The sequence below is a fragment of the Pseudomonas sp. MSSRFD41 genome, assembly GCF_014230245.1.
Classification (GTDB): domain Bacteria; phylum Pseudomonadota; class Gammaproteobacteria; order Pseudomonadales; family Pseudomonadaceae; genus Aquipseudomonas; species Aquipseudomonas piscis.
Genome location: NZ_JACKZK010000011.1, coordinates 56,033 through 166,401 on the forward strand (window position 1 = coordinate 56,033; position 110,369 = coordinate 166,401).

Consider the following 110,369-nt stretch of genomic DNA (forward strand, 5'->3'; position numbering starts at 1 on the left):
CTTTCGAGGTGGTTCGCAATCTTGCGGCCCTGGGCGCCAAGCGGTTGGTGTATGTGTCATGCAACCCGGCGACTCTGGCCCGTGACACGGTCGAACTGACCAGGCAGGGCTATCGGTTAAAACGTGCCGGGATTCTCGATATGTTTCCTCAGACGGCGCATGTCGAGGCCATGGCGTTATTCGAAGCGAGCTAGGATGGCTTGTCTAATCCGACTGGTCCTCAAGGTCCGGCTCGCGGGCCCTGCGAGCGAGACCTGAGTGTTGTGAAGGTCAGCGATTTGACGCACTGAACGTGCGTCGTAGGGAAGGTAAAGCAAGATGGTACAGGTGAGAGCGCACCAGCCGATCAACACCGACGGCAGTATCAATCTCGAGGCATGGCTCGATCACACGGTCAGTATCGACATGGCATTGGACCGTGAAGCCTTGAAGGAAGCCTGCGAGTTCGCTCGCGAGGCAGAGCAGCAATACATCGCGGCGAAGAATCTCGATCCCGAGGAGGCATCGTGCTTCAGCACGGGGCTGGAGATCGCGGAGATCCTCGCCGACCTCAAGCTGGACCAGGACTCGCTGGTCGCCGCGGTGTTGTACCGCGGCGTTCGTGAAGGGCAGATCCCGTTGACGGCGGTCGGCCCCCGTTTCGGTCCGGTGGTGGCCAAGCTGATCGATGGCGTGCAGCGCATGGCGGCGATCACCGCCAGCCTCAGCCCGCGGCAATCTTTGGTGCTGGGCACCCAGACCCAGGTGGAAAACCTGCGCAAGATGCTGGTGGCCATGGTCGACGACGTGCGCGTGGCCCTGATCAAGCTGGCCGAGCGGACCTGCGCCATTCGTGCGGTCAAGGGCGCCGACGAGGAGAAGCGCAACCGGGTCGCCCGGGAAGTTTTCGATATCTATGCGCCCCTGGCCCATCGCCTGGGGATTGGCCATATCAAGTGGGAGCTGGAGGACCTGTCCTTCCGTTACCTGGAGCCCGAGCAGTACAAGCAGATCGCCAAGCTGTTGCATGAACGGCGCCTGGATCGCGAGCGCTTCATCTCCGATGTGATGAACCAGTTGCAGAGCGAGTTGCAGGCCACTGGCGTCAACGCCGATATCAGCGGCCGGGCCAAGCACATCTATTCCATCTGGCGCAAAATGCAGCGCAAGGGCCTGGAGTTCAGCCAGATCTACGACGTGCGTGCCGTGCGGGTGCTGGTGCCGGAAATGCGCGACTGCTACACCGCGCTGGGTATCGTGCACACCCTGTGGCGACACATTCCCAAGGAATTCGACGACTACATCGCCAACCCCAAGGAAAACGGTTATCGCTCGCTGCATACGGCAGTGATCGGTCCCGAGGGCAAGGTGCTGGAAGTGCAGATCCGCACCCATGCGATGCATGAGGAAGCGGAGCTCGGAGTCTGCGCCCACTGGCGCTACAAGGGCACCGACGTCAAGTCCGGTTCCAACCATTACGAAGAGAAGATTTCCTGGTTGCGCCAGGTGCTGGAATGGCACGAGGAACTGGGCGATATCGGTGGCCTGGCCGAGCAACTGCGGGTGGATATCGAGCCGGACCGGGTCTACATCTTCACTCCCGACGGCCACGCCATCGACCTGCCCAAGGGCGCCACGCCACTGGACTTCGCCTACCGGGTGCACACCGAGATCGGCCACAACTGCCGTGGCGCGAAGATCAACGGCCGGATCGTGCCGCTTAACTACAGCCTGCAGACCGGCGAGCAGGTGGAGATCATCACCAGCAAGCACGGCACTCCGAGCCGCGACTGGCTGAACCCCAACCTGGGCTACGTCACCACGTCCCGGGCGCGGGCGAAGATCGTCCACTGGTTCAAGCTGCAGGCCCGCGACCAGAACGTCGCTGCCGGCAGGACTCTGCTGGAACGCGAGCTGAGCCGCCTCGGCCTGCCCCAGGTGGACTTCGACAAGCTGGCCGAGAAGGCCAACATGAAGATCGCCGAGGACATGTTCGCCGCCCTGGGTGCGGGCGACCTGCGCCTGGCGCAGTTGGTCAACCTGGCCCAGCAACTGGTGGAGCCCGAACGCGGCAACGAGCAACTGGAGCTGATTCCACGCAAGGCAGCGGGCTACAAGCCGGGCAAGCGTGGCGATATCCAGATCCAGGGCGTGGGCAACCTGATGACCCAGATGGCCGGTTGCTGCCAGCCATTGCCGGGCGACGCCATCGTTGGCTACATCACCCAGGGCCGCGGTGTCAGTATCCATCGCCAGGACTGCGCCTCGGTCCTGCAGTTGGCCGGACGCGAGCCGGAGCGGATCATCCAGGTCAGCTGGGGACCGGTGCCGGTGCTGACGTACCCGGTGGATATCATCATCCGGGCCTACGATCGCTCCGGCTTGCTGCGTGACGTGTCCCAGGTACTGCTAAACGAGCGGATCAACGTGCTGGCGGTCAACACCCGCTCGAACAAGGAAGACAACACCGCGCTGATGTCCCTGACCATCGAGATCCCCGGCCTGGATGCATTGGGGCGCCTGCTGGGGCGGATCTCGCAGTTGCCGAACATCATCGAGACCCGGCGCAACCGGACTCCATGACAGCCCAGGACATGAACGAACCGATGTACAGCCTCGACGACCTGCTTCACCTCATGGCGCGCCTGCGGGACCCGCAATACGGCTGCCCCTGGGATCTCAAGCAGAGCTATGCCAGCATCGTCCCCCATACCCTCGAGGAAGCCTACGAAGTGGCCGACGCCATCGAGCGCGGCGACTTCGATCACTTGCCAGGCGAGCTGGGGGACCTGTTGTTCCAGGTGGTGTACTACAGCCAGCTGGCCCGGGAAGAGGGGCGCTTCGAATTCGCTTCGGTGGTGGATGGCATCACTCGCAAACTGGTTCGCCGTCATCCCCACGTGTTCCCGACCGGGGACCTGCATGCGCCGCTGGACGTTCCGCGCCTCGACGAAGAGCAGGTCAAGGAGCGCTGGGAGCAGATCAAGGCTGAGGAGCGTGCCGAGAAGGCTGTCGTGCCGCAGCAGTTGTCGTTGCTGGACGATGTGCCGGCGGCGCTGCCCGCCTTGTCCCGTGCGGCCAAGTTGCAGAAGCGTGCGGCCCAGGTCGGTTTCGACTGGCCAGAACCGCTGGCGGTGGTGGACAAGGTGCGCGAGGAGTTGGACGAGGTGCTGGAAGCCATGGCCGACCATGACGCCGCAGCCATCACCGACGAGATCGGCGACCTGTTGTTCGCGGTGGTCAACCTGGCCCGGCAGCTCAAGGTCGACCCGGAAACCGCGCTGCGCGGTGCCAATGGCAAGTTCGATCGCCGCTTCCGATTCATCGAGCAGGCATTGCGCAATAACGGTCGTCCCGTGGAAGATTGCACCCTGGAAGAGCTGGATGCCCTGTGGGGCGAGGCCAAGCGCCAGGAAAAGATTTTGCCCAACTGCGGCGCAAGCCGTAGCCCAAGTGAGTAAGCACCATGAGCCTTTCCCTTCGCGACCAGTTGCTCAAAGCAGGCCTGGTCAACCAAAAGCAGGCCAAGCAGGTCGGCAAGGACAAGCAGAAGCAGCAGCGTCTGGCCCACAAGGGTCAGGCCGTGCTCGACGACTCCCAGCAACGCGCCGCCCAGGAGGCGATGGCCGAGAAGGTCAAGCGTGACCAGGAGCTCAACCGCCAGCAGCAAGAGAAGGCCGAGCAGAAGGCCCGGGCCGCCCAGATCAAGCAATTGATCGAGGTATCGCGCCTGCCCAAGCTGACCACCGAGGACTACTACAACTTTGTCGACGACAAGAAGGTCAAGCGCCTGTCGGTGAACAACCTGATGCGCAACAAGCTCAGCAGCGGCTCCCTGGCCATCGTCCACCATGGTGGCGGTTACGAGGTGATCCCCCGGGAGGCGGCACTGAAGATCCAGGAACGTGACCCCAGCCGCATCGTGCAGCTCAATACCCCGACCGAGGCGCCGGACGAGGATGATCCATACGCGGCCTATCAGATCCCTGACGATCTGATGTGGTAACCAGCAACAACGACAAACCCCGCCATGAGCGGGGTTTGTCGTTGTTGCAAGGACGGGGACCGGCGTGGAGATTCCCGCCTTGCGGATCGGCCTTGACTCAGGAGCCCAGCAGGGTGCGCTGCTGTTCGAGCTTTTCCAGTTCTGCCTTGTAGCTATGGGCTTCGCTTTCGGAGTGGAACATGCCCACCAGCATGTCTTGTTGATGCACGTCCCAGATGCGTACGCCCGCGGCTACGCCTTCGTGGGACATATGTGAATCGTCGCGTTCAGTCACTTTTACAGTCATCTGCTAGCTCCAATCTCTGTTGATCTGCAGCAAGGCGTGTGCAGGCCTCTGTTATATGTTTTGTTAGCTAGCTAAGTAAATCGACCTGATTTGCAATAGACCTTTGCAAAAATGAAGACAATTCCGCAGCCCTCGAAAACCGTGACATTCGGTCGCAGTGCTAGAAGTTTCATGAAAAAAGTTTCATTTTTCTCTCCTTGCACGGCTTCTTGCAGGTCAGGGTGATAGCGGATTTCGGGCAAAAAAAAGCCCCGCATGAGCGGGGCTTTTCGTTGGTAGCTTCAGCTGCCCTTGACGGCCTTGCCGTCGACGGTGCCGTTGAGGAGCATGATGTTGTACTCCTTGCCGTCGGTTTCCACCTGCTGCAGGCGCACCAGCAGGTAGTCCCAATCCTTGGCGAACCACATCACGGTGGTGCGTTTGCTCTGTGTTGGATCGCGAACGCGCTCGACCTTGATGGCGTCGATCTGGCCGGCCTTGGTGTCGACCTTCTCCGAGCCCAGGACGCGGAAGTCATAGGTATCGACATCGCTGCCGTCCACCACCTGGTAGCTCATGGTCTTCTTGCCGGCGGCGACGTCATGCTGCAGGGCCAGCTGGTAGGTCGACTTGTCCACCATCCCGGTGTTCAGCGGCAGCTTCACCGCGTCGCCGCGGTCGGTGCCGGTGACCATCTTGGCGGTCCAGTCGAAGTCCAGGTCGGACTTCTTGGCTTTGCCCAGGCCGCCACGCTCGAAGTGGTAGGACTGGGGCACCAGGGTGTCCTTCTCCAGGGTCAGGGTGCTTTCCTCAGTCAGGCTGGCAATCATCATCGATGCCTTGAAGCTGAGTTTCCAGGCGCCGCTGGCGGTTTTTTCCAGGCTGCGCTCAGCAGTGCCGCTCATGGGCAGTTGTTTCCAATCGGCGGTGTAGCTGGCGGAGAACGGGTGAAGATCTGCCGCCTGCACAACCGGCAGGGCGAACAGAGCACAAGCGAAGAGCAGGGCGCGACGCATAAAATCTCCTAGGTTCGAATCAAGTAACCGCTGGCGGCCAGTAATTTGCCGTCCAGTAAAGCACCTTGGTCGCCAAGGGCTAGCCGACCTTCGGCAAACCAACGTACGGCCATTGGGTAAATCCGGTGTTCCTGGACGTGCACTCGCTGTGCCAGGCTCTGGGGCGAGTCGTGCAACTCTACCGGGATCACAGCCTGTACGACCAGAGGCCCGCCATCGAGTTCCTCGGTGACGAAGTGCACGCTGCAGCCATGTTCCGGGTCTCCGGCTTCCAGGGCCCGCTGGTGAGTGTGTAACCCTTTGTATTTAGGTAGCAGCGAAGGGTGGATATTCAACAGGCGACCCTGGTAGTGGCGGACGAAGCCTGCGCTGAGGATGCGCATGAATCCGGCCAGTACTACCAGCTTCGGTTGGAAGGTGTCGATCAGTTCGATCAGTGCCTGGTCGAAGGCCTCGCGGCCCTCGAAGGTGGTGTGATCGAGGCAGCGGGTAGCGATGCCCGCTTCCTTGGCGCGTTGCAGCCCGTAGGCGTCGGCGCGATTGGAGATCACTGCAGCGATGCGGACCGGACTGTCGTCGGTCCGCGCGTTGTCGATCAGCGCTTGCAGGTTACTGCCGGTGCCGGACAGCAGCACCACAACATCACAGGTCGGCGACTTCCGCTCTTGCATCAGTGGGCCTTGAGGTTCTTCAGCTCGACCTGGGCCGCGCCCTCGGCAGCATTGGCGATCTGGCCGATGACCCAAGGTTGCTCGCCGGCTGCACGCAGCACGTTCAGGGCGTTGTCGACCTGGTCCTGGGCTACGCAGATGACCATGCCCACGCCGCAGTTCAGCACGCGGTGCATTTCATGCTCGTCGACGTTGCCTTTTTCCTGCAGGAAGTCGAAGACCGCCGGACGTTGCCAGCTGGCCACGTCAACCACGGCCTGGGCGCCTTTTGGCAGCACGCGCGGAATGTTGTCCAGCAGGCCGCCGCCGGTGATGTGGGCCATGGCCTTGACCGCGCCGGTGTCCTTGATCAGCTTGAGCAGCGGTTTCACGTAGATGCGGGTCGGGGCCATCAGCAGGTCGGCCAGGGGCTTGCCGTCCAGCTGGGTGTTGTCGATGTCGGTGCCGGAAACTTCGAGGATCTTGCGGATCAGCGAGTAGCCGTTGGAGTGCGGGCCGGAAGAGGGAAGGGCGATCAGCGCATCACCGGTGACCACTTTCGAGCCGTCGATGATCTCGGCCTTTTCCACCACACCGACGCAGAAGCCTGCCAGGTCGTAGTCCTCGCCTTCGTACATGCCTGGCATCTCGGCGGTTTCACCACCGACCAGGGAGCAGCCGGCCAGCTCGCAGCCGGCGCCGATGCCGGTGACCACGGTGGCAGCCACATCGACGTTGAGCTTGCCGGTGGCGTAGTAATCGAGGAAGAACAGCGGCTCGGCACCGCACACCACCAGGTCGTTGACGCACATGGCGACCAGGTCCTGGCCGATGCTGTCGTGCTTGTTCAGGTTCAGTGCCAGGCGCAGCTTGGTACCGACGCCGTCGGTGCCGGAGACCAGTACTGGCTGCTTGTAGCCGGCCGGGATCTCGCAGAGGGCGCCGAAGCCGCCCAGGCCACCCATGACTTCAGGGCGTGCGGTGCGCTTGGCGACGCCCTTGATGCGTTCGACCAGTGCTTCGCCGGCGTCGATGTCTACACCGGCGTCTTTGTAGCTCAGGGAGGGTTGCTTGCTCATTGATCCAGGCCTTTAAGGGGATTCAGGGATATCGACCGAACCAATGAGCCCGCTGAAGCACTGGGACTGTGCTTCGAGGGACCCGCTGATGGCGGTCTGCGAAGGCGCGCGATTTTATCAGGCTTGAGGGGCAGCGGCCATCCTCGGGCCGACGGGTAGAGGCATATCCTGCTAAAAAAACCGGGATCGCCCATATTGGTGGTTGCGCCCTAGCCTGTATAAGGTATAGCGCTTGATTGGTTGTCGTCATGACAGTGCGAAAATCGTCCGGCGACGGTGAATGTTTTGCCAGGGCTTGTGGTCACAGCCTTGTCCGCAGCGATGCATGCGCGCTGTTTCAATCGTTTTTGTCATCGAGAATCTTCCATGCGTCTGGGTCAATTTCTATTTGTGGGCTGCTTGTCGTTGGCCAGCCTGGTGAGTCATGCCGAAACCCTCAATGGCTTGTATCAGGTGCGCGAGCCGGTGAGCAGCCAGTCGCCCCAGGAGCGCGACCAGGCCACCCAGCGCGCCCTTGAGACCCTGGTGTTGCGCCTCACCGGCGATGCCAAGGCGGCCCAGGGGCCGGGGTTGGCGGAAGTCCGCAAGGACCCGCAGCAGATCATCAGCCAGTACGGCTACGACGCCGGACCGCCGGAGAGCCTGCAGGTGGACTTCGATCCGGCCAGTACCGACCGCGCCTTGCGCCAGGCCGGCTTGTCGCTATGGGGGAGCAATCGGCCGTCGATCCTCGGCTGGTGGCTGAGCGACTCCACCGAGGGCTCGAACCTGGTGGGCGATGGCCAGGCCAGTGCCGAGCCTTTGCGGCGAGCCGCCCAGCATCGCGGATTGCCGCTGCGCTTGCCGCTGGGGGACCTCAATGAACAGATCGTCGCTACTGCGCCTAATCTCGAGGGAGCCGATCCAGCGCCACTGCGCGAGGCGTCGGAGCGATACGGCGCGGATGCGCTGCTGGCGGTGCATGCCCGTGAAGAGGGTGGCCAGTGGCAGGCCAAATGGCGCTTGTGGCTGGGCGACCAGAAGGAGCAGGGGACGGTCCAGGGGGCTGATACCGGCGCCTTGGCCGACGCAGTGTTGCTGGCCGTGAGCCAGCGCCTGGCGCCGCGCTTCGTCACGCGTCCAGGTGTTTCCAGCGAACAGTTGCTGGAGGTGCAAGGCATGAACCTGGAGCGTTATGCGAGTCTCGGCCATTTGCTGGAGCCTTTTGGTGCGCAGTTGCGCAGCGTCGATGGCGATCGGATCGTCTATCGAGTCAATGGCAGCGCCGAGCAGCTGCGTGCGCAGCTGTCCCTGGCCAAGTTGCAGGAAATTCCCGCCGGGCAAGCGCAATCGTTGCCTGCCACGGGAGTCGAAGGCAGTACGCCGGCGGCCTTTCCAGACTCTGGCGCGCAACTGCGTTTTCGTTGGTAGCGGGTGGTTTCCTTCTATATAGAAGCAGGAGTGCTTTATGGGTGATACCCGTCGTTGGATCTGGTTGGGCGTGGCGCTGTTGGTCTGCGGGTTCCTTTACCTGCTGCATCCGATCCTCAGTCCGTTCCTGGTCGCGCTGTTGCTGGCGTATATGTTCGATCCCTTGGTGGATCGCCTGGAGAAGTGGGGTTTGTCGCGCACTTGGGGGGTGGTGGCGGTCTTCGCCTTGTTCACCCTGATCGTGATGGCGCTGTTGCTGGTGCTGGTGCCCATGCTGGCCAGGCAGTTGGTGCGCCTCTATGAGTTGGCGCCGCAAATGCTCGATTGGGTCCAGCACACGGCCATGCCCTGGGTCCAGTCCCGGTTAGGGCTGGCGGATGGTTTCTGGAAGTTCGACAAGGTCAAGGCCGCCATCAGCGAGCACATGGGGCAGACCACGGACATCGTCGGCGTGGTGCTGAGCCAGGCCACGGCCTCCGGCTTGGCGCTGATCGGCTGGTTGGCCAACCTGGTGTTGATTCCGGTGGTCAGTTTTTATCTGCTGCGTGACTGGGACCTGATGATGGCCAAGGTCCGCAGTCTGCTGCCGCGGGATCGTGAAGAGCAGGTGGTGTCCCTGGCAGGCGAGTGCCATGAAGTGCTGGGGGCCTTTGTGCGTGGCCAACTGCTGGTCATGGTGGCTCTGGGCATGATCTATGCCGCCGGGTTGATGCTGGTGGGGCTCGAACTGGGCCTGCTGATCGGCTTGATCGCCGGGCTCGCGGCCATCGTGCCCTACATGGGGTTCATCATCGGTATCGGTGCTGCGTTGATCGCAGGCCTGTTCCAGTTCGGTGGCGACTTGTATCCCATGATCGGCATCGTCGCAGTATTCATGGTGGGGCAGGCGCTGGAGGGGATGGTGCTCACTCCGTTGTTGGTTGGCGACCGCATCGGCTTGCACCCGGTGGCCGTCATCTTCGCCATCCTGGCTGGCGGGGAGTTGTTCGGTTTCACCGGAGTGCTGCTAGCGTTGCCGGTGGCTGCGGTGATCATGGTGCTCGTACGCCATATACATGACTTGTATAAGGATTCGAACCTCTATAGTGGAGCGCAGGAACCCGATCTGTAGCGCGAAGAGCAGGGGCATCGGGTGCTGGTGCCCCTTCAGGTCGGCGGTCGCGCAGCGATCCCTGACTGTCAAGGAAGCCATCCACAGGGCTTTCGGCTCACGCAAACCTTTGATTTTGCTTGTGGTCTGCTGCATTGTGCGCTCGGCGTCACGGGTATAAACTTTGCAAAATTTACACAGAGGCCACTAACGGTTCGTTTGGAACTGTTCAGCCAGCATGAAACCGATTCAGCTGCCCCTGGGTGTGCGTCTGCGTGATGACGCCACCTTCATCAACTACTATCCAGGCGCCAATGCCGCAGCACTCGGCTACGTCGAGCGCCTCTGCGAAGCCGATGCCGGCTGGACCGAGAGCCTGATCTACCTCTGGGGCAAGGATGGTGTGGGGCGTACTCATTTGTTGCAAGCGGCTTGTTTGCGTTTCGAGCAATTGGGAGAGCCGGCTGTATACCTTCCGCTGGCGGAGCTTCTGGATCGCGGGATCGAGATCCTGGACCACCTCGAGCAATACGAACTGGTATGCCTGGACGATCTGCAGGTCGTGGCTGGTAAGGCCGACTGGGAAGAGGCCTTGTTCCATCTGTTCAATCGCTTGCGCGACAGCGGACGACGCCTGCTGATCGCAGCCTCGACATCTCCGCGGGAGTTGCCGGTGAAGCTGGCGGACCTCAAGTCGCGCCTGACCCTGGCGTTGATCTTCCAGATGCGCGCACTTTCCGATGAAGACAAGCTGAGGGCCTTGCAGTTGCGGGCGTCCCGGCGTGGCCTGCACCTGACCGATGAAGTTGGGCATTTCATCCTGACCCGGGGTACCCGGAGCATGAGTGCTTTGTTCGAGTTGCTGGAGCGCCTTGACCAGGCTTCGCTCCAGGCCCAGCGCAAGCTGACAATTCCTTTCTTGAAGGAAACCCTGGGTTGGTGAACCCAGCGGCTAGAAGCGACCTTTGGTCGGGTTTTGGCATATTCCAGGCGCCAGAAAATGTGCCTTTGGAAGGGTTTCCACAGGCCGATGGCGTTTAAACGGGCTTAAAGCCTTAGATGTACTGAAGAAACTCATAAGTCACATTCTGATCGATTGAATTTGCAAATGAGAGCGATAGAAGGCATAGTCGCTTCTTCTTTTATAACAAGCCACGGTCGTGCCCATGCTAAATCGCTTCGCACCCCTCGTGCCTCTCGCACTCGTTACCCTGTTGTTTGGCTGCGCCTCTCATGCCCCGGTGTCGCAGCAGCAAGTCGTACAGCAGGCTAAAGTCACCACTACCAACCAGTCTTCCGCGGTCTACCAGGAAGAGCTGGCAACTGAAAAGGAACTGGCAGAATTCGCTGACAGCAAGCCTTACCAGTTGCCAGTTCTGGCCGACAGCATCCTAGAGCGCGGCATGTCCCTGATCGGTACCCGCTACCGTTTCGGTGGTAGCTCCGAAGCCGGCTTCGATTGCAGCGGTTTCATCGGCTACCTGTTCCGCGAAGAGGCTGGCATGAACCTGCCGCGCTCCACTCGCGAGATGATCAACGTCAAGGCCCCATTGGTCGCGCGCAACAACCTCAAGCCAGGCGACCTGCTGTTCTTCAGCACCAATGGCCGCGGGCGCGTCAGTCATGCCGGTATCTATCTGGGCGACGACCAGTTTATCCACTCCAGCAGCCGTCGCAGTGGCGGTGTGCGGGTCGATAGCCTGGGCGACAGCTACTGGAGCAAGACCTTCATCGAAGCCAAGCGTGCACTCGCCATGGCTCCGACCGTGGTCACCGCACGCAAATAAGCAGACTGTTTGTAGGGCGAAGTTAAAGTCTTACTTGAAGTTTCGCGTGTAGGCGCTAGAATCCTGATCTATTGTTGAAACAAACCGCGTAAGCCCTGCTTACGCGGTTTTGTTTTCAGTACCACGGCAGAGAAAGCCGCATCCCGATCAGGATTGTCCAGCTTATGTCGACCTCGGCCCGTATCGCTCTTGTTGTCCTCGCCGCGCTGCTCAGCGCCTGCGCCAGCCGTACTCCGCCACCTGCGCCCGTGGTGCGGGCTCCGGTATTCAATTCCCCACAGGCCTTTTCACCGGTTGCCGAAGACGTGCTGTTCCGCGCCCTGGGCCTGGTGGGTACGCCTTATCGCTGGGGTGGCAACACTCCGGACTCCGGGTTCGATTGCAGCGGCCTGATCGGCTATGTGTATCGTGATGCTGCAGGTATCTCGCTGCCACGCTCGACCCGGGAAATGATCGGCATGCAGGCGCCGGACGTCGGCAAGAATGCCTTGCAGACCGGCGACCTGATCTTCTTCGCCACCAATGGCGGCTCCCAGGTCAGTCATGCCGGGATCTACGTCGGGGAAGGGCGTTTCGTGCATGCCCCGGCCACCGGCGGCACGGTGAAGCTCGACAGCCTGTCCAAGGCCTACTGGCAGAAAGCCTACCTGAGCGCCAAGCGCGTGTTGCAGCCGGAACACCTGGCGCACAACCCATAATCTTTTCTTGTCGAGGTGTTCGTGACTGCTCGTACGCTCAATCTCGACGATGCCCTCTACCAGTACCTGCTGGATGTGTCCCTGCGTGAAACGCCTCTGCTGCGTCGTCTGCGGGATGAAACCCAGGCCTTGCCCACTGCGCGCTGGCAGGTTGCGCCGGAGCAGGGGCAGTTCCTCGCCCTGTTGATCAAGCTGGTCGGTGCTCGCCGCGTGCTGGAGGTTGGTACCTTCACCGGCTACAGCGCCTTGTGCATGGCCCAGGCGCTACCTGGGGATGGTTCTCTGCTCTGCTGTGATCTTCCTGGGGACTACAACGCCACTGCCCGCCGTTACTGGCAGGAGGCCGGAGTCCAGCAGCGTATCGATCTGCGTCTGGCGCCTGCCCTGGAAACCCTGGCCAGCCTCGAGCAACAGGGGCAGGCTGGTTCTTTCGACCTGATCTTCATCGATGCCGACAAGGCCAATTACCCGGTTTACCTGGAGTCTGCCTTGCGCTTGCTGCGCACCGCGGGCCTGGTCGTGTTCGATAACACCTTGTGGAGTGGGCGGGTGTTGGAGGTCGCTCCTGCCAGCGAGGATACCCGGGCCATCCAGGCGCTCAATCGTGCCCTCAAGGATGACCCGCGTATCGATCTGTCGTTGCTGCCCCTGGGGGACGGCCTGACCCTGTGCCGCAAGCGCTGAGATCAGGGCTTCTTGGCAGCGCTCACGCGCCAGATCTTGTTGCCGACGTCATCGGCGACCAGCAGGGCCCCTTGCTGGTCGATCACCACTCCCACCGGACGCCCCATGGCGTTCTTGTCAGCATCTAGAAAGCCGCTGAGCAGGTCGATCGGCTGTCCTTGGGGCTTGCCGCCGCTGAAGGGTACGAAGAGCACCTTGTAGCCACTGTGGGGCTTGCGGTTCCAGGAACCGTGCTGGCCGATGAAGGCGCCTTCGGTGAAGGGCGCGGGCAGCTTGCTGCCAGTGGCGAACGCCAGGCCCAGCGAGGCCGTGTGCGGCCCCACGGCGTAGTCCGGGGCGATTGCCTTGGCCACCAGTGCCGGATCCTGGGGTTTGACCCGCACGTCCACATGCTGGCCGTAGTAGCTGAAGGGCCAGCCGTAGAAGGCGCCATCCTTGACCGATGTGATGTAGTCGGGCACCAGGTCGCTGCCGATCTCGTCCCGTTCGTTCACTGCTGTCCAGAGGGCTCCGCTGACTGGCTCCCAGGCCAGGCCATTGGGGTTGCGCAGGCCGGTGGCGAACAAGCGATGCTGGCCGCTGGCACGGTCCACTTCCCAGATCGCCGCCCGGCCTTCTTCCTTGTCCAGGCCGTTTTCGCCGACATTGCTGTTCGAGCCGACGGTGACATACAGCTTGCTGCCATCCTTGCTGGCGATGACATTCTTGGTCCAGTGGTGATTCAGCGTGCCGCCGGGCAGGTCCACGACCTTGGTGGCGCCGGCGCTGATCCTGGTGTCACCGTTCTGGTAGGGGAAGCGCAGCAGCTTGTCGGTATCGGCTACATACAGGTCGTTGCCCACCAGGGTCATGCCGAAGGGCGAGTTGAGGTTCTCCAGGAAGACGCTGCGAGTCTCCGCCACGCCGTCGTGGTCGGCATCGCGCAGCAGGGTGATGCGGTTGGCGCTGGGAACCGTGGCCCCGGCGCGCCCCATCACCTTGCCGGCTACCCAGCCGCGGATGCCCCGGCTGTCGTCCGGTTTGGGCGGGGCGTTGGTTTCCGCCACCAGCACGTCCCCGTTAGGCAGGACATAGAGCCAGCGAGGATGATCGAGATGCTCGGCGAAGGCGCTGACCTGGGTCCCGTTGGCGGCCAGCGGTTTCGCTCCCTCGGGCCAGCCGATGGCCGGTGCGATATTCAGGGTGGGGATCAGGGTGGGGTTGGGCTCCGGCAACTTGGGGTTGGGGCCGGTACCGTCTGCGACCTGCAGGCTGGAGGTTTCGCCGCAGGCGGCGAGACCGGCGGCGATGGCGATGAGCAAGGTATGGCGAGGCTTGAGCATGCTGATGTCCCTATGAATGCGCGAATGTTCAATCATAGAGAAGCATGGGGCCCTGGGGTTCCTTCCGTTCAGCGAGCCTCCTTGAACAAGGCCGCCACCCCAGGGTGGTAGTGGCCGGCTTCGTTGTGCAGCTTGCGATAGGCATAGGGGAAATACCAGGCCACGGCGCAGCAGTGCTCCTTCTGCAGGTCGTCGAGCATGTCTTGCAGTTCTTCGGGAGTCGCGCTGTGCTGGGCCTTTTGAGGTGCGACGAACAGGCAGCCAAGCTTCAGGTCGCTGGCGTAGCTGATGGTCTTCGCTGCATTGGCGATATCCAGCAGTGCCTGGGTCAGGTTCAGGCTGTTGACCCTTGGCCAGCGCTGGGTGGCTTGGATATAGGCGCGTTCTTCCTGGGTGGCCAGGTACAGGTCGGTGTGGGCATTGCGCGCGCCTTCTTCGAGCTGTTTCTTGCTGGGGCTGCGTTCCAGGGTCACCATCTCGGCCATCCAGGCTGCAGCTGAGAGCAGCCCCAGGTTGGCTTGTTCGTCGAACCAATATGGGGTTTCGTTATCGCCGCGAATCGCGTTGTAGCGGTCAATGCAATCGAACCAGCGCTCCAGCATCGGTCGCAGGAATTCCAGCCTTGGATTGCTGATGATCATGCCTTGCATCGAACTCACCCCTTATTGTTGTGATGGACGTCATGTCCTGAAAGTGGCTATTTGATATCACTGCTTTCAGTGTGGCACAAGATTGGCGTCAGTTTGTTGATGCAGTGCAGTTTTCCGTTGGGTGCGGCGGGCCGCTTCATTGACGCTCCATCCCCAACCCTCTAACCTTCGCGACTTGTTTCAGGTGCTCTGTGACTCCTGGGTCGACAGAGTGAAACAGGGAAGCCGGTCAGGGCCCGTTCCAGCGATGGAGCCGGCGACGATTCCGGCGCTGCCCCCGCAACGGTAGGTGAGTCAAGATTGCGCGAGTGCCACTGTGTCGAAGCAGGCATGGGAAGGCGCGCAGTCCGGCAGAGATGCCGCTCACGAGCCCGGAGACCGGCCTGATCCATCCAACGGCATCACGGTGGGCGATGCCAGGCTTGCGCCGTCCGTTTTCCATTCCTGCCCCCCGTTCCCCAAGCCCCAACGGAGAGCTGCTCCATGAGTGAATCCCTCGAGCGTGACGAACGTCATCTGGCGCGCATGCTGCGCAAAAAAGCGGTGATCGACGAGCGTATCGCCAACTCGCCCAATGAATGCGGGCTGTTGCTGGTCCTGACCGGCAACGGCAAAGGCAAGAGCAGTTCGGCCTTCGGCATGCTGGCACGGTCCATGGGCCATGGCATGCGCTGTGGCGTGGTGCAGTTCATCAAGGGCCGCGAAAGCACTGGCGAAGAGCTGTTCTTCCGGCGCTTTCCCGAGCAGGTGCGGTTCCATGTGATGGGCGAGGGCTTCACTTGGGAGACCCAGGACCGCCAGCGCGACATCGCCGCCGCCGAGGCCGCCTGGGCGGTTTCCCGGGAGCTGTTGCGCGATCCGCAGATCGGCCTGGTGGTACTCGATGAACTGAACATCGCCCTCAAGCATGGCTACCTGGACCTGGATCAGGTGCTCGGCGACCTGCAGGCCCGCCCGCCGATGCAGCACGTGGTGGTGACCGGGCGCGGGGCCAAGCCGGAAATGCTCGAACTGGCCGACACCGTCACCGAGATGGGCATGGTCAAGCACGCCTTCCAGGCCGGTATCAAGGCGCAGAAGGGCATCGAGCTGTGAGCGTGAACCCATGAATGATGTTCGTCATTGCCCGGCGGTATTGATCGCCGCTCCGGCATCCGGCCAGGGCAAGACCACCGTGACCGCCGCCCTGGCGCGCCTGCACCGTAACCAGGGACGCAAGGTGCGGGTGTTCAAGTGCGGTCCGGATTTTCTCGATCCGATGATTCTCGAGCGGGCCAGCGGCGCCCCGGTATACCAGCTGGACATGTGGATGGTGGGCGAGCAGGAAAGCCGCCGTCTGCTGTGGGAGGCCGCTGGCGAGGCCGACCTGATCCTCATCGAAGGCGTTATGGGGTTGTTCGATGGCACGCCATCGAGCGCCGACCTGGCCCGGCATTTCGGCGTGCCGGTGCTGGGGGTGATCGATGGCACCGCCATGGCCCAGACTTTCGGCGCCCTGGCCCTGGGTCTGGCGCGCTACCAGCCGGACCTGCCGTTCGCCGGCGTGCTGGCCAACCGGGTGGGGACCTTGCGCCATGCGCAACTGCTCGAAGGCAGCCTGACCGAGGGGTTGCGCTGGTATGGAGCCTTGTCCCGGGAAACCTCGATCGAGCTGCCCAGCCGCCATCTGGGCTTGGTCCAGGCCAACGAACTCAATGACCTGGATTTGCGCCTGGATGCCGCTGCCGAGGCCTTGGCCAGCAGTTGCCAGGTGGCGCTGCCGCCAGCGGTGGGGTTTGCCGCGCCGGCTCCGGAGGCCTGCGAGCCGCTGCTGGAGGGCGTGCGGATCGCCGTGGCGCGGGATGAGGCATTCGCCTTCACCTACGGCGCCAGCCTCGACCTGCTGCGGGCTATGGGCGCGCAACTGAGTTTCTTCTCACCGATCCACGATAGTGAGTTGCCGGCGGCCGACAGCCTGTACCTGCCCGGGGGGTACCCCGAGCTGCACCATCAGGCACTCGCCAGCAATAGCGGCATGCTCGCGGCCATCCGCGCCCATCACGCCGCCGGCAAGCCGCTGCTCGCTGAATGCGGCGGGATGCTGTACCTGCTCGATGCCCTGACCGATGTCGAGGGCCAGCGTGCCGAACTCTTGGGGCTGCTGCCCGGCGAGGCGGTGATGCAGAAGCGCCTGGCGGCCTTGGCCTTGCAAGCGGTGGACCTGCCGGAGGGCCGTCTGCGCGGGCACACCTACCATCACTCCCTGACCAGTACCGAACTTGCGCCCATCGCCCGGGGGGCGAGCCCCAATGGGGGGCGGGGTGCCGAGGCGGTGTATCGCGACGGGCGCATGACCGCCTCCTATGTGCACTTCTACTTCCCATCCAATCCTGTGGCGGTGGCAGCGTTGTTCGCGCCCCGGCCAGGGGTCGCCGAGGGCCTGGCGTGTGATTGAGCAGGCGTTTTCCGCGGCCGAGCGCGAGGCGGTCTATCGTGCTATTGCCGAGCGTCGTGACATGCGGCATTTCGCCGGCGGCAGCGTTGCTCCCGAGCTGTTGCAGCGCCTGCTGGAGGCCGCGCACCAGGCCCCTAGCGTTGGCCTGATGCAGCCCTGGCGGTTTATCCGCATCAGTGACCGTGCGCTGCGGGACAACATCCGGCAGTTGGTGGAAGAAGAGCGGGTACGTACCGCCGAGGCGCTGGGGGAGCGTTCCGACGAGTTCATGAAGCTCAAGGTCGAAGGCATCAACGAGTGCGCCGAATTGCTGGTGGCGGCGTTGATGGACGGCCGGGAACGGCATGTCTTCGGTCGCCGGACCCTGCCGGAAATGGACCTCGCCTCCCTGTCCTGCGCCATCCAGAACCTCTGGCTGGCGGCGCGCAGCGAAGGGTTGGGCATGGGTTGGGTATCGCTGTTCGAGCCCCAGGCCCTGGCCAATCTCCTGGGCTTGCCCGAAGGTGCCAAGCCCCTGGCCGTGCTGTGCCTGGGGCCGGTCACCGAGTTCTATGCGGCGCCGATGCTCGCGCTGGAGGGCTGGGCCCAGCCCCGGCCATTGAATGAATTGCTGTATGAAAATTACTGGGGAGTGAGTCAATGAGCGTGGCGTTGCTGAGTGTCGCCGGGGTGGCGCTGGATGCGCTGCTGGGCGAGCCCAAGCGCTGGCATCCACTGGTGGCCTTCGGGCGCTTGGCGGATCGCATCGAGCAACGTTTCAACGCCGGCGGACGAGGTTGGCGCAGTCATGGCGTCACGGCCTGGGTCCTGGCGGTCCTGCCCCTCACCCTGTTGGCCACGGCCTTGTCCTGGTTCCCCTATATCGGCTGGCTGGTGGAAGTCCTGGCGCTGTATTGCGCTTTGGGGCTGCGCAGCCTTGGCGAGCATGTCGAGCCGGTGGCCCAGGCCCTGCGTAGCGATGACCTGGATGAGGCGCGGCGGCGGGTGGGTTTCCTGGTGAGCCGCCAGACCAGCGAGCTGGATGCCCCCGCCGTGGCGCGCGCGGCCACCGAGTCGGTGCTGGAGAACGGCAGCGATGCGGTGTTCGCCGCCTTGTTCTGGTTCGCCGTGGCCGGTGCGCCCGGGGTGGTGCTCTATCGTCTGAGCAACACCCTGGATGCGATGTGGGGTTACCGCAACGAGCGCTTCGAGCGTTTCGGCTGGGCTGCCGCGCGGATCGATGATCTGCTCAACTATATTCCGGCGCGCCTGGTGGCCCTGACCTATGCCTTGCTGGGCAAGACCCGGCTGGCCTTCAAATGCTGGTATCGCCAGGGGCCGACCTGGGACAGCCCCAATGCCGGTCCGGTGATGGCCGCCGGTGCTGGAGCCCTCGGGGTCGAGCTGGGCGGCCCGGCGATCTATCACGGCGAACTGCACCAGCGCCCGCAATTGGGCGAGGGTGAAGCGGCCAGCGCCGGGTCCATCGATGGTGGCTGGCAGCTGGTGCAGCGTGGGGTATGGCTGTGGTTGCTGATTCTTTGCCTGGGGGCGCAATTCTATGCTTGAGCACGGTGGGCGTTTGCGCAGGGCGGCCCAGGAACATGGCATCGCCGAAGAGGACTGGCTGGACCTGTCCAGCGGCCTGGCCCCCTGGCCTTTCGCGTTGCCGCAGATTCCGCTGCGTGCCTGGGCCCGCCTGCCGGAAACCGACGACGGCCTGGAGCAGGCGGCCTGTGCCTATTACGGCGCCAACGAAGTATTGCCGGTGGCCGGTTCCCAGGCGGCGATCCAGCTGCTGCCGCGTTTGCGTCGCACCGGCAAGGTCGGGGTGCTGTCGCCCTGTTATGCCGAGCACGCCGAAGCCTGGCGTCGCAGTGGCTATCGGGTACGCGAAGTGCTGGAGCAGGAAGTCGACTTCTTTCTCGACAGTCTCGATGTGCTGGTGGTGGTCAATCCCAACAATCCCACGGGCCTGAGCCTGAGCCCCGAGCGCCTGCTGGAGTGGCACGCACGCCTGGTCCAGCGCGGTGGCTGGCTGGTGGTGGATGAAGCCTTCATGGACAACACGCCTGAGCTGAGCCTGGCCAGCCATGCCCACCAGGTGGGGTTGATCGTCCTGCGTTCGTTCGGCAAGTTCTTCGGCCTGGCCGGGGTGCGCCTGGGATTCGTCCTGGCCGAGCATCGGCTGTTGCGGCTGTTGGCCGAGCAGGTGGGACCCTGGGCTGTCAGTGGCCCGACCCGGGTCCTGGGGCAGGCTTGCCTGCGGGATGTCGCCGGCCATGCCCGCCAGCGCCAGCGCAGCGAGGCCGCCAGCCAGCAGTTGGTGGCGGTGTTGCAGCGTTACGGCTTCAAGCCCCAGGGCGGTTGCGCGCTGTTCCAATGGCTGATCACCGACGAGGCTGAGCGCCTCTATCACTTCATGGCCCGGCGCGGCATTCTCCTGCGCCTGTTCGCCCACAACAGCAGCCTGCGTTTCGGCCTGCCTGCCGACGAGGCCGAGTGCGCTCGCCTGGAGCAGGCCTTGCTGGCTTATCGCAAGGACTACCCATGACCACGCTGATGGTGCAGGGCACCACATCGGACGCGGGCAAGAGCACCCTGGTGACCGCGCTGTGCCGCTGGCTGTTGCGCCAGGGGATCAGCGTGGTGCCGTTCAAGCCGCAGAACATGGCGCTCAACAGCGCGGTGACCGCCGATGGCGGCGAGATCGGCCGGGCCCAGGCAGTCCAGGCCCAGGCCGCCAACCTCGCGCCCCATACCGACATGAACCCGGTGTTGCTCAAGCCCAACAGCGATACGGGCTCCCAGGTGATCATCCATGGTCGTGCGGTGACCACCATGAATGCCGTGGCCTATCACGACTACAAGGCCATCGCCATGCAAGCGGTGCTGGCTTCCCACCAGCGACTGCGCCAGGCGTACCAGGTGGTGATGGTCGAGGGCGCCGGTTCCCCGGCCGAGATCAACCTGCGGGCCGGCGACATCGCCAACATGGGGTTTGCCGAGGCGGTGGATTGTCCGGTGCTGCTGATCGCCGACATCAATCGTGGCGGAGTGTTCGCCCACCTGGTGGGCACCCTGGAGCTGCTTTCACCCAGCGAGCAGGCGCGGGTCAAGGGCTTCATCATCAACCGCTTTCGCGGCGACATCGCCCTGCTGCAACCGGGCCTGGATTGGCTGGAGCAGCGCACCGGCAAGCCGGTACTCGGGGTGTTGCCCTATGTCATGGACCTGCACCTGGAGGCCGAGGACGGCATCGACCAGCGCCAGGCCGGCAAGGTCGAGCAACTGCTCAAGGTGGTGGTGCCGGTGCTGCCGCGCATCAGCAACCATACGGACTTCGATCCGCTGCGCCTGCATCCCCAGGTAGACCTGCAATTCATCGGGCCCGGGCAGGCGATACCCGCCGCCGACCTGATCATTCTCCCCGGCTCGAAAAGCGTGCGCGGCGATCTCGCCTACCTGCGGGCCAATGGCTGGGAACAGGCCATCGCCCGGCACCTGCGCTACGGCGGCAAGCTCCTGGGCATCTGCGGCGGCCTGCAGATGCTCGGCGAGCAATTGCACGACCCACTGGGCCTGGAAGGTGCCGCGGGCTCCAGCCCGGGCCTGGGCCTGCTGGCTTTCGAAACCGTGCTGGAGGCGCAAAAGCAGCTGCGTAACGTCAGTGGACGCCTGACCCTGGAAGACGCCGCGGTCAGCGGCTACGAGATCCATGCCGGAGTCAGTCGTGGCCCAGCCCTGGAACAGGCGGCAGTGCGCCTGGACGATGGTCGCAGCGACGGCGCCCGCAGTGCCGACGGGCAGATCCTCGCCACCTACCTGCACGGCCTGTTCGAGACGCCAGCGGCCTGCGGCGCGCTGTTGCGCTGGGCCGGCCTGGAGGATGTCCAGCAGGTGGATTACCACGGCCTGCGCGAGCGCGATATTGAACGCCTGGCGGACCTGGTGGAGCGCCACCTGGATACCGCCGCATTGCGCCGGCTCTGTGGCCTGTAGGCACGCAGCCGTGCGCGGTTTTCTTTTCAGAGGTGCCCAAGCATGTTGCAACTGATCCTCGGTGGTGCCCGCTCCGGCAAGAGCCGCCTGGCCGAGAAACTGGCCAGCGACAGTGCGCTGGAAGTGACCTATATCGCCACCAGCCAACCGTTGGACGGCGAGATGAACCAGCGTATCGCCCATCATCGCGAACGCCGTCCGGCGCACTGGGGGCTGGTCGAAGAGCCCCTGGAGCTGGCCCGGGTACTGCGCCAGGCGGCCAGTCCGGGGCGCTGCCTGTTGGTGGACTGCCTGACCCTGTGGTTGACCAACCTGCTGATGCTCGAAGACCAGCAGCGCCTTTGTGCCGAGCGCGAGGCCTTGCTGCAATGCGTGGCCGAGCTGCCGGGAGACATTATCTTTGTCAGCAACGAGACCGGAATGGGTGTCGTGCCGCTGGGCGAATTGACTCGCCGCTATGTGGATGAAGCCGGTTGGCTGCATCAAGCCCTGGCCGAGCGCTGTCAGCGAGTGGTGCTGACGGTGGCTGGCCTGCCCCTGACTTTGAAAGGACCCGCGTTATGAGCAATTCCTGGTGGCAGAACCTGTGCAAGTCCATTGATAGCCAAGTGGTGGAGCAGGCCCTGGCACGGCAGCAGCAGCTGACCAAACCGGCCGGCTCGCTGGGCCAGCTGGAGCCGCTGGCCGTGCGCCTGGCGGGCTTGCAAGGCCGGCTCAAGCCCGCCATCGAGCAGCTGTGGATCACCCTCTTCGCCGGTGATCACGGGGTGGTGGCCGAAGGTGTGTCGGCCTATCCGCAGGAAGTGACCGGCCAGATGCTGCTGAACTTCGTCAATGGTGGCGCCGCGATCAGCGTGCTGGCCCGCCAGTTGGCGGCGCAGCTGGAAGTGGTGGACCTGGGCACCGTGACGCCGAACCTGGAGCTGCCTGGAGTGCGCCACCTGAACCTGGGGCTGGGCACGGCGAACTTCCTCCAGGGCCCGGCCATGACCCGGGCCCAGCTCGAGCAGGCGCTGCAGGCCGGTCGTGATAGTGCGCTACGTGCCCGGGGGCAGGGCGCCCAGTTGTTCATCGGCGGGGAAATGGGGATCGGCAATACCACGGCCGCCAGCGCCATCGCCTGCGCCTTGCTGGACATTCCGGTAACGCAGCTGGCCGGGCCAGGTACCGGGCTGAACGCCGCGGGCGTCAGCCACAAGGCCCAGGTCATCGAACGAGCCCTTGCCTTGCACCAGGGGGCGCGCGGTGATGCCTGGCAAGCGCTGCAAGACCTTGGCGGTTTCGAGATCGCGGCCTTGGCCGGCGCCTACCTGGCCTGTGCCCAGGAGGGCATCGCGGTGCTGGTGGACGGCTTCATTTGCAGCGTCGCGGCACTAGTGGCGGTGCGTTTGAATCCAGGCTGCCGCCCCTGGTTGCTGTTCGCCCACCAGGGAGCCGAACCTGGGCACCGGCATGTGCTGCAAGTGCTCGAGGCCGATCCGCTGCTGGACCTGGGGCTGCGCCTGGGAGAAGGCAGTGGTGCGGCGCTGGCGGTGCCCTTGCTGCGCCTGGCCTGCGACCTGCACGGGCAGATGGCGACTTTCGCCGAAGCGGCCGTGGCGGATCGTCCGGCATGACGTTGCGCCTGGACCTTCTGCGCCACGGTGAGACCGAATCCGGTGGCGGCCTGCGGGGCAGCCTGGACGACGCCTTGACCGAGCGGGGCTGGCAGCAGATGCATGCCGGGGTCGAGGGGCGCGGCCCCTGGGACCTGGTGGTCAGCTCGCCGTTGCAGCGTTGCGCAAGTTTTGCCGAGCAACTGACGGCGCGCCTGCAGCTGCCGCTGCTGCTGGAACCGGGTCTCAAGGAACTGCACTTCGGTGACTGGGAAGGGCGGAGCACGGCAGCCCTGATGCAAACCGACGCCGAGGGCCTGGGGCGTTTCTGGTCCGACCCCTATGGTTTCACCCCGCCTGGAGGCGAGCCGGTAGAGCGCTTTTCACAACGGGTGCTGGCAGCGATCGACCGCCTGTACCAGGCCCATGCCGGGCGGCGGGTGCTGCTGATCAGCCATGGCGGTGTGATGCGCTTGTTGTTGGCCAGGGCCCGCGAGCTGCCCCGTGAGCAGTTGCTGAATGTCGAAGTGGGCCATGGTGCCTGGTTCGGCCTGACAGTGGCTGCGGGACGGATGAGCGAGGAGGGCTGAGATGCTGCCGTTCTGGATTGCCTTGCAGTTCCTCAGCAGCTTGCCGATCCGCCTGCCGGGCATGCCGCAGCCCGAGCAACTGGGGCGCTCGTTGTTGTTCTATCCGCTGGTGGGGTTGTTGTTCGGTGTCTTGCTGTGGGCACTGAATGCCTTGCTCAGTGGCGCTGCGCCGCTGCTGCATGCAGCCTTGTTGCTGGCTGCCTGGGTCTTGCTCAGCGGCGGACTGCACCTGGATGGCCTGGCCGATAGCGCCGACGCCTGGCTGGGCGGCTTCGGTGATCGCGAGCGCACCCTGAGCATCATGAAGGATCCGCGCAGCGGACCGATTGCCGTGGTTACCCTGGTGCTGGTCCTGCTGCTCAAGTTCGCGGCGCTGGTGGCCCTGATCGAGCAGCAACAAGCTGTGGCTCTGCTACTGGCGCCGTTGATCGGACGCGCGGCCTTGCTTGGCCTGTTCCTCAGTACGCCCTATGTGCGTGCCGGCGGTCTGGGCCAGGCCCTGGCCGATCATTTGCCGCGCCTGGCGGGCAGGCAAGTGCTGGCCCTGAGTACCCTGGGTTGCCTGTTGCTGGGGGGATACCACGGCTTGTTGGCGCTGTTGCTGGCCCTGGTGGTGTTCTGCTGGTTGCGCCAACTGATGCTGCGGCGCTTGGGCGGTACCACCGGTGATACCGCCGGCGCCTTGCTGGAGTTGCTGGAGACGGCGGTGCTGCTGGCCCTGGCTCTAGCCTGAGGCAGATGCCAAGCAGCATTTTTATTGAAAACAGTTGTCCTGGAATTTTCGCGGGTATATACACGCATCATGCTTCCCTCCCAATGTTTGTGCACCAACCTGCGTCGCGCCGCGCGTGGCGTCAGCAGGTTCTACGACGGCGCCCTCGATGGCTTCGGGATCAACGTCGCCCAGTATTCCTTGCTGAACAACCTGCTGCGCCTCGAGCAGCCGAGTATCTCCAGCCTGGCCGAGGCCATGGGCCTGGATCGCAGCACCCTGGGGCGCAATGTGCGGGTATTGGAGGCCTCGGGCCTGGTGCGCCTGGTCGAGGGCGACGATCAGCGCAATCGCCTGGTGCAGCTGACCGAGGCGGGGCATGAGCGCCTGGCTGCGGCCTTGCCGGCGTGGGAGGCCGCCCAGCAGCGACTGATCGATCGCCTGGGGATGGAGAAACGTGAAACCCTGTTGGCCTTGCTGAACGAACTGGCCTGAGGCCGGTTCGTTCGAACATAAGCGGGTATATACCCGTAGACGGAGAATAAAAATGTCATCGATGTGGCGTACCAGCAGTTGGGTACTTCTTGGCAGCGCGTTGATCCTGGCCTTGTCGCTGGGAATCAGGCATGGCTTCGGCCTGTTCCTGCCGCCCATGAGTGCGCAGTTCGGTTGGGGGCGCGAGGTCTTCGCCTTCGCCATTGCCTTGCAGAACCTGATCTGGGGCCTGGCTCAGCCATTCACCGGGGCCCTGGCTGATCGCTTCGGTGCGGCGAAGGTGGTACTTATCGGCGGCGTGCTGTACGCCGTGGGCCTGGTTTGCATGGGAATGGCGGACTCGCCCTTGTCGCTGTCCCTGAGTGCCGGGCTGCTGATCGGTATCGGCCTGTCCGGTACTTCGTTCTCGGTGATCCTGGGTGTGGTTGGCCGTGCACTGCCGCCGGAGAAGCGCAGCATGGGCATGGGCCTGGCCAGCGCTGCCGGCTCCTTCGGCCAGTTCGCCATGCTGCCGGGCACCCTGGGCCTGATCGGCTGGTTGGGCTGGTCGGCGGCGCTGCTGGTGCTGGGTGTGCTGGTGGCGCTGATCGTGCCGCTAGTGAGCATGCTCAAGGACAAGCCGCTGCCCGTCCATGGGCATGAACAGAGCCTGATGGAAGCATTGCGCGAGGCCTGTTCCCACTCCGGGTTCTGGCTGCTGGCCTTCGGCTTCTTCGTCTGTGGTTTCCAGGTCGTGTTCATCGGTGTGCATTTGCCGGCCTACCTGGTGGACCAGCACCTGCCGGCCACCGTGGGCACCACGGTGCTGGCGCTGATCGGCCTGTTCAATATCTTCGGGACCTACACCGCTGGCTGGTTGGGCGGGCGAATCTCCAAGCCGCGTTTGCTCACAGGCCTGTACCTGCTGCGGGCGGTGGTGATCGTGCTGTTTTTGTGGGTGCCGGTGACCCAGGCCAGCGCCTACCTGTTCGGCATGGCCATGGGGTTTCTCTGGCTGTCCACGGTGCCTCTGACCAACGGTACGGTGGCGACCCTGTTCGGGGTGCGGAACCTGTCGATGCTTGGTGGGATCGTGTTCTTGTTTCATCAACTGGGCTCGTTCCTTGGTGGTTGGCTGGGCGGCGTGGTGTATGACCGGACCGGCAGCTACGATCTGATATGGCAGATAGCGATCCTCCTCAGCGTGCTGGCCGCTGCGCTCAATTGGCCGGTGCGCGAGCGTGCGGTGGCGCGCCTGCAGGCCAGCGCCGCATGAAGGCGCGTATTGGTTGGTGGATTGGCCTGGGCTTGGTCGCCTTGTCACTGCTGCTGGCCTGGTGGGGCTGGCAGCACAGTGGAATGGCGCTGATGCAATTGGGCCTGGGCGCTTGCTAGGCGCCGGCAGGGGCGAGTAACGTCGGGATCTGACGACTTTTCAAGGACACCTGACATGGTCATGCGCTGGTTTGCCATTCCCGTTTTGCTCGCGACCTTCGCCGGCTCCACCTGGGCCGCCGATTGTCCGGCGTTGTTGCAGGGCTCGTTGCCCAAGCTGCGCGCCAAGGAATCCATCGATCTGTGCCAGCGGTTCGCTGGCAAGCCGCTGGTGGTGGTCAACACGGCGAGCTTTTGCGGGTTCGCCCCGCAGTTCAAGGGGCTCGAGGCCTTGTACCAGCGCTACAAGGACCAGGGATTGGAGGTGGTGGGAGTGCCGTCCAACGACTTCAAGCAGGAGTCAAGGGACGGTGCCGAAACCGCCAAGGTCTGCTATGTCAACTATGGTGTGACCTTCACCATGACCGAGCCGCAAAAGGTCAAGGGCGCGGATGCGGTGCACCTGTTCAAGGTGCTGGCGCAGCAGAGCGGCGCGCCGAAGTGGAACTTCTACAAGTACGTGGTGGATCGCCAGGGCAAGGTGATCGCCAACTTTTCCAGCCTGACCAAGCCGGATGATCCGGAGCTGCTCGAAGCGGTGGAGAAGGCGCTGGCGTCGGGGGCTTGACTACCCGTTCGGCAAAGTAGAAAAGCCCCGGATCCATGAGGATGCCGGGGCTTTTGTTTTGGCATTCGATAGGCCAGGCACACGCCTGAGGTCGAATGTTAGAAGCGGTAGGTCGCGCCGAGACCGAAACCGTTCGCGCTGTTTTCATACTCGGCGTTGTAGGTCTGGCCGAGTGCGTTGCGGCGGTTGATGTTTACTTTTTCTTCCTTGAGGTAGGAATAGGCCACATCGATGGTCAGGTCGTCGGTTGGGCTCCAGCCTGCACCCACACTGAAGATGGTCCGGTCGCCAGTAGGGATGCGCGGCGAACGGTCAGTGTTGTTGGTGGGAGCCTGGTCGAAGCTTAGACCGGTGCGCAGGACCCATTGCTTGTTGAGCTGATAGGAGGTGCCCAGTGCGTAGGCCCAGGTGTCATGCCAGTTCTGATCTTCCTTGATGGTGCTCAGGCCGGCAGGGGCGAAGGCGCCGCCGTTGGCGCGGGTGACGCCTTCGTTCTTGACGGTGATGTCCTTCAGGCGGCTCCAGCGAGTCCAGGTGGCGCCCGCATAGACTTTCCAGGCATCGTTCAGGTCCTGAGTAACGGACAGGTCGTAGGACTCGGGAGTAGTGACCTTAAGGGATGCGTCGTAGCGCTCGCTTTTCAGCACTGAGAACGGAGTGCCGGCACCAGCAGTGCCTGCGCCAGCGTAGACGTCGGTATGGCCTTCCAGCTTGTAGTCGACTTTGGAATGGTAGGTCAGACCGACACGGGTAGTGTCGGTGGCTTGCACCAGCACGCCGATGTTGTAGCCCAGGGCTGTATCGTCGCCCTTGATCTTGACGTTACTGGTATTGCGGGAAAATGGCGGCTGCAAGGCAGATTCCAGCACGCCGGAAATGCGGTTGATGGTCGGGCCAAAGCCGATCGAGACCTTGTCGTTGAAGGCATAGCTGACGGTCGGTTGCAGGGTTATGACCTTGACGTCGCTCTTGCTGCCGAAGTTGCGGCCTTGGAAATCGTTTTCATAGTCGGTCACGAGGCCGAACGGCGCGTAGACCCCCAGGCCGAATGCCCAGTGCTCATCGATGGGCCTGACGTAGAAGCCCATTGGCACCGCTGTGAAAGGAACCATGTCACCTTTGTTGGTGCCGGTCTGAGTACCGCTGGTGTGCTTGATGTCGGTGCTTGCGTCGATGGCGGCGACGCCCACGGTGACTTGTTGCTTCTTCAGGCGAGACATACCGGCAGGGTTGCCATAGACAGTGCTGGCATCTTCGGCAGCGGACGAACGACCGGCAAAACCGGTACCCATGCCACTGATGCTTTGTTCGTTGAGTGCGAAGCCGCCGGCGAAGATCTGGCTGGACGCCATCGCGACGGCGAGGCCGATGGTGGATTTGAGCATTACTTTTTTCATTATTAGAACTCCTGATGATCACCGAGGCGAAAACTACCAACATTTCTGTCCTGGCGCTATAGGCGGAAATGGTTGATTTAGGGTGGTTTTGTAGGACAATCCGACCAAAATCAGGCTTTTTCTCTGATTTTGTAAAAGTCCTCGTCAGCAGGCCACCTGGCTCAGCGGTGAAATGCAGGTTTGCCAGGCATAGGTGAAATCTCTTAAGCGTCCTTGTGGTTGAAAGGTCTTCCTCCAGATACGGGCCATGCCGAGTAAATCGTCGGCAGGAGGTAGTGGGGTGCGCTGTTCCTCCACCAGCAACCAGGCGATCGCCGTGGCATAGCGCAGGTTGACGGTCAGTTCCTGATGCGGTCCGCTGAGAAACGCGTGCTGGCTGGCCAATCCGCGAACCAGGCTGGCTCGTTCTGGGTCCAGTGCCAGGTAATGGTCCCAGAGGGCTTGGTGACGTGGTTCAGTGATGCGGTACAGCCCATGGCCGCGGCGATCGTGCAATGCCGAGCCCAGCTCCGACTGGCTGGCGGCGATGCCCAATAACAAGGCTTCAGCGGTTTTGCTATGGCTGCCCAGGTACATCAGCGTTGGGCGTATCACATAGCGGCACAACTCGCTGGCGGCGATACCCATAAAGCCCTCGAGTATTGAAAATGGCCGGCGAAACCTGAAGGCGCTTGGCAGCTAATGGAAGATCAGATTCGCCGGAAGCGGTTCAGGCCGCTTGAGTTGAAGTGTAGTGTCATATCTGTGCTGTAAAGGCCTGTTTTTAAAACATTTCCGCCTCCTTGTTATAAACCTTATATCGTTTGGTGCTTGCTCGCTTGGGGCTGCCGATAAATCACAAGCCATAAAAAAGCCCCGCACAGTGACGGGGCTTCGGGTTTTTCGGCGTTTGCCGGATCAGGCCACCAGGGCCTGGCGCGTGCGTTCGATCACTGCCTGCAACGGCTCGGCGCTGGAGTACTGGTCCGGATACAGGCGTTCGCTGTGACGGGCGATTCCATGTTCATTGACCAAGGTGAAGCTGAAACCGTTTTTGCGGGTTGCCATGATCAGGCAGTTCAGTGGTGCAAAAGCGTTGGTCAGGGTGCGAATGGCATTTTGAGTCTGGATTTGAGTAGACATGATTATTGTTCCTACAAATGACACGGATAAGAACCGTGCAACGTTAAAACGTTCCAGTAACGCTGGCCGCCAAGGGCCGGGCGAAGAACCTGTCTGGAACAAAGCAGCCAGTTTGCAGCGCTTTGATTACAGTTGCGCTAAGGCTGGCAGGTAGGTACTTAGGAGGTCAGGCAGCACAACAAGGGCAGAGGTTCTGGGCCCAGGGTGAAGATCCTGATCAATTTGCAGGTTGGTTCGGTCAGAGTAAGGGGCTCACTCGCGGCCTGGAAAATGTTCCAAGGACGCTGCAGTGGTGAGCATTATCTGGAAACCAGCGAGATGGTCGGTCCTGGATGTTGGCGCATTCTGCTCGTTTTGAGGTGCTGCCGACGGGACGTGTTCGACCGGAATTGACTTTCAGCTTGGTACTAACGGCGCGCATTCTATTGGGTTGAGGAGCGGAGCGCAAGTGTGCTAGGTGAATTCTTATCGAGAGTCGGGAAACTGGCGGTGTACCTCCAGCTTGGGGCGTGTACGAAAAGAGTGCGTTACCTGCGTCAATTTCAACACGGTTGTGCACACTTATCGCGCAACGTGTCACCCGCTTGTCACCTTGGCTTAAGTTAGCCCCTTAGCCTGTCTCGAGAATTTAAGTCAATGAAAAACATCGCTTTTTTTTACTGGTGAAAAAATCGTCAGTTTGACTGGAAGGCCCGTCTCATGGGGCTTTGCGGGGGTTGGGAAGGGGTTGTCCACTGAGTTATCCACAGCTTCTGTGGATTGTCCCAAGCGCTTGCTCTAGGACGGGCGTGCTGGCTCTTTTGAGCTTTACCCAGACAAAAAAAGGAGTAGAGTGGCGCGCCTTCCGATCTGTCCCACAGTGCTTTATGAAGTTTCGCTCAGTATCACCCTCTGTTACCGCAACCTCTGAAAGTGTTACCGAACCCAAGCGCTTCTCTCTGCGGGTTGCCCTGTGGTTGCTGGACAATCCGCGTCTCGGACATAGCTCCAGCGTCAAGCACTTCGCCGGGCGCTTGCTCAAGCAGCCGGCCCGCGAAGGCGTGGTCGCCGCTCAGAGCCGGCTGGGCCAGTTGATGTGTCGCGAATGCGGCAATGCCCGGGACCGCCGTATCGGCCATGACCTGCTGCGCCAGGCCGCTCGCGCCGGCGATCGTGACGCACAACAAGAGCTGGGTCGGATCGAAGACTGAGCTCTGTCCAACCCCTGGCGGCTTGGTTAACCTTCATTTCTTTTCTGGATGTCAGGACTCGCTATGGCTATGGACTTGACCAGCATCTTGCTTGGCCTGGCGGCGGCTGCGGTGCCACTGCTGGCATTGGCCTGGCAACTGCAGCGGCGTGCCAGTTCCAGCCAAACCGAATTGTCTTTGCTGGAGGAACGCCTGGCCACCGCCCAGATGGCCCAGGAAGGGCTGCTGGCGCAACTGGATGCCAGTCGTGATGAAGTCAGCGACCTGAGCCAGGCCAATGCCCTCAAGCAGGCGGATCTGGCGGCCCTGGGACGCGAGGTGGAGTTGTTGCAGATCGAGCGCGACAACGCCCGTGATGCGGCCCATGCCTGGAGCCTGGAGCGCGCTGCCAAGGAAAACGAATTACGCCGGTTGGATGCCCAGGTGGCCTCGCTGGCTGCAGAACTGCGCGAGCAGCAGGACAGCCATCAACAACGTCTCACGGACCTGCAGGGCTCCCGGGACGAGCTGCGAGCCCAGTTCGCCGAGTTGGCGAGCAAGATCTTCGATGAGCGTGAACAGCGCTTCGCCGAAACCAGCCAGCAGCGCCTGGGGCAGTTGCTGAACCCACTGAAGGAGCGTATCCAGGCCTTCGAAAAGCGCGTGGAGGAGAGTTATCAGTCCGAGGCCCGCGAACGGTTTTCCCTGGCCAAGGAGCTGGAGCGCCTGCAACAACTGAACCTGCGCCTGAGCGATGAGGCCACCAACCTGACCCGTGCCCTCAAGGGCCAGAAAACCCAGGGCAACTGGGGCGAACTGATCCTCGAGCGGGTGCTGGAGCATGCCGGCCTGGAAAAGGGCCGCGAATACCAGACCCAGGTCAGCCTCAAGGGGCCGGATGGCGAGCGATTCCAGCCCGATGTGCTGATCATGCTGCCCGGCGACAAGCAGGTGGTGGTGGATTCCAAGGTCAGCCTCACGGCTTATCAGCAGTATGTCGGCTGTGACGACCCTCAGCTTGCCCAGGCCGCTCTGAAGCAGCACGTGCTGTCCCTGCGCAATCATGTCAAGGGCCTGGCCGGCAAGGACTACAAGCGCCTGGAAGGTTTGCACAGCCTGGATTTCGTGCTCTTGTTCGTACCGGTCGAAGGCGCTTTTTCCGCGGCATTGCAGGCCGAGCCCAATCTGTTCCAGGAAGCCTTCGACCGGCATATCGTGATCGTCAGCCCGACCACCTTGCTCGCCACCCTGCGGGTGATCGACAGCCTGTGGAAACAGGAGCGCCAGAGTCAGAACGCGCGGGAAATCGCCGAGCGGGCGGGCTGGCTGTACGACAAGTTCGTGCTGTTCATCCAGGACCTGGATGAGGTCGGCAATCGTTTGCAGCAGCTGGACAAAGCCTACGCGGCGGCACGCAACAAGCTGACCGAGGGCCGCGGCAACCTGATCAGCCGCAGCGAGCAGCTCAAGCTGCTCGGCGCGCGTGCCAGCAAGAGCTTGCCGGCGGATCTGCTGGAGCGGGCCATGACCGATGCCGATGGCCGCGAGCTGGAACTGCCGGACTGAGTCGTCCGGCGCGCCTCAGCCCAGGGGCAGGTGCCGGCTGAGCAGGGCGCGCAAGGCCGCGGGCTTCACCGGCTTGGCCAGGTAGTCCAAGCCTGCCGCATGTACCTGGGCGACCATCTCCGGGCGGCCATCGGCGCTGATCACCACGCCGGGTACCGGTTCGCCCAATTGGGTGCGCAGCCAGGCCATGACCTCGGTTCCGGTTTCGCCATCGTCCAGGTGGTAGTCCACTAGCGCCAGTTGCGGGCGGATGCCTTCCTTGAGCAGCGCAGCGCACTCCTCGCGGTTGCGGGCGGTCCAGACCTGGCAGCCCCAGCGGCGCAGCAGGCTGTTCATGCCGATCAGGATGCTGTCTTCATTATCCAGGCAGAGCACTTGTCCGCCGTTGAGCGACTGCCCGTTGCTCTCCGCGACCTTGCCCGGGGCCACTGTGCCGCTGCGCGCCAGGGGCACGCTGACACTGAATACGCTGCCTTTGCCGGGCCAGGAGCGTACCTGTAGCGGATGCCCCAGCACCCGGCACAGACCGTCGGCGATCGCCAGGCCCAGCCCCAGGCCTTTTTCGGCTCGGGTCTGGTGGCTGTCCAGGCGCTTGAACTCCTCGAAGATCACCTGCTGCTTGTCCAGGGGAATGCCGGGGCCGCGGTCCCAGACTTCCAGGCTCAACGAATCGCCGCGGCGGCGCACACCCAGCAGGACCGGGCCCTTGGCGTAACGGAAGGCATTGGTCAGGAAGTTCTGCAGCACCCGGCGCAGCAGCTTGCTGTCGCTGTCGATGCGCAGGTGGCTGCCGCGCACCCGGAACTGCAGGCCCTGTTCCTGGGCCAGGACCTTGAACTCCGTGCCCAGGGTGTCGAACAGTTCATTGAGGACGAAGGGCTTGCGGTCCGGAGTGATCTTGCCGTTCTCCAGGCGCGAGATGTCCAGCAGGTCGCTGATCAGGTCTTCGGCCGAACGCAGCGAGCTGTCCAGGTGTTGCACCAGTTGCTGGGCCTCGGCGGACAGGCCGTCTTCCTGGTGGGAGAGGGCGGCGGAAAACAATCGCGCGGCGTTCAGTGGCTGCATCAGGTCGTGACTGACCGCGGCCAGGAAGCGGGTCTTGGACTGGTTGGCTGCCTCGGCGGTGCCCTTGGCCTCGATCAGCGCGGCGTTGAGTTGCGACAGTTCATGGGTACGTTCCGCCACCCGTTGTTCCAGGCCCTCGTTGGCTTCGGTCAGGGCCTGCTCGGCCTCGCGAAACGGGGTGATGTCGGTGAAGCTCATGACGAAGCCGCCGCCGGGCATGGGGTTGCCGATCAGCTCGATCACCCGGCCATTGGGGAACAATCGCTCGGAAGTGTGGGCGCGGCCCTGGCGCATCCAGTGCAGACGCCTGGCCACGTGCACTTCCGCTTCACCGGGGCCGCACAGGCCACGCTCGGCATTGTGGCGGATGATGTCGGCGATCGGCCGGCCGACGCTGATCAGCCCCTCGGGATAGTTGAACAGTTCCAGGTAGCGCCGGTTCCAGGCCACCAGCTTGAGGGACTGGTCCACCACGCTGATGCCCTGGCTGATGTTCTCGATCGCGCCTTGCAACAGGGCGCGGTTGAACTGCAAGACCTCGGAGGCTTCGTCGGCGATGCGCACCACGTCTTCGAGCTGCATGTCCCGGCCTTCGATGGCCGCCTTGACCACCGCCCGGGTCGATGAGGCCCCCAGTACGCCCGCCAGCAGGCGTTCGGTATGGGCGATCCATTCACCGTCGGCGTTCTGGTTCGGGTTGAAGCCTTTGCCCTGGCGGTAGGCGAAACGAATGAAGCTCTGGCGGGCGCGTTCCTCGCCGACAAAGCGCGCGGCCAGCTTGAGCAGGTCGTCGATCTGCACCGCCAGCATCGAGCGCGAACTCAGGCGACCGCTGATTTCCTGGCCGATGAAGCGCCCGGCTTGCCAATGCTCCGAAACCCGGGTGCGCGACAGGACCGAGACCCAGGCGAACAGGGTGAAGTTTCCGGTCATGGACAGCACCACGCCCTGGGTCAGCGGCGTGATCGGCAGGTTCAGCGGGTTGCTGTGCAGCCAGGCCAGGCCCGGGAAGCTGTTCAGCGACCAGCCCAGGCTATGGGCCGCCAGCGGCAGTACCAGGGTGTAGAACCAGATGAAGGTGCCGGCGGCCAGGCCGGCGAACACGCCACGGCGGTTGGCCTGTTTCCAGTACAGCGCGCCGACCATGGCCGGTGCCAGCTGGGTCACGGCGGCGAAGGCGATCTGGCCGATGGTGGCCAGGCTCGCGGTGGAACCGAGCAGGCGGTAGCTGACATAGGCCAGCAGCAGGATGACGACGATGCTCACCCGGCGTACCGAGAGCATCCAGTGACGGAACACTTCGAACGGGCGCTCGGCATTGTTGTGCCGCAGCAGCCAGGGCAGCAGCATGTCGTTGGAGACCATGGTCGACAGCGCCACGCTGGCGACGATCACCATGCCGGTGGCCGCCGACGCACCGCCGATGAAGGCCAGCAGGGCCAGGGCCGGATGGGCCTGGGCCAGGGGCAGGCTGATGACGAAGGAGTCCGGCAACACGCTGCTGGGCAAGAGCATCTGCCCGGCCAGGGCAATGGGCACCACGAACAGCGCGGCCAGGGCCAGGTAGGCCGGGAATACCCATTTGGCCAGGCGCAGGTCCTGGGGCTCGATGTTTTCCACCACGGTGACGTGGAACTGCCGGGGCAGGCAGATGATCGCCATCATCGCCACTGCGGTCTGCACCACCATCGACGGCCAGTTGACGGTCTCTTCCCAATACTGCTCCAGGCGCGGGGCCAGCATGGCCTGGCTGAACAGATCGTCGAAACCGTCGTACAGGCCGTAGGTGACGAACACGCCTACCGCGAGGAAGGCGAACAGCTTGACCAGGGATTCGAAGGCGATCGCCAGCACCATGCCCCGGTGGTGCTCGGTGGCGTCCAGGTTGCGAGTGCCGAAGACGATGGTGAACAGGGCCAGGATCAGCGACACGATCAGCGCCGTGTCCTGGGCGCGGGTGCCCATGGTATCGGCGCCGGCGCCGATCAGCAGGTTGACCCCGAGCACGATGCCTTTGAGCTGCAGGGCAATGTAGGGCAGTACCCCCACCAGGCAGATCAGCGCCACCACCACGGCCAGGGACTGGGATTTACCGTAGCGAGCGGCGATGAAGTCGGCGATGGAGGTGATGTTTTCCTGCTTGCTGATCATCACCATCTTCTGCAGCACCCAGGGGGCGAATACCAGCAGCAGGATCGGTCCCAGGTAGATCGGCAGGAAGGCCCAGAGTTGTTCGGTGGCCTGGCCCACGGCGCCGAAGAAGGTCCAGCTGGTGCAGTACACCGCCAGCGACAGGCTGTACACCCAGGCCCGCACGCGCGGCGGAAGGGGCGCACTGCGGCGGTCGCCGTAGAAGGCGATGGCGAACATGATGGCCATATAGGCCAGGGCAACGGCTGCAATCAGCCCGCTGGACAACGACATGGGAACTCCGAAACAGATGCACCGGGCACGTCAGCCCGGCCAGACAGTCTGGCACGATGTCGAGTCGTCGTCAGTGTCGACCAAGGTATCAGCGCGGCCTGATGTCGCAGGGGCGGTTCAGCCAGGCGGGGAGCGGGTTTCGCAAGCCAGGCCCAGGGTGATATCGACCAGCTCGTGGAGCTCCTGGACCTGGAGGGGCGCGGCGGCGAACAGGATGCGGAACACCGTGGGCGCCACGATCAGGTTCAGCAGCCGATCCACGTCCGGCAGCTTGCCTGCGCTGGTTCGATAACGGTCGAGGATGATCTGCAACTGGCCGCCGAGGAGGGTCGCGCAATAACCCGGGGTGGCGCTGCATTGGACGTCGCGCATCATGTTGCGCCCGGGCTCGGAGCTCATTTCATCCAGGTACTGTTCGGCCCAGGCCAGCAGGTCGCCACGCAGGCTGCCGGTGTTTGCCGGCTCGCTGTCCGGGCGCATGTGGGCCAGGGCGACGTCGGCGAGCAAGGTTGCCAGGTCGCCCCAGCGCCGGTAGATGGTCGAGGGGGTGACGCCGGCACGAGTGGCGATCTGCGGGACGGTCAGGGTCGAGCGTTCCTGTTCTTCAAGAAGCTCGCGCACTGCCCGGTGGATGGATTCCTGGACCCGGGCGCTGCGGCCGCCTGGGCGTAGACCTTCTTTGATAACCATGGGGTCGAACCTTAACACAAAGAATTTGCTTTAAGCGCCTGGCAGTAGCACACTCCGCAAAAGCAAAATATTAGCTTTAGTGGAGCGTGCCCTATGCCCGGTGCCATCGACACTCGCGTGTCCAATCGTTGCAGCCTGTTGTTCCTGGCCGTGACCCTGTTGGGTTTCCTGGCCGCGTCCAGCGTGCCGACTCCCTTGTACCACCTGTACCAGCAACGCCTGCATTTTTCTGCGGCGATGCTGACGCTGGTCTTCGGCGTCTATGCCATGAGCCTTTTGGCGGCGTTGCTGACGGTAGGTTCGTTGTCGGACTACCTGGGGCGCCGGCCGGTGATTTTTGCCGGCCTGCTGCTCAATATCCTGGCGATGCTGCTGTTCATCAATGAAAGCAGCGTGTATTGGCTGATCGCCGCACGCATGGTCCAGGGGTTCGCTACCGGCATGGCCACCAGCGCCTTGGGAGCCGCGCTGCTGGATACCGATCGCCGGCAGGGCCCCTTGGTCAACAGCATTGCGCCGTTGCTGGGCATGGCCTGCGGAGCCATGGGCGCCAGCATGCTGGTGGAGTTCGCGCCGCTGCCGCTGCAATTGAGCTATTGGCTGCTCCTGGGCTTGTTCGTGGCGCAGGCCTTGTACCTCTGGCGCCTGCCGGAAAGTGTCAGCGCGCAACCCGGAGCCTGGGCCTCGCTACGCCCGACCCTGCAGGTGCCGGTGCAGGCGCGGCGCGCGCTATGGCTGGCGCTGCCGGTGGATGTGGCGGTCTGGGCGGTGGGTGGCTTCTATTTGTCCCTGGCGCCGTCCCTGGTGCGAGCCGCCACTGGCTCTGCCTCGAACCTGATCGGCGGCGGACTGGTCGCCGTGCTGACGCTCAGCGGTGCGCTGATGATCTACTCCCTGCGCGAGCGGCATCCCGCTGGGGTCCTGCGTCTGGGGGCCGGGTTGCTGGCCCTGGGCATGGCGCTGATCCTGGCGGCGGTGCACAGCGCCAGCCTGCCGCTGTTCTTCTTCGGCACCCTGGTGCTGGGCAGCGGTTTCGGCGGCGGTTTCCTCGGCGCTCTGCGCAGTGTGGTGCCCCTGGCCTTGCCCCACGAGCGAGCCGGGCTGCTGTCGGCGTTCTATGTCCTGAGCTACCTGGCGTTCTGCCTGCCGGCATTGCTGGCTGGAGGGCTGGCGCGCAGCTTCGGCTTGGTCGCCACCACCGATGGTTACGGCGCGGTGCTGATCCTTTTGTCCCTGGGTGCCTTGCTGGTTTTGCTGCGCCAGCGCCCGGTGGTGGCTTGTGGCGAACCAGGGTGATGAGCCCGGCATTTCAAGAGCGGCGAAATTGCGCCCGGTAGGCCGAAGGAGAAAGCTGCAACACGCCCGTGAAGTGCTGGCGCATCGACAGGGCACTGGTAAAACCCGAAGCCAGGGCGATGGCCTCGATGCCTTGCTGGCTGGTTTCCAGCAGGCGTTGGGCATGGCTCAGGCGTCGTCCAAGTAGCCATTGGCCGACAGTGGTGCCGGTCAGTTGGCGAAAGTGCCGGGTGAACGAGCGCCGGCTCATGGCCACCCGCGCGGCCAGGGCGTCCAGGGAGTGTTCTTGGGCAAAGTGCTGTTCCAGCCATTGCAGTAGCGGCGCCATGCGATCCCGTTCGCCACCCTTGGGCATCGCGCGTTCGATGAACTGCGCCTGGCCGCCAGAGCGATGCGGGGCGATCACCAGGTGTCGGGCCAGCTTGTGGGTGGCCTGCGCCCCACAGAGCTGTTGCAGCAGGTAGAGGCAGCAATCCAGGCCGGCGACAGTGCCGGCGGATGTCAGCAGGTTGCCGGCTGCGGCGTACAGCACATCGGCATCCAGGGCGACCCGGGGATACCTTTGGGCGAAGACCGGCGCCCAGCGCCAGTGGGTCGTGGCCGGCTGGCCGTCCAGCAGGCCGGTCTCCGCCAGGACGAAGGCTCCCAGGCACAACCCCAGCAGCCGGGCCCCGCGCCCGTGAGCGTGGCACAGGGCGTCGAGCAACTCCTGTGGCGGTCGCTCGAGGCTATCGCGCCAGGACGGCATGACAATCACATCGGCCTCGCGCAGCTCATCCAGATCATGGTGGGCGGTGATATCGAAGCCGGCCGACGTGCGCAGCGGCGGCTGTTCAAATGCGCAGACCCGCACCTGGAAGCTCGGCAGCTCGAGTTGCTGGTTGTGTTCTGCGAACACCAGCAACGGTACCGAGAGGTGAAACGGGCTGATGCCGTCAAAGGCGATTACCGCAATGCGGATGGGCTTGTGCATGTCGCAGGTGCTCGGAAAAATTGGCCTGATTCTATCGAAGCGTGGCTATCGGGCCACTTCTTTGTCGCATTGCCCTGGCTCAGCATTGGCACTCGTTTCCTGCTCCCGAGGAGGCCGGCATGGCCTGGATCTTTCGCTTCTTGCATGGCCCCGGACTGGGTTTCGCCGCCTGTGTGGAGTGCCGCTCATGAAGGTCATTCGCAGTGTCGACTTTGTCGGCGAGCGCGCCTGGGCGGCCCTGGATATCGCCTGCATGAATGGCATCAGCACGCGCCTGCACTGGACCGACCAGCCCTACCGCTGGCACGTCAATACGGGGGAGGAGGTTTTCGTGGTGCTGGATGGCCGGGTGCAGATGCGCTATCGCGACAATGGCCTGGAGCAGGCTGTATTGCTGGAGGTGGGCGATATCTTCCATGCCTCTGTAGGAACCGAACACGTGGCTCATCCCCAGGGTGTCGCCCGAGTGCTGGTAATCGAATCCGAGGGCAGTATCTGAGTCTTTTATCTATAAAACAGATAACAGATAGAGAAATTACCCGTTATATAGATATTCGATTAGGTTCTACCATGGCCTCAACCTCTTCCGAGGACAGGAGAACCCATCGTGACATGTAGCCAAAGCGTCAAGGCCGGCCGCCGGCCGTTGAGCCATCTGCAACACCCCCGCGAAGCCATTCGCCAATTCACCCCTAACTGGTTCGCCGCCACCATGGGCACCGGTGTCCTGGCCCTGGCCCTGGCCCAATGGCCAGCCGAGGTCCCAGGGCTGTGCCTGGTGGCGGAGGGCTTCTGGTGGCTGACCATTGTCCTGTTCTTGTTGTTCAGCGCGATGTACACCGCCCGCTGGGTGATGTTCTTCGATGAGGCGCAGCGGATCTTCGGACACTCCACGGTCTCGATGTTCTTCGGCACCATTCCCATGGGGCTGGCGACCATCATCAACGGTTTGTTGCTGTTCGGTCGTGGCCACTGGGGCGATGCGGTGCTGCTGCCGGCCCAAGTGCTCTGGTGGCTGGATGTGGCCATGTCCCTGGCTTGTGGGGTGCTGATTCCCTACATGATGTTCACCCGCCAGGAGCACAGCATCGACCAGATGACCGCAGTCTGGCTGCTGCCCGTGGTGGCGGCCGAGGTGGCTGCGGCCAGCGGTGGGTTGCTGGCTCCGCATCTGCTGGATGCTCACGCGCAGCTGGTGATGTTGAGTACCAGCTACGTGCTATGGGCTTTTTCGCTGCCGGTGGCGTTCAGCATCCTCACCATCCTGTTGCTGCGCATGGCCTTGCACAAGCTGCCCCATGAAAGCATGGCCGCCTCCAGCTGGCTGGCCCTGGGGCCGATCGGTACCGGCGCCCTGGGCATGCTGGTGCTGGGCGCGGACGCCCCGGCGATCTTCGCCGCCAATGGCCTGCCGAGCATCGGCGAGATCGCCGCCGGCCTGGGGCTGGTGGCAGGCTTGACCCTGTGGGGCTTCGGCCTGTGGTGGATGCTGATGGCGGTGCTGATCACCCGGCGCTACCTGAACGAAGGCATCCCCTTCAACCTCGGCTGGTGGGGATTCACCTTCCCGTTGGGCGTGTACTCGCTGGCGACCCTCAAGTTGGGCAGCACGTTGCACCTGGGGTTCTTCAATGTGGTGGGGACGGTGCTGGTGGCGGCCCTGGCGGTGATGTGGCTGATCGTCGCCAAGCGCACGCTGCAGGGCGCCTATAAAGGCGAGCTATTTGTTTCGCCATGCATTGCCGGCCTACATAAATAATCGGCAAACACAGGTAAGGTGTGGCCTGGATCGATGTTCGGCATTCCAATAACAGTATCCTCGCCACTCAGGAACACGGAAGATGAGTCACCCCTCGCAGTTCACCTTGCTTCGCAAGCGGCGTTTCCTGCCGTTTTTCATCACCCAGTCCCTCGGCGCCTTCAACGACAACATCTTCAAGCAGTCGCTGATCCTGGCCATCCTCTACAAGTTGAGCATCGAGGGCGACCGCTCGATCTGGGTCAACCTCTGCGCCTTGCTGTTCATCCTGCCGTTCTTCCTGTTTTCGGCGCTGGCCGGGCAGTTCGGCGAGAAGTTCGCCAAGGATGCGTTGATCCGCCTGATCAAGCTGGGAGAGATCGTGATCATGGTGGTAGGGGCCGTGGGGTTCGCCTTCGATCACCTGTCGTTGATGCTGCTGGCGCTGTTCGCCATGGGGACCCACTCGGCGCTGTTCGGCCCGGTCAAGTATTCGATCCTGCCCCAGGCCCTGCGTGAAGAAGAGCTGGTGGGCGGCAACGGCCTGGTGGAGATGGGGACCTTCCTGGCGATCCTGGCGGGCACCATCGGCGCCGGGATCATGATGTCCTCGGCGCATTACGCGGCGATCGTCTCGGCTGCCATGATCGGCGTCGCGGTGCTGGGCTACCTGGCCAGCCGGGCCATTCCCCGGGCGGCCGCGGCCACTCCACAATTGCGCCTGAACTGGAACATCTTCAGCCAGTCCTGGGCGACTCTGCGCCTGGGCTTGGGCCAGACACCGGCGGTGTCGCGCTCGATCGTCGGCAATTCCTGGTTCTGGTTCGTCGGGGCGATCTACCTGACCCAGATCCCGGCTTATGCCAAGGAATGGATGCACGGCGACGAAACGGTGGTAACCCTGATCCTCACCGTGTTCTCGGTGGGCATCGCCGTGGGATCGATGCTGTGCGAGAAGCTTTCGGGACGTAAGGTGGAGATCGGGCTGGTGCCCTTCGGTTCGCTGGGTCTCACGATATTCGGCCTGCTCCTGTGGTGGCACTCCGGCGGTATTCCTGAGAGTGCTACCGGTCACGGTTGGATCGAAGTGCTGGGTTTCTCCCATGCCTGGTGGGTGCTGCTGGATGTCCTGGGCCTGGGAATCTTCGGCGGTTTCTACATCGTGCCGTTGTATGCCCTGATCCAGTCGCGGACCCCGGAGCATGAGCGGGCGCGGGTGATTGCCGCCAACAACATCCTCAATGCGCTGTTCATGGTGGTTTCGGCGATTGTCTCCATTGTGCTGCTGAGCATGGCCAAGCTGAGCATTCCGCACCTGTTCCTGGTGGTATCGCTGCTCAATATCGCGGTCAACGTCTACATCTTCAAAGTGGTGCCCGAGTTCAGCATGCGTTTCATGATCTGGCTGCTCAGCCATTCCATGTACCGTGTGGAGCATCGCAACCTGGAGCAGATTCCCGATGAAGGCGCAGCGTTGCTGGTATGCAACCATGTGTCCTTTGTCGATGCCTTGCTGATTGGGGGCGCGGTGCGTCGGCCGATTCGCTTCGTGATGTACTACAAGATCTATAACCTGCCCGTGCTGAACTTCATCTTCCGCACTGCCGGGACCATTCCCATTGCCGCTCGCCATGAAGACCTGGAGACCTACGAAAAGGCCTTCAAGCAGATTGCCGAGTACCTGCGCGATGGTGAGCTGGTGTGCATCTTTCCCGAGGGCAAGCTGACCGCCGATGGCGAGATCAACGAGTTCAAGGGCGGCCTGACGCGGATTCTCGAGGAAACCCCGGTGCCGGTGGTTCCCTTGGCCTTGCAAGGACTGTGGGGGAGCTTCTTCAGCCGCGACCCGAACAAGGGGTTCTTCCATCGTTTCTGGTCGCGGATCACCCTGGTGGCTGGCTCGCCAGTCACGGTGGAGGCGGCGGAACCGGCCCAGTTGCAGACGGTGGTGGGCGAGCTGCGGGGCACGCGACGCTGAGTGATCGGTGGATAAAACAACGCCCGCGATGTCGCGGGCGTTGTTGTTTCTGCGCGGGTGTCGTCAGGCGGCGCTGACTTTCAGGCCCACCAGGCCGAGGATGATCAAGGCCACGCTGGCCAGGCGTACCAAGGCCATGGATTCGCCGAATAGGATAATGCCGGCGATCACCGTTCCCACCGCGCCGACGCCGGTCCAGATGGCATAGGCGGTGCCCAGTGGCAGCTCCTTCACGGCCAGGCCCAGCAGGCCCAGGCTGATGGCCATGGCAAGGATGGTCAAGGCAGTGGGCAGTGGACGGCTGAAACCCTCGGTGTACTTCAGGCCAACCGCCCAGCCCACTTCGAACAGGCCGGCGAAAAACAGAATGATCCAGGACATGCTGACCTCATTGGTTGATGGGGTCGTCCCCGTAAATACTCACTCGACTCGAGCGGCGGGGTCGTCCCCACGTTGCGCATTATACTGCGCAAATCAACCAGGGTAGCAGAGGTTTTTCAGGCGCCGGCGTTTGGTGCTTGCACCTTGGCGTCGCTGGGTTCGTCCATGCGGCGAAAGAAGGTCGCGAGCAAGGCCCCGGAAATGTTGTGCCAGACGCTGAACAGGGCACTGGGCACCGCTGCCAATGGCGAGAAGTGCGCACTGGCCAGGGCGGCTCCGAGACCGGAGTTCTGCATGCCGACCTCCAGTGCCAGGGATTTGCGCTGGGCCAGCGGTAGCTTGAACAGGCGCCCGGTGAAATAGCCCAGCAGGAAACCGAAGCTGTTATGCAGCATCACCACGGCCATGATCAGCAGGCCGGACTCGGCGATCTTCGCCTGGCTGGCGGCGACCACCGCGGCGACGATGATGACGATGCTCAGCACCGACACCAGCGGCAGCACCTCCACCGCATGCCGTACCCGCTGGCCCAGCAAGCGCTGGGCCATGACGCCGAGCACGATCGGCAGCAGCACCACTTGCATAATCGACCAGAACAGCTCCATGAAGGACACCGGCAGCCAAGCCGAAGCCAGCAGCCAGATCAAGGCAGGCGTCAGCAATGGCGCGAGCAGGGTGGTCACGGCGGCGATGGCCACCGACAGGGCGAGGTCGCCCCGGGCCAGCCAGGTCATGACGTTGGACGCGGTGCCGCTCGGGCAGCAGCCGACCAGGATGACCCCGACGGCGATCTCGGGGGGCAGCTCGAATATCTGGCAAAGCGCCCAGGCCACTCCGGGCATGATGACGAAATGCGCCACCACCCCCAGGGCCACTCGCCAGGGATGGCGGGCGACTTCGGCGAAGTCCTCGAGCTTCAGGGTCAGGCCCATGCCGAACATCACCAAGCCCAACAGCGGCACAATGGCGGCCTTGAGGCCGATGAACCAGGTCGGCTGGAAAAACGCCAGTACCGCGAAGACCAGCACCCAGTAGGCGAAGGTGTTGCCGACGAAGCGACTCAGTGCAACCAGTGCGCGCATGGCCTGTTCCTCATATATATGAAAACGCCACCGAAGGCGGTGGCGTGTGGTGCGATGGGCTGTCCGGCCAGGGCGTCAGATACCCTGCGGGATCTCTTCGCCGCCCAGGGCCTCGAACAGCGCCGGGAGGAACTCGCCGAAGGTCAGCATCATCAGGGTGAAGCTGGCATCGAGCTGGCCCAGGGTCTCGTCGCCACCCTCTTCCTCGGCCTGGGTTTGCAGCAGGTCCTCGAACTTCAGGCGCTTGACCACCATCTTGTCGTCCAGCACGAAGGACAGCTTGTCCTGCCAGGCCAGGGACAGTTGGGTAACCACCTTGCCGGTGCTCAGGTGCAGTTGGATTTCCTCGCTGGTCAGGTCCTGGCGCTTGCAGCGCACGATGCCGCCGTCTTCGTGGGTATCGCGCAGTTCGCATTCGTCGAGGACGAAGAAGTCGTCGGCGGCCTGTTGGGTCTTGACCCAGTCGGTCATGATCGCGGTCGGCGCGGTCTTCACCGTCAGCGGCCGGACCGGCAGGGTGCCGAGTACTTCGCGCAGGGTGGAGAGCAAGTCTTCGGCACGCTTGGGGCTGGCCGAGTTCACCAGGATCAGGCCCTGTTTCGGCGCGATGGCGGCGAAGGTCGAAGAACGGCGGATGAAGGCGCGGGGGAGGAAGGCCTGGATGATTTCATCCTTGATCTGGTCGCGTTCCTTCTTGTAGACCTTGCGCATCTGCTCGGCCTCGATTTCCTCGACCTTCTCCTTGACCGCGTCGCGGACCACGCTGCCGGGCAGGATGCGTTCTTCCTTGCGTGCCGCCACCAGCATGAAGTCCTGGCTGACGTGCACCAGCGGAGCATCCTCACCCTTGCCGAAAGGGGCGACGAAACCGTAAGTGGTCAACTCCTGGCTTGCACAGGGACGCGCCAGTTTGGTCGCCAGTGCAGTTTCCAGCGCCTCAGCATCAACGGGCAGATCTTGGGTCAGGCGATAGATCAGCAGGTTTTTGAACCACATGGGGTGAATCTCTCCTTTATACAAAGGAGGGCATTATTCTCTTCGCTGTCGCTCAGGCCAACCCTTCGCTAAGCCTTTGGAAGGGCTGAAAAAATTATTATAAAAAGTGCTTGCCAGAGCGCAGGCTGCTCCGTAGAATGCGCGCCACACCGAACGAGAAGGGTGATTAGCTCAGCTGGGAGAGCGTCTGCCTTACAAGCAGAATGTCGGCGGTTCGATCCCGTCATCACCCACCACTTACTTTCAACGCTACGCGCAGCGGTAGTTCAGTCGGTTAGAATACCGGCCTGTCACGCCGGGGGTCGCGGGTTCGAGTCCCGTCCGCTGCGCCATATTCGGTAACCTGGAACACTGAACGCCAGGTCACCACGGAAAGCCCGCTAACGCGGGCTTTTTGCTGTAAGAGGTTTTGCGGGTCGTGCGGAAAACCATGGGGATTCAGATTTTTTTGATAAAAATATCAATTAAATCAACACTTTATGAATTTCTGTGGCATAATGCGCCCCGCAACGAAGGTAAAGGGTGATTAGCTCAGCTGGGAGAGCGTCTGCCTTACAAGCAGAATGTCGGCGGTTCGATCCCGTCATCACCCACCACTTACTTTCAACGCTACGCGCAGCGGTAGTTCAGTCGGTTAGAATACCGGCCTGTCACGCCGGGGGTCGCGGGTTCGAGTCCCGTCCGCTGCGCCATATCCGGTAGCCTGGAACACTGAACGCCAGGTCACCACGAAAAGCCCGCTCAACGCGGGCTTTTTGCTGTCTGGGGTTTACCCAGTGCTTGAATGAAAAAGCGGCCCCAGGGGCCGCTTTTTTCGTTTGTGCGCCTACTGCTCGGCGTTGCGACTATGCCGGTAGTCGCTGACGGCCTCGTACACCGACTTGCGCAGACGGTTGATGCCGCCGATAGGGCGATGGGCTTCCAGGCCGAACCAAGGGTTGAACGACTGGTTGTCGCAGGCCAGGTTCTGCGCCGGAGTGTCGAAATCCTGGGCGGGAATCGTCACCCGTGCCACGGTTTCGAAGGGGGCGTCCGTTTCCTCCCATTCGATACTGGTGTCTTCGATCGGCATGAAACGGTTCGGATCCTGGCGCTGTACCTGCAGGACGAAGCACGCCGGGATCCGGTCCGTGGACAATTGCTGGACCAGGGCGCTACGCAGGAAGTTGGGCAGGTCCTGGTTCTGTGCCGGTAAATCATAGGCCGGGCAACTGCCTGGGTCCGGCATCACCCGGAACTTGGCGTTGGCCTTGCCGAACTTGTAGGGCGAGACCGAGAAGTAGGTGGTCTGGGTCGGGCTAGCCGGTGCTGGCGCCAGGGTCGCCAGGGCGATGAACAAATGGCGGACCTGCCAGGTGCGCGGGTCCCAGGCGGGGAAGAAGGCGCCGACTTTCTTGCCGTCGGCCTGGGCCGCGATGTTCTGCTGGTACTCGGCCACGTCGCTGACGAAGAAGTTCGGATGATTGAACATCACGAAATCCTGTTCCTGGCGCGCCGCCTCCGAAGCCATCAACTGCCGACCCGGGACCTCATGCAGCTTGATCGCCATGCCCCGCGCATCGCGGATGCTGTCGAACTGCGGGTAGGCATTGCCATTGGACAGGCGCACCGTGGCCTGCCAGGTTTGCCCCGGGTTGGCGAAGACCCCCTGGCGCAGTTCCGGGGCCAGGTCCTTGATTACCTGGACTTCGGCTTTCACGCAGCCATGGGCCTTGGCATGGGCGTCGCGCAGGTAGCGGGTCCCCTCGCGATGCTGGTCGACGATGCGCACGGCGGTCTGGATGATGTCCTGGGTGCGCGCCGCTTCGTCCGCGGGGATCTGTTCCTGTGCCGCGACCGGGCCGCGATGCTGCCAGGCGAACCAGATACTGGCCAAGGCCCAGCCCGCGAGGCCGAGCACCACCAGCAGCAACAGCAGCTTGCCCAGTAGCGCGCCCAGGCGCAGCCAGAGCCGGCTCGGCAGGGAAGGGCGTTTGCTTGCAAGATCGAGTTTCATGGCAGTTGCGACTCCAGCGGTCCGCCCAGCACTTTCAGGTACTCCAGCAGCGCCCAGCGCTCCTCAGGCTGCAATAGCGGGCCGATGACCCCATTGCCCCGCTGGCCGGCGCGGAATTCGTGGCCACTGTTGTGGTTGCCGCTGATCCGGGTATCGAATTCGAAGCCGTTCTTGAACGCTTCCGGGCGATAGCCCAGGTGCTTGGGGTCGTACTCGAAGGTCCCGCGGTAGAAGGTCGTGGCGCGTTCCGACTGGGGTGACAGGAGTTGATAGAGGTTGGGCACCGAACCGTTGTGCAGGTAGGGCGGTGTCGCCCAGACCCCGGCCAGCGGGCGGGCCTTGTAGGCACGCAGTTCGCGCACGCCGATCGGCAGGCCGTAGCCATCCAGCCTTGGACGTTCTTCGGGCGTGACCTGGGCATCGCGATAGGCGCGCTCCTCGACGAAAGCGGTGATGTACGCCAGGCCCTTGGCGGCCGACATCTGCCGCAGGTCCAGGGGCTCGGTGGGGGGCGGATGCAGCTCGACATTGGATTTGGCCAGCTCGGCGGTGTCCCATTGCAGGGCGCTCAGGTCATAACGCAGGTCGGCGATGTTGCTGGCCGAGTTGGGGTCGGTGCCGATCACCGAGACCGGCAGCATCTTCAACTGCTGTACCGGTCGGCCGTCGTTCTCGCTAACTGCGGGCACATGGCAGCCGGCGCAGTGGCTGGCGAACAGGGTGCGACCCTTGGCGGCCAGGGGCTTGTCGATATTGCCCAGCAAGGCCTCCGGCCAGGTAGGCGGCTTGAGGCGCTGCAGGGTTTCCTCGATCTGGTTGAGATCGCGCACGCGCACGCTGGAAGGGTAGCGTGCCTCACCGGTCAATGGCTGGCCATTGGCGTCGAACAGGTTCAGGGTCGCGCCCACGCCCAGGGCTTCGCCGATGTTTCGGGCCATGGGCTGTTGCGCCGAACCGTTCCACTGCACCCAGTCGAAGGTCCAGATATCCCAGAGTTGTGGATAGTCCACCGGAGCGTTGGCGATCCGGTAGTTGGTCGGGGAAATCGCATCACCGAAGCTGGCGTTGGCGATACGGCCGAACGCGTCCGTGCGGCCAGGGCCTTCCTCGGTGGGGTAGAGGCCGCGATGGGTGTCGTTCCAGGCCGTACGCAGGAAGGTGTCCAGCGATACCTTGAAGTCCTTGCGCAACTGTTCGTGCCGTTGCTCGTAGTCCGCCCCCAGCACCTTGCGGGCGAAGCGTTCGAATTTCCACGGGTTGTAGTAGGTCAGCGCCAGGCTGGCCACCAGGGCCTGGCCGAAGCTGCCGCCGCGCAGGGTCGGCACGCTCGATGGCAGCACATGCTGGGCCGGGCCGCCGTCGATCCGCAGGGCCTGGCGGTTGAAGCGCAACTCGCCGGTGTGGCAGGCCGAGCAGGTAATGTCCAGGTATTGCTCCTGGCTACCCGGGTTCTGGTGGCGGGCGAACCCTACTGGCAAGTTGCCGGGGTTTTGCGCCGTGGCTTTCTGCCCGGGTTCCACCAGGAAGCCGAAGCGCGCCAGGTACTCGGGGGTGGCGAAGGGCTGCTCGGAAAAGGGCAGTTCCAGGGCGACGAACCAGTCATAGCGCAGACCCTTGACCTGGGTACCCTGGGGCGTGAAGTAATACGTCTGGCGATCCTGGGCGTCCCATTGGTCCAGGTAGTGCACTTTTTCGGCAGGCACATAGTCGGGAAGCTTCGGATTGGCGGTGTAGTAGGCGACCACGGCCAGGGCGATGCCGATCAGCACGGCAATCAACAGCAATACACGGTAGATGAGGCGCAAGATGTACTTCCTTGTCGAATTTCGCTCCCTTATGCCTGAGCTCATCTGACGCGGCAAGTAGCCATTACTTGCGCTATGGTTATTCGCGCTCTTTCACACGCCTCGCGATGTATCCGGACGGGGCATATCCCAGACCACGAAATGCGTTTGAAGACGTGAACTTATCAGCGGTTTACTGCTCTTATGCCGGTAGCCATTGGTCGTGGCCGCCTGATAAGCTCGCGGCTTTATTCGATTGCCCTTTAGGCGCATGAACAAGGAAATAGCATGAAACAGCATCGGTTGGCGGCGGCGGTGGCCCTGGTTAGCCTGGTACTCGCCGGTTGTGACTCGCAGACCAGCGTAGAGCTGAAAACCCCAGCTCAGAAAGCTTCCTACGGCATCGGCTTGAACATGGGCAAGAGCTTGGCCCAGGAAGGCATGGATGACCTGGATTCCAAAGCCGTGGCCCTGGGCATCGAAGATGCCGTCGGCAAGAAAGAACAGAAGCTCAAAGACGAAGAACTGATCGAGGCCTTTGCCGCACTGCAAAAGCGCGCTGAAGAGCGCATGGCCAAGATGAGTGAAGAGTCGGCCGCCGCCGGCAAGAAATTCCTCGAAGAGAACGGCAAGAAGACTGGTGTCACCACCACTGCTTCCGGCCTGCAGTACGAAGTCCTGAAGAAGGCCGATGGCCCTCAGCCCAAGCCGACTGACGTGGTGACCGTGCACTACACCGGCACCCTGACCAACGGTACGGTGTTCGACAGCTCGGTAGAGCGTGGCAGCCCGATCGACCTGCCGGTCAGCGGCGTGATCCCGGGTTGGGTCGAAGGCCTGCAACTGATGCATGTCGGCGAGAAGTACAAGCTGTATATCCCTAGCGACCTGGCCTATGGCGCCCAGAGCCCAAGCCCGGCGATCCCCGCCAATTCGGTGCTGGTGTTCGAGCTGGAACTGCTGGGTATCAAGGATCCAGCCAAGCAAGACAAGCCGAACGCAGCCAAGTAACCTGCTGCAACGTCTGCAACAACGCCTCGTTCTTACGGGGCGTTGTCGTTTCTACAGGCTGGCAATGGTAAAAAATCCGAACTGGCGACGTTGTCGGCAGTCAGAACAGTGGAACGCCAGCAGCTAGTCGCTGGAGCCTGCCAAGTCAATGAAATGATGGGTTTTTTATGTGAGTAAAAAACGCCCGATCTGAGTTCAGGCCTTGTAAAACGGGGCTTTCAGCGTTGAAAAGGCGCTCTGTTCACAAGGTTATCCACAATTTGTGTGGATAACATTTCAGTGGGAGAGAAGATGAAAGCACCCTGGAATTTTGCCCGCTTCCTGCCCCTGGCCGCTCGGCTCCTGGGGCGTGGCCGTTTGCCGACGCTGTTGTTCGCCGTGGCGAGCAAGGGCGTTTTCCAGGGTGAGCGCCTGGGCAAGGTCAAGGAAGACCTGCGTCTGTTGCAGGCGTTGTGCCTGGCCTACTGGCGGGGCGAGTATCGAGCGATCAGTCCCAAGGCACTGTTGTCGGTGGTTGCCGGCCTGATGTACTTCCTCAGCCCGCTGGATGCGATTCCCGACTTCCTGCCGCTGTTCGGCATGCTCGATGACATCGCCGTGCTGGCTTGGCTGATGAAGACCCTGGGCGATGAGCTGGATGCCTTCCGCGCCTGGCGCAATCGCCAGACACCGGAAAAGCTGGCGGTAGTGGAGCGCCTGCCGGACACCGCCGAACAATTGCGCCTGGAGGGGGCGGGGAAAACCTCCGGTAATGGCCCTGTTACCTGATGACAATCATGCTCTGCGCGACCGCTATCGCTGTTAGGATTACACTTCTAAGGAAAATTCCGACTCTTTAAGTGTCGTACTCCTACGGGGTGGTGATGGATATCCAGATTATTGAACGCGATGGCGAACCCGAGTATGCGGTTCTGCCGTGGGCTCAGTATCAAGCGTTGTTAAAAGCCGCAGGTCTCACCGCACACGCACAACAAGCCGCTGCCGCTTCTCAGGCGGCGACACCGGCCCAGAATCTTCCGGGCCTGGATCAATTACGCAATCTACGCGAAGGGAAGGGCATCGCCATCGAGGCGCTGGCCCGCAAAGTAGGCATCAGCCCGTCTTACCTGGCCCTGATTGAAAGTGGCGAGCGTCAGCCTGACGCTGCTATTCGCCGCAGCCTGGCCTGGGAGTTGACGGTGCCGGGGTGGAGGGAGCAACCGTGAGTGTAAGGATCAGTCGTCAGCACTGGGATGGGCTGTTGGGTGAGCTGGATCAAGCCCGGCGTCAACGCCATCTCTTAACCTACCGTGCATTGCTGGAGCGCTTGCAGTTGCCCAGCCCGGCGATGCAGACCCTGACGGCCGCGCTGGAGCATCTGGCGGCTCTGGATGCGCGAGCCGAGCAACCGCTGCGCAGTTCCCTGGTCATCAGCCAGGGCGCCAGCCGCCTGCCGCGTACCGGATTCTTCGAGTGCGTGGAGCGCCTGGGGCGGTTTTCCGGACCTTCCGATGGTGTTGCCGCCGCGTCCTGGCATGCCTCGGAAGTGGTGCGAGTGTTCGAGTATGAATATCCCGAATCAGCGGAGGCTTGAATGTTCTGGCGATTCAAGGCGCGGGCCGGCTATTGGCTGGCGCGCCGGTTGTTTCATTGGCCCTGGTTCATCCGCCAGCCCCGTAGCTGGCGCTGGATGGAGGGGCAGTATGCGCGCATGGCCAACCTGGGCAATGTGGGCGCGCAAAGCTTCTATGGACATATCCTGCTTTTCCGTGGGCAGGGGCTCGGGGCGCGGGAGGAGGGGATCCGCCTGTTGCGCCTGGCTGCGTTGGCCGGCGATGCCAAGGCTGCCTACCAGCTTGGGGTGATCAGCCTGGCCGGCTCTGCCAGCAAGGCACCCGATGCTGCCGAAGCTGCCCGCTGGTGGCAACTTTCGGCCCGGGCCGGACATCCCCTGGCCAGCCTCAAGCTGGAGCAGCTAGGTCCGCAGCACTGAGGTTTCCGGTGCGCTGGCGGGCCAGGGCTTCCAGGCTGTCGATCACGTGCACGCTGTAGCCCTGGACGTTCTTGGCATGGTGCTTGGCCTGGGAGGCCAGCTCCGCCAGTTGGCTGGAGTCCAGTTGCCCGCAGGCCTGTGGATACAGGTGCACCACGCCGATGGACAGTGACAGCAAGGGGAATTCCTGGCGAATTCCCTGGCGGTTGGGCGCCACGAAACAACCGGCTTCCAGGTGTTCGCTGCGATAGAAGCGCCGGCACTGGCTGTGAAAGTCATCCAGCAACTGATTCAGCCGTTTGCGCCAGTCCTCCGGCCCTAGCACCAGCAGGAAATCATCCCCGCCGATATGCCCGACGAAGTCGCGGCTCGGGTCCACCCGGTCATTCAGGCATTGCGCCAGGCACAGCAGCACCTCATCGCCGCGCCCATAGCCGTAGATGTCGTTGAAGGGCTTGAAGCTGTCGATATCCACATAACAGATCACCGATTCACGACCCTGCTGGAGCAAGCGGGTCAGGCACTGCTGGATGGGGACGTTGCCCGGCAGCAGCGTCAGGGGGTTGGCGTAGCGGGCCTGCTGGATCTTCAGTTCAGTGATCAGCTTGAGCACATCGATCACCCGCCCCAGCCCCAGGTAATGGCCATTGAGGGTGATGATGAAATCTTCCTCGATGCGTTGCCTGGCGCGGCTGGTGATCAGCCGGCTGACCTGTTGCAGCGACTGGGTCAGTTCGACGGCCAGGAAGTCGTCGTTCATCAGCCGGCTGATGGGCTTGCGGGCGAACAGGTCGGTGGCGAATGGCTTGAGCAGCGCATCGGAAAGCGAATGTCGGTGGACGATTCCGCAGGGCTGGCCCTGCTCGTCAAGAACCGCCAGGGAGTTGAGATTGGCCTGGCGGCGAAAGGCCTCCAGCACGTTGGCCGTGGGCGTGTTGCGCGCCACCGCCGGCTGGTCGTTGAGCAGGGCGCTGAGGTCGCTGCCTTCGTCATTCAAGGCCACGCTGGTGTTGTCGTGCTTGGGCATCATCGCCCAGGCATCCTGGGACGGTTGTTCCTGGGGCCGGCACAGCAGGTAACCCTGGACCAGGTCGACGCCCATCTCGGTGAGCACCGCCAGTTCCTCGGCCAGTTCGATGCCTTCGGCGATCACCTTGGCCCGGGAGGCCTTGGCGATCTGCAGGATCGACCCGACGAACTCGCGCTTGAGCGCATCCTGGTGGATACCGTCGATGAAATGGCGATCGATCTTCACATAATCCGGCCGCAGTTCCGACCACAAGCGCAGGCTGGAATAGCCGGCCCCCAAGTCATCCAGGGCGATCGAGAACCCCATGTCGCGATAGTGGTGCAGGGCGTTCTGCAGCAGTTGGAAATCGTCGATGGGCGTTTGTTCGGTGAGTTCGATTACCACCTGGCTGGGTGGGATGCCGAAGTCTTGCAGTAATTGCAGAGTGCGCCCGGGTTGGTGGGCGGCTTCCAGCAGGGACTCGGGGGAAACGTTGAGGAACAACTTGCCAGGCAGCAGTTGCTCACTGAAGCGTCGGCAGGCGCTATGGCGGCAGGCGATTTCCAATTCGCTCAGACGACCGGCCTGGCGGGCTATGGCGAACAGGGTGACAGGGGAGTGCAGCGGGCTATTGGAGGGGCCGCGGCTCAAGGCCTCATAGCCGAGAATGCGGCGTTCCGAGAGGGAAATGATTGGTTGGAACAGGCTGTGCAAACCGCTTTGAGCCAGGATTGAACTCAATGCACTGAGCTGTTCGGTCGTGGTCATGGCGATCTCTGTCGATGAAAAAAGGACCGGTTGCGCGCGGCACCCAGTCCTTTATTTCACGACAGAATGATGACTATTTGATGACGCTCCGAGGAGCGATCGAATTAAATTGCCATCATCTTCAGTGCTTGGCCACCGAAGTGTTGAGCTTCAGGTAGTCCAGCAGGATGCGCCCGGTTTCGCTCAGGTAGGCGTCGTCTTCCGGCTTGGTCTTGTCCGGCTCGGCAGCGGCCAGTGCGTCCTCATCCTCTTTCTTCAGCTCCTTGAGCGGCTCTTCGCCCTTGGCCTTGCGGCGGATGTTTTCCAGGGCCAGTTGCTTGGCTTCGATGTCGGCATGCTGTGCGCGACGGTCGGCTTCGTTGAGGCTTACGGTCTTTTCCGCCATCAGCTTCTGCGCCAGCGCCAGTTTGTCGTGGATGAACACGAATTCCGGATCTTTCGCCGAGCGGCTTTCGTGTTCGGCCTTGAGCTGGGCCAGGAACGGCTTGAACGGGTCCATTGCCGGCTTGATGGCCGGGCGGATGGTGTCCCAGGGCATGGCTTCGGGCAGCGCGCTTTCACCGATTTCCTTGGTATCGATGATCGACGGGTAGCCGATATCCGGCAACACGCCCTGGTGCTGGGTGCTCTGCCCGGAAACCCGGTAGAACTTGGCCAGGGTCAGCTTCAGTTCGCCATGATTGAGCGGCTGGATGGTCTGGACCGTACCCTTGCCGAAGGTCTGGCCGCCGATGATCAACGCTCGATGGTAGTCCTGCATGGCGCCGGCGAAGATCTCCGAGGCCGAGGCCGAGAGGCGGTTGACCAGCAGCGCCATCGGGCCCTTGTAGAAGGCACCGGGGTTCTCGTCTTCCAGCACGTCCACCCGGCCATCGGCGTTGCGCACCAGCACGGTGGGGCCTTTGTCGATGAACAGGCTGGTCAGCTCGGTGGCTTCCTGCAGGGAACCACCGCCGTTGTTGCGCAAGTCGATGACCACGCCGTCGACCTTCTCTTTCTGCAGTTCGGTCAGCAGCTTCTTCACGTCACGGGTGGTGCTCTTGTAGTCCGGATCGCCGGCGCGGAATGCCTTGAAGTCCAGGTAGAAGGCCGGGATCTCGATCACCCCGAGCTTGTAGTCCTTGCCGTCCTGCTTGAGGTTGAGGACCGACTTCTTCACCGCCTGGTCTTCGAGCTTCACCGCTTCCCGAGTGATAGGCACGATCTTGCTGGTCTGGTCGTTCGGCGCATTGCTGGCCGGGATCACCTCCAGGCGCACCAGGGTGCCCTTGGGGCCGCGGATCAGCTTGACCACTTCGTCCAGGCGCCAGCCCACCACGTCGACCATTTCCTTGTCGCCCTGGGCGACACCGATGATCTTGTCCGCCGGGGCGACCTGCTTGGTCTTGTCCGCCGGGCCTGCCGGTACCAGGCGCACGACCTTGACCTGGTCGTTGTCGCTTTGCAGCACCGCGCCGATACCTTCCAGCGAGAGGCTCATGTTGATGTCGAAGTTTTCCGCGTTATCCGGCGACAGATAGTTGGTGTGCGGGTCGTAGGACATCGCGAAGGTGTTGATGTAGGCCTGGAAGATATCCTCGGCCCGGGTCTGGTCCAGGCGCGCCAACTGGTTCTTGTAGCGCTTGGTCAGGGTTTCCTGGATCTGCTTGGGTTCCTTGCCGGCGATCTTCATCCGCAGCACTTCGTCCTTGACGCGCTTGCGCCACAGGTCGTCGAGTTCGGCGGTGGTCTTGAGCCATGGCGCTTCCTTGCGATCGATCAGCAAGGTTTCCTTGGTGGTGAAGTCGATCTTGTCGACACCCTTGGCCAGTTCCGCCAGGGCGAAGTCGAGGCGGGACTTGACCCGGTCCAGGTAGCGCTTGTAGATGGTGAAGCCTGCGTTCAGGTCGCCGCTCTTGAGGAAGTCGTCGAACTGGGTTTTCCACCTGTCGAACTCTGCGATGTCGCTGGCCAGGAAGTAGCTGCGCGATGGGTCCAGCAGCTTCAGGTAGCTGTCGTAGATGATGACCGAGCGTGCGTCGTCCAAAGGTGGCTTGCTGTAGTGATGACGCTTGAGCAGTTCAACAACATTGAGGCTGGCAATTACCTCATCGCGATCAGGCTGAAGCTTGTCCCAGCTATTGGCTGCGAGCGTAGTGGTCGACATCGGCAGTAGGCCGAAACCAATGAAAAGAGCGAGGGCGGTGCTGGGGAACAGATGCTTCATGCTGATTCGACGCGGGGGCAATTGATAACGCATATTAGGCCGTCTTAGAAGTCGCCGGTTCCATCAGGGCCGGTCGCATAATGCAAAAAGCCCGGTGCTATAACCTCCGGGCTCAGTCCAGACTCACTATGGAGGCACTGTGAAAGCATTGCAAGGCGTTGAAGGTCATGTGGAGTGGGTTGAAGAGCCAAGCCCGACTTGCGATGCGGGCCAGGTTCGTATTCGCGTGGCCGCCGCCGGCCTGAATCGGGCCGACCTGCTGCAGCGCGCGGGGCTCTATCCACCGCCCTCCGGGGCCAGCCAGGTGCTGGGGCTGGAATGCTCCGGGGTGATCAGTGAAGTCGGCCCGGGTTCGTCCTGGAAAATCGGTGATCGGGTCTGTGCGCTGCTGGCCGGTGGCGGCATGGCCGAGGAAGTGGTGGTCGATGCGCGCCATGTGCTGCCGGTGCCCGAGGGATTGTCGCTGGTCGAGGCCGCGGCGTTGCCGGAAGTCTACGCCACGGCCTGGCTGAATCTGTTCCAGCTGGCGGCGCTCAAGCCCGGGGAAAAGGTGCTGCTGCACGCCGGGGCCAGTGGGGTCGGTTCGGCGGCGATCCAGCTGTGCAAGGCCTTCGGCAGTCCGTGCTGGGTCAGTGTCGGCTCCGCCGAGCGCCTGGCCTACTGCGAAAAACTGGGGGCCCAGGGTGGCGTGATACGCACCGATGGCCTGGATGCACTGCGGGATTTCGCCCCCTTCGATGTGGTCCTGGACCCGGTGGGAGCTGGCTCCGCGGCCGATAATCTCAAGCTGCTGGCCCTCGATGGGCGTTGGGTGCTGATCGGCCTGATGGGCGGGCGCGAGGCGCAACTGGACCTGGCCAAGGTGCTGGCCAAGCGGATCCAACTGCTGGGTTCGACCTTGCGCAGCCGCAGCGATCAGTTCAAGGCCGACTTGCTGAGCGATCTGGGGCAGAACGTCTGGCCGCTGTTCGGCGATGGGCGCTTGAGCCCCCAGTTGGCCAGGACGTTCCCGATCGAGGATGCCGAAGCCGCATTCGCCGAACTGGCCACCAACCAGGTATCGGGCAAGCTGGTCCTGGTGATCGACTCCGGATTGGCATGACCCTCTGCGGTCATTTCCAGTGGTGGATCGGCCAGCCGGCCTGCTGCGCATGCTCGCGCAGTACCGGATCCGGGTTGACCACCTGGGGATGATCCACTCGCAGCAGCAATGGCAGGTCGTTGCGCGAGTCGGAATAGAAGGTCGCGCCCTTAAGGCTTTCCTGCTCGGTTTCCAGCCATTGCAGCAAGCGGGTGATCTTGCCTTCGCGGTAGGTCAGGGTGCCCAGGGTATTGCCGGTATAGACGCCGTTGAGCACTTCCAGCTCGATCCCCAGTACTTCATCGATGCCCAGGCGCTGGGCTATGGGTTTCACCAGGTGGGTGCCCGAGGCCGAGATCACCAGGATCCGGTCGCCGGCCTGGCGATGGGCGGCCAGGGTCTTGCAGGCATCGCTGAAGATGATCGGCTCGATCACGTCCTCGACCCAGGGCTCCACCAGATGCGCCACATCCTCCGGACTGCGCCCGGCCATGGGCTCGAGGCTGAAGGCCATGAACTCTTCCATGGCCAGCTTGCCATGGCTGTAGGCGTCCATCAGCTCGTTGTTGCGGCGCATGAACGACTCGCTGTCGACCCAGCCCAGGCGCCCCATCTGCTCGCTCCAGAGGGTGGCGCAGTCGCCGTGGATCAGGGTTTCGTCCAGATCAAAAATTGCCAGGGCCATTAGTGCAGTTCTCTCCGAGAACAGCTTCAAGCTATAAGCTTCAAGCTGCAAGAATTGGATTTAGGTGCTTAGCGGTCTATCTATAACTTGAAGCTTGTCGCTGCCGTCAAGCTACCTCACACAGGGCGCTCGGATCGATGGATAACGCCAGGCGCTGGCCATCGGCGTGCAGGTCGGCAGCCGAGCGGTTGAGCACATCCACCACCAGTTCCACGCCACGGGCCTCGACCCGATAGCGGATGACGTTGCCCAGCAGGCTGTGGCTACGGATCAGCGCGTCCGGCTGGCCGTCCTTGCGCAGCTCGATGGCCTCGGGACGAATGGCGATGCGCCCGCTCACCGGACGCTGCAACAGCTTGCTGGCACTTTCGGCATCCAGGAGGTTGTAGTTGCCGATGAAGCCGGCGGCGAATGCATCCACCGGCGCGGTGTACAGGGTCTCGGCATCGCCACTCTGGACGATCTGGCCCTGGTTCATCAGGAAGATCCGGTCCGACAGGGTCAGCGCTTCTTCCTGGTCATGGGTGACGAAGATGGTGGTCAGGCCCAGTTCCCGCTGGATATTGCGGATTTGCTCGCGCAGGTGCTTGCGGATCCGCGCGTCCAGGGCCGACAGCGGCTCATCCAGCAACAGCAGGCGCGGGCGGGTCACCAGGGAGCGGGCCAGGGCTACGCGCTGGCATTGGCCGCCGGACAGCTGGTGCGGATAGCGGCTGGCGAAGTCCTTGAGCTCCACCAGTTGCAAGGCTTCACTGACCCGCTTGTGGCTGTCGTCGGCGTTGACCTTCTGCATGCGCAGGCCGAAGGCGACGTTCTGCTCCACGGTCATGTTGGGAAACAGCGCATAGCTCTGGAACACCATGCCGATCCCGCGTTTCTGCGGGCTCAGGGGCACGATGTCCTGGCCGTCGAGGAGAATCTTGCCGGCATCCACCGGCGTCAGCCCGGCGATGCAGCGCAGCAGGGTGGACTTGCCGCAGCCGGAGGGGCCCAGCAGGGTGACGAACTCGCCCTTGTGGATCTGGCAGTTGATATCGCTGAACACCGTGGTGCCCGCGTAATGCTTTTGCAGGTGTTGCACGTCGACGAAGCTCATTGGCTCTTGTCCCTGTTCAGGATGTTGGCGGCCCAGGTCAGGACCAGCACGAAGAAGAAGTAGGAGATCACCAGGGCACTGGTGAAGTGGCCGCTGCTGTTGCGCATGTTGTTCAGGTACACCTGCAGGGTTTCGTAGCGGGTGCCCACCAGGATGTTGGCGAACACGAACTCGCCGAACAGGAACGAGAAGGACAGCAGCAGCGCCACCATCAAGCCCTTGCGCAGGTTTGGCAGGACCACCAGCAGCGCCGCCTGCCAAGTGCTGGCGCCCAGGAGCTGGGCGGCGTCCATCAGGTCTCGCAGATTGATCGCCTGCAGGTTGTTGGTGATGGCCCGGTACATGAACGGCAGGGCCACGGTGAAGTAGCAGCCGATCAGGATCCACGGCGTGCCGACCATGGCCAGGGGGCCTGAGCCGTACAACTGCAGCAGGCCCACCGAGGACACCACCGGCGGCACCGCGAAGGGCAGCAGGATCAGGATGTTCATCAGCGCATCGAGCTTGGGAAAGTGGTAGTGCACCACGAACAGCAGCGGCAGGATCAGCACCACCGACAAGACCAGGGCGCCGACGCAGACCAGCAGCGACTGGCCGAAGGCCGCGAGAAAGCGCGGGTCGCTCCACAACTGCAGGTACCACTTGAAGGTGAAGCCGCTGGGCAGGATGGTCGCCGACCAACTGCTGGCGATGGAGTAGACGAAGGTCCCCAGCAGCGGCAACAGCAGGATGGCGAACAGTAGCCAGACCACGAACCGGTGATAGAGGGCGGCGGAGCCGGATTCAGCGCGAGACATGGTAGCTCCTCTTCAACAGCAGCTGATGGACGATGGTCACCAGGGTCATCAGCGCCACCAGCACCACCGCCAGGGCGCTGGCCATGTTCGGATCCAGGGAGATATCCCCGGAGACCATGGCGGCGATGCGGATCGGCAGGACGTTGAAGTTGCCGGTGGTCAGGGCGTAGACCGTGGCATAGGCGCCCAGGGCGTTGGCCAGCAGGATCACGAAGGTGCCCAGCAGCGCCGGGGTCAGCACCGGCAGGCCGATATGCCGCCAGAACTGCCAGCCGCTGGCGCCCAGCAGGGCGGCGGATTCGCGCCAGTCTTCGCGCAGGGCGTCGAAAGCCGGGTACAGCAACAGCACCCCAAGCGGGATCTGGAAGTAGGTGTAGAGGATGATCAAGCCGGTCTTGGAGTAGAGGTTGAAGTCCTGGATGACCCCCGACTGCTTGAGCATGATGGTGATGGCACCGTTGAAGCCCAGCAGGATGATGAAGGCGAAGGCCAGGGGCACGCCGGCGAAGTTGCTGGTCATGTTGGCGAAGGCATTGACGAAGTTGCGCAGCCTGGAGTCGACCCGGCGCAGCGAGTAGCTGCCCAGTACGGCGATGACGATGCCGAACACGCTGGACCAGAAGCTGATCTCCAGGCTGTACTGGATCGCCTGCAGGTAGAACTTCGAACTGAAGATCTTGTTGAAGTTGGCCAGGCCCCAGCCGAACTCCTCGGACTGCAGGCTGTTGATCAGCACCCACGCCAGCGGGGCCAGCTGGAACACGATGAAGAACAGGGCGAACGGCACCAGGCACAAGGCCGCCAGCCATTTGCCACGGGTCACTGAATTCACTTCAACAGCTCCCGGCAGAAGGGTTTGTCGTGGGGTACGCCGAGCAGTTGGCAAATGGTGCCGCACAGTTCGGTCTGCTTCGGTGTGGCCCCGGGATCGAGGCTGAAGGCCTCGCCGATGACGAACAGCGGCACCTCCCGTTCCTCGGGCAGTAGGCCATTGTGCGAACGATCGGCGTTCATGCCGTGGTCGGCGGTCACCAGCACCTGGTAGCCGGCATCGAGCCAGCCTTGCAGGTAGTCGGCCAGGATGAGGTCGGCCGAGCGTGCGCTGTTGCGGTACTGGGCGCTGTCCAGGCCGTGCTTGTGGCCGGCGTCGTCGATGTTCATCGGGTGCACCAGCAACAGATTGGGAGTGTGGCGCAGGCGCAGGTCCTCGGCATCGGCGAACAGGTGGGAGTCGGGGTAGTGGTCGTTCCAGTAGAAGTGGCCGTACTGGATCGGCAACTCAGGGGCGACGGTGTGCCGGTCCCGCGCTGCATTGAATGGCGTACGGTTGTACAGCTCGCTGATCCAGTGGTAGGCGGCAGCGGCGGTGCCCAGGCCGGCAGCCCGGGCGTAATGGAACAGGCTGCGCTGGGTGGACAGGCGCGAGACCTGGTTGTGCACGATGCCGCTGTCGATCGGCGGCACGCCGGTGAGGATGCATTCGTACAGCGGGCGGGACAGTGCCGGCAGCTCGCATTCCAGTTGGTACAGCGCTGCGCGTCCTGCGCCGACGTAGGCTTGAAGATGTCCCATGGCGTGGCGGGCGACCTGGTGATTGAGGCCGTCGAGCACGACAAGGATGACGTTGTGTGACATGGGGCAAGGGCTCCGCAAGATCGAACAATCTCGTAGGAGCGGAGCTTGCCCGCGATGGTGTCGCTGCGATTTCAAGATAGACCGCAGCGCCTGGATCGCGGGCAAGCCTCGCCCCTACGGATGCAGCATTACTGCATGTTGATGATCACTTCTTCCTGCCACTTCTGCGGCAGGGCCTTGGAGGTCTTCTCCCAGGCTTCGGCATCCTTGATCGGCGTCACGTGCTTGTACTGCTCGTTGGGCAGCAGGTTGGCCTTGACGTCCGCCGGCAGGTTGACGTGTTCGGCGCGGATCGGGCGGGCATTGCCCCGGGCCAGGTTGATCTGCCCGGCGTCGCTGAAGATGTACTCGCGGGTCAGCTTGGCCGCGCTCGGGTGCTTGGCGTATTTGTTGATGATGGTGGTGTAGCCGGAGATCACCGAGCCGTCGGACGGGATCAGCACTTCGTAGTCGTCCTTGTTGACCATCTTGTTGCGGTAGCTCAGGCCGTTGAAGTCCCAGACCACGCCGACTTCCACTTCACCCTTTTCCATGGTGGCGATGGTCGGGTTGGCCAGGGACAGGCGCCCCTGCTTGGCGATCTCGGCGAACATCAGCAGCGCCGGCTGGATGTTCTTCTCGTCGCCACCCTTGGCGATGGCGGCGGCCAGGACGCCGTTGGCAGCCTGGGCGGCGGTGCTCACGTCACCGATGGAGACCTTGTACTTGCCCTTTTCCAGGTCGGCCCAGCTCTTGGGTGCTTCGGAACCGTGCAGCAGCTTCTTGTTGATGATGAAGGCGATGGTGCCGGTGTAGGCCAGTGCCCAGTTGCCGTCCTGGTCCTTGGCCCAGTCCGGGACCTGCGCCCAGGTGCTTGGCTTGTAGGGCTGGACCACGCCCTGCTTGACGGCGATCGGGCCGAACGCGGCGCCAACGTCGCCGATATCGGCGCTGGCATTGACTTTCTCGGCGGCGAACTTGGCGATTTCCTGGGCCGAGCTCATGTCGGTGTCGATGTGCTTGAGGCCGTAGGTCTTGGCCAGGTCTTCCCAGGTGCCTTTCCAGTTGGCCCAGTCATCGGGCATGCCGACGCTGTTGACGGCGCCTTCCGTCTTTGCAGCGGCTTCCAGGGTTTTCAAATCGTTGTCAGCGGCCATGGCGGCGGTGCACATGGCGATGGTCGAACCTAACAGTGATGCCAGGAAAAGCTGTTTCATCCGAAGCTCCTTTGGGCGTGTTCCACGCTGCGTTGTGATCGACAGTCTTGCGGTGGGTTGGTCTAGGTCAGCAATACCTGAGCCAATCTAAGCCTGTTGGATGACACTTTTATGTCGATGCCCGCTGCGAACGCCTGGAACCAGGCGCAGGCTCGACACTGCGAACTAAGCGTAGACCATGGCAAAACTCCCGTTTTCAAAGGCCCTGGCGGGAAAATTGCAGCCCCGGCCCAGGGCCGTTCGCAAGCTTTGTCACATATCAGTCATCTGCGTTGCCTAGGCTTTGCAGTCAGGAGCAGGGGGCCGCCCGGGTCACTGCCAGGCACTGGAACAGTGCTGGTCTAGTCCAGATAGGTAACGTTGATGCGTATAGAGGCAACCAAGGCGGTGACAGCCATCGGCCAGGTACTGCAAGAACAGATCGCCCATGGCTTGCTGGCGCCGGGAAGCAAGCTGCCGGCCGAGCGCAAGCTCAGCGAGCTGTTCGCCACTACCCGGATCACCGTGCGTGAGGCTCTGCTGCAACTGGAGGCTCAGGGACAGATCTACCGCGAGGAGCGCCGGGGCTGGTTCGTTTCGCCGCCGCGCCTGGCCTACAACCTGATGCAGCGCAGCCACTTCCACGCCATGGTCAGCGCCCAGGGCCGGGTGCCGTCCACCGAGGTGATTTCTGCGCGCTTGCAACCGGCGTCGGCGGCGGTCTGCGCCTGGCTGCAACTCCCGGCCTTGTCCAGCGTGATCCAGATCTGCCGGGTGCGACGGATCGACGAGCGTTCGGTGCTGTATGTGGAGCATTACCTGAATCCGCAGTACTTCCCGAAGATCCTCGACCTGGACCTGAACCAGTCGATCACCGAGCTGTATGCCCGGCACTACGACCTGCACTACGGGCGGGTGCGTTTCGAGATCGTGCCTACTTCCCTGCAGCCGGAAGCGGCCGCGGCGCTCAAGGTCTCGGTGGGCAGCCCGGGGCTGCGCATCGCCCGGGTCAACTACGACCAGCACCAGCGGCTGATCGATTGCGACCTGGAGTTCTGGCGCCACGATGCGATCCACGTCGGCGTGGATGTGGCCTGAGCCCGCTGCTGCCACGCCAGCGGGCTGCTCCGGACGGTGCTTAGGGCTTGGCCCCGGCGAATAGATAGTCGGTGGTCAAGGACGCCAGGGTCCGTACGCCCACCACCAGCGCCGACTCGTCGACGAAGAATCCCGGGTTGTGGTTCGGCGCGGCCTTGGCCATGTCCTGATCCCGGGGCGTCACGCCGAGGAACACGAACAGTCCCGGCGCCTGCTTGGCATAGAAGGAAAAGTCCTCCGCGCCGCCCACCAGCGGCCCTTGCACCACATCGTCCTTGGCCGCCCAGCGCAGGCTCGGCAGCATCTTCTCGGTCAGGGCCGGGTCGTTGATGGTCGGGTCGTACTTCTCGATGATGCTCACCTCGGCCTTGGCGCCGCCGCTTTCGGCGATCCGCTCCACGGTCTGGCGTACATCGCTGTGCAGTTTCTGGCGAATGCCATAGTCGTAGGAGCGGATGGTCCCGGTCATGTCCACCGATTCGGGAATGATGTTGTAGCGTGTGCCGCCGTTGATGGTGCCGATGCTGACCACCGACGGGTACGACGAAATATCCGTGCGGCGGCTGACCACGGTCTGCAACCCGACGATGGCCTGGGCCCCGACGGTGATCGGGTCGATGCCGTCCCAGGGGCGACCAGCGTGGGTCTGCTTGCCGAGGATGCGGATGCGCAGGTCGTCGGAGCTGGCCAGGGTCGGGCCCGGGCGATAGGCGATGCGCCCGGCGGGAATCCCGGCCCAGACATGCAGGCCGAACACCGCGTCCGGCTTGGGCGACTGCATCACGCCTTCCTGCACCATCATCTTCGCGCCCCAGACGTTCTTGCCGTCGGGAATGAAATCGCTCGGGCCTTCTTCGGCGGGCTGGAAATAGAACACCACGGTGCCTGGCAGGCGCTCGCGCATGTCGCTGAGGACTTTCGCCGTGCTCAGCAAGATTGCCGTGTGGGCGTCGTGGCCGCAGGCGTGCATGACGTCCACTTCCTTGTCCAGGTAGCGCCCCTTGGCCTTGGAGGCGAATGGCAGGTCCGCGACCTCCTTGACCGGCAGTGCGTCCATGTCGGCGCGCAAGGCCACGGTGGGGCCGGGCAGGCCGCCCTTGAGTACCGCCACCACGCCGGTGCGGGCGACGCCCGTGCGGACTTCCAGGCCCAGGGCGCGCAACTGCGTGGCTACCAGCTCGGCAGTGCGGTGTTCGGTGTTGCCCAGTTCAGGGTGGGCATGGAGATCGCGACGGGTTGCCAGCAGTGTCGGTTCCAGGGCCTTGGCCTGTTCGGCGATGTGCTTGCGGGCCTGCTCCATGGCGCTGTCGTCGGCGGCATGGGCGCAGTGGCCGGACAAGGCCAGGGCACTGGCCAGGCAAGCGCTGGCGATAGTGGATAGCTGCATGGGGACTCTCTCCTTGATTGTTGTTGTAGGACGGGGCTGCCAGGCCCCGTGGCCGTGCCGTCATGTGCCGTCCTGTCGTGGACCGCCCCGCCATGGAGCGCGCGGCCGTATCCGTATCCAGGCGTGGCCGCTCGCCTTACGCCTCGGCCTGGGAGCCGCCCCCGGCGGTCACTACCTGGATGCTCATACGCGGGGTCGCCAGGTCCAGCCCGGCCTCGTCGAGGTGGCGCTTGAGCGACAGGTTGAAGGCCCGGGACACTTCCCACTGCTTGATCGGCGCGGTCTTGAAACGGGCGCGGAGGATGGCGCTGCCGGACTCGAAGCTCTCCACCCCCTGGATCTCCAGGGGCGACCAGATATTGCGCCGCTGCAGCGGGTCGGTGCGCATCTTCTGGCCGACATCGCGCATCAGCTTGATCGCGTCGTCGATCTCCATGTTGTAGGGGATCGCCACGCGGAAGATGGCGTAGCCGAACTCCCGGGAGTAGTTCTTGATGCTCTTGATCTCGCTGAACGGGATGGTGTGGACGATGCCGTCGATGTCCCGCAGGCGCACGGTACGGATGGTCAGGCCCTCGACGGTGCCCAGGTGGCCGCCGACATCCACGTAGTCGTCGATAGCCAGGGAGTCCTCGATGATGATGAACAGGCCGGTGATCAGGTCCGCCACCAGCGATTGGGCGCCGAAGCCGATGGCCAGGCCGATCACACCGGCACCGGCCAGCAGCGGCGTGACGTTCATGCCCATGTTGGCCAGGGCGACGATGGTGGCGATGATGAAGATCGCCACGAACAGCACGTTGCGGATCAACGGCATCATGGTCTGGGCGCGGGCATTGGCCAGGCCCTTGCGTGAGCGGGTCAGCGCGTGGTGCACGGCGGTGTCGCTGAGGATCCAGATCAGCCAGGCACAGATCAGGGTACCGCCGAGACCGAACAGCTTGACGCTGACTTCATGGCCGTCGCCTTCGGTGAAGCGGATCAGCGACATGCCCCAGACCCGCAGGCCCAGTTCGATGAAGGCCAGCCACACGGCCAGGTGGGCCAGGGTGTAGAAGAAACCCTTGAGTCGCTCGGAATACAGCGCATGGCGCTTGTGCCCGCGGTGGGGGCGCAGGGCATGGCGGCGCACCAGGCCATTGATCACCATGCACAGCACCAGCAGCACGGTGCATAGCAGCGATTGACGCAGGGCGGTACTCGTGTCGCCGGCGGAGACGAAGGTGGCGAACAGCGAGATGCCTACCAGCACCATGGCCGGCAGGTACCAGAAGGTGCCGATGATCTCGATGGTGTCGCTCAAGGCCCGGCGGGTCAGGCGGCGGGCCAGGGGCTGGTTGCGGATCAGATGGGCGATGGGTCGCCTGAAGCGCAGGATGAATACCCCGGTGGACAGGGCGGCCATGACATTGGCGAAGGTCGCGGCGGTATGGGCCAGGTGCTGGCCGAGGCTGGCCACCATGCGCGGATCGCTCAAGGCCTCGCCGAAGGCGGCGAAGCTGCCGATCCACCACAGTGGCCGAAACGCCTGGCGCCGCAGGATGTACAGGGCGCGATGGCGGTGGGGGCCGTCGAGCACCGAGAACGCCACCACGCAGATCGCCGAGAAACAGGTGCCGACCACCAGGGCATAGGCCAGGACCATGGCCAGGTCCTTGCCCAGGGACGAGGGCAGGGAGTAGCTCATATATACGGTGATCAACAGGGCGATCATCCAGGGGCCGAGCTTGCGCAAGGCGAAGCGCAACAGGTCCCAGGTCTTGGGATGCTGGGGCAGGTCCTCGGTAAGGCCGAAGCGCAGGCGCACGCGATGGCTGAGCCAGATCAGCGCCGCCGCCAAAAGGCTCCAGACCATGAGGATCAGGGCGAAGGCGAAGATGATCGGTAGCCATTGGCTGGCCGGCAGTACCAGGGCCGCTAGTTCCTGCTTGGCCAGCTCGAATTCGTCGGTCCAGCGGGTCACCGGGCTGTCGGCGCCGGAAAACTGCTTCTCCAGGGTCGACAAGGTGCCGCCGATCAGCCCGAGCACGCCTTCCTCGGGGGTGGGCTGGGCCTTTTTCGTGGTGTCGCGCAGGCGCTTGAGGTCCGCCAGCAGCTGGGTCCGTTGCTGGTCGTTCTCCAGGGACTTGATCACTTGGTCCAGGGACTGTCCCAGGGGCTCCTCGGCTTGCGGCTGGGGCTTGGCCTGGTTGCCCAGCAGGCCAGGCAGGCCGACGGCCTGGGCGCTGTTGAGGGGCAGGAGGGTCAGCAGGCAGACGAGCACATAGCAGGGCAGGGCGAACAGACGAGCGAACACTGGGCGGTCAACCTCGGACGTTTACGGTATCGACCGAGTGTACGAGGCCGCCAAATCCAATGCGAGGGCGAGCGCCGCTTTTATTCCGCGAGCTTGGCCAGGATCTTGTAGACCACGGTGCCGAGGATCAGCAGCATGCCGATCCACATGCTGAGCACGCCGAGGTTCTTGTCGCGGAAGTTGAAGCCGATGGCCAGCATGATCATGCCAGTGAGGATCGGCACGAGCATGGCATGGAATGAAGACATCGAAATCATGGCAATGACCTCCTCAGAAGGAATGCTTATAAGTTTAGGTCGTTTTGTCGCGATTCGTAGTGATGTGCATCAGCGACCGGCGATCTGTCGCCGGTCCCGGGGCCGTGCTGGCGCAGGCGCAAGTGCCCGCGCCAGCAGTGGTTGGCGGTTTACGGCAGCTCTTGGCTGGCGTAGAAGGCGCTCAGCACCTTGACCAGGTGGGCCAGGTCGTGGCTGCCGCACAGCTCGCGGATCGAGTGCATGGCGAAGGTCGGCAGGCCGATATCGACGGTGCGCACGCCCAGGTGGCTGGCGGTGATCGGGCCGATGGTCGAGCCGCAGCCCATGTCGCTGCGCACCACGAAACTCTGCACCGGCACCTCTTCGGCCATGCACAGGTGACGGAAGAAACCGGCGGTTTCGCTGTTGGTGGCGTAGCGTTGGTTGCTATTGACCTTGATCACCGGGCCGGCATTGAGCTTGGGGCCATGGTTGGCGTCGTGCTTGTCGGCGTAGTTGGGGTGGACGCCGTGGGCGTTGTCGGCGGAGACCAGCAGCGACTTCTGGATGGTACGCACGAACTCGTCGCCCTCGGGCAGCAAGCGGCGCAGGGTCTGCTCGAGCATCGGGCCGTCGGCGCCGCAGGCCGAGCAGGAGCCGACTTCCTCATGGTCGTTGCACACCAACACGCAGGTTTCCTCGCTGTCGGCATTGAGCAGGGCCTGCAGGCCGGCGTAGCAGGACAGCAGGTTGTCCAGGCGCGCGCCGGCGATGAAGTCCTCGTGCAGGCCGATCACCGCCGCGCCCTGGGTATCGTAGAAGCTCAGTTCGTAGTCCAGCACCACGTCGGCGTTCAGGCCGTGTTCACGGGCCAGCTGGTCGGTCAGCACGGCACGGAAATCCACACGCTCGTCGCCGGCGAACTGGGCGAGGATCGGTGGCAGTTCGTTCTGCGCGTTGATGGCCCAACCCTGGTTGGCTTCACGGTTGAGGTGGATGGCCAGGTTGGGAATGATCGCGATCGGCGCCTTGAAGTCGATCAACTGGCTTTCCACCTTGCCATCGCGGCGGAAGGTCACCCGGCCGGCCAGGGACAGGTCGCGGTCGAACCAGGGGGCCAGCAATGCGCCACCGTAGACTTCCACGCCCAACTGCCAGAAGCCCTGGCGCTGCAGTTCCGGCTGCGGCTTGACCCGCAGGCACGGGCTGTCGGTATGGGCGCCGACCATGCGGATGCCGCCGTGCAGAGGGGAGTGCCGACCCAGCTTGATGGCGACGATGGAGGAATCATTGCGCGTGACGTAGTAGCGGCCATTGGCCTCGGTGGTCCACGGCTCGCGCTCGTCCAGGCGCTGGTAGCCTGCTGCCTCCAGGCGTTGAACCAGGCTGGCAGTGGCATGGAAAGGGGTAGGGGAGGCCTTGAGGAAGTCGATCAGGCCTTGGTTCAGCTCTTCGCGCATAAGTAGCTCCAGACAGCAGTGGCGCGAGTTTAACGTATTGGGCAAGGGCTATGGGCAAGAGCATGTGCGGCTTGCCCATCCTGTGAGTGGGTGGTGGGTGCCTCAGGCGATGGATTGACGCAGGTAGCCGAGGATAGCCTGGTGGTCTTCCTGGCGATCAGGCATTGGCAGGTGCTCCGGCCAGGTGCTGTCGCCGAGGGCCAGCATGGCCTGCTGTTGCTGTTCGTCACAGCGGCCGATTTCACGGGATGCACATTCCCACCAGGCATGCCGGCACGCCGAATGATACGGCGTATCGGGCAGCGAACTGCCGTAGAGCACATCGCGACCGATCTTTTTCTGTCCCCCTTTGAGTTTGCGCAACCGCCACTTGATCCGCAGTCGTTGCCATAGGGGAGGCAGGGGTTTGCTGCGGGGCATTTCCTGGCACAGCTTGATCAGTTCGCAGCGATAGTCTTCGCCGTGCAAGGCAAAGAAATACGCCTGCATGGGATGGAAAAAGCGTTTTGCCGCGAAGAAGTGATAGACGTGTTTCCTGGCTTCCTGTACTGGCTTGCCGCGCATGCTGAATGACAGGGCGACTTGTTCGATGGTATGGATCTCGAAAGGCTCGCGGGTCCACTCGTCGATCAGTTCGATGGCCCGTTCCAGCATCGGCAGATCGCTGTCGGTAAGGCCGCACAGTCCACTGTTGTAGAGCCGGAAGTCGCTGTCAGGCTCGATGCCATGGGGTTTCAGGCACTGGCCGAGCTTGTGGTAGGCCGGGCGCTTGCTGACGTCTCGCCAGTGATATTCGAAGCAGTCCATCAGGTAACGCTCAGGGCTGATCTGCTTGAACAGCAGATGCGGGCTCTTCAGGAACAGGGTGTCGGTATCGACGAACAGGGTCTTTTCGGCAAGTTGCAAGCCACTGGCGATGGCGCAGGCCTTGCGCCGGTGGTGGTAGCCGTTCTGGCCCTGCCATTGCAGCAGGGTCTGCTCATCCAGGGCGACAGTCTCCACGGGCCAGCCGGCATAGTCCTCTGGCCGGTCGGTCATGATCCTGATGCACAACGATTCGCTGCTCCTCAAGTGACTGAGAGCGGTGAGGATGCTGAACTTGACTTCGCGCCGGTAGATCGGATTGTTGCCGTAGACCAGATAGAGCAGTTGTTGCGGTGTTTTCACAGGGTTGTGGGAAGACGGTAATACAGGGGGCGTCATCGTTTCGAGTGTCCTTACTACTGGATAGGCGCTGGAGAATCGGCTGTCGTCAGAACGGGGCTGGGCATTCGAAGCGCAGGCGCTCGCCGGTCTGGGGGTGGGTGAAGGCGAGCATGCTGGCATGCAGGCACAGGCGCGGCCAGGCGGCCAGGGCCTGGGGATGGGCGTAGAGACCGTCGCCCAGCAATGGGTGGCCGATCGACAACATATGCACTCGCAACTGGTGGGAGCGGCCGGTGATAGGGGTCAACTCGACCCGGCACCAGTCGCCGCAGCGTTCCTGCACGCGCCAGAAGGTCAGGGCGTGCTTGCCCTGTTCATGGTCCACCACGTGCCGCGGCTTGGTCGGCGGGTCATAGCGCAGGGGCAAGTCGATGCTGCCACTGTCCAGTTCCGGCTGGCCCCAGCACAGGGCGGTATAGGCTTTCTCAGTCTCGCGATCATGAAACTGCCGGGACAGCTCGCGATGGGTGTCCGGGTCCCGGGCCAGCAGAATGATCCCTGAGGTTTCCCAGTCCAGGCGGTGGACGATGCGGGCTTCGGGATAGCCGTTTTCCTGCAGGCGGGTGATCAGGCAGTCCTTGTTGTCGTCGGCGCGACCGGGCACCGAAAGCAGCAGGGTCGGTTTGTTCACCACCAGAATGGCGGCATCCTGGTACAGGATGTGGATATTGGACAACGGCATCAAAACAGTCTCGTAACAAACGCCAACGGCGGCTCGCCGACCCCATGCATGCATGAGGCCCGCGAGCCGCCGTGGTTTCCGCCCGGTCGATCAGCGATCAGGCAGGGTGATGTTGAGTTCGAGGATCGAGCAGCTACCCTGGTTTTCCAGGGCGACCTGCACATCCTCGGACCCGATATTGACGTACTTGCGGATCACTTCCACCAGTTCCTTCTGCAAGGCGGGCAAGTAATCGGGGGTGCTGCGCTGGCCGCGTTCATGCGCCACGATGATCTGTAGACGCTCTTTCGCTACCGACGCGGTGCTGACCTTTTTGCTGGCACGAAAGAAGTCGAAAAGATTCATTATCTACCTCCAAACAGGCGCTCGAAGAATCCCTTCTTCTCGACATTCAGGAACCGGTGTTCTTTTTCCTTGCCCAGCAAGCGATCGACAGTATCGCTGTAGGCTTGGCCGGCATCGCTCTGGTCGTCGAGGATGACAGGGATACCCTGGTTGGAGGCCTTGAGCACCGCCTGGGATTCCGGGATCACGCCCAGCAGGCGGACGGCGAGGATTTCCTTGACGTCTTCGACGCCGAGCATTTCGCCTTTCTCTACGCGCTCGGGGTGGTAGCGGGTGATCAGCAGGTGTTCCTGGATCGGCTCCTCGCCTTTTTCCGCGCGGCGCGACTTGCTGGCCAGCAGGCCCAGCATGCGGTCGGAGTCACGGACCGAGGAGACTTCCGGGTTGGTCACGACGATCGCCTCGTCGGCGAAGTACATGGCCAGGTGGGCGCCTTTCTCGATGCCGGCCGGGGAGTCGCAGACCACGAAGTCGAAGGATTCCTTGAGCTCCATCAGGACTTTTTCCACGCCTTCCTGGGTCAGGGCATCCTTGTCGCGGGTCTGGCTGGCGGCCAGCACGTAGAGGTTTTCCAGGCGCTTGTCTTTGATCAGGGCTTGTTGCAGGTTGGCTTCGCCATTCACCACGTTGACGAAGTCATACACCACGCGACGCTCGCAGCCCATGATCAGGTCGAGGTTACGCAGGCCGACGTCGAAGTCGACGATGACAGTCTTGTGGCCACGCAGAGCGAGGCCGGTACCGATAGCGGCGCTGGTGGTGGTTTTACCCACACCACCCTTGCCGGATGTAACAACGAGAATCTTGGCCAAGGTGTTTCACCCCTAAGGAAAAAGGACTTTGGGTCCCTGAAAAACATCTCTTGAAAACTACTGCAGTCGGACAGCCTTGGCTGGAGCTCGGTCAGTGGCAGGGTTTATCTTCGATAAACGCTGCTTATTGCCAATTTCCCACTTCGTTTGAGCCGTATTCGCTACGTTTTAGAGATGCTTGGAAAATGCGGCAGTATCCGTTAAAGACGGATGATGTTCAACACGTCACCCGACAGGCTGACCTGGACTCCAGAGCCCCACAGGGGGTCGCGCCGCAGGTCCTCGGAGACCTTGTACTGGCCGGCGATGGAGATCAGTTCGGCGCTCAGTTGCTGGCAGAAAATCCGTGCCTTGGTGTCGCCCTTGACTCCGGCCAGGGCCCGGCCACGCATCGGGCCGTATACATGGATATTGCCATCGGCGAGAAGTTCCGCGCCGGGGCTGACCGAGGACACCACCACCAGGTCGCCGCCCTGGGCGTAGATCTGCTGGCCACCACGTACTGGCGAGGTGATGATGCGGGTCGGCTTGACCGTGGGTTCAGGGGGCTTTTCCGGCGCCTTGCGCGCTTCGCTTTCCGGCGGCTCCAGTGGCCGTTCCCGGGCTCCGGAAGGCGGCAGCACCGGCAGGTCCACGGCGATCGCCGCGGCGATATCCTCGATGCGGCTGGCGCGGATGGCCAGGGTCCGCAGGCCGTGATGACGGCAGACGCGCATCAGCCCGGGCAGGTCCACCGAGCCCTCGGCGGCCGGCAGCTTGTCCAGGGCCAGTACCAGTGGGGCGTTGCTGAAGAAGTTCGGGGCCTGGGCGACCTTGGCGGCCAGCTGGCGATCGAGACCTTCCAGGTCGTTGCGGGCCAGCTCCAGCACCGTGATGGCGAGCATGCTGCCCTTTAACTGGAAGACAGGATCTTGGTCTAGCAATTCGGTTTGGCTCATGGTCTGCAGGGGGCGGCTTGTCACTAAAAGTGCCGAGACTTATAACGAGAACGCCCGCGGGCCGCAAGCCAGGTCGAACCGTTGTAGAATGCGCGACCTTGTTGTCTGTCCGGAATCTGTAATGGATCGCCCGCGTTTTCGAGCTGCATTCCTTCATCCTCGCTTTTGGCCGCTGTGGCTGGGTCTCGGGGTGTTATGGCTGGTCGTCCAGCTGCCCTATCCTTTATTACTGCTGATCGGTCGTGCCCTGGGGGCCCTGATGTACCGGGTCGCCGGTGAGCGCCGGCGGATCGCCCAGCGCAACCTGGAGCTGTGCTTCCCGGAAAAGTCCGTCCAGGAGCGCAAGCGCCTGCTCAAGGAGAACTTCGCGTCCACCGGCATCGCCTTCTTCGAGATGGCCATGAGCTGGTGGTGGTCCAAGCCGCGCCTGGCCCGCCTGGCCCATGTCGAGGGGCTGGAGCACTTGAGGCAAGCCCAGCGCGAAGGGCAGGGGGTGATCCTCATGGCCCTGCACTTCACCACCCTGGAAATCGGTGCGGCCCTGCTGGGCCAGCAGCACACCATCGATGGCATGTACCGCGAGCACAAGAACCCGCTGTTCGACTTCATCCAGCGCCGTGGCCGTGAGCGACACAACCTCGACTCCCTGGCGGTGGAACGCGAGGACGTACGTGGCATGCTCAAGTTGCTGCGCTCCGGTCGCGCCATCTGGTACGCGCCGGATCAAGACTACGGCGCCAAGCAGAGCCTGTTCGTGCCGCTGTTCGGCATCCAGGCCGCCACGGTCACCGCCACCACCAAGTTCGCCCGCCTGGGCAAGGCGCTGGTGGTACCGTTCACCCAGGAGCGCCTGGCCGATGGCAGCGGTTATCGGCTGGTGATCCATCCGCCGATGACGGACTTCCCCGGCGCCAGCGAAGAAGCGGATTGCCTGCGGATCAACCAGTGGGTAGAAAGCGCGTTGCGTGCCTGCCCCGAGCAATACCTGTGGGCCCACCGGCGTTTCAAGAGCCGTCCGCCAGGCGAGCCCCGGCTTTACCCGAAACGCGGTTGACTCCCCGGCATTGACTAGTGCCCCCAGGCGTCATGGATGGAGTGGATTGATGAGTGCGGTGCAACCGGTCACAGGTTTGATTCTTTCCGGCGGTGGGGCCCGTGCGGCCTACCAGGTGGGGGTGTTGTCGGCGATCGCCGAATTGCTGGGCCCCGGGGCGCGTAATCCGTTCCCGGTGATCGTCGGCACTTCCGCCGGCGCTATCAATGCGGTCAGCCTGGCCAGTGGCGCCAGTAATTTCTCGGCGGCGATCGAGCGCCTGACAACGTTCTGGGGCAACTTCCGCAGTCACCAGGTGATGCGCAGCGATTGGCCGGGAGTGATTCGCCAGGCCAGCCGCTTCGTTGGCCACAGCCTGCTGGGCCTGGGCGCCCAGGTGCCGGTGGCGTTGATCAACAGTTCGCCGCTGCGCGATCTGCTCGACCAGCACATGCAGCTTTCGGGTATCGACGAAGCCATCGCCCTGGGGCAACTGCACGCGGTGGCGGTCACGGCTTTTGGCTACGAGTCCGGCCAGGCGGTGACCTTCTACCAGGGCGGCGGAGTGATAGATCCCTGGCTGCGGCATCGACGGATCGGTCTTCCCACGCGCTTGACGGTGGATCACCTGCTGGCCAGTTCGGCCATTCCACTGCTGTTCGCCCCGGTGAAGCTGGAGCAGGAGTACTTCGGCGACGGTGCGGTGCGCCAGTCGGCGCCCATCAGCCCAGCCTTGCACCTGGGGGCCAGCCGCGTGCTGGTGGTCGGGGTCAGTGGCAACCCACGGGGCAACGACCCGCAGAGCCTCATGCAACGCACCTATACCGGCCAGGAGCCGACCCTGGCCCAGATCGGCGGCCACATGCTCAACAGCACCTTCATCGACAGCCTGGAAAGCGACATCGAACTGCTCGAGCGACTCAATCACTTCACGCGGTTGTTGCCCGGCGGCGCCGGCGAACGTGGCCTGGGCATCGCCCCGGTGGAAGTGCTGGTGATCGCTCCCAGCCAGCCGATCGACGAGATCGCCGCGCGTCACCGCCAGGACTTGCCGGCGGCCTTGCGCCTGTTCCTGCGTGGGCCCGGGGCGACCCGTACCAGTGGGGCCGGGGTGTTGAGCTACCTGCTGTTCGAGGCGGCCTATTGCAGCGAGCTGATCGAACTGGGTCGCAGCGACGCCCTGGCCAAGGCCGGGGAACTGGCGCGTTTCCTCGGTTTGCGCAAAGCAGTGGCTCCGGCCTGAAACCGCTGGCGTCTCATCCTCAGTCGGTCAGGCGGTCATCGCGAAAATCCCGCAAGGCCTGCTCGATCTGCTCCCGGCTATTCATCACGAAAGGGCCGTACTGCACCACCGGTTCTCCCAGGGGCTTGCCGGCGATCAGCAGCACCCGGGCGCCCGCGCGGCTGTCCAGGCGCAGTTCACCTTCGTCGGACAGGCGTACCAGTCGGCTGCTGGCGACGCTCTGCGGGTGCTCCGGCCACTCGATCGACCCTTCATAGACGTACAGCAACACTCGGTGTCCCGCCGGCAGTCGTGGACTGACCGAGGCTCCGGCCGGCAGGTGCAGGTCGAAGTAATGCGGTTCGGTATGGGGGCGTTCCACCGCTCCGGCCAGCTGGCTGTGACCATCGTCGAAGCGCCCGGCGATCACCACCGCCTCGACTCCACCAACCGTGGTCAACCGCGGGAGGTCCTGGGGCTGGATATCGCGATAGGCGGCCGGATCGAGCTTGTGTCGGCCCGGGAGGTTCAGCCACAGCTGGAAGCCGCGCATCACGCCTTGTTCCTGTTCCGGCATCTCGCTGTGGATGATGCCCTTGGCGGCAGTCATCCATTGCACGCCGCCGCTCTGCAGCAGGCCGACGTTGCCCAGGTGGTCTTCATGGCGCATGCGGCCTTCGAGCATGTAGGTCACGGTCTCGAAGCCACGGTGCGGGTGGGGCGGGAAGCCGGCGATGTAGTCGTCGGGGTTCTGTGAGCCGAATTCGTCGAGCATCAGGAACGGATCGAAGCGTTCGACGCCCTGGCCACCGAAGACCCGGGTCAGTTTCACTCCGGCACCGTCGGATGCGGGCTGGCCGCTATGGACGCTGAGTACCTTGCGCAGTTGGGTCATGGAGCAACTCCTGGTCGATAAGTGGAATGAGCGGGATGGTATGCCTGTCTCATCGATCGATGGTTGCGAAATGTGCGCTGGTTTTATCGAATTGGTCGATATTTAGCGTGCTGCCTCCAGCCATCGAAGGCAGCACCCGGGATGCCGCTTAGAAGTGGTACTTGACCAGCAGGCTGGCGGTGTCCTGGTTGGTCTCGAAGGCGCGAGAGTCCTGGACGCCGTACTTGTTCTTCCAGTAGTCGTATTCGAAACCGACGTACAGCTGCTTGGCGCCCCAGTTCAATGCCTTGCCCAGGTCGTACTTGACCTGTGGATTGAAGTGCAGGTTGGCGTGATAGGTGCCCTTGGAATTACGGTCGTTGTCCACGACCCAGTCCATGTAGCCGTCGATCAGGATGTCCGAGTGGCCCACGGGAATGGTGTAGGACCACACCGGGGTGATCTGCCAGACGTTGTCGCCCGGGCGGCTGCCTTCGGTGTGGCGCTGGTAGAAGTTGAGCTGGAAGTAGTCGAAGCCCGGCACCGTCAGGTCGAAACCGGGGCCGACCAGGTAGGACTCGTTGTCGCCTTCGCCGAATTCATAGGTGAAGGCCAGGAGCACATCCTTGATCGGGCCGAATTCCAGCTTCTGGTCGAAGATCTTGCCGAACGAAAGGCGCGGGGTGAACTCGCCATAGTAGGTGTTCGGGCCGACGTTGCCGTCTTTCTTGCCGTTATAGAAGATGCGGTCGAGGAAGAAGAAGTTGTCCCCGTACTTCCAGGCGTCGGCGTGCTCGAAGGTCACGGTCTGCTGGATCTGCGGGTTGATCTTGAAGTCCTTGCCGTACAGGTAGGTCAGGCTGTTGTTCTGCCATTGCAGCAGGTCCCCGGCCATGGCCTGGCTTCCGGCCAGCAGGCCGGCGGCCAGCATCAGGCGTGCGCTCACAGGTTTCATTCGGTTGCTCCCAAAGTAGGTGTTTCAATGTTTTTTGGTCTGGCGCTCTGGTCTGGCGCCTTTTTTCTTTGCTTCGAACGCTGTCCGATCGCTCAGCTCGGCCGTTTTTAACGGCTGCTGTGGCAAGGCCGAAAAAAAGCGAAAGAACCGCCGCCCGGCTGTAGCGATACAGCCGGGAAAGGGTTCTTGTGCATTGATTCCTGCGCCTTGATGTCTGCCTGGGTCGGGATAAATTGGCTTTCAGGTCAGGTTTTTCGTCCGGGCTTTTTTTTACCTCGGAGTTGCGCGGCCGCGGAGAATACTGGCTCCCACGGCGGCGCTCAAGTACAGCGCGGCGCTGTACTTGCAGCCACGCTGGGGCAGGCCGGGCGCCAGGTCTGGCCACCGGCTCGCAACGATGGGGAATGGCAGGGCCATGGCCGCTAGCGGCCTGGCTGCGTGGCGCCCGGGGAATTGGGGCCACTGGGTAACTGCGGGCAGTCTGCATGGTGGTGCTCCCTGGTTGTTATTGTTATCAAGGCGCAGCGGTGCAGGCAGCGCTGGGCCCAGGGTGGGCCGTGGCTGCGATATCGGTTCAGGGCATGCTCGGGCGCCAACCTGGCGCCCGGGTCGTTCAATGCTGGTGCACTTGCCGGTGGCTGTCGGTGGCTCGTTCGGCACCGCCAAGGATGTTGAACAGCAGGTTCAGCAGCAGGGCGCTCAAGGTGGCCATGGCGATGCCGCTGTGGGTGATGGGGCTCATCCACAGCGGCAGGTGGGCGAAGAACTCCGGGCGTACCACCGGGATCAGGCCCATGCCGATGCTCACCGCCACCAGCAATTGGTTGCGCCGGTCGGCGATGTCGGCCTCCTGGAGGATCTTGATCCCGGTGGCCGCCACCATGCCGAACATGGCGATGGCCGCGCCACCCAGGACCGCCGGGGGAATCGACGCCACCAGGAAGGCCGCCTTGGGCAGCAGGCTGAGGACGATCAGCAAGCCGCCGGCGACCATGGTCACGGAACGGCAGCGAACCCCGGTCATCTGTACCAGGCCGATGTTCTGGGCGAACGAGGAATGGGTGAAGGTATTGAGCAAGCCGGCGAAGAACGAGGCCCCGGCATCACACAACAGGCCACGGCGCAGCATGCGCGGCGTGACTTCCTGGCCGGTGATCTTGCCCAGGGCCAGGAACATGCCGGTGGACTCGACGAAGATGATCACCACCACCAGGCACATGGAGAGAATGGGAGCCAGGTTGAATTGCGGCATGCCGAAGTGCAGGGGCGTCACCACCTGTAGCCAGGGCGCCTGGGCCAGTCCGCTGAGGTCGACCATGCCGATCAAGCCGCATAGCAGGTAGCCCAGGCCCATGCCGATCAGCACGGAAATGTTCACCCAGAACCCACGCATGAAGCGGTGGATCAGCAGGATGGTGCCCAGCACCAACCCGGCGACGATGAGGTAGATGGGGGAGCCGAATTGTGCCGAGGTCCCGCCGCCACCAGCCCAGTTCACCGCCACGGGGAACAGCGACAAGCCGATCGAGGTGATCACCGTGCCGGTGACCAGGGGCGGGAAGAAACGCACCACCTTGGACATGAAGGGCGCGATCAGCATGCCGAAGAACCCGGCGGCGATGGTGGCGCCGAAGATACCCGGCAGGCCGATGCCGGGCATGCCGGCCATGGCCACCATACTGCCCACGGCGGCGAAACTGGCGCCCATCATCACCGGCATGCGAATGCCCATGGGGCCGATACCGAAGGACTGGACGATGGTGGCGATGCCGGCCACCAGCAGGTCGGCGTTGATCAGGAAGGCGATTTCTTCACGACTCAGGCCTGCGGCCTGCCCGATGATCAGCGGTACCGCGATTGCGCCGCCATACATCAGCAGGACGTGCTGCAAGCCGACCAGGATCAGTTGCAGGAAAGGCAAGCGCTGAATGGCTGGCGCATCGGGGACGCACTGTTCGGATGAATCGGACATGCAACACCTCGGATCTTTTTTATTCTTGTGATTTAGCCACCGCGCCATTGGCGTAGTGGTATGCAGCAACAGGCAAATCATGATCGGCCGATGGCGAGCCAGCCCGCCCCTACAGAAGCATCGATCCTGTAGACGCGAGCTGCTCGCCGCTGGGCCTGGCGCCAGGCGCTGATCAGTTGGTCTGGGCCCCCTGGGCGATCCAGGCGCCGATCAGTTCACGTTCCTGCTGGGTCATCTGGGTGATGTTGCCCAGGGGCATGATCTGGCTGGCGACCGCCTGGGCCTGGATGCGCGCCGCCTGCAAGCGGATCTGCTCGGGGGTATCGAACATCACCCCGGCGGGCGCGGTGCTGAACAACGGGCTGGTGGGCCTGGCCGAGTGGCAGACCGCGCAACGCTCCTGGATCACGTTGTGGACCTTCTCGAAGCTCGGCCCGGTATTGGCGGCCTGGGTCGGAGCGCTGGCGGCCGGAGCCGGCGCCGAGGCCTGGGTGGCAGGCTTGGCCCCCCCGCCCAGGGCGGTTTCCGGCAGCGGCTGGTACTCGATCTTGGCGGGGGCCTTGGCCACTTCCGGGGTGCCGGGATTGCCGGCCGGGCCGGTGACATAGGCCAGGCAGATCATGCCCAGCGCCGCGACCGGCAGGGTCCAGGCGAATTTGTGGCTGTCATGGCGAGTGTTGAAGTAATGGCGAACCAGCACCGCCGCCACCGCGATACCGGCCAGGATCAACCAGTTGTACTGGCTGCCGTAGGTGCTCGGGAAGTGGTTGCTGATCATGATGAACAGCACCGGCAGGGTGAAGTAGTTGTTGTGTCGCGAACGCAGCAGGCCCTTGGCCGGCAGGACCGGATCCGGCGTCTGGTTGGCCTCGATGGCCGCTACCAGCTGGCGCTGGGCCGGCATGATGATGCGGAACACGTTACCCACCATGATGGTGCCGATGATCGCCCCGGTATGCAGGTAGGCACCTCGGCCGCTGAACACCTGGCTGAAGCCGAAGCAGGCGGCGATGATCAGCACGAACAGCACCAGGCCCAGCAGGGCCGGTTGCTTGCCCAGCGGCGAATCGCACAGGAAGTCGTAGATGAACCAGCCGGCGATCAGCGAACCGACGCCGATGGCGATGCCCTCGCCGCCGCTCAGGGTGCTGCCGGGGGCCAGCAGGTACAGGGTCGGGTTCCAGTAGAACACCAGGCACAGCAGGGCGATCCCCGATATCCAGGTGAAATAGGCTTCCCATTTGAACCAGTGCAGGTTTTCCGGCATCGAGGGGGGGGCCAGCTTGTATTTTTCCAGGTGGTAGATACCGCCGCCGTGGATTGCCCAGAGATCGCCGGACAGGCCGTTCCTGGGGTTGACGCGATTGAGGTTGTTCTCCAGCCAGACGAAGTAGAACGATGCGCCGATCCAGGCCACACCGGTGATCATGTGTATCCAGCGCACGCTCAGGTTGAGCCATTCCAACAGATGTGCTTCCACAGTCTTTACCTCATGCCCGTCACCCTTGTTGTCGGGGGATCAGGCCTTCTCTTATTGGTGGGGGGCGAGGATCAAACGCTCATCCTCTTTGAAGAAATGCTCATCGCAGTTGTTGCCAGAACCACTGCGATCGACCACCAGGAAGTCATCCCGCTTTTCGATCGTCAGCACCGGGTGGTGCCAGACGCCGCGATGGTAGTTGATGCCCTGCCTGCCATTACTGACAAAGGCACGGACGAGACCTGATACAGGTGCATCGCCAAGTGGCGCGACCACGATCAGAAAGGGGTTGCCGAGCAGCGGGATGAAGGCCTGGCTGCCCAGCGGATGGCGTTCCAGCATGCGGATGGTGAGCGGCATCTCCAGCGCGTCGGCGCGGAAGATACTGATGATCGCCCGGTCCTCCGGCTGGGCGGTCTCGACCGTCGCCAGGCGGTGGAAGCGCATGGTCGAACCGTTGTTGATCATGAAGTGATCGCTGCCGTCGGTTTCGATCACGTCTCCGAAGGGGGCGAAGGCTTCCTTGCTCAGGGGCTCAATGGTCAATGTGCGCATGCTGTTCTTCTTGAATTCTCTATGGGTTGCTGTTGGCCATGTCCGGCGCCGCTCACCGAGCGGTTTCAGCCTGCATCCCTGGCGGATGCCCAGGGCTGCTCGCGGCTCGTGTCCGGGAGTCGGTGCGGCGGGATGCGAAGGTGCGGGCCCCGAGGTTCGGCGAGGTTCCGGGCAGCCGGGCATGCACCCTTGCAGGTGGCGGGCTGTGAGCAGGTCATGGCGTGGTTGTTCATTGTTCTTGTCAGCCTTTATCGGTGGTTTTGCCGCGGCAGGCCGGACCTGCCTCGACCACTGGCTACAGCGTCTGCAAGCGGAACAGGGCGATCTTGTTGATCTCCGCCAGGGCGCACTTGAACTCGGTGTCCACCGGGTTGTGGATGCGGGTTTCGAAGGCGGCGAGGATCTGGTGCCGGTTGCTGCCCTTCACCGCCATGATGAAGGGGAACTGGAACTTGGCCTTGTAGGCGTCGTTCAGTTCGGTGAAGCGCTGGAACTCCTCGGCGGTGCACTGATGGATGCCGGCGCCGGCCTGCTCGTTGGTGCTGGCCGCGGTCAGCTCGCCCTGGATCGCGGCCTTGCCGGCCAGGTCCGGGTGGGCGTTGATCAGCGCCAGTTGGGTGGCGTGGTCGGCGCTGAGCAGGATGTCGCTCATGCGTTGGTGCAGGCCCTCGATTTGGTCCACCGAGGCGTCCAGGCCCAGGTCATGGGCCCTTTCGGCTACCCATGGAGAATGCTCGTAGATATCGGCGAAGGCCTCGACGAAGGCGGAGCGATCCAGGGTCGAGGGCTTGAGGGTCCGGAAGGCTGTCATTTCGCCGCTCCCTGGCAAGGGTGGACCTGCTGCCAGTGGCGGGCGATATCCACCCGCCGGGTGAACCACACCTGCTCGTGGCCCTTGACGTACTCGATGAAGCGCTTGAGGGCGGCCAGGCGTGCCGGACGTCCCACCAAGCGGCAGTGCAGGCCGATGGAGAGCATCTTCGGTGCCTCTGCACCCTCGGCATACAAGACGTCGAAGGCGTCCTTGAGGTAGTGGAAGAAGTCATCGCCCTTGTTGAAACCCTGCACCTGGGTGAAGCGCATGTCGTTGGTGTCCAGGGTGTAGGGGATCACCAGGTGCGGCTTGCCGGTGGGGTTGTTGGGTTCCCAGTAGGGCAGGTCGTCGTCGTAGGTATCGCTGTCGTAGAGGAAGCCGCCTTCCTCCATCACCAGGCGCCGGGTGTTCGGGCCGGTGCGCCCGGTGTACCAGCCCAGGGGCCGTTCGCCGGTGATCTCGGTGAGGATGCGAATCGCTTCGAGCATGTGCTCGCGTTCCTGGGCCTCATCCATGTACTGGTAGTCGATCCAGCGGTAGCCGTGGCTGCAGATTTCGTGGCCGGCCTTGACCATGGCGCGGATCACGTCCGGATGGCGCTGGGCGGCCATGGCCACGGCGAAGACGGTCAGCGGGATATCGAATGCCTTGAACAGCTTGAGGATCCGCCAGACGCCGGCACGGCTGCCATATTCGTACAGCGATTCCATGCTCATGTTGCGCTCGCCCTGCAGGGGCTGAGCGGCGACCATTTCCGAGAGGAAGGCTTCGGACTCCTTGTCGCCATGAAGGATGTTGCGCTCGCCGCCTTCTTCGTAATTGAGCACGAAGGACAGGGCGACGCGGGCATTGCCTGGCCAGTGAGGGTGGGGAGGGTTGGAGCCGTAACCGATCAGGTCGCGAGGGTAGTCAGCGCTCACTGCAGTCTTCCTTATTGTTCGTGGTAACTGTGGCGTGGCGGGACCTGAAGCCGGGAAGAGCCAGGTGGGCGTCACTGCGATGGCTTGATTGTATACAAGTTTATAATCGGTTTGTAAGCCCGTTTTTTTGCAAATTTACCCTTTTGTGGCTGCACAATCTCCCTGCAAGAAATCTGCCCAAGCGGTCAGCTTATGAATCGCAAGTCGCCAGGCGGCGTGCTTTGGGCTTGATCGGCGGCCGACCGGCAGTAGCCTTGGAGTGGGCGATGAGTGTAATTATTATTGTGTACAATTTTAGATAAAAGTGTCTTAATCGTGACCTCGCCATGCTCGTTGCCCAGCCGCCGATCATGGCCGCCCTTTCTTTCACTGACTCCGGGAGGCGCGAGGCCTGAAGCTCGATCGCAACAGGCACGCAGAATCAATGGGACGTTTGACTACACACGTTTTGGATGCCGCACACGGCTGCCCTGGCAGCACCATCAAGATCGAGCTGTATCGGGTCGAAGGGGCGCAGTTGGAACCGGTCGCCAGCGCCGTCACCAACAGCGACGGGCGCTGCGACGCACCGCTGCTGCAAGGCGATGACTACCGCAGCGGCGTCTACCAGCTGCACTTCCACGCCGGCGATTACTACCGCGCCCGCGGCGTGCAGTTGCCGGAGCCGGCATTCCTCGATGTGGTGGTGCTGCGTTTCGGCATCAGCGCCGAGCAGGATCACTACCACGTGCCGCTGCTGATTTCGCCCTACAGCTATTCGACCTATCGAGGAAGCTAGGACTTTCCCCCAAGAATCCTGCGCAAATAGCTTTCTTTGGTCCTTGCCCGCCCCACACTGCGGGCTTTTTTTTGCCCGCGACCAGGGCGGGCCGGTGTGTTGCCGGGGCCCTCATGAAAAAGCCCCATCCAGCTGGACGGGGCTTGGTAACAAGGGCCGAGGACTACAGGAACACGAACTTGGCGATGAAAATCGCGCACAGCACGTACAGGCTGATGGAGATTTCCTTGTGCCTGCCGGTGCCGGCCTTGAGCACCACGTAGGTGATGAAACCCAGGGCGATCCCGTCGGCGACGGAAAAGGTCAGGGGCATCATGATCGCGGTGACGATCGCTGGAATGCTGTCGGTGGCTTCTTCCCAGTCGATGTGGGCCATGCCGCCCATCATCAGCATCGCCACGTAGATCAGCGCGCCAGCGGTGGCGTAGGCGGGGATCATCCCGGCCAGCGGGGCGAAGAACATCGCCGCCACGAACAGCACGCCCACGGTGATGGCGGTCAGGCCGGTGCGCCCACCGGCGGCTACGCCCGCGGCGCTTTCCACATAGCTGGTGACCGGTGGTACGCCGACCACCGCGCCGAACACGCTGGAGGTACTGTCGGCCTTGAGCGCCCGGGACAGGTTCTCGATCCGCCCGTCAGGGTTCACCAGGCCAGCGCGCTGGGCCACACCCATCAAGGTGCCGGCGGTATCGAACATGTGCACGAACAGGAACGCCAGGACCACGCTGATCATGCCGACGTTGAACACCCCGGCGACATCCATGGCCATCCAGGTCGGCGCCAGGCTTGGCGGAGGAGAAAGGATGCCGTCGTAGTGCACCAGGCCCAGGCCCCAGCCGGCCAGGGTCACGGCGATGATGCTGATCAGGATCGCGCCGAACACCCGCCGATAGCTGAGCACGGCGATCATCAGGAAGCACACCGCCGCCAGCAGCGGTCCCGGCTCGCGCAGTGAACCCAGCTTGATCAGGGTCGCCGGGCTGTCGACGATGATCCCGGAAGTCTTGAGCCCGATCAGACCGAGAAACAGCCCGACTCCGGCGCCCATGGCGAAGCGCAGGCTGGCCGGGATGCTGTTGAGCAGCCACTCGCGGATCCGCGACAGGGTCAGGATCATGAACAGCACGCCGGAGACGAAGACCGCGCCGAGGGCGGTTTCCCACTGGTAACCCATGGTGCCGACCACGGTGTAGGTGAAGAAAGCGTTGAGCCCCATGCCTGGTGCCAGGCCCACTGGCCAGTTGGCGTACAGGCCCATCAACAGGCAGCCCAGTGCCGCGGCGATGCAGGTGGCGACGAAGGCGGCGCCGTGGTCGATGCCGGCGTCGGCCATGATGTTCGGGTTGACGAAGATGATGTAGGCCATGGTGATGAAGGTCGTCATGCCGGCGATCAGCTCGGTCTTCACCGTGGTGCCATGCAACTTGAGTTTGAAGATGCGCTCCAGCCAGCCGCTGTTCGGCGATGACGAGAGGTTGAGCGGAGAGGCTTCGGATTTGCGGCTTTCCACAGCGAGTACTCCTCAAGAGTTTTATTGTTTTTTCAGAACCGGGCACGCGAGGGTGGGCAGCGGCTCTTTGAGGCAGGTCGGGCGCGTGGGCTTTGTTGACCTCAAGGTCAAGAACTCACAGTTGGCGATTATGCTTTTGTATACAAAGAATGCAAATAATGTTTTTTGGCTTGTGTGCGAAGGCTCTGCCGGGGGGCCGCTATATAGGGCTGGCAGGCAAACGGGGGAGAACAGATGTAGCAGGAGGTGGGCGTCGGGAGTCGCTGCCCACCTTGGGGCTCAGGCGTCGACTGGTTTACCGGCCAGGGCCTGGTTGACCGCCAGCCAGCCATTGACCGCATCTTCACCGGCTTCGGCAAAGGCTCGTTGCAGCAACTTGACCTGCTCGCGGCGCAAGGATTGTTCGAAGCGCGCGCCTTCGGCGGTCAGTTGCAGCAGGCGTTTGCGCTTATCGCAGGCGGGCGCGACGCTGTTCACCAGGTGCATTTCCAATAGTTGGCGCAGGGGAGTGTTCAAGGCCTGCTTGCTGACTCCCAGCAGGGCCAGCAACTCCTTCACGCTCAACTCGGGGTAGCGAGCGATGAAAAACACGATGCGTTGATGGACGCGGCTCAGGCCGCGACGTTCGAGCATTTCGTCGGCCTTGGCGGTAAAGGCCTGGTAGCCGAAGAAGAAGGCTTCCATGGCGATCTGTTGCGAGGACTGCTGTTTCAGGTCAAGCATATTGACGTATCTGCGGGAGTCGGCGTAATTTTCGGTCAAGTAGTTTGACGTATTTCCCCAGCCCTTCGCTAGCGGTGACTCCATGGCCTTCTCCGAACGTGTATCGCGCCTTAAAAGCTCCCTGATCCGTGAAATCCTCGCCGCGGCCCAGCGTCCGGAAGTGATGTCGTTCGCTGGCGGCCTGCCGGCCGAGGCGATGTTGCCCAAGGTGCAGTGGCAGGACATGCCCACCACCATGGGCCAGTACGGCGTGAGCGAGGGGGAGCCGCAGTTGCGCGAGGTCCTGGCCGAACAGGCGCGCCAGCTCGGCCTGCCCTGTACGGCGAGCCAGGTCATGGTGGTCAGCGGGTCCCAGCAGACCCTCGACCTGGCGGCCAAGCTGTACATCGACAAGGGTACCCAGATCATGCTGGAAGCCCCGACCTATCTGGCGGCCCTGCAGATCTTCCAGCTGTTCGGTGCCCAGTGCCTGACCGTGGCCCTGCAGGAGGATGGCCCGGACCTGGTGCAGATGCGCCAGCGCCTGGAGCAGCAGCGCCCGGCCTTCGCCTACCTGATCCCGACCTTCCAGAATCCCTCGGCCGTGCGCTACAGCGAAGCCAAGCGCGATGCGGTGGCGGCCTTGCTGGACGAATTCGAAGTCACCCTGGTCGAGGACGAGCCCTATCGCGAGCTGACCTTCGACGGCGGCAGCGCCAGGCCCATTGCCGGGCGCTTGAACAAGGCCAGCTGGATCTACAGCGGCACGGTGTCCAAGACCTTGCTGCCCGGCTTGCGGGTCGGCTACCTGATCGCCAGCCCGGACCTGTTCCCGCACCTGTTGCGGCTCAAGCAGTCGGCGGATCTGCACACCAACCGTTTCGGCCAGTGGCAGGCCATGCAGTGGATCGGCAGCGACCGGTTCCAGCAGCATCTGCTGGACCTGCGCAGCTACTACCGCCAGCGTCGTGATGCTTTCGAGGCGGCCTTGCAGGCTCATTTCACTGATCTGGCGCACTGGCAGGTGCCCGAGGGCGGATTGTTTTTCTGGCTGAGCTTGAAACAGCCCCTGGACACCCGCACTTTGCTGGAGGCGGCATTGGAACGCGACGTCGCCTTCATGCCCGGTGAGCCGTTCTTTAGCGAACCGGACCACCACCACGGGCATCTTCGGTTGAATTTCAGCCACATCGATCCGGCGCGGCTGGACGAGGGCCTCAAGCGGCTGGCCACCGTGATACGTCAAGCACAGGCTGCACAGGCAGCCTAGGGGAGGGCCATGTACAAGGTTTATGGCGATTACCGTTCAGGCAACTGCTACAAGATCAAGCTGATGCTCAACCTGTTGGGGCTGCCTTATGAATGGCAGGCGGTGGATATCCTTGGCGGGGATACCCAGACCGAGGCATTCCTGGCGAAGAACCCCAACGGCAAGATCCCGGTCCTGGAACTCGAGGACGGCACTTGCCTGTGGGAGTCCAACGCGATCCTCAACTTCCTTGCCGATGGCAGTGAGTTCCTGCCCGGCGAGCCGCGGCTACGGACCCAGGTCCTGCAATGGCAGTTCTTCGAGCAGTACAGCCACGAGCCGTACATTGCCGTGGCGCGTTTCATAAAAGCCTACGAGGGCTTGCCCGAGGAGCGCCGGGAGGAATACCTGAAGCTGCACAAGCGTGGCTACAAGGCGCTGGAGGTGATGGAAAAACAGCTGAGCCGCACGCCGTACCTGGTGGGCGAGCATTACTCCATCGCCGACATCGCGCTGTATGCCTACACCCATGTGGCCCACGAGGGTGGTTTCGACCTGGCGGGCTACCCCGGGATCCAGGCCTGGATGCAACGGGTAGCGAGCCATCCGCGACACGTGACGATGCTCGACTGAGCGGGTGCTTCCATCCCCACTGAACCGGCCTTGTGCCGGTTCAGTGCGTTGTGGGTCCCGCTAACGATATTCACTGGCCAGGTTATGGCGTAGCCATTCATAGCAGCGCTGCGCCGCTGGGCTCAGTTGCTGGCCACTGCGGCGGATCAGGCCGATCTCGCGGCTGACCCCAGGATGTTTGATGGCAATCCGGCGCAGGCCCTCACGGCCGTCATCGGCGGATTCCGGCAGCAGGGTAATGCCCAGCCCCTGGCGTACCAGAGCCAGCACCGTGCTCATGTAGTTGGCTTCCATGGCCGCAAGCAGGGGCAGTCGGCTGTCATCGAACAACGTTTCGACCTGTTCGCGCACGCTGCTGTCGCGACCGGTGAGAATGATCGGCTGGCGGGCCAAGTCCTTCAGCGTTACTGACTGGCGCAGGGCCAAGGGATGATCGGTGGCCACGAACAGGCACAGGCGATCCTCCAGCAGGGGCTGGAAATCCAGCCCATGGCTGAGCCGGGCGCGCCCGCCGATACCGAAATCCACTTCGCCGGCCCGGACTTGGGCATGAATGCGGTGAGCCACCAGGTCCTGCAGGCGTAGCTCGATTCCGGCAAATTGCTCGCGAAACTGGCGCAAGGCCGGCGGCAGCACCCCGGCGCAGACCGACGGCAGCGCGGCCAGGGTGACCATGCCCCGGCGCAGGGCGGCCAGGTCCCGGGAGCCGCTGACAATGTTGTCCAGGTCCAGCAGCAGTTTCTCCATCGGTCCCCGGGCCTGCTGCCCAGCGGCGGTCAGGCTGACATGGCGCGGGCTGCGGTCGAGCAGGGCGACCCCCAGCCATTCCTCCAGTTGCTGGACCTGCACGGTAAGGGCTGATGGCGACAGGTGCAGCTCGGCGGCAGCTTTGCTGAAGTTGCCGCTGCGGGCTACGGCGAGGAAGGCCTGGATATGCTGGATCGAGTTCTTCATTTTGTTTTTCCGAATACAGGGCGCCGAATATTCCAATTTACAAAGGCTAGCGCGATTTCAATACTCCAGAAAAACAATAACCGTCCGCCTTCCGGCCCCGGCTTGAAGAGGCGGCACACTGGAGTTGCTCCATGCTCGCCACCCTGGGTGTCATCACCATTCTCTGCCTGCTCGCGGCCGTCATGAGCAAGCGCCTGTCGCCTCTGGTCGCGCTGATTGCGCTGCCGATCATCGCGGCGCTGATCGGCGGTTTCGGTCTGCAGACCAGTACCTTCATCGTCACCGGCATCAAGAACGTCGCCCCCGTGGTAGGCATGTTCGTGTTCGCCATCCTGTTCTTCGGCATCATGACCGATGCCGGCATGCTCGATCCGATCATCGACCGCATCTTGCGCACCGTCGGCACCCGACCGACGCGGATCGTGGTCGGTACGGCGCTTCTGGCGCTGCTGGTGCACCTGGACGGCTCCGGCGCCGTGACCTTCCTGGTGACGGTGCCGGCCATGCTGCCGTTGTACACCCGGCTGGGCATCGACCGGCGGATTCTGGCCTGTGTCGCGGCGATGGCCGCCGGGGTCAATTTCCTGCCCTGGACCGGCCCGGTGTTGCGCTCATCAGCGGCCTTGCATGTGCCGGTGGCGGATTTGTTCCAGCCGCTGATCCCGGTGCAGATCGTCGGCTTGCTGTTCGTCTTCGCCAGTGCCTGGTGGCTCGGCCGCCGGGAGGAGCGCCGCCTGGGCCTCGGTGCCGATGCTTCGGTCGGTGCAGGCATCCCGACCCGGGTATTGAGCCCCGCCGAAGAGGCGCTGCGCCGTCCCGGGCGCTTCTGGGTCAACCTGCTGCTCACGGTGCTGGTGATGTTGGTGATGATTGCCGGCTGGGTCGATCCGGTGGTGATGTTCATGGTCGGCACGGTGCTGGCGCTGTGCATCAACTACCCGGATGTCGAGGCCCAGCGAGCACGCATCGATGCTCATGCCAAGACGGCCCTGACCATGGCCAGCATTCTCCTGGCGGCCGGTGTGTTCACTGGCATCATGCAGGGCAGCGGCATGCTCAAAGCGATTGCCGAAGTGACGGTGGCGCAGATTCCTGCCGGTCACGGCAAGCTGATTCCGACCGTGGTGGGGGTCCTGTCCATGCCCCTGAGCATGCTGTTCGACCCAGACTCCTATTACTTCGGGGTGATGCCGGTGATTGCCGAAGTGGGCAAGGCCCTGGGTGTCGACCCGCTGCAAGTGGCCCAGGCTTCGTTGCTCGGCGTGCACACCACCGGTTTCCCGGTAAGCCCTTTGACCCCGGCGACCTTCCTGCTGGTGGGCCTGTGCAAGATCGAACTGGCCGACCATCAGCGTTTCACCATCCCCTTTCTATTCGCCGCGTCAGTGTTGATGACCCTGACCGCGCTGCTGCTGGGAGTTTTTTTAAGATGAAAAGCCTACGTATCGGCTCCGGCGCCGGTTACTCCGGTGACCGTATCGAGCCCGCCATCGAGTTGGCGCAACAGGGCGACCTGGATTACCTGGTGTTCGAATGCCTGGCCGAGCGCACCATCGCCCTGGCGCAGCAGGCGCGCCTGGCCGACCCGCACAGCGGCTACGACCCGTTGCTGGGGGCACGGATGCGCGGGGTGCTGCCCTTTGTCGGCGCCGCGGCCTCGGGACGGCGTTTGCGCATCATCAGCAACATGGGGGCGGCCAATCCGTTGGCGGCGGTGGCCGAGGTGCAGCGGATCGCCGCCGAGCTGGGCTTGCCAGGGCTCAAGGTGATCGCGGTGCTGGGGGACGATGTGCTCGAGACTCTGCGGGCCCGGCCGGAGTGGGTGCTGGACAACGGGCAGTCCCTGGGCTCGCTGGGGCAGCGGCTGATTTCCGCCAATGCCTACCTGGGCGCCCAGGGCATAGTCGAGGCGCTGCGGGCCGATGCCGACGTGGTGATCACTGGGCGGGTGGCCGACCCCTCGTTGTTCCTGGCGCCGCAGATCTTCGAGTTCGGCTGGGCCGAGGATGACTGGTTGCGCCTGGGACGCGGGACGCTGGTGGGGCATCTGCTGGAATGCGCAGGCCAGGTCAGCGGCGGCTACTTTGCCGATCCGGAGGTCAAGAATGTGGCCGGTCTGGCGCGCCTGGGTTTCCCCCTGGCCGAAGTGGATGAACAGGGCGCGGCCCTGATCACCAAGGTCAAGGGCTCCGGGGGACAGGTCAGCAGCGCTACCTGTACCGAGCAGTTGATCTACGAAGTGCATGACCCGGCGGCCTACCTGACGCCGGATGTCTGTGCCGATTTTTCCGCGGTGGGCTTTGTCGAGGAGGCCCCCGACCGGGTGCGTCTGCAAGGGGCGGCAGGCAGTCCGCGGCCTGAGCGGCTCAAGGTCAGCGTTGGCTACCTGGATGGCTGGATCGGCGAAGGGCAGATTTCCTATGGCGGCCCTGGAGCTGTGGCAAGGGCGCGGCTGGCCCGGGACATCGTGCTCGAACGCCTGGCCCTGACCGGGGTACAGATGCAGGAAGTGCGCGCGGAACTGATCGGCATCGATGCCTTGCACGGTGTTGAACTGGGCCAGCGAGCGCATGTCGAGCCCTGGGAGGTGCGCCTGCGGGTGGCGGCTCGCTGCACGGACAAGGCCGAAGCGGTGCGCGTCGGCAATGAGGTGGAAACCCTCTATACCAATGGGCCCGCTGGTGGCGGCGGGGCCAGCAAAAGCCTGCGGCAGGTGGTGGCGGTGGCCTCGCTGTTACTGCCCCGGGAGGCCGTCAAGGTCACCTTGCATCAGGAGGTACGGGCATGAATGAGGTCAAATTGCGTGACTTGGCGCACTCGCGTACCGGGGACAAGGGCGACACTTCGAATATTTCGGTGATTGCCTACCGCGCCGAGGACTTTGCCTTTCTTTGCGAGCAGCTTACCGCCGAGCGCGTGGCGCAATATTTCGCCGGCTTGCTGGGGAGCGATGCTGCGCCGGTACAGCGTTATGTCCTGGAGAATGTGCGGGCCTTGAACTTTGTCTTGCCGGGCATCCTGCGCGGCGGGGTGACCCGCTCTCTGGCGTTGGATGCCCACGGCAAGTGCCTGGGCGCGGCCTTGCTCGACTTGCAGCTGGCCCGGGGCTGAAGAGCCCCGGGGGAGGACGTCAGACGGTTGCGAAGCGCTGGTTCAGGTAATCGATGATCACCTTGGATTCGTACATCCAGGTGGTTTGTCCGTGCTCTTCGATGCGCAGGCACGGCACCTTGATCTTGCCGCCTTGCTCCAGCAGGGCCTGGCGGTCTTGCGGGTTGTTCTTGGCGTCGCGCAGTGCCACCGGCACGTTCAGGCGGTGCAGGGTGCGGCGGGTCTTCACGCAGAAGGGGCAGGCGTGGAACTGGTACAGCGCCAGGCTCTGGGCGGCCTGCTCGACCTGGGCCTGGGCGGCGGCGCTGCGCTTTTGCTTGCGCGGACGGGTGATGAAGTCGATGAAAATGATGAGTTGGCCCAGGCCGACTCGCAGTGCTTTGACGATCACGGTGTTGCCTCTTGCCCATGGATGAAGGGGCGGCAGCTTAACCGATTTTGGCCAGGCGAAAAAAACCGGCGATCGACGCCGGTTTTTTCATTGACCGCCTGTCACTTGATCAGGCTGAGGAACTCGCTGCGGGTCGCGGCATTCTCGCGGAACTCACCGAGCATCACCGAGGTGATCATCGACGAGTTCTGCTTCTCCACGCCGCGCATCATCATGCACATGTGCTTGGCCTCGATCACCACGGCCACGCCCAGCGCACCGGTCACTTGCTGGACGGCGTCGGCGATCTGCCGGCTGAGGTTTTCCTGGATCTGCAGGCGCCGGGCATACATGTCGACGATGCGCGCGACCTTCGACAACCCCAGGACCTTGCCGCTGGGGATGTAGGCCACGTGGGCCTTGCCGATGAAAGGCAGCAGGTGGTGTTCGCACAGCGAGTAGAGCTCGATGTCCTTGACCAGCACCATTTCGCTGTTGTCGGAGCTGAACAAGGCACCGTTGGTGACCTCTTCCAGGGTTTGTGCATAACCGCGGCAAAGGTACTGCATGGCTTTGGCGGCGCGCTTGGGCGTGTCGAGCAGGCCCTCGCGGGAGACGTCCTCGCCCAATTGGCCGAGGATCGCGGTGTAATTCTGTTCCAGGGACATGAAACTACCTGTGGGATTTTACGCAAAGGGCAAGGGTACGGTGGCCGGCACGGCGCTGCAAGCTCGATGCAGGCGCTTTATTCGTCGCGGCCTTCCATCATGGTGCGCTTGAGCATGACGTACAGCGCACCGGTGCCGCCATGCCTGGCCTGGCAGGAAGCGAAGCCCAGCACTTGCGGATGCTGGCGCAGCCAGGTGTTGACGTGGCTCTTGATCATCGGCCGCTTGCCATCCAGGCGCACGGCCTTGCCGTGGGTAACCCGGACACAGCGGATTTCGAACTTGGTGGCTTCGGCGAGGAACGCCCAGAGGGTTTCCCGGGCTTTCTCCACGGTCATGCCGTGCAGGTCGAGGCTGCCTTCGAAGGGGATCTGGCCGATCTTCAGCTTGCGCATCTGGCTGTCCTGGACCCCGTCGCGGGCCCACATCAGCTCGTCTTCCGGACCCACGTCGATGACGAACTGGTCGGACAAGCCGTCCACCGTAGTGGTTTCGCTGCGTACGGTGGCAGCCTGGCGCAGCTTGGCGATCTGCGCCCGGTCGGTCTTGGGTTTGCCTGTTTCGGCACGGTCATGCTTGATCGGCTTGATGCCGCGCATCTCGTTCTTGAACAGGGAAAAGTCGTCGTCTTGCATATCAGCCTCCGCGAAGGGTGGCTAGTTTACCCAAGTCGCTATGCCTTCAGGCGCGTAAATCGCGCCGTGGGCTGTTTCAGTCGTGTTTTTTCATCAGGTGCGGGGCCATGTTCAGCGCCAGCGGCTGGCGCATGCGGCGTCGGCAACGTCGCCACAGGCGTACGCCGGCATACAGCAGCACCAGGCCGGTCAGCAGGACTACCGTCGAACCCAGCGGTTGGGCGTTGAGTTCGCCCAGCGCTGGCGCGCGTCCCAGCAGGCTGGCGATACCGGCCATGGCTAGCAGCACGCCGCAGGTCGCCAACAATGCGGAGAATGCCGCTCCCAAGCGCAAGCGCCAGTTGCGCGGGCTCTTGGGCCGCAACCGGCGTGCGTCAAAACCATCGGATATCTTCATTCCGATCTTCCTCAGTGGGTATCGGCCCTTCGACCGGAAGTTGGTCGGGTGGTTCCTGAGGCTCGGGTAATTGCTGCACATGCGTGGCATTCATGGATGAGCGGCCCGCCAGCCGCTCACCTGAGGGCGGTCAGATCAGGCTTGCGGTCGAGGCCAGGGTGGCGAAGTTGTCGGCCATGATGGCCATTTCGGTCTGCTGGACGTGTGCAGCGCTGAGGATGCCGTCCTTGTAGGGCAGGTCGCGGGTGGCGCAGGCATCCTCCACCAGGGTGCAGCGAAAGCCCAGGTTCTTCGCCGCGCGGACGGTGGTGCTGACGCTGGAGTGGCTCATGAAACCGGCCACGATCAGGTCCAGGGAGCCCAGGTCCTGCAGGCGCTTTTCCAGTTCGGTGCCATGGAAGGCGCTGGGCAGCAGCTTGCCGATGATGGTCTCGTCACCCTGGGGTTCGAGGCCGGGAATGAATTCGCCGCGTTCGCCCTGGGGGTCGAACAGGCCGCCGACGGTGCCGAGGTGGCGGACATGCACGATGGGCCGGCCGGCTGCCCGGGCGGCGCTCAGCAGCTGGCGGATGTTGGCCACTGCCGCGTCCATGCCGGACAGGGCCAGGGGGCCGCTGAGGTACTCTTTCTGGGCGTCGATGATCACAAGGGTCGCGTGGCTCAAATTGGCCGCCGCATAACCACGACCGCTGAGTTGAAACATCGTCTTTGGAACGGACATTCTGGGGCTCCTGTGAGTGGGGCGTTTGCGACATTGTCCTCTGGCGGAGCGCTTCTGTGAATCGCTACTAACGTAAGGGGCGCCGTTGCTGGCCTGCAGCCATGTCAAGCGCTATCGTCGAGCGCCCTTCGGGCGGGCCCGGGGCGTTCACCGGTCGATTGCGCGGCAATGGTTTTCCGCTTAGTCGGCAACGGCTTTGGCTGTTAGAATCGTTGGTCGTTTTGTCAGGAGTCTGTTCCGTGATCACTTCCCGTCTACGCACCTTGCGTGACCATATCCGCTGGGCCGTCAGCCGCTTTCATGGGGAGAATCTGTTCTTCGGCCATGGCACCGACAATGCCTGGGACGAGGCGCGCCAACTGGTGCTCGGTGCCCTGCATCTGCCCTGGGAAATTGCCGATAGCTATTTGGATTGCGCGTTGGAAGACAACGAGCTGGTCCACCTGCAGCACTTGCTCAAGCGCCGCATCGAAGACCGTGTTCCCGTGGCCTACCTGCTAGGGGAAGCCTGGTTCTGTGGCTTGCCGTTCGTGGTCGACGAACGCGTACTGATTCCCCGTTCGCCCATCGGCGAGTTGATCGAGAAGCGCTTCGAGCCCTGGCTGGCCAACGAACCGGCGCGGATCCTCGACCTGTGCACCGGCTCCGGCTGCATCGGCATCGCCTGTGCCTACGAGTTCCGCGAGGCCGAGGTGGTGCTGGCCGACCTGTCCTTCGAGGCCCTGGAAGTGGCCAACCAGAACATCGAGCGCCACGGTGTCGAAGAGCGGGTCTTCACCGTGCAGGGCGATGGTTTCGATGGCCTGCCGGGCCAGCGCTTCGACCTGATCGTGTCCAACCCGCCCTATGTCGACGCCGAGGATTTCGCCGACATGCCCGAGGAATACCAGCACGAGCCCGAACTCGGCCTGGCCTGTGGCGAGGATGGCCTGAACCTGGTGCGGCGCATGCTGGCCGAAGCGGCCGGGCACTTGACCGACAAGGGCCTGCTGATCGTCGAGGTGGGCAACAGCCAGGTACACGTCGAGGCGCTGTATCCGGAGGTGGATTTCGCCTGGCTGGACTTCGAGCGCGGCGGCCATGGCGTGTTCATGCTCACCGCCGAACAGTGCCGTCAGCACCAGGCACTCTTCGCTTCTCGTCTCTGAAGGGGGCCAATGGCCCGCGCGATGCGGGCCCTGGTGGCAAGAGGATGCGGCTCAGCGGTGAGTCGCGATCCAGATCAGCAGCCCGGCCTGGAACACGGCGAAGGCCACCAGGCAGGTGATGGTGAACCGCAAGCCGGCATCTTCACGCTTGTACTTGGTGACTTTCTCGTCCTGCTTGCGCAGCTTGCCTTCCAGCTCCTCCAGGTTCTGTTCGGCTTGCTGGAGCATCTGCGCGGCTTCCAGTATCTCCACGAACTGCAGTTTCTCGGTGTTCCACTGGCTCAACAACTCGCCGACCTGGACGTCCTTGACGCTGCCCTTGAGGTGTTGGGCATCGGCATAGACCACATCGAAACCTTGCATGCGCAGCACATGGTCGCGGCGCAGGCGAGTGTCTTCGTTCAGGGCATCCTTGTTCGCCAGGTCGAAGCCGTCGACCCGGTAGTGCGGCCATTTCTTTTGTGCCCACTGTGCGGCCTGGGCCAGCAGGAAACGGCCTATCCCACGGTTCAAGGGCTCGATCTGCAGGCCGCCCTCGGGCTCGAAGCAGACCCGGCGAGTGTCGTGCTCGACCCACACATCCAGGTGATTCTGTTCCTTGCGCACCCGTTGCCCGGGCAGGCTGATGTTCATGCGCAGCAAGCTGTATTGCTTGTTGCTGCGCTCGGCGTAGCCGAATTCGATGAAACGCAGGGGGCGCGAACCGGTGGCTCGATCGGTTTGCAGGGGAGCCAGGCGCAGCATCCTGCGGTGCTCGACCTGGACATCCGCCCAGGGACGCGGTGCCGGCTCCGGGGCGACGGGTTCCTGCTCGGCGGCAGGTGAATTCTGGGTATCAGTCATAACGGCAAGTCCTGTCCAATCGCTGTGCGCCGACAGCAATCGAACGGCCGGCAAAGGCTTATCGGCCGTTTTTTCCAGGACTGGAGGGTTAAAACAGGCTAACGGGTGTGAAGTCCGTCAATAAAGTCGGTGATGGCACTGCCCAACTGTGCCGCCAGCGGCAGTTGCGGGTCCTTATAAGAGGCCAGCTGGCGCTGCAGGTCGTTGGGCACGATGCGCATCACATGGTTCATGCCCTCGATCAGCGCCAGCCGAGCATCGGGCTTGGCGGCCTTGAGCACCTTGGCATCATCGACGCTGACCTGGATGTCGTTGCTGCCCTGGACGATCAGCGCCGGCATCTTCAGGCGGGCGAAGGCAGCGGCCGGATCCTCGCGGAACAGCGTGATCAGGTAAGGCTGCACGCTGGGACGGAAGATCACCTGCAAGGCCGCGGGCACATCGCTGTCGACCTTGCCGGCCTTGAGGCTGTCCAGCAGCTCGTTGGCCCGCACCATCAAGCCCGGGGGCAGGCGGTAGCTCAATTGCTGGCGCAGGACCTGGTCCACCGGCCGGGCGGTACCGGCGATGGAAACCACGCCCGCGGCATCCACTTGCGGCGCGGCGAGGCTGGCGATCAGCGCCCCTTCGCTGTGGCCCAGTACCACCAATTGGCCCAGGCGCGGGTCGGTCTTGAGCTTATTGCCCCAGGCCACGGCGTCGGCCACGTAGGCCTCAAGGGTCAGGTTGCGTTCGTCCGGGGTGGCGGCGAGGCTGGCGGCCACCCCGCGCTTGTCGTAGCGCACGCTGGCGATGTTGTGCCGGGCCAGCACCCAGGCCAGGCGCTTGAGGTTGTCATTGCGCCCGCCGTCGGGGTTGTTGCCGTCGCGATCGGTAGGGCCGGAGCCGGAAATGATCAGCACCACCGGCACGGGCTGCGCGGATTTGGGCAGCAGCAGCGTACCGTACAGCTCGCCATGGCCGGTATCCAGGCTGATGGGACGTTGCAGGATGGTGGCCTGGGCCAGGCCGGTGAACAGGAACAGACTCAGCAGAAGAACTCGCAGCATCATCACGCCATCATGGAAAAGGTGCCCGTTGGACTCGGGCAAGGGTCGAAGGTTCGAGGATGAACTACTTGGGTAGCCTGCGTATACTGCCGTGCTGCCGGGAGCTGTTGCCGTGGGTCGATGGAGGATCGACAAACCGTAACGGGACCTGGTCCAGATTGAGTCATTCCCGCTGATTTCACGGAGCGCCCCGCATGTCCGGCAATACCTACGGCAAGCTGTTCACTGTCACCACCGCCGGCGAAAGCCATGGCCCGGCGTTGGTCGCCATTGTCGACGGCTGCCCGCCGGGCCTCGAGCTGTCCCTGCAAGACCTGCAGCGCGACCTGGACCGGCGCAAGCCCGGCACCAGCCGCCACACCACCCAGCGCCAGGAGCCCGACGAGGTCGAGATCCTCTCCGGGGTCTTCGAGGGCAAGACCACCGGCTGCGCCATTGGCCTGCTGATCCGTAACACCGACCAGAAGTCCAAGGACTACTCGGCGATCAAGGATCTGTTCCGCCCGGCCCACGCCGACTACACCTACCACCACAAGTACGGCATCCGCGACTACCGTGGCGGTGGCCGCAGCTCGGCGCGGGAAACCGCCATGCGTGTGGCGGCCGGTGCCATCGCCAAGAAATACCTGGCCAGCCAGGGCATCGTGGTGCGGGGCTACATGAGCCAGCTGGGCCCGATCGAAATCCCGTTCAAGACTTGGGACGGCGTGGAGGACAACGCCTTCTTCAGTCCCGACCCGGACAAGGTGCCGGAGCTGGAGGCCTACATGGACCAACTGCGCCGTGACCAGGATTCCGTGGGCGCGAAGATCACGGTGGTCGCCGAAGGCGTGATGCCAGGGTTGGGCGAGCCGATCTTCGATCGCCTGGATGCCGAACTGGCCCATGCGCTGATGAGCATCAACGCCGTCAAGGGCGTGGAAATCGGCGCCGGTTTCGCCTCGGTGTCCCAGCGTGGCACGGAACACCGGGACGAGCTGACGCCGGAAGGTTTCCTCAGCAACAATGCCGGCGGCATCCTCGGTGGTATCTCCTCGGGCCAGCCGATCATTGCCCACCTGGCCCTCAAGCCGACCTCCAGCATCACCACCCCGGGGCGCTCCATCGACGTCGATGGCAACCCGGTGGACGTGATCACCAAGGGGCGCCACGACCCATGCGTGGGCATCCGCGCCACGCCGATCGCCGAGGCGATGATGGCCATCGTGCTGATGGACCACCTGCTGCGTCATCGCGGCCAGAACGCCGACGTGCGCGTCGGCACTCCGGTCCTGGGCCAGCGTTGATGCCGGTGCTGCCGGTCGCCACGCTCGGATGACCGTGGCGACATTGCCGTACTGGCGGCTTTCCAGCTTCTACCTGTTCTATTTCGCGCTGCTGGGTTCGACCGCGCCGTTCCTGGCGCTGTACTTCGATCACCTGGGATTTTCCAGCGCGCGGATCGGCGAGCTGGTGGCCATCCCCATGCTCATGCGGTGCGTGGCGCCGAACCTCTGGGGCTGGCTCGGCGACTACACCGGCCAGCGCCTGGCCATCGTGCGTTTCGGCGCGATCTGCACCCTGGGCTGTTTTTCCCTGATCTTCATCGACCAGAGCTACGCCTGGCTGGCGATGGTCATGGCCCTGCATGCCTTCTTCTGGCACGCGGTGCTGCCGCAGTTCGAGGTCATCACCCTGGCCCACTTGCAGGGGCAAGCCTCACGCTATAGCCAGATCCGCCTCTGGGGCTCCGTCGGCTTCATTCTCACGGTGGTGGCCCTGGGGCGCTTGTTCCAGTGGCTGAGCCTGGATATCTACCCGGTCACCCTGGTGGTGATCATGGCGGGGATCGTCCTCAGCAGCCTATGGGTGCCCAATGCCCAGCCGCTGGCCCAGGGGCAGCGCCTGGCGGGGGAGGGATTTCTCCGGCAGGTGCGGGCCCCCGGGGTGCTGGCTTTCTACTTGTGCGTGGCGCTCATGCAACTGAGCCATGGTCCTTACTACACCTTCCTGACCTTGCACCTGGAGCGCCTGGGCTACAGCCGTGGATTGATCGGCATGCTCTGGGCCCTCGGGGTGGTGGCCGAGGTGCTGATGTTCCTGGCCATGAGCCGGATCCTGGCGCGGTTCTCCGTACGCCGGGTGCTGCTGGCCAGCTTCCTGCTGGCGGCCCTGCGCTGGTTGCTATTGGGCAGCCTGGCGGAGTTCCTCTGGGTGCTGCTGTTGGCCCAGGTGCTGCATGCCGCGACCTTCGGCAGCTTCCACGCTGCCTCCATTCATTTCGTCCAGCGCAGCTTCGGGGCGCGCCAGCAAGGCCAGGGCCAGGCGTTGTACGCAGCCCTGGCGGGCACTGGCGGCGCTCTCGGAGCGCTCTATGCCGGCTACAGCTGGAACGCCCTGGGGGCGACATTGACCTTTAGTATGGCCAGCGTCGCAGCCCTGGCCGCAGCCGTTATCATTGCCGCCCGCATGCAAGAGCAGAGGCCCTGAGCCTGTCTCTCGCACTGTTGCCTGGCACAGCCAGCCACCCTGCCGAGGCGCCTTCGACGAAGGTGCCAGCGCTGTGTCCGAACGGCCCCATCAAACTCCAGGAGTCACCACTATGAGCAGCCTGTCCGTCTATCACGTCTCCAGCCCGGACCTGCCGAACAAGGTCCTGACCCATTTCGAGGATATCGCCGCCACCCTGGCCGAGCAGGGCATCGCCATCGAGCGCTGGTCGCACGCTACCCGGATCGAACCCGGCGCCAGCCAGGAACAGGTCCTGGCCGCTTGCCAGGCCCAACTCGATCCCCTGATGAGCCAGCGCGGCCATGCCTCGCTGGAAGTGCTCAGCCGCAAGGGCAGCTACGCGGACATCGACGGCAACTTGCCCGAGGAGCAGCGCCTGGATGGCGACGCGGCGTTGCTGCTCCTGGCCGGGCGCGGGCTGCTCTACCTGCATATCGACGACTACGTGTATGGCCTGGTATGCGAACGGCATGATCTGGTCTCGCTGCCGGCAGGCACGGCCCACTGGTTCGACATGGGCGAGCAGCCGGACCTGGTGGCCATCCGCTTGTTCGGCGACAAGACCGCGACCCACGCCGCCAGGATCACCGGTGACGACATCGCCAGTGGTTTCCCGCGCCTGGACGACTGACCTGGCAAATGCACTCGGGCCGGCGCCACGCAAGGTGGGGCCGGCCCGAGCAGCGGGATGGGCAGCGGCTTACAGGGAGTGGTAAGTCGGCAGGGCGAAGCGGTTCTGGCTCTGCAGCAGGGAAATCTGCGGCAGCTCGCTGGCCTGCTCGGCCAGGTCGCGGCGGATGGCGCTGATGACCCACGACAGCTGGTCTGCGGCGTGCAGTTGGGCGTAGGAAATCGAACGCTTGAATTCCTTGCCCTCGCTATTGCGCAGGGTGAGCAGGATGCCGCCATCGGGGCGCGCCAGGGTGGTCACTTCGAAGTTGGAGAACAGGGAGGAAAACTTTTCTTGGATCAGGCTCATGTCTATCAGCTCCGTTAGTTCTTGAAGGGCAAGCATGGAGTGATAGGTGCAGCGATTGTGCCAGTATTGGATTTTATAAAAACCCTTATATATCAATGGCTTGTAAAGTCACCTGAAAAAAGAATTCGTGCAAATTGCATGAATCGCCATCGTGCATCCTGCATTTTGCAGGTTGTGGCGGGGCAGGGCGCAGCGTGGCCTTGCTCATTGTGACCATCGGGCAGGCAAGAAAATTCAATGCCGATCCGGGGCCATGGAGTGCCATGAAAGGGCGGCGCTGGAGATACAAAACTTTGCAAAAACCCCGTGTACAGCTTCGTGAGGGCTGACGTATTTTCCAGCTCGTCAGCCCTTGCTGCGCTGGTCTTGCGGCTGCGCTGGGCAGGGGCTTGCAGCGACATGGAATGTGTTGTGGCGCGGTCCTGGTGACCTCGCCCGAAGGATAATAAGAATATAGGACGCCCTTCATGAACGATCTGTGCATACCCTCGGCGGCGCTGCCTGCCGCATTCTCCCCGACTCATCCGTCGTTCCTTTCCAGCAGCTGCAGCCTGCGTCGCCTGCCGGTGCTCCGATTCCGGGTCGCCACTCCCGGTTGAGCCCAGCACGTCATCCGTTGCCAGCGCCCGGCCGGCCAGGTCCGGGCACAGACCTTTGTCGTCGAGCCGGAGCCACCATGAGCAAGCAAAAGAGCGACATGATCACCTGGGGCATGATGCTGCGTAAGGTGCCATCCATTGCCCGGGCATTGCCACGGGTGGTGCGCGGCATCAGGGCCGGGAACATCGAGAAAGCGGACCAGCCCTGCGGCCTGGGCTGGAGCTTCGAACAAGCGACCAGGCGCAATCCACAAGGGCCGGCATTGCTGTATGGCAACAGGGTCCTGAGCTACTCCCAGGTCAACCAGTGGGCCAACCGCATCGCGGCCTACCTGCAGGAGCAGGGCATCGGCAAGGGCGATGTATTGGCGGTCTTCATCGAAAACCGTCCGGAACTGCTGGTCACGGTACTGGCGGTGGCCAAGCTCGGCGGGATCTGCGCCATGGTCAACACCGCGCAGACCCAGAGTGTGCTGGTGCACAGCCTGAACCTGGTCAAGCCGGTGGCGATCGTGGTCGGCGCCGAATTGCTGGCGGCCTATTCGGCGGTGCGCGACCAGGTCGCCATCGAGCCGCGGCGTACCTGGTACATCGCCGACCAGGACACCCTGGCCGATCCCGGAGCCACCCCCGAAGGGCTGGTCAACCTGATGGCCGAGAGTGCCGGCTACCCGGGGGACAACCTGGCCCAGACCCAGCGCATCTTCCTCGATGACCCTTGCTTCTACATCTATACCTCCGGCACCACCGGCTTGCCCAAGGCAGGCATCTTCAAGCACGGGCGCTGGATGCGCACCAGTGCCGGCTTCGGCACCATCGCCCTGGATATGCAGCCTGAGGATGTGCTGTATTGCACCTTGCCGCTGTATCACGCCACCGGCTTGTGCGTGTGCTGGGGCTCGGCCATCACCGGGGCCTCGGGGTTCGCCATCCGCCGCAAGTTCAGCGCCAGCCAGTTCTGGGACGATGCCCGGCGCTTCCAGGCGACCACCATAGGTTATGTCGGTGAACTGTGCCGCTACCTGATCGACCAGCCGGGTTCGCCGCGTGACAGCGACCACCAGGTGTTCAAGATGATCGGCAACGGCCTGCGCCCGGGGGTCTGGAGTGAATTCAAGCAGCGCTTCGGCGTCGGCCATATCTGCGAGCTGTACGCCGCCAGCGACGGCAACATCGGCTTCAGCAACATTCTCAACTTCGACAACACCGTCGGGTTTTCCCTGATTCCTTGGGCCTTGGTGGAGTATGCCCACGACACCGGTGCGCCGCTGCGCAACAGCCAGGGGTTCATGCAGAAGGTGGCCAAGGGCGGCCAGGGCCTGCTGCTGGCGAAGATCGACGACAAGGCACCGCTGGATGGCTATACCGATCCGGAGAAGAACCTCAAGGTGATCCTCAAGGACGTGTTCGAGAAGGGCGACAGCTACTTCAATACCGGCGATCTGCTGCGTGACATCGGTTTTGGCCATGTGCAGTTCGTCGATCGCTTGGGCGATACCTTCCGCTGGAAGGGCGAGAACGTCTCCACCACCGAGGTGGAGAACATCCTGCTGGGGCACCCGCAAATCGCCGAGGTGGTGGCCTACGGCGTGGAGATTCATAACACCAACGGCCGTGCGGGGATGGTGGCGATCACCCCGGCGGAGTCCCTGGCGACCCTGGATTTCGGTGCGCTGTTGCAGTTCGCCCGGCAGCAACTGCCGGGCTATGCGGTGCCGCTGTTCCTGCGGATCAAGGTGAAGATGGACACCACCGGCACTTTCAAATACCAGAAGAGCCGCCTGAAGGAGCAGGCCTTCGATCTCGAACGCACCGGAGACGATCCGATCTATGCCTGGTTGCCGGGCTCGGACACCTATGAACGATTGACCCCGCAAATCTTCGCCGACATCCAGGCAGGGCGCCTGCGCTATTGATTCTGTCTATGGCGGCCCTTGGGAAAAAGAGGATGACAGGCTGCGGCCGGCTTGGGGAAACTAGCGACATTCCGATTGCCCGAACCTGGAGTTTCCGATGACCGACAAAAGCCGCCAGATGACCGAAGACGAGGCCGCCCAGTTCGTCGAGCAGGTGTTCAACGTCGCCCGCCAGGGCGATGCCCAGATGCTCGACCGACTGGCCGGTGGTGGCCTGCCGGTCAACCTGCGCAACCACAAGGGCGATACCCTGCTGATGCTGGCCGCGTACTACGGGCATGTGGATGCGGTGCAGGTGCTGCTCAAGCACAAGGCCGACCCCGAGATCCGCAACGACAACGGCCAGAGCCCGATCGCCGGGGCCGCCTTCAAGGGCGACCTGGCGGTGGTCAAGGCGCTGGTGGAGGGTGGTGCCCAGGTCGAGGGCGCCTCTTTCGACGGGCGTACTGCACTGATGATGGCAGCCATGTTCAACCGCACCGAGATCGTCACCTACCTGATCAGCCAGGGGGCCGATCCCAAGGCTCGCGATGCCAATGGCGTGAACGCCCTGGAGGCGGCCAGGACCATGGGCGCGGTGGATACCACCGCGCAACTGGAACAACTCCTGGCCTGAGGCGCGAGGGCGGCGAGGGCTTGGGCCCTCGTCGTTGCAGCAGGACCGGCCGCGGACTTTAGGCTATCCTTCGCGCCCTCGAAATTTCCTTGCCTCCAGGATGCGCCCATGAAGACCGCCCTTATCGAACTCATCACCAGAATCAGCTCCGGTTGCATGGGCGACGCCGAGATCCAGCGGATCGCCGACGAAGCGAGCCAGGCCTATGCCGATCCCGAGGCGTTCCTGGCGGCCAACCCCGACATCAACTATGACGACAGCTTCCCCATCCCCCTGGGTGAGTGGGTGGTGGTCGGCAGCCTGCCGGACACGGTGCTGTTCCAGGCCGATACCTATGTCGACCTGTTCAGCCAGATCGTCGCGTCCTTCGGCAAGGATGTGTCGTTCAATATCAAGCCCAAGCAACTGGCCAAGACCGAAGCCTTGACCGCCCTGAACCGGATCCAGATCCAGATGGGCAGCATGAACCCGGAGAACGGCGGTTACGTGCTGATGAACTTCAGCCAGTTGCTGGACGACGAACTGCAGATGGTCCTGGTCTACGGCCACGATGTGCCGCGGGTGCTGGAGCTGTGTGCCGAGGTGGGCATCGCCGCGGCTCCGGCCCTGGAGGCCCTGAAGGTCGCGGTGCACGTCTGAATCGCCAATGCCGTGGTGATCTCGCGGAACCCTGATGGCGCCCGGCTATCCTAGAAGGAAGCACACCATCACTAGGGAGCGACATCATGGGTTCCACCTTCAATGGCCTGGTCGGCCTGATCATCCTGGCCCTGGATATCTGGGCCATCATCAACGTCCTCAAGAGCGGCGCCGAGACGGGCATGAAGATCCTCTGGGTACTGCTGATCATCCTGCTGCCGGTGCTGGGGCTGATCATCTGGGCCATCGCCGGACCCCGGGGGAATGTCCGCCTCTGACCGACAACGGGTCGAGCTTCTGCAAGAAAGGGCCGCGAGGTCCTTTTTTGTGTGACTAAACATGCCTTGAACGAAATTTTCACAAACGCTCGAAGACAATTCGCCAGCGTTTTTTTCGCTGTCACTCCCTGCCATTCATTGCCCCAGAGCCGTTGGTGGCCAGGTGCATACGCCTGCCACCAAGTAATGGCAATGCCTCCAGTGATCGTGCAACATCTGCGCACCGCGTATTCCCCCGTCGCCCCCGGCGGCAACAAGAGGGCTGAACGCCGCTTCATCCTTGCAACTTAAACTTCCAATGGGTCCTAAAACGACATGGCAAACTCGGATGCCCTGAGCCAGCAGCGATCCCCGAATCGCTTGCTGCAACCGACCGTCAAATCCCATCTGGCCTACACGCTCCTCTGTGCGCTGGTCATGATGGTGATGTTCACTCTGTTGCGCGTTGCGCTGCTGGTCTACAACCGCGAGATGATCCTCGATACGCCGGCCTCGACCTTCCTCGAGGCGTTTGCCAACGGCCTGCGTTTCGACTTGCGGTTGGTGGTCTACCTCTGCGTGCCGCTGGTGCTGGCGCTGTTCAGTGCCCGGGCCATGGCCGCCCGCGGGCTGCTGCGCTTCTGGCTGACGCTGACCTCCAGCATCGCGTTGTTCCTCGGCCTGATGGAAATGGACTTCTATCGTGAGTTCCACCAGCGCCTCAATGGCCTGGTATTCCAGTACGTCAAGGAAGACCCGAAGACCGTGATGAGCATGCTCTGGTACGGCTTCCCGGTGGTGCGCTACCTCTTGGCCTGGGTCGTGGGCACCTGGCTGCTGAGCCTGGCGTTCAAGGGGGCCGATCGTGCTACCCGGCCCCGTGGACCATTCACTGGCGGCAGTGTCGGGGCGCGCCAGATCGCACCCTGGTACGCGCGCCTGGCAGTGTTCGTGGTCTGCCTGGTGGTCTGCGTAGTGGCAGCCCGCGGCACCCTGCGCCAAGGGCCGCCGATGCGCTGGGGTGACGTCTACACCACCGAATCGAACTTCGCCAACCAACTGGGCCTCAACGGCACCCTGCAACTGTTGGCCGCCGCCAAGGACCGCATGTCCGAGGATCGCACCAACATCTGGAAGGCGACCCTGCCTCAGCCCCTGGCCCAGCAGACCGTACGCGATATGTTGCTGGTCCCGAGCGACAAGCTGGTGGATGCCGATGTCGCGGCCGTACGCCGAAACTACACTCCCGACGCGGATAAGACCCTGCCGATCAAGAACGTCGTGGTGATCCTCATGGAGAGCTTCGCTGGGCATTCGGTGGGTGCCCTGGGCCGTCCGGGCGAAGTCACCCCATACTTCGACAAGCTGTCCAAGGAAGGCTTGCTGTTCGACCGTTTCTTTTCCAATGGCACCCATACCCACCAGGGCATGTTCGCCACCATGGCCTGCTTCCCCAACCTGCCGGGCTTCGAATACCTGATGCAGACCCCGGAAGGCAGCCACAAGCTGTCCGGCCTGCCGCAATTGCTCAGTGCGCGCAAGTTCGATGATGTGTACGTCTACAACGGCGACTTCGCCTGGGACAACCAGTCGGGTTTCTTCAGCAACCAGGGCATGACCAACTTCATCGGTCGCAACGACTTCGTCGATCCGGTGTTCTCCGACCCGACCTGGGGCGTGTCCGACCAGGACATGTTCGAGCGTGGCCTGCAGGAACTGAAGGCCCGGGAAAACGGCAAGCCGTTCTATGCCTTGCTGCAGACCTTGTCCAACCACACGCCGTACGCTTTGCCGACGCCGTTGCCGGTGGAAAAAGTGACCGATCGTGGCAGCCTCAATGAGCACTTGACCGCCATGCGTTATTCCGACTGGGCCCTGGGCCAGTTCTTCGAGAAGGCGCGCAAGGAGCCGTACTTCAAGGAGACTCTGTTCGTGGTGGTCGGCGACCATGGCTTCGGCAACGAGCAGCAGATCACCGAGATGGACCTGGGCCGTTTCAACGTGCCGATGTTGATGATCGCTCCGGGCATCCAGGAGAAGTTCGGCCAGCGTGACCACACCGTGGGCACCCAGATCGATATCGTGCCGACCATCATGGGACGCCTGGGTGGCGACGTCCTGCACCAGTGCTGGGGACGCGACCTGCTCAACCTGCCTGAGGGTGACAAGGGCTTCGGCGTGATCAAGCCCTCGGGCAGTGACCAGACCGTAGCTCTGTTGACCGCCGATCGGGTCCTGGTACTGCCCAAGGAAATGTCGCCGCGGTTGTACAGGTACGAATTGGGGGCCAACCCGGGTGGAGAGCTGATCCCGGAATCCGCCGACGAGGCGCAACTCAAGCAGAAACTCGAGTCTTTCCTGCAAACCGCGACCAAGAGCCTGCTGGACAACACTGCAGGCGTGGTCAACGGCAAGCCGGACTGATCGCCAAGGCACCCGGCCGGCTCGCCTTCGAGCGCCGGCCGGGTTGACCAAGCCTCCATGCACCCCTCTTGCAGGGGTGTTTTTTTGCCCGGCCCAAAGCTGCCGAAGCGTCTTGTGCCCTAGATCCTGCCGAGCAACAGCAGCACCAACAGTACGACCAGCACCACGCCAATAACCCCTGAAGGGCCGTAGCCCCAGCTTCTGGAGTGGGGGAAGACCGGCAGGCCGCCAATCAGCAGCAGGATCAGGATGATGATCAGGATGGTGCCCATAGCGATGTCCTTTCAGGAAGTATTGGTCGAGCGGCGAAGATTGCGCACCTGTCTTGTTCGCAACATGGGCCGCTTACTGTTTCGGACTCGTTGCCGGTGCGCAAGATTCAAAGTTTTTCGCCGGCCAGCGCCGTCGCTCCCAAGGGCCGGACCGGGGCAGGGGTTTGCCCGTGCCATTCAGCACCCTGATGGTGCATGGGGCGCGCCGGGGCCTTCGCTACACTGGCGTCCATCTTTCCAGGACCTACAAGGCAACTGTTATGCACAATCGCATGATGATCACCGGCGCCGGCTCCGGCCTGGGGCGCGAAATCGCTTTGCGCTGGGCGCGCGAGGGTTGGCGGCTGGCTTTGTCCGACGTCAACGAGGCGGGTTTGCAAGAGACCCTGAAGCGGGTTCGCCAAGCCGGTGGCGATGGGTTCGTGCAGCGCTGCGATGTGCGTGACTACAGCCAGCTGACGGCGCTCGCCCAGGCTTGCGAGCTCAAGTTCGGGGGCATCGATATCATCGTCAACAACGCCGGCGTGGCTTCCGGTGGTTTCTTCAGCGAGCTGTCCCTGGAGGACTGGGACTGGCAGATCGCGATCAACCTGATGGGCGTGGTCAAGGGCTGCAAGGCCTTCCTGCCGCTGTTGGAGCAGAGCAAGGGGCGGATCATCAACATCGCCTCCATGGCCGCCCTGATGCAGGGGCCGGCCATGAGCAACTACAACGTGGCCAAGGCCGGCGTGGTGGCGCTTTCGGAAAGCCTGCTGGTCGAGCTGGCGCAGCAGGAAATCGCCGTGCACGTGGTCTGCCCGTCGTTCTTCCAGACCAACCTGCTGGACTCCTTCCGTGGCCCGACCCCGGCGATGAAGGCCCAGGTGGGCAAGTTGCTGGAGAGCTCGCCTATCAGCGCCAGCCAGATCGCCGACTATGTCCACCAGCAGGTGCAGGCCGGCCAGTTCATGATCCTGCCCCATGAGCAGGGACGCCTGGCCTGGACCCTGAAGCAACACAACCCCCAGGCGCTGTACGCCGAAATGACCCAGATGGCCGAGAAGATGCGCGCCAAGGCCAAGCAAGGCACCCACTGAACTTGCCCTGGGCCCGGGGCCTCGCTAGGGTTGCCGGCACCCGGCAATCCTGACGAGACCTTGCATGCTCAACTACCTGTGGTTCTTCCTCGCCGCGCTGTTCGAAATCTTCGGCTGCTATGCCTTCTGGATGTGGCTGCGCCAGGGCAAGAGTGCCCTGTGGGTCATTCCCGCGCTGGTCAGCCTGACCCTGTTCGCCCTGCTGTTGACCAAGGTCGAGGCCGCCTACGCCGGGCGCGCCTATGCCGCCTACGGGGGCATCTACATCGTCGCGTCGATTGGCTGGCTGGCGGTGGTGGAGCGGGTTCGCCCCCTGGGGTCGGACTGGCTGGGGCTGGCGCTGTGCGTGATCGGCGCCAGCGTGATCCTGTTCGGGCCGCGATTCACGACCCCTTGAGCCGCGGCCTGGCGGTGTTTCAGTCGAACAGTTCCTTGGGCACATCGTGCTTGAGCATCAACTGGCACTGCTCGCTGTCGGGGTCGAAGACGATCACCGCCTGCCCCTTGCCCAGGGCCTGGCGAACCCGCAAGACCCGGGTTTCCAGCGGGGTTTCATCGCCGTTGTCGGTGCCTTCGCGGGTGACGAAGTCCTCGATCAGGCGGGTCAGGGTGTCGACTTCAAGCAGCTCGTGGGGAATCAGCATAAGGGGGCTCCGGCAAACAATCCCGGATGCTACCGGGGCCAGGTGCGCGCCGCCAGCCATCGCGTGCACAAACCCCCGGCTGGTTCTCAGGAGCGGTTGCCCACCAGGCTGTCCACCGAAGGCACCCGAGTCTCGCTTTCCATCTGCGCGTCATGCTCGAGTTGGTGGCTGAAGCGGTCCAGGGAGCCCTGGGCCGGCTGCGCATCGCTGGCGAACACGGGGGGGCTGAGGATATAGGCGCTCAGCAGCCGGGCCAGCGCCGCCAGGCTGTCGATATGGGTCCGCTCGTAGCCGTGGGTGGCGTCGCAGCCGAAGGCCAGCAGCGCGGTACGGATATCGTGGCCGGCAGTGACCGCCGAATGGGCGTCGCTGAAGTAATAGCGGAACAGGTCGCGGCGCACTGGCAGCTCGTGCTCCCCGGCCAGGCGCAGCAGGTGGCGCGACAGGTGATAGTCGTAGGGACCACCGGAATCCTGCATGGCCACGCTCACCGCATGCTCGCTGGAGTGCTGGCCCGGAGCGACCGGCGCGATGTCGATGCCGACGAATTCACTGACGTCCCAGGGCAGGGCTGCGGCGGCGCCGCTACCGGTTTCCTCGGTGATGGTGAACAGCGGGTGGCAGTCGATCGACAAGGGTTCGCCGCTGTCGACGATGGCCTTGAGGGCGGCCAGCAGCGCCGCGACCCCGGCCTTGTCATCCAGGTGCCGGGCGCTGATATGACCGCTTTCGGTGAACTCCGGCAGGGGGTCGAACGCGACGAAATCCCCCACGCCGATGCCCAGGGATTCGCAGTCGGCGCGGGTGGTGCAGTAGGCGTCCAGGCGCAGCTCGATGTGGTCCCAGCTGATGGGCAACTCGTCCACCGCGGTGTTGAAGGCATGCCCGGAGGCCATCAACGGCAGCACGCTGCCGCGCAGCACGCCGTTATCGGTGAACAGGCTGACCCGGCTGCCCTCGGCGAAGCGGCTGGACCAGCAGCCCACCGGCGCCAGGGTCAGGCGGCCGTTGTCCTTCACCGCGCGGACGCTGGCGCCGATGGTGTCCAGGTGTGCCGAGACGGCCCGGTCGGGGCTGTTCTTCTGGCCCTTGAGGGTGGCGCGGATGGTGCCGCGCCGGGTCAGTTCGAAGGGAATGCCCAGTTCCTCCAGGCGTTCGGCGACATAACGCACGATGGTGTCGGTGAAACCGGTGGGGCTGGGAATGGCGAGCATTTCCAGGAGGACCTTCTGCAGGTAGGCGAGGTCCGGTTCGGCGATCGTGTGGGTCATGGAAACTCCTGACGAAAAAACGCCCGTCGATGGCTTCGACCAAGACCTGCGGCGCTCGCTGGCGCCGCAGGCCCCAGGGGCTCAGGGGGTTGGTTGACTGAGGGGAAACAGCAGGTCGACAAAACGTTCGGCCGTCGGTTGCGGTTCGTGGTTGGCCAGCCCGGCACGCTCGTTGGCTTCGATGAACACGTACTCGGGCTGGTCCGCCGCCGTCACCAGCAGGTCCAGGCCGACCACCGGGATATCCAGGGCGCGGGCCGCGCGTACGGCGGCATCGGCCAACTGCGGATGGAGGATATCGGTGACGTCTTCCAGGGTGCCGCCGGTGTGCAGGTTGGCGGTACGCCGTACGCATAGCAGCTCGCCGGGTTCCAGCACGCTGTTGTAGTCGTAGCCGGCGGCATGCAGGGTGCGCTGGGTCTCGTGGTCCAGGGGAATGCGGCTCTCGCCACCGGTGGCCGCCTGGCGCCGACGGCTGAGGGCTTCGATCAAGGCGCCGATGGAGTGCTGGCCATCGCCGATGATCTGTGCCGGGCGGCGGATGGCCGCGGCCACCACTTCGAAGCCGATCACCAGGATGCGCAGGTCCAGGCCCTCGTGGAAGCTTTCCAGCA

113 protein-coding genes, 4 tRNA genes and 1 riboswitch (2 of these 118 running past the window's edge) are annotated in these 110,369 nt (G+C 63.3%); of the genes, 60 read left to right on the forward strand and 57 right to left on the reverse strand.

Annotation, left to right across the window (positions count from 1 at the left end):
• From rlmD to H7A76_RS17820, 4 genes are all read left to right on the forward strand, one after another.
• Positions 1-194: the end of a 23S rRNA (uracil(1939)-C(5))-methyltransferase RlmD gene (rlmD, locus tag H7A76_RS17805; protein ID WP_185699709.1), read on the forward strand. Its footprint begins 1,159 nt before the window's first position; the window shows 194 of its 1,353 coding nt (coding positions 1,160-1,353); its start codon lies off the left edge, out of view; the stop codon is at positions 192-194.
• Between the two features lie 124 nt (positions 195-318).
• Entirely contained in the window at positions 319-2,562 is a 2,244-nt protein-coding gene (gene relA / locus H7A76_RS17810; RefSeq protein ID WP_022640238.1) for a GTP diphosphokinase, read from the forward strand.
• 23 nt (positions 2,563-2,585) lie between these two features.
• Positions 2,586-3,440 (forward strand): nucleoside triphosphate pyrophosphohydrolase, encoded by an 855-nt coding sequence (gene mazG / locus H7A76_RS17815; protein ID WP_185699828.1) that lies wholly within the window; start codon positions 2,586-2,588, stop codon positions 3,438-3,440.
• Between the two features lie 5 nt (positions 3,441-3,445).
• Complete coding sequence (locus H7A76_RS17820) at positions 3,446-3,985, forward strand: DUF2058 domain-containing protein (RefSeq protein WP_185699710.1); 540 nt, start codon at positions 3,446-3,448, stop codon at positions 3,983-3,985.
• A gap of 97 nt (positions 3,986-4,082) precedes the next feature.
• Here H7A76_RS17820 and H7A76_RS17825 read toward each other — a convergent pair whose 3' ends face one another.
• The 4 genes from H7A76_RS17825 to purM all read right to left on the reverse strand — a co-directional run bounded on the left by H7A76_RS17825 (position 4,083) and on the right by purM (position 6,995).
• A complete protein-coding gene (locus tag H7A76_RS17825) occupies positions 4,083-4,271 on the reverse strand; it encodes a hypothetical protein (RefSeq protein ID WP_085596857.1) in 189 nt (62 codons plus the stop codon).
• Positions 4,272-4,552: 281 nt separating this feature from the next.
• Positions 4,553-5,266 (reverse strand): DUF3108 domain-containing protein, encoded by a 714-nt coding sequence (locus H7A76_RS17830; protein WP_185699711.1) that lies wholly within the window; start codon positions 5,264-5,266, stop codon positions 4,553-4,555.
• Between the two features lie 8 nt (positions 5,267-5,274).
• Entirely contained in the window at positions 5,275-5,937 is a 663-nt protein-coding gene (gene purN, locus H7A76_RS17835) for a phosphoribosylglycinamide formyltransferase (RefSeq protein ID WP_185699712.1), read from the reverse strand.
• Complete coding sequence (gene purM, locus H7A76_RS17840) at positions 5,937-6,995, reverse strand: phosphoribosylformylglycinamidine cyclo-ligase (protein WP_022640234.1); 1,059 nt, start codon at positions 6,993-6,995, stop codon at positions 5,937-5,939. The genes purN and purM overlap by 1 nt, the downstream gene beginning before the upstream one ends.
• Before the next feature lie 366 nt (positions 6,996-7,361).
• Here purM and H7A76_RS17845 point away from each other — a divergent pair, with 366 nt between their 5' ends.
• The 6 genes from H7A76_RS17845 to H7A76_RS17870 all read left to right on the forward strand — a co-directional run bounded on the left by H7A76_RS17845 (position 7,362) and on the right by H7A76_RS17870 (position 12,664).
• Positions 7,362-8,405: a DUF2066 domain-containing protein gene (locus H7A76_RS17845; RefSeq protein ID WP_185699713.1), complete on the forward strand. Its 1,044-nt coding sequence runs from the start codon at positions 7,362-7,364 to the stop codon at positions 8,403-8,405.
• Between the two features lie 37 nt (positions 8,406-8,442).
• The gene (locus tag H7A76_RS17850) at positions 8,443-9,516 is read left to right on the forward strand and encodes an AI-2E family transporter (protein WP_185699714.1); all 1,074 of its coding nucleotides are present in this window, start codon (positions 8,443-8,445) and stop codon (positions 9,514-9,516) included.
• A gap of 217 nt (positions 9,517-9,733) precedes the next feature.
• Positions 9,734-10,438, forward strand: a complete 705-nt coding sequence (gene hda / locus H7A76_RS17855; RefSeq protein WP_185699715.1) for a DnaA regulatory inactivator Hda — start codon at positions 9,734-9,736, stop codon at positions 10,436-10,438.
• 223 nt (positions 10,439-10,661) lie between these two features.
• Positions 10,662-11,282: a C40 family peptidase gene (locus H7A76_RS17860; protein ID WP_031320311.1), complete on the forward strand. Its 621-nt coding sequence runs from the start codon at positions 10,662-10,664 to the stop codon at positions 11,280-11,282.
• Between the two features lie 164 nt (positions 11,283-11,446).
• Positions 11,447-11,980, forward strand: a complete 534-nt coding sequence (locus H7A76_RS17865) for a C40 family peptidase (RefSeq protein ID WP_185699716.1) — start codon at positions 11,447-11,449, stop codon at positions 11,978-11,980.
• A 21-nt stretch (positions 11,981-12,001) separates the two neighbouring features.
• Positions 12,002-12,664 (forward strand): class I SAM-dependent methyltransferase, encoded by a 663-nt coding sequence (locus H7A76_RS17870; protein ID WP_185699717.1) that lies wholly within the window; start codon positions 12,002-12,004, stop codon positions 12,662-12,664.
• Positions 12,665-12,666: 2 nt separating this feature from the next.
• On the opposite strand, the gene H7A76_RS17875 is transcribed toward H7A76_RS17870, so the two are convergent.
• The gene (locus H7A76_RS17875; RefSeq protein ID WP_185699718.1) at positions 12,667-13,986 is read right to left on the reverse strand and encodes a PQQ-dependent sugar dehydrogenase; all 1,320 of its coding nucleotides are present in this window, start codon (positions 13,984-13,986) and stop codon (positions 12,667-12,669) included.
• A 68-nt stretch (positions 13,987-14,054) separates the two neighbouring features.
• The gene (locus tag H7A76_RS17880; protein WP_185699719.1) at positions 14,055-14,636 is read right to left on the reverse strand and encodes a hypothetical protein; all 582 of its coding nucleotides are present in this window, start codon (positions 14,634-14,636) and stop codon (positions 14,055-14,057) included.
• A 165-nt stretch (positions 14,637-14,801) separates the two neighbouring features.
• Positions 14,802-15,038: riboswitch (cobalamin riboswitch) on the forward strand.
• A gap of 81 nt (positions 15,039-15,119) precedes the next feature.
• On the opposite strand from H7A76_RS17880, the gene cobO reads away from it, so the two are divergent.
• From cobO to H7A76_RS17945, 14 genes are all read left to right on the forward strand, one after another.
• A complete protein-coding gene (gene cobO / locus H7A76_RS17885) occupies positions 15,120-15,731 on the forward strand; it encodes a cob(I)yrinic acid a,c-diamide adenosyltransferase (protein WP_185699720.1) in 612 nt (203 codons plus the stop codon).
• A 10-nt stretch (positions 15,732-15,741) separates the two neighbouring features.
• Entirely contained in the window at positions 15,742-17,070 is a 1,329-nt protein-coding gene (locus tag H7A76_RS17890; RefSeq protein ID WP_185699721.1) for a cobyrinate a,c-diamide synthase, read from the forward strand.
• Positions 17,063-17,713 (forward strand): 5,6-dimethylbenzimidazole synthase, encoded by a 651-nt coding sequence (gene bluB / locus H7A76_RS17895; protein ID WP_312026262.1) that lies wholly within the window; start codon positions 17,063-17,065, stop codon positions 17,711-17,713. The genes H7A76_RS17890 and bluB overlap by 8 nt, the downstream gene beginning before the upstream one ends.
• Positions 17,710-18,618: an adenosylcobinamide-phosphate synthase CbiB gene (cbiB, locus tag H7A76_RS17900; RefSeq protein WP_053133350.1), complete on the forward strand. Its 909-nt coding sequence runs from the start codon at positions 17,710-17,712 to the stop codon at positions 18,616-18,618. The genes bluB and cbiB overlap by 4 nt, the downstream gene beginning before the upstream one ends.
• Complete coding sequence (gene cobD, locus H7A76_RS17905) at positions 18,611-19,603, forward strand: threonine-phosphate decarboxylase CobD (RefSeq protein WP_152898717.1); 993 nt, start codon at positions 18,611-18,613, stop codon at positions 19,601-19,603. Before cbiB ends, cobD begins: the two co-directional genes overlap by 8 nt.
• Positions 19,600-21,051, forward strand: a complete 1,452-nt coding sequence (locus H7A76_RS17910; protein ID WP_152898719.1) for a cobyric acid synthase — start codon at positions 19,600-19,602, stop codon at positions 21,049-21,051. Before cobD ends, H7A76_RS17910 begins: the two co-directional genes overlap by 4 nt.
• A 42-nt stretch (positions 21,052-21,093) precedes the next feature.
• Entirely contained in the window at positions 21,094-21,615 is a 522-nt protein-coding gene (gene cobU / locus H7A76_RS17915; RefSeq protein WP_185699723.1) for a bifunctional adenosylcobinamide kinase/adenosylcobinamide-phosphate guanylyltransferase, read from the forward strand.
• Entirely contained in the window at positions 21,612-22,667 is a 1,056-nt protein-coding gene (gene cobT / locus H7A76_RS17920; RefSeq protein WP_185699724.1) for a nicotinate-nucleotide--dimethylbenzimidazole phosphoribosyltransferase, read from the forward strand. The genes cobU and cobT overlap by 4 nt, the downstream gene beginning before the upstream one ends.
• On the forward strand, positions 22,664-23,236 hold the full coding sequence (gene cobC / locus H7A76_RS17925) for an alpha-ribazole phosphatase family protein (protein WP_185699725.1): 573 nt from the start codon (positions 22,664-22,666) through the stop codon (positions 23,234-23,236). Before cobT ends, cobC begins: the two co-directional genes overlap by 4 nt.
• A gap of 1 nt (position 23,237) precedes the next feature.
• The gene (locus tag H7A76_RS17930) at positions 23,238-23,969 is read left to right on the forward strand and encodes an adenosylcobinamide-GDP ribazoletransferase (RefSeq protein WP_185699726.1); all 732 of its coding nucleotides are present in this window, start codon (positions 23,238-23,240) and stop codon (positions 23,967-23,969) included.
• A 69-nt stretch (positions 23,970-24,038) separates the two neighbouring features.
• Entirely contained in the window at positions 24,039-24,443 is a 405-nt protein-coding gene (locus H7A76_RS17935) for a MarR family winged helix-turn-helix transcriptional regulator (protein WP_185699727.1), read from the forward strand.
• A gap of 52 nt (positions 24,444-24,495) precedes the next feature.
• A complete protein-coding gene (locus H7A76_RS17940; RefSeq protein WP_409519193.1) occupies positions 24,496-25,698 on the forward strand; it encodes an MFS transporter in 1,203 nt (400 codons plus the stop codon).
• Entirely contained in the window at positions 25,695-25,817 is a 123-nt protein-coding gene (locus H7A76_RS32380; RefSeq protein WP_260498004.1) for a hypothetical protein, read from the forward strand. The genes H7A76_RS17940 and H7A76_RS32380 overlap by 4 nt, the downstream gene beginning before the upstream one ends.
• A 55-nt stretch (positions 25,818-25,872) precedes the next feature.
• Positions 25,873-26,424 (forward strand): glutathione peroxidase, encoded by a 552-nt coding sequence (locus H7A76_RS17945; protein WP_185699728.1) that lies wholly within the window; start codon positions 25,873-25,875, stop codon positions 26,422-26,424.
• A 98-nt stretch (positions 26,425-26,522) separates the two neighbouring features.
• Here H7A76_RS17945 and H7A76_RS17950 read toward each other — a convergent pair whose 3' ends face one another.
• The 3 genes from H7A76_RS17950 to H7A76_RS17960 form a co-directional block, all read right to left on the reverse strand.
• A complete protein-coding gene (locus tag H7A76_RS17950; protein WP_185699729.1) occupies positions 26,523-27,821 on the reverse strand; it encodes an OmpP1/FadL family transporter in 1,299 nt (432 codons plus the stop codon).
• A gap of 144 nt (positions 27,822-27,965) precedes the next feature.
• Positions 27,966-28,448: a hypothetical protein gene (locus H7A76_RS17955; RefSeq protein WP_185699730.1), complete on the reverse strand. Its 483-nt coding sequence runs from the start codon at positions 28,446-28,448 to the stop codon at positions 27,966-27,968.
• 270 nt (positions 28,449-28,718) lie between these two features.
• Positions 28,719-28,943, reverse strand: coding sequence for a hypothetical protein (locus tag H7A76_RS17960; RefSeq protein WP_022640209.1), 225 nt, complete (start codon positions 28,941-28,943; stop codon positions 28,719-28,721).
• An 866-nt stretch (positions 28,944-29,809) separates the two neighbouring features.
• On the opposite strand from H7A76_RS17960, the gene H7A76_RS17965 reads away from it, so the two are divergent.
• A complete protein-coding gene (locus H7A76_RS17965) occupies positions 29,810-30,133 on the forward strand; it encodes a sel1 repeat family protein (RefSeq protein WP_185699731.1) in 324 nt (107 codons plus the stop codon).
• Between the two features lie 177 nt (positions 30,134-30,310).
• Complete coding sequence (gene rmuC, locus H7A76_RS17970; protein WP_185699830.1) at positions 30,311-31,678, forward strand: DNA recombination protein RmuC; 1,368 nt, start codon at positions 30,311-30,313, stop codon at positions 31,676-31,678.
• 15 nt (positions 31,679-31,693) lie between these two features.
• Here rmuC and H7A76_RS17975 read toward each other — a convergent pair whose 3' ends face one another.
• Complete coding sequence (locus H7A76_RS17975) at positions 31,694-35,167, reverse strand: PAS domain-containing hybrid sensor histidine kinase/response regulator (protein WP_185699732.1); 3,474 nt, start codon at positions 35,165-35,167, stop codon at positions 31,694-31,696.
• Between the two features lie 117 nt (positions 35,168-35,284).
• A complete protein-coding gene (locus H7A76_RS17980) occupies positions 35,285-35,857 on the reverse strand; it encodes a TetR/AcrR family transcriptional regulator (RefSeq protein ID WP_185699733.1) in 573 nt (190 codons plus the stop codon).
• Positions 35,858-35,950: 93 nt separating this feature from the next.
• Here H7A76_RS17980 and H7A76_RS17985 point away from each other — a divergent pair, with 93 nt between their 5' ends.
• Positions 35,951-37,153 carry an MFS transporter gene (locus H7A76_RS17985; protein ID WP_185699734.1) on the forward strand — a complete coding sequence of 401 codons (1,203 nt, stop codon included), beginning with the start codon at positions 35,951-35,953 and terminating at the stop codon, positions 37,151-37,153.
• Between the two features lie 13 nt (positions 37,154-37,166).
• On the opposite strand, the gene H7A76_RS17990 is transcribed toward H7A76_RS17985, so the two are convergent.
• Positions 37,167-38,126, reverse strand: a complete 960-nt coding sequence (locus H7A76_RS17990; protein WP_185699735.1) for a GlxA family transcriptional regulator — start codon at positions 38,124-38,126, stop codon at positions 37,167-37,169.
• A gap of 187 nt (positions 38,127-38,313) precedes the next feature.
• Here H7A76_RS17990 and H7A76_RS17995 point away from each other — a divergent pair, with 187 nt between their 5' ends.
• The 3 genes from H7A76_RS17995 to H7A76_RS18005 all read left to right on the forward strand — a co-directional run bounded on the left by H7A76_RS17995 (position 38,314) and on the right by H7A76_RS18005 (position 41,842).
• Positions 38,314-38,625: a cupin gene (locus H7A76_RS17995; protein ID WP_185699736.1), complete on the forward strand. Its 312-nt coding sequence runs from the start codon at positions 38,314-38,316 to the stop codon at positions 38,623-38,625.
• A gap of 108 nt (positions 38,626-38,733) precedes the next feature.
• Positions 38,734-39,885: a TDT family transporter gene (locus tag H7A76_RS18000; protein WP_185699737.1), complete on the forward strand. Its 1,152-nt coding sequence runs from the start codon at positions 38,734-38,736 to the stop codon at positions 39,883-39,885.
• Between the two features lie 82 nt (positions 39,886-39,967).
• On the forward strand, positions 39,968-41,842 hold the full coding sequence (locus tag H7A76_RS18005; protein ID WP_185699738.1) for an MFS transporter: 1,875 nt from the start codon (positions 39,968-39,970) through the stop codon (positions 41,840-41,842).
• Between the two features lie 63 nt (positions 41,843-41,905).
• Here the strand turns inward: H7A76_RS18005 and sugE are convergent, their stop codons facing one another.
• From sugE to rdgC, 3 genes are all read right to left on the reverse strand, one after another.
• On the reverse strand, positions 41,906-42,223 hold the full coding sequence (sugE, locus tag H7A76_RS18010; RefSeq protein WP_185699739.1) for a quaternary ammonium compound efflux SMR transporter SugE: 318 nt from the start codon (positions 42,221-42,223) through the stop codon (positions 41,906-41,908).
• 116 nt (positions 42,224-42,339) lie between these two features.
• Positions 42,340-43,305 carry a bile acid:sodium symporter family protein gene (locus H7A76_RS18015; RefSeq protein WP_185699740.1) on the reverse strand — a complete coding sequence of 322 codons (966 nt, stop codon included), beginning with the start codon at positions 43,303-43,305 and terminating at the stop codon, positions 42,340-42,342.
• Between the two features lie 75 nt (positions 43,306-43,380).
• On the reverse strand, positions 43,381-44,301 hold the full coding sequence (gene rdgC, locus H7A76_RS18020) for a recombination-associated protein RdgC (RefSeq protein WP_185699741.1): 921 nt from the start codon (positions 44,299-44,301) through the stop codon (positions 43,381-43,383).
• A gap of 160 nt (positions 44,302-44,461) precedes the next feature.
• On the opposite strand from rdgC, the gene H7A76_RS18025 reads away from it, so the two are divergent.
• The 4 genes from H7A76_RS18025 to H7A76_RS18040 all read left to right on the forward strand — a co-directional run bounded on the left by H7A76_RS18025 (position 44,462) and on the right by H7A76_RS18040 (position 44,993).
• A tRNA-Val gene (locus H7A76_RS18025) sits at positions 44,462-44,537 on the forward strand.
• A gap of 19 nt (positions 44,538-44,556) precedes the next feature.
• A tRNA-Asp gene (locus H7A76_RS18030) sits at positions 44,557-44,633 on the forward strand.
• A gap of 188 nt (positions 44,634-44,821) precedes the next feature.
• A tRNA-Val gene (locus H7A76_RS18035) sits at positions 44,822-44,897 on the forward strand.
• A gap of 19 nt (positions 44,898-44,916) precedes the next feature.
• Positions 44,917-44,993, forward strand: a tRNA-Asp gene (locus H7A76_RS18040).
• 134 nt (positions 44,994-45,127) lie between these two features.
• On the opposite strand, the gene H7A76_RS18045 is transcribed toward H7A76_RS18040, so the two are convergent.
• Entirely contained in the window at positions 45,128-46,297 is a 1,170-nt protein-coding gene (locus H7A76_RS18045) for a catalase family protein (RefSeq protein ID WP_409519194.1), read from the reverse strand.
• Positions 46,294-48,102, reverse strand: a complete 1,809-nt coding sequence (locus H7A76_RS18050) for a di-heme-cytochrome C peroxidase (RefSeq protein ID WP_185699742.1) — start codon at positions 48,100-48,102, stop codon at positions 46,294-46,296. Before H7A76_RS18050 ends, H7A76_RS18045 begins: the two co-directional genes overlap by 4 nt.
• A gap of 267 nt (positions 48,103-48,369) precedes the next feature.
• Here H7A76_RS18050 and H7A76_RS18055 point away from each other — a divergent pair, with 267 nt between their 5' ends.
• The 5 genes from H7A76_RS18055 to H7A76_RS18075 all read left to right on the forward strand — a co-directional run bounded on the left by H7A76_RS18055 (position 48,370) and on the right by H7A76_RS18075 (position 51,064).
• Positions 48,370-49,092, forward strand: a complete 723-nt coding sequence (locus H7A76_RS18055; protein ID WP_185699743.1) for an FKBP-type peptidyl-prolyl cis-trans isomerase — start codon at positions 48,370-48,372, stop codon at positions 49,090-49,092.
• Between the two features lie 291 nt (positions 49,093-49,383).
• On the forward strand, positions 49,384-49,860 hold the full coding sequence (locus tag H7A76_RS18060; RefSeq protein ID WP_185699744.1) for a YkvA family protein: 477 nt from the start codon (positions 49,384-49,386) through the stop codon (positions 49,858-49,860).
• A gap of 95 nt (positions 49,861-49,955) precedes the next feature.
• A complete protein-coding gene (locus H7A76_RS18065) occupies positions 49,956-50,297 on the forward strand; it encodes a helix-turn-helix domain-containing protein (protein ID WP_185699745.1) in 342 nt (113 codons plus the stop codon).
• Positions 50,294-50,665, forward strand: a complete 372-nt coding sequence (locus H7A76_RS18070) for a hypothetical protein (protein ID WP_003179080.1) — start codon at positions 50,294-50,296, stop codon at positions 50,663-50,665. Before H7A76_RS18065 ends, H7A76_RS18070 begins: the two co-directional genes overlap by 4 nt.
• The gene (locus H7A76_RS18075; RefSeq protein ID WP_185699746.1) at positions 50,666-51,064 is read left to right on the forward strand and encodes a sel1 repeat family protein; all 399 of its coding nucleotides are present in this window, start codon (positions 50,666-50,668) and stop codon (positions 51,062-51,064) included.
• Here H7A76_RS18075 and H7A76_RS18080 read toward each other — a convergent pair.
• Both H7A76_RS18080 and H7A76_RS18085 read right to left on the reverse strand, forming a co-directional pair.
• Positions 51,033-52,841: a bifunctional diguanylate cyclase/phosphodiesterase gene (locus H7A76_RS18080; RefSeq protein ID WP_185699747.1), complete on the reverse strand. Its 1,809-nt coding sequence runs from the start codon at positions 52,839-52,841 to the stop codon at positions 51,033-51,035. The genes H7A76_RS18075 and H7A76_RS18080 overlap by 32 nt on opposite strands.
• Before the next feature lie 121 nt (positions 52,842-52,962).
• Positions 52,963-55,047 (reverse strand): carboxy terminal-processing peptidase, encoded by a 2,085-nt coding sequence (locus H7A76_RS18085; protein ID WP_185699748.1) that lies wholly within the window; start codon positions 55,045-55,047, stop codon positions 52,963-52,965.
• Positions 55,048-55,186: 139 nt separating this feature from the next.
• On the opposite strand from H7A76_RS18085, the gene H7A76_RS18090 reads away from it, so the two are divergent.
• Entirely contained in the window at positions 55,187-56,149 is a 963-nt protein-coding gene (locus H7A76_RS18090) for a zinc-binding dehydrogenase (protein ID WP_185699749.1), read from the forward strand.
• A 10-nt stretch (positions 56,150-56,159) separates the two neighbouring features.
• Here the strand turns inward: H7A76_RS18090 and H7A76_RS18095 are convergent, their stop codons facing one another.
• The 6 genes from H7A76_RS18095 to H7A76_RS18120 all read right to left on the reverse strand — a co-directional run bounded on the left by H7A76_RS18095 (position 56,160) and on the right by H7A76_RS18120 (position 61,537).
• Positions 56,160-56,813: an HAD family phosphatase gene (locus H7A76_RS18095; protein WP_185699750.1), complete on the reverse strand. Its 654-nt coding sequence runs from the start codon at positions 56,811-56,813 to the stop codon at positions 56,160-56,162.
• 106 nt (positions 56,814-56,919) lie between these two features.
• Complete coding sequence (locus tag H7A76_RS18100) at positions 56,920-57,909, reverse strand: ABC transporter ATP-binding protein (RefSeq protein WP_185699751.1); 990 nt, start codon at positions 57,907-57,909, stop codon at positions 56,920-56,922.
• Entirely contained in the window at positions 57,906-58,706 is an 801-nt protein-coding gene (locus H7A76_RS18105) for an ABC transporter permease (RefSeq protein ID WP_068587409.1), read from the reverse strand. The genes H7A76_RS18100 and H7A76_RS18105 overlap by 4 nt, the downstream gene beginning before the upstream one ends.
• Positions 58,693-59,538, reverse strand: a complete 846-nt coding sequence (locus H7A76_RS18110) for an ABC transporter permease (protein ID WP_185699752.1) — start codon at positions 59,536-59,538, stop codon at positions 58,693-58,695. Before H7A76_RS18110 ends, H7A76_RS18105 begins: the two co-directional genes overlap by 14 nt.
• Complete coding sequence (locus H7A76_RS18115) at positions 59,535-60,341, reverse strand: alkaline phosphatase family protein (RefSeq protein ID WP_185699753.1); 807 nt, start codon at positions 60,339-60,341, stop codon at positions 59,535-59,537. The genes H7A76_RS18110 and H7A76_RS18115 overlap by 4 nt, the downstream gene beginning before the upstream one ends.
• Positions 60,342-60,469: 128 nt before the next feature.
• Positions 60,470-61,537, reverse strand: a complete 1,068-nt coding sequence (locus H7A76_RS18120) for an ABC transporter substrate-binding protein (RefSeq protein WP_185699754.1) — start codon at positions 61,535-61,537, stop codon at positions 60,470-60,472.
• A gap of 363 nt (positions 61,538-61,900) precedes the next feature.
• Between H7A76_RS18120 and H7A76_RS18125 the strand changes: the two genes are divergently transcribed.
• The gene (locus H7A76_RS18125; RefSeq protein ID WP_185699755.1) at positions 61,901-62,614 is read left to right on the forward strand and encodes a UTRA domain-containing protein; all 714 of its coding nucleotides are present in this window, start codon (positions 61,901-61,903) and stop codon (positions 62,612-62,614) included.
• A gap of 40 nt (positions 62,615-62,654) precedes the next feature.
• Here H7A76_RS18125 and H7A76_RS18130 read toward each other — a convergent pair whose 3' ends face one another.
• The 9 genes from H7A76_RS18130 to minC form a co-directional block, all read right to left on the reverse strand.
• The gene (locus H7A76_RS18130; RefSeq protein ID WP_185699756.1) at positions 62,655-64,001 is read right to left on the reverse strand and encodes an amidohydrolase; all 1,347 of its coding nucleotides are present in this window, start codon (positions 63,999-64,001) and stop codon (positions 62,655-62,657) included.
• Between the two features lie 136 nt (positions 64,002-64,137).
• Entirely contained in the window at positions 64,138-66,297 is a 2,160-nt protein-coding gene (locus tag H7A76_RS18135; RefSeq protein ID WP_185699757.1) for a mechanosensitive ion channel family protein, read from the reverse strand.
• A gap of 80 nt (positions 66,298-66,377) precedes the next feature.
• The gene (locus tag H7A76_RS18140) at positions 66,378-66,554 is read right to left on the reverse strand and encodes a hypothetical protein (protein ID WP_185699758.1); all 177 of its coding nucleotides are present in this window, start codon (positions 66,552-66,554) and stop codon (positions 66,378-66,380) included.
• 149 nt (positions 66,555-66,703) lie between these two features.
• A complete protein-coding gene (locus H7A76_RS18145; protein ID WP_185699759.1) occupies positions 66,704-67,993 on the reverse strand; it encodes a M18 family aminopeptidase in 1,290 nt (429 codons plus the stop codon).
• 102 nt (positions 67,994-68,095) lie between these two features.
• Complete coding sequence (locus H7A76_RS18150; protein ID WP_185699760.1) at positions 68,096-69,196, reverse strand: hypothetical protein; 1,101 nt, start codon at positions 69,194-69,196, stop codon at positions 68,096-68,098.
• Between the two features lie 49 nt (positions 69,197-69,245).
• Positions 69,246-69,881 carry an RluA family pseudouridine synthase gene (locus H7A76_RS18155; RefSeq protein ID WP_185699761.1) on the reverse strand — a complete coding sequence of 212 codons (636 nt, stop codon included), beginning with the start codon at positions 69,879-69,881 and terminating at the stop codon, positions 69,246-69,248.
• A 90-nt stretch (positions 69,882-69,971) separates the two neighbouring features.
• Complete coding sequence (minE, locus tag H7A76_RS18160) at positions 69,972-70,226, reverse strand: cell division topological specificity factor MinE (protein ID WP_185699762.1); 255 nt, start codon at positions 70,224-70,226, stop codon at positions 69,972-69,974.
• Positions 70,226-71,038 (reverse strand): septum site-determining protein MinD, encoded by an 813-nt coding sequence (gene minD, locus H7A76_RS18165; protein WP_031320287.1) that lies wholly within the window; start codon positions 71,036-71,038, stop codon positions 70,226-70,228. The genes minE and minD overlap by 1 nt, the downstream gene beginning before the upstream one ends.
• A gap of 200 nt (positions 71,039-71,238) precedes the next feature.
• Positions 71,239-71,976 (reverse strand): septum site-determining protein MinC, encoded by a 738-nt coding sequence (minC, locus tag H7A76_RS18170; protein ID WP_185699763.1) that lies wholly within the window; start codon positions 71,974-71,976, stop codon positions 71,239-71,241.
• A 121-nt stretch (positions 71,977-72,097) separates the two neighbouring features.
• Here minC and H7A76_RS18175 point away from each other — a divergent pair, with 121 nt between their 5' ends.
• Both H7A76_RS18175 and H7A76_RS18180 read left to right on the forward strand, forming a co-directional pair.
• Positions 72,098-73,030, forward strand: coding sequence for a lipid A biosynthesis lauroyl acyltransferase (locus tag H7A76_RS18175; protein ID WP_185699764.1), 933 nt, complete (start codon positions 72,098-72,100; stop codon positions 73,028-73,030).
• 49 nt (positions 73,031-73,079) lie between these two features.
• Entirely contained in the window at positions 73,080-74,252 is a 1,173-nt protein-coding gene (locus tag H7A76_RS18180; protein WP_185699765.1) for a patatin-like phospholipase family protein, read from the forward strand.
• Between the two features lie 19 nt (positions 74,253-74,271).
• On the opposite strand, the gene H7A76_RS18185 is transcribed toward H7A76_RS18180, so the two are convergent.
• The 7 genes from H7A76_RS18185 to puuE form a co-directional block, all read right to left on the reverse strand.
• A complete protein-coding gene (locus tag H7A76_RS18185) occupies positions 74,272-75,126 on the reverse strand; it encodes a pirin family protein (RefSeq protein ID WP_185699766.1) in 855 nt (284 codons plus the stop codon).
• A 148-nt stretch (positions 75,127-75,274) separates the two neighbouring features.
• On the reverse strand, positions 75,275-76,060 hold the full coding sequence (locus tag H7A76_RS18190) for an outer membrane protein OmpK (protein ID WP_185699767.1): 786 nt from the start codon (positions 76,058-76,060) through the stop codon (positions 75,275-75,277).
• A gap of 613 nt (positions 76,061-76,673) precedes the next feature.
• Complete coding sequence (locus H7A76_RS18195) at positions 76,674-78,032, reverse strand: nucleobase:cation symporter-2 family protein (RefSeq protein WP_185699768.1); 1,359 nt, start codon at positions 78,030-78,032, stop codon at positions 76,674-76,676.
• Positions 78,033-78,204: 172 nt separating this feature from the next.
• Positions 78,205-79,512, reverse strand: a complete 1,308-nt coding sequence (locus tag H7A76_RS18200) for a urate hydroxylase PuuD (RefSeq protein WP_185699769.1) — start codon at positions 79,510-79,512, stop codon at positions 78,205-78,207.
• Between the two features lie 51 nt (positions 79,513-79,563).
• On the reverse strand, positions 79,564-80,067 hold the full coding sequence (locus H7A76_RS18205) for an ureidoglycolate lyase (RefSeq protein WP_022640170.1): 504 nt from the start codon (positions 80,065-80,067) through the stop codon (positions 79,564-79,566).
• A 295-nt stretch (positions 80,068-80,362) separates the two neighbouring features.
• Positions 80,363-80,878, reverse strand: coding sequence for a 2-oxo-4-hydroxy-4-carboxy-5-ureidoimidazoline decarboxylase (gene uraD, locus H7A76_RS18210; protein WP_185699770.1), 516 nt, complete (start codon positions 80,876-80,878; stop codon positions 80,363-80,365).
• Entirely contained in the window at positions 80,875-81,801 is a 927-nt protein-coding gene (puuE, locus tag H7A76_RS18215; protein WP_185699771.1) for an allantoinase PuuE, read from the reverse strand. The genes uraD and puuE overlap by 4 nt, the downstream gene beginning before the upstream one ends.
• Before the next feature lie 424 nt (positions 81,802-82,225).
• On the opposite strand from puuE, the gene uraH reads away from it, so the two are divergent.
• Positions 82,226-82,579: a hydroxyisourate hydrolase gene (uraH, locus tag H7A76_RS18220; protein WP_185699772.1), complete on the forward strand. Its 354-nt coding sequence runs from the start codon at positions 82,226-82,228 to the stop codon at positions 82,577-82,579.
• A gap of 163 nt (positions 82,580-82,742) precedes the next feature.
• Here the strand turns inward: uraH and H7A76_RS18225 are convergent, their stop codons facing one another.
• Positions 82,743-84,092 (reverse strand): NCS2 family permease, encoded by a 1,350-nt coding sequence (locus H7A76_RS18225; protein ID WP_185699773.1) that lies wholly within the window; start codon positions 84,090-84,092, stop codon positions 82,743-82,745.
• A gap of 279 nt (positions 84,093-84,371) precedes the next feature.
• On the reverse strand, positions 84,372-84,815 hold the full coding sequence (locus H7A76_RS18230) for a MarR family winged helix-turn-helix transcriptional regulator (RefSeq protein WP_185699774.1): 444 nt from the start codon (positions 84,813-84,815) through the stop codon (positions 84,372-84,374).
• An 82-nt stretch (positions 84,816-84,897) separates the two neighbouring features.
• On the opposite strand from H7A76_RS18230, the gene H7A76_RS18235 reads away from it, so the two are divergent.
• Entirely contained in the window at positions 84,898-86,064 is a 1,167-nt protein-coding gene (locus H7A76_RS18235) for a PLP-dependent aminotransferase family protein (RefSeq protein ID WP_185699775.1), read from the forward strand.
• 9 nt (positions 86,065-86,073) lie between these two features.
• The gene (locus tag H7A76_RS18240) at positions 86,074-86,676 is read left to right on the forward strand and encodes a glutathione S-transferase family protein (protein WP_185699776.1); all 603 of its coding nucleotides are present in this window, start codon (positions 86,074-86,076) and stop codon (positions 86,674-86,676) included.
• 60 nt (positions 86,677-86,736) lie between these two features.
• Here H7A76_RS18240 and H7A76_RS18245 read toward each other — a convergent pair whose 3' ends face one another.
• Positions 86,737-87,630 carry a LysR family transcriptional regulator gene (locus H7A76_RS18245; RefSeq protein ID WP_185699777.1) on the reverse strand — a complete coding sequence of 298 codons (894 nt, stop codon included), beginning with the start codon at positions 87,628-87,630 and terminating at the stop codon, positions 86,737-86,739.
• A gap of 131 nt (positions 87,631-87,761) precedes the next feature.
• On the opposite strand from H7A76_RS18245, the gene H7A76_RS18250 reads away from it, so the two are divergent.
• Genes H7A76_RS18250 through H7A76_RS18260 form a run of 3 tightly spaced genes read left to right on the forward strand, consistent with a single transcriptional unit; the run spans position 87,762 to position 90,741 of the window.
• Positions 87,762-89,063, forward strand: a complete 1,302-nt coding sequence (locus H7A76_RS18250) for a CitMHS family transporter (RefSeq protein WP_185699778.1) — start codon at positions 87,762-87,764, stop codon at positions 89,061-89,063.
• Positions 89,060-90,418 (forward strand): acyclic terpene utilization AtuA family protein, encoded by a 1,359-nt coding sequence (locus H7A76_RS18255; protein WP_185699779.1) that lies wholly within the window; start codon positions 89,060-89,062, stop codon positions 90,416-90,418. Before H7A76_RS18250 ends, H7A76_RS18255 begins: the two co-directional genes overlap by 4 nt.
• The gene (locus tag H7A76_RS18260; protein ID WP_011062627.1) at positions 90,415-90,741 is read left to right on the forward strand and encodes a hypothetical protein; all 327 of its coding nucleotides are present in this window, start codon (positions 90,415-90,417) and stop codon (positions 90,739-90,741) included. The genes H7A76_RS18255 and H7A76_RS18260 overlap by 4 nt, the downstream gene beginning before the upstream one ends.
• A gap of 19 nt (positions 90,742-90,760) precedes the next feature.
• Here H7A76_RS18260 and H7A76_RS18265 read toward each other — a convergent pair whose 3' ends face one another.
• From H7A76_RS18265 to H7A76_RS18285, 5 genes are all read right to left on the reverse strand, one after another.
• A complete protein-coding gene (locus H7A76_RS18265) occupies positions 90,761-91,132 on the reverse strand; it encodes a glutathione S-transferase N-terminal domain-containing protein (RefSeq protein ID WP_185699780.1) in 372 nt (123 codons plus the stop codon).
• A 101-nt stretch (positions 91,133-91,233) separates the two neighbouring features.
• On the reverse strand, positions 91,234-91,779 hold the full coding sequence (folE, locus tag H7A76_RS18270; RefSeq protein WP_011062625.1) for a GTP cyclohydrolase I FolE: 546 nt from the start codon (positions 91,777-91,779) through the stop codon (positions 91,234-91,236).
• A 77-nt stretch (positions 91,780-91,856) separates the two neighbouring features.
• Entirely contained in the window at positions 91,857-92,414 is a 558-nt protein-coding gene (locus tag H7A76_RS18275; protein ID WP_152898752.1) for a Smr/MutS family protein, read from the reverse strand.
• 76 nt (positions 92,415-92,490) lie between these two features.
• Positions 92,491-92,811, reverse strand: a complete 321-nt coding sequence (locus H7A76_RS18280; protein ID WP_185699781.1) for a hypothetical protein — start codon at positions 92,809-92,811, stop codon at positions 92,491-92,493.
• A gap of 130 nt (positions 92,812-92,941) precedes the next feature.
• A complete protein-coding gene (locus tag H7A76_RS18285) occupies positions 92,942-93,532 on the reverse strand; it encodes a cysteine hydrolase family protein (RefSeq protein WP_031320281.1) in 591 nt (196 codons plus the stop codon).
• A gap of 239 nt (positions 93,533-93,771) precedes the next feature.
• On the opposite strand from H7A76_RS18285, the gene prmB reads away from it, so the two are divergent.
• On the forward strand, positions 93,772-94,680 hold the full coding sequence (gene prmB / locus H7A76_RS18290; protein ID WP_185699782.1) for a 50S ribosomal protein L3 N(5)-glutamine methyltransferase: 909 nt from the start codon (positions 93,772-93,774) through the stop codon (positions 94,678-94,680).
• 51 nt (positions 94,681-94,731) lie between these two features.
• Here the strand turns inward: prmB and H7A76_RS18295 are convergent, their stop codons facing one another.
• Entirely contained in the window at positions 94,732-95,523 is a 792-nt protein-coding gene (locus H7A76_RS18295) for a hypothetical protein (RefSeq protein ID WP_185699783.1), read from the reverse strand.
• A gap of 98 nt (positions 95,524-95,621) precedes the next feature.
• A complete protein-coding gene (locus H7A76_RS18300; protein ID WP_185699784.1) occupies positions 95,622-96,575 on the reverse strand; it encodes an alpha/beta hydrolase in 954 nt (317 codons plus the stop codon).
• 191 nt (positions 96,576-96,766) lie between these two features.
• Between H7A76_RS18300 and aroC the strand changes: the two genes are divergently transcribed.
• The 3 genes from aroC (at position 96,767) to H7A76_RS18315 (ending at position 99,693) form a co-directional block, all read left to right on the forward strand.
• On the forward strand, positions 96,767-97,858 hold the full coding sequence (gene aroC / locus H7A76_RS18305) for a chorismate synthase (RefSeq protein ID WP_185699785.1): 1,092 nt from the start codon (positions 96,767-96,769) through the stop codon (positions 97,856-97,858).
• A gap of 28 nt (positions 97,859-97,886) precedes the next feature.
• Entirely contained in the window at positions 97,887-99,041 is a 1,155-nt protein-coding gene (locus H7A76_RS18310; protein ID WP_185699786.1) for an MFS transporter, read from the forward strand.
• Positions 99,042-99,153: 112 nt separating this feature from the next.
• Positions 99,154-99,693, forward strand: a complete 540-nt coding sequence (locus H7A76_RS18315; protein ID WP_185699787.1) for an acireductone dioxygenase — start codon at positions 99,154-99,156, stop codon at positions 99,691-99,693.
• A 69-nt stretch (positions 99,694-99,762) separates the two neighbouring features.
• On the opposite strand, the gene H7A76_RS18320 is transcribed toward H7A76_RS18315, so the two are convergent.
• Positions 99,763-100,041 (reverse strand): DUF3509 domain-containing protein, encoded by a 279-nt coding sequence (locus H7A76_RS18320; RefSeq protein WP_022640152.1) that lies wholly within the window; start codon positions 100,039-100,041, stop codon positions 99,763-99,765.
• Between the two features lie 92 nt (positions 100,042-100,133).
• Positions 100,134-100,442 (reverse strand): hypothetical protein, encoded by a 309-nt coding sequence (locus tag H7A76_RS18325; protein ID WP_185699788.1) that lies wholly within the window; start codon positions 100,440-100,442, stop codon positions 100,134-100,136.
• A gap of 275 nt (positions 100,443-100,717) precedes the next feature.
• On the opposite strand from H7A76_RS18325, the gene H7A76_RS18330 reads away from it, so the two are divergent.
• The 5 genes from H7A76_RS18330 (at position 100,718) to H7A76_RS18350 (ending at position 106,492) form a co-directional block, all read left to right on the forward strand.
• The gene (locus H7A76_RS18330; protein ID WP_185699789.1) at positions 100,718-102,556 is read left to right on the forward strand and encodes a long-chain-acyl-CoA synthetase; all 1,839 of its coding nucleotides are present in this window, start codon (positions 100,718-100,720) and stop codon (positions 102,554-102,556) included.
• A gap of 97 nt (positions 102,557-102,653) precedes the next feature.
• Positions 102,654-103,172, forward strand: a complete 519-nt coding sequence (locus tag H7A76_RS18335) for an ankyrin repeat domain-containing protein (protein WP_185699790.1) — start codon at positions 102,654-102,656, stop codon at positions 103,170-103,172.
• Between the two features lie 108 nt (positions 103,173-103,280).
• Positions 103,281-103,811, forward strand: a complete 531-nt coding sequence (locus H7A76_RS18340) for a hypothetical protein (RefSeq protein WP_185699791.1) — start codon at positions 103,281-103,283, stop codon at positions 103,809-103,811.
• An 86-nt stretch (positions 103,812-103,897) separates the two neighbouring features.
• A complete protein-coding gene (locus H7A76_RS18345) occupies positions 103,898-104,089 on the forward strand; it encodes a PLDc N-terminal domain-containing protein (protein ID WP_011062611.1) in 192 nt (63 codons plus the stop codon).
• Between the two features lie 315 nt (positions 104,090-104,404).
• The gene (locus H7A76_RS18350) at positions 104,405-106,492 is read left to right on the forward strand and encodes an LTA synthase family protein (RefSeq protein ID WP_185699792.1); all 2,088 of its coding nucleotides are present in this window, start codon (positions 104,405-104,407) and stop codon (positions 106,490-106,492) included.
• A gap of 119 nt (positions 106,493-106,611) precedes the next feature.
• Here H7A76_RS18350 and H7A76_RS18355 read toward each other — a convergent pair whose 3' ends face one another.
• Positions 106,612-106,770, reverse strand: a complete 159-nt coding sequence (locus H7A76_RS18355) for a DUF3309 family protein (RefSeq protein ID WP_172681654.1) — start codon at positions 106,768-106,770, stop codon at positions 106,612-106,614.
• 254 nt (positions 106,771-107,024) lie between these two features.
• Between H7A76_RS18355 and H7A76_RS18360 the strand changes: the two genes are divergently transcribed.
• Complete coding sequence (locus tag H7A76_RS18360; RefSeq protein WP_185699793.1) at positions 107,025-107,840, forward strand: SDR family oxidoreductase; 816 nt, start codon at positions 107,025-107,027, stop codon at positions 107,838-107,840.
• A gap of 64 nt (positions 107,841-107,904) precedes the next feature.
• Positions 107,905-108,237: a YnfA family protein gene (locus H7A76_RS18365; RefSeq protein ID WP_185699794.1), complete on the forward strand. Its 333-nt coding sequence runs from the start codon at positions 107,905-107,907 to the stop codon at positions 108,235-108,237.
• 19 nt (positions 108,238-108,256) lie between these two features.
• Here the strand turns inward: H7A76_RS18365 and H7A76_RS18370 are convergent, their stop codons facing one another.
• The 3 genes from H7A76_RS18370 to ngg form a co-directional block, all read right to left on the reverse strand.
• Positions 108,257-108,484 (reverse strand): YheU family protein, encoded by a 228-nt coding sequence (locus tag H7A76_RS18370; RefSeq protein ID WP_068587640.1) that lies wholly within the window; start codon positions 108,482-108,484, stop codon positions 108,257-108,259.
• Between the two features lie 86 nt (positions 108,485-108,570).
• Positions 108,571-109,755, reverse strand: a complete 1,185-nt coding sequence (locus tag H7A76_RS18375; protein WP_185699795.1) for an osmoprotectant NAGGN system M42 family peptidase — start codon at positions 109,753-109,755, stop codon at positions 108,571-108,573.
• An 81-nt stretch (positions 109,756-109,836) separates the two neighbouring features.
• Positions 109,837-110,369 carry the 3' portion of an N-acetylglutaminylglutamine synthetase gene (ngg, locus tag H7A76_RS18380; protein WP_185699796.1) on the reverse strand. It continues 1,210 nt past the right edge of the window, so 533 of the gene's 1,743 nt are visible here — the last part of the coding sequence; its start codon lies beyond the right edge, outside the window; the stop codon is at positions 109,837-109,839.

What these genes read in the sequence shown, in the direction of transcription:
- purM (WP_022640234.1), bottom strand. Translation starts at nt 6,995, where the DNA reads ATGAGCAAGCAACCCTCCCTGAGCTACAAAGACGCCGGTGTAGACATC.
- H7A76_RS18195 (WP_185699768.1), bottom strand. Translation starts at nt 78,032, where the DNA reads ATGTCCGATTCATCCGAACAGTGCGTCCCCGATGCGCCAGCCATTCAG.
- H7A76_RS18365 (WP_185699794.1), top strand. Translation starts at nt 107,905, where the DNA reads ATGCTCAACTACCTGTGGTTCTTCCTCGCCGCGCTGTTCGAAATCTTC.
- H7A76_RS17990 (WP_185699735.1), bottom strand. Translation starts at nt 38,126, where the DNA reads ATGCACAAGCCCATCCGCATTGCGGTAATCGCCTTTGACGGCATCAGC.
- minC (WP_185699763.1), bottom strand. Translation starts at nt 71,976, where the DNA reads ATGAGCCAAACCGAATTGCTAGACCAAGATCCTGTCTTCCAGTTAAAG.
- H7A76_RS17830 (WP_185699711.1), bottom strand. Translation starts at nt 5,266, where the DNA reads ATGCGTCGCGCCCTGCTCTTCGCTTGTGCTCTGTTCGCCCTGCCGGTT.
- H7A76_RS18095 (WP_185699750.1), bottom strand. Translation starts at nt 56,813, where the DNA reads ATGGCCCTGGCAATTTTTGATCTGGACGAAACCCTGATCCACGGCGAC.
- H7A76_RS18140 (WP_185699758.1), bottom strand. Translation starts at nt 66,554, where the DNA reads ATGATTTCGATGTCTTCATTCCATGCCATGCTCGTGCCGATCCTCACT.
- H7A76_RS18075 (WP_185699746.1), top strand. Translation starts at nt 50,666, where the DNA reads ATGTTCTGGCGATTCAAGGCGCGGGCCGGCTATTGGCTGGCGCGCCGG.
- H7A76_RS17945 (WP_185699728.1), top strand. Translation starts at nt 25,873, where the DNA reads ATGGTCATGCGCTGGTTTGCCATTCCCGTTTTGCTCGCGACCTTCGCC.
- hda (WP_185699715.1), top strand. Translation starts at nt 9,734, where the DNA reads ATGAAACCGATTCAGCTGCCCCTGGGTGTGCGTCTGCGTGATGACGCC.
- H7A76_RS18230 (WP_185699774.1), bottom strand. Translation starts at nt 84,815, where the DNA reads ATGCTTGACCTGAAACAGCAGTCCTCGCAACAGATCGCCATGGAAGCC.
- H7A76_RS17850 (WP_185699714.1), top strand. Translation starts at nt 8,443, where the DNA reads ATGGGTGATACCCGTCGTTGGATCTGGTTGGGCGTGGCGCTGTTGGTC.
- H7A76_RS17845 (WP_185699713.1), top strand. Translation starts at nt 7,362, where the DNA reads ATGCGTCTGGGTCAATTTCTATTTGTGGGCTGCTTGTCGTTGGCCAGC.
- H7A76_RS18005 (WP_185699738.1), top strand. Translation starts at nt 39,968, where the DNA reads ATGAGTCACCCCTCGCAGTTCACCTTGCTTCGCAAGCGGCGTTTCCTG.
- H7A76_RS18300 (WP_185699784.1), bottom strand. Translation starts at nt 96,575, where the DNA reads ATGATGCTGCGAGTTCTTCTGCTGAGTCTGTTCCTGTTCACCGGCCTG.
- cbiB (WP_053133350.1), top strand. Translation starts at nt 17,710, where the DNA reads ATGAGCGTGGCGTTGCTGAGTGTCGCCGGGGTGGCGCTGGATGCGCTG.
- H7A76_RS18320 (WP_022640152.1), bottom strand. Translation starts at nt 100,041, where the DNA reads ATGAGCCTGATCCAAGAAAAGTTTTCCTCCCTGTTCTCCAACTTCGAA.
- H7A76_RS18185 (WP_185699766.1), bottom strand. Translation starts at nt 75,126, where the DNA reads ATGACCCAACTGCGCAAGGTACTCAGCGTCCATAGCGGCCAGCCCGCA.
- H7A76_RS18245 (WP_185699777.1), bottom strand. Translation starts at nt 87,630, where the DNA reads ATGAAGAACTCGATCCAGCATATCCAGGCCTTCCTCGCCGTAGCCCGC.
- H7A76_RS18180 (WP_185699765.1), top strand. Translation starts at nt 73,080, where the DNA reads ATGAGTGCGGTGCAACCGGTCACAGGTTTGATTCTTTCCGGCGGTGGG.
- uraH (WP_185699772.1), top strand. Translation starts at nt 82,226, where the DNA reads ATGGGACGTTTGACTACACACGTTTTGGATGCCGCACACGGCTGCCCT.
- H7A76_RS17955 (WP_185699730.1), bottom strand. Translation starts at nt 28,448, where the DNA reads ATGGGTATCGCCGCCAGCGAGTTGTGCCGCTATGTGATACGCCCAACG.
- H7A76_RS18145 (WP_185699759.1), bottom strand. Translation starts at nt 67,993, where the DNA reads ATGCGCGAAGAGCTGAACCAAGGCCTGATCGACTTCCTCAAGGCCTCC.
- H7A76_RS18370 (WP_068587640.1), bottom strand. Translation starts at nt 108,484, where the DNA reads ATGCTGATTCCCCACGAGCTGCTTGAAGTCGACACCCTGACCCGCCTG.
- H7A76_RS32380 (WP_260498004.1), top strand. Translation starts at nt 25,695, where the DNA reads ATGAAGGCGCGTATTGGTTGGTGGATTGGCCTGGGCTTGGTCGCCTTG.
- H7A76_RS18280 (WP_185699781.1), bottom strand. Translation starts at nt 92,811, where the DNA reads ATGAAGATATCCGATGGTTTTGACGCACGCCGGTTGCGGCCCAAGAGC.
- H7A76_RS18205 (WP_022640170.1), bottom strand. Translation starts at nt 80,067, where the DNA reads ATGCGCACATTGACCATTGAGCCCCTGAGCAAGGAAGCCTTCGCCCCC.
- H7A76_RS18045 (WP_409519194.1), bottom strand. Translation starts at nt 46,297, where the DNA reads ATGAAACTCGATCTTGCAAGCAAACGCCCTTCCCTGCCGAGCCGGCTC.
- mazG (WP_185699828.1), top strand. Translation starts at nt 2,586, where the DNA reads ATGTACAGCCTCGACGACCTGCTTCACCTCATGGCGCGCCTGCGGGAC.
- H7A76_RS17820 (WP_185699710.1), top strand. Translation starts at nt 3,446, where the DNA reads ATGAGCCTTTCCCTTCGCGACCAGTTGCTCAAAGCAGGCCTGGTCAAC.
- cobD (WP_152898717.1), top strand. Translation starts at nt 18,611, where the DNA reads ATGCTTGAGCACGGTGGGCGTTTGCGCAGGGCGGCCCAGGAACATGGC.
- H7A76_RS18275 (WP_152898752.1), bottom strand. Translation starts at nt 92,414, where the DNA reads ATGCAAGACGACGACTTTTCCCTGTTCAAGAACGAGATGCGCGGCATC.
- H7A76_RS18350 (WP_185699792.1), top strand. Translation starts at nt 104,405, where the DNA reads ATGGCAAACTCGGATGCCCTGAGCCAGCAGCGATCCCCGAATCGCTTG.
- H7A76_RS18375 (WP_185699795.1), bottom strand. Translation starts at nt 109,755, where the DNA reads ATGACCCACACGATCGCCGAACCGGACCTCGCCTACCTGCAGAAGGTC.
- H7A76_RS17995 (WP_185699736.1), top strand. Translation starts at nt 38,314, where the DNA reads ATGAAGGTCATTCGCAGTGTCGACTTTGTCGGCGAGCGCGCCTGGGCG.
- H7A76_RS17890 (WP_185699721.1), top strand. Translation starts at nt 15,742, where the DNA reads ATGAATGATGTTCGTCATTGCCCGGCGGTATTGATCGCCGCTCCGGCA.
- H7A76_RS18260 (WP_011062627.1), top strand. Translation starts at nt 90,415, where the DNA reads ATGAATGAGGTCAAATTGCGTGACTTGGCGCACTCGCGTACCGGGGAC.
- H7A76_RS17880 (WP_185699719.1), bottom strand. Translation starts at nt 14,636, where the DNA reads ATGCAAGGCATGATCATCAGCAATCCAAGGCTGGAATTCCTGCGACCG.
- H7A76_RS18080 (WP_185699747.1), bottom strand. Translation starts at nt 52,841, where the DNA reads ATGACCACGACCGAACAGCTCAGTGCATTGAGTTCAATCCTGGCTCAA.
- H7A76_RS18315 (WP_185699787.1), top strand. Translation starts at nt 99,154, where the DNA reads ATGAGCAGCCTGTCCGTCTATCACGTCTCCAGCCCGGACCTGCCGAAC.
- H7A76_RS18325 (WP_185699788.1), bottom strand. Translation starts at nt 100,442, where the DNA reads ATGTCGCTGCAAGCCCCTGCCCAGCGCAGCCGCAAGACCAGCGCAGCA.
- H7A76_RS17935 (WP_185699727.1), top strand. Translation starts at nt 24,039, where the DNA reads ATGCTTCCCTCCCAATGTTTGTGCACCAACCTGCGTCGCGCCGCGCGT.
- cobO (WP_185699720.1), top strand. Translation starts at nt 15,120, where the DNA reads ATGAGTGAATCCCTCGAGCGTGACGAACGTCATCTGGCGCGCATGCTG.
- H7A76_RS18335 (WP_185699790.1), top strand. Translation starts at nt 102,654, where the DNA reads ATGACCGACAAAAGCCGCCAGATGACCGAAGACGAGGCCGCCCAGTTC.
- aroC (WP_185699785.1), top strand. Translation starts at nt 96,767, where the DNA reads ATGTCCGGCAATACCTACGGCAAGCTGTTCACTGTCACCACCGCCGGC.
- H7A76_RS18340 (WP_185699791.1), top strand. Translation starts at nt 103,281, where the DNA reads ATGAAGACCGCCCTTATCGAACTCATCACCAGAATCAGCTCCGGTTGC.
- H7A76_RS18150 (WP_185699760.1), bottom strand. Translation starts at nt 69,196, where the DNA reads ATGACGCCCCCTGTATTACCGTCTTCCCACAACCCTGTGAAAACACCG.
- uraD (WP_185699770.1), bottom strand. Translation starts at nt 80,878, where the DNA reads ATGACAGCCTTCCGGACCCTCAAGCCCTCGACCCTGGATCGCTCCGCC.
- H7A76_RS18295 (WP_185699783.1), bottom strand. Translation starts at nt 95,523, where the DNA reads ATGACTGATACCCAGAATTCACCTGCCGCCGAGCAGGAACCCGTCGCC.
- H7A76_RS17960 (WP_022640209.1), bottom strand. Translation starts at nt 28,943, where the DNA reads ATGTCTACTCAAATCCAGACTCAAAATGCCATTCGCACCCTGACCAAC.
- H7A76_RS18360 (WP_185699793.1), top strand. Translation starts at nt 107,025, where the DNA reads ATGCACAATCGCATGATGATCACCGGCGCCGGCTCCGGCCTGGGGCGC.
- H7A76_RS18015 (WP_185699740.1), bottom strand. Translation starts at nt 43,305, where the DNA reads ATGCGCGCACTGGTTGCACTGAGTCGCTTCGTCGGCAACACCTTCGCC.
- H7A76_RS18155 (WP_185699761.1), bottom strand. Translation starts at nt 69,881, where the DNA reads ATGCCGTTGTCCAATATCCACATCCTGTACCAGGATGCCGCCATTCTG.
- H7A76_RS17825 (WP_085596857.1), bottom strand. Translation starts at nt 4,271, where the DNA reads ATGACTGTAAAAGTGACTGAACGCGACGATTCACATATGTCCCACGAA.
- H7A76_RS18190 (WP_185699767.1), bottom strand. Translation starts at nt 76,060, where the DNA reads ATGAAACCTGTGAGCGCACGCCTGATGCTGGCCGCCGGCCTGCTGGCC.
- H7A76_RS18240 (WP_185699776.1), top strand. Translation starts at nt 86,074, where the DNA reads ATGTACAAGGTTTATGGCGATTACCGTTCAGGCAACTGCTACAAGATC.
- relA (WP_022640238.1), top strand. Translation starts at nt 319, where the DNA reads ATGGTACAGGTGAGAGCGCACCAGCCGATCAACACCGACGGCAGTATC.
- H7A76_RS18130 (WP_185699756.1), bottom strand. Translation starts at nt 64,001, where the DNA reads ATGCAGCTATCCACTATCGCCAGCGCTTGCCTGGCCAGTGCCCTGGCC.
- purN (WP_185699712.1), bottom strand. Translation starts at nt 5,937, where the DNA reads ATGCAAGAGCGGAAGTCGCCGACCTGTGATGTTGTGGTGCTGCTGTCC.
- H7A76_RS18175 (WP_185699764.1), top strand. Translation starts at nt 72,098, where the DNA reads ATGGATCGCCCGCGTTTTCGAGCTGCATTCCTTCATCCTCGCTTTTGG.
- H7A76_RS17950 (WP_185699729.1), bottom strand. Translation starts at nt 27,821, where the DNA reads ATGAAAAAAGTAATGCTCAAATCCACCATCGGCCTCGCCGTCGCGATG.
- H7A76_RS18065 (WP_185699745.1), top strand. Translation starts at nt 49,956, where the DNA reads ATGGATATCCAGATTATTGAACGCGATGGCGAACCCGAGTATGCGGTT.
- H7A76_RS18310 (WP_185699786.1), top strand. Translation starts at nt 97,887, where the DNA reads ATGACCGTGGCGACATTGCCGTACTGGCGGCTTTCCAGCTTCTACCTG.
- cobC (WP_185699725.1), top strand. Translation starts at nt 22,664, where the DNA reads ATGACGTTGCGCCTGGACCTTCTGCGCCACGGTGAGACCGAATCCGGT.
- H7A76_RS17980 (WP_185699733.1), bottom strand. Translation starts at nt 35,857, where the DNA reads ATGGTTATCAAAGAAGGTCTACGCCCAGGCGGCCGCAGCGCCCGGGTC.
- H7A76_RS18100 (WP_185699751.1), bottom strand. Translation starts at nt 57,909, where the DNA reads ATGAGCTTCGTCGACGTGCAACACCTGCAAAAGCATTACGCGGGCACC.
- H7A76_RS18255 (WP_185699779.1), top strand. Translation starts at nt 89,060, where the DNA reads ATGAAAAGCCTACGTATCGGCTCCGGCGCCGGTTACTCCGGTGACCGT.
- H7A76_RS18105 (WP_068587409.1), bottom strand. Translation starts at nt 58,706, where the DNA reads ATGTCTCGCGCTGAATCCGGCTCCGCCGCCCTCTATCACCGGTTCGTG.
- cobT (WP_185699724.1), top strand. Translation starts at nt 21,612, where the DNA reads ATGAGCAATTCCTGGTGGCAGAACCTGTGCAAGTCCATTGATAGCCAA.
- rdgC (WP_185699741.1), bottom strand. Translation starts at nt 44,301, where the DNA reads ATGTGGTTCAAAAACCTGCTGATCTATCGCCTGACCCAAGATCTGCCC.
- H7A76_RS17940 (WP_409519193.1), top strand. Translation starts at nt 24,496, where the DNA reads ATGTCATCGATGTGGCGTACCAGCAGTTGGGTACTTCTTGGCAGCGCG.
- H7A76_RS17910 (WP_152898719.1), top strand. Translation starts at nt 19,600, where the DNA reads ATGACCACGCTGATGGTGCAGGGCACCACATCGGACGCGGGCAAGAGC.
- H7A76_RS17865 (WP_185699716.1), top strand. Translation starts at nt 11,447, where the DNA reads ATGTCGACCTCGGCCCGTATCGCTCTTGTTGTCCTCGCCGCGCTGCTC.
- H7A76_RS18085 (WP_185699748.1), bottom strand. Translation starts at nt 55,047, where the DNA reads ATGAAGCATCTGTTCCCCAGCACCGCCCTCGCTCTTTTCATTGGTTTC.
- minE (WP_185699762.1), bottom strand. Translation starts at nt 70,226, where the DNA reads ATGAATCTTTTCGACTTCTTTCGTGCCAGCAAAAAGGTCAGCACCGCG.
- H7A76_RS17930 (WP_185699726.1), top strand. Translation starts at nt 23,238, where the DNA reads ATGCTGCCGTTCTGGATTGCCTTGCAGTTCCTCAGCAGCTTGCCGATC.
- H7A76_RS18285 (WP_031320281.1), bottom strand. Translation starts at nt 93,532, where the DNA reads ATGTCCGTTCCAAAGACGATGTTTCAACTCAGCGGTCGTGGTTATGCG.
- cobU (WP_185699723.1), top strand. Translation starts at nt 21,094, where the DNA reads ATGTTGCAACTGATCCTCGGTGGTGCCCGCTCCGGCAAGAGCCGCCTG.
- H7A76_RS18060 (WP_185699744.1), top strand. Translation starts at nt 49,384, where the DNA reads ATGAAAGCACCCTGGAATTTTGCCCGCTTCCTGCCCCTGGCCGCTCGG.
- H7A76_RS17965 (WP_185699731.1), top strand. Translation starts at nt 29,810, where the DNA reads ATGAAGTTTCGCTCAGTATCACCCTCTGTTACCGCAACCTCTGAAAGT.
- H7A76_RS18120 (WP_185699754.1), bottom strand. Translation starts at nt 61,537, where the DNA reads ATGAAACAGCTTTTCCTGGCATCACTGTTAGGTTCGACCATCGCCATG.
- H7A76_RS18055 (WP_185699743.1), top strand. Translation starts at nt 48,370, where the DNA reads ATGAAACAGCATCGGTTGGCGGCGGCGGTGGCCCTGGTTAGCCTGGTA.
- H7A76_RS18125 (WP_185699755.1), top strand. Translation starts at nt 61,901, where the DNA reads ATGCGTATAGAGGCAACCAAGGCGGTGACAGCCATCGGCCAGGTACTG.
- H7A76_RS17975 (WP_185699732.1), bottom strand. Translation starts at nt 35,167, where the DNA reads ATGTCGTTGTCCAGCGGGCTGATTGCAGCCGTTGCCCTGGCCTATATG.
- sugE (WP_185699739.1), bottom strand. Translation starts at nt 42,223, where the DNA reads ATGTCCTGGATCATTCTGTTTTTCGCCGGCCTGTTCGAAGTGGGCTGG.
- H7A76_RS17985 (WP_185699734.1), top strand. Translation starts at nt 35,951, where the DNA reads ATGCCCGGTGCCATCGACACTCGCGTGTCCAATCGTTGCAGCCTGTTG.
- H7A76_RS18250 (WP_185699778.1), top strand. Translation starts at nt 87,762, where the DNA reads ATGCTCGCCACCCTGGGTGTCATCACCATTCTCTGCCTGCTCGCGGCC.
- H7A76_RS17875 (WP_185699718.1), bottom strand. Translation starts at nt 13,986, where the DNA reads ATGCTCAAGCCTCGCCATACCTTGCTCATCGCCATCGCCGCCGGTCTC.
- H7A76_RS18235 (WP_185699775.1), top strand. Translation starts at nt 84,898, where the DNA reads ATGGCCTTCTCCGAACGTGTATCGCGCCTTAAAAGCTCCCTGATCCGT.
- H7A76_RS18330 (WP_185699789.1), top strand. Translation starts at nt 100,718, where the DNA reads ATGAGCAAGCAAAAGAGCGACATGATCACCTGGGGCATGATGCTGCGT.
- H7A76_RS17860 (WP_031320311.1), top strand. Translation starts at nt 10,662, where the DNA reads ATGCTAAATCGCTTCGCACCCCTCGTGCCTCTCGCACTCGTTACCCTG.
- folE (WP_011062625.1), bottom strand. Translation starts at nt 91,779, where the DNA reads ATGTCCCTGGAACAGAATTACACCGCGATCCTCGGCCAATTGGGCGAG.
- H7A76_RS18115 (WP_185699753.1), bottom strand. Translation starts at nt 60,341, where the DNA reads ATGTCACACAACGTCATCCTTGTCGTGCTCGACGGCCTCAATCACCAG.
- H7A76_RS18345 (WP_011062611.1), top strand. Translation starts at nt 103,898, where the DNA reads ATGGGTTCCACCTTCAATGGCCTGGTCGGCCTGATCATCCTGGCCCTG.